The sequence below is a fragment of the Delftia sp. UME58 genome (genome assembly GCF_014170385.1).
Lineage (GTDB): Bacteria > Pseudomonadota > Gammaproteobacteria > Burkholderiales > Burkholderiaceae_C > Comamonas > Comamonas acidovorans.
The window spans coordinates 173015-284264 of sequence record NZ_LZZV01000013.1 but is presented as its reverse complement, the minus strand read 5'-3'; the positions used below and the strand labels follow the sequence as shown (position 1 = coordinate 284264).

The following is a 111250-nucleotide window of genomic DNA, read 5'->3' as shown; positions in this document are numbered from 1 at the left end:
GCCCTTTCCGCGCATCACGCCCGAATACGTGCTGCGCCAGCAGCCAGAACTGATCATCCACACGCCGCAGACGCCATCGGCCAGCTTTGCCACCCGCCCCGGCTGGAGCCGCATCCCGGCCGTGCGCTCGGGCCGCATCTGCGCGTTGGACCTGGTCGAGACGGACGTGGTCTCCCGACCCGGCCCGCGCCTGGGCGAGGCCGCGCGGGCGCTGGGCCGCTGCCTGGGGATGCCGGGCGCAGCGCCGCGTTGACTTCCCAGGCCTCCCTGGCCAAATTTGGCCAATTTGGCCAATGGCCCTGCCTACTCCAGCACCACGGCCGTGCCGCTGGCGGACACCATCAACATGCCGTTGCCCTGGCCCAGCACTTCGTAATCCAGGTCCACCCCCACCACGGCATTGGCGCCCAGTTCCTGGGCGCGTTCCTCCAGCTCCTTGAGCGCAATCTCGCGCGCCCGCTGCAGCTCGCGCTCATAGGTGGCCGAGCGCCCGCCCACGATGTCGCGCAGCCCTGCGAACAGATCCTTGAACACATTGGCGCCCAAAATTGCCTCGCCCGCGACCACGCCGCAGTAGCGGGTGATGCGGCGGCCTTCGATCTGGGGGGTGGTGGTGATGATCATTGGAGCTCCTGGGTGTTGGTGATGGGAGTGCCGAGCTTTCGCCACTCGGCCCGACTAGCCGTGAACCGTCAAGAGGTTGTTTGGAGATTTGATCCTGCACACGGAGCGACTTGGTCGATGCTGCGGTCCAGCATGTGCCAGCTGCAATCTACTATCGCTGCCCGCGTCTGCTCAAGCCCCATCACTACCCGCCCTCTGGCCTTTCCGGATTTGATCGCTACCGGCAGCCGGCTCAACCAATGCCCGTTTGGCCCCAGGGACGTGCCGCGCAGGCTGGACAACTGACGCGATGTGGGCAAGGGTTTCATGGAAAGTACACGAATGCACTCATCGAGCTGGACTGCAGAGGAAAAGCGCAGTACATGCGCCCCGAACGCCACACAGAGAACGGCAAAGCCCTTGTGGGGAATGCGGGCAGGTGCCGAAGGCAGGTAACGGCTGGCGCGGCACCAGAGCCCGACCTCTTGCTCGGCATGCACCCAGTAGGCCATGGGTTCGGCACGCCAGTCCTCGACGAATTCGATCCAATGGCGGGGCGCTGGCACAGGCCATCTCCTTCAGAATTGTTCAAGAGGCGGATTGTGTCGCAAAGTACGGTGCCATTTGCCTTGATGCCCACCATCACGCCGGGCCGTAAATGGCCCGAGTGTTTTCATTCATAGCTCCGCGGCACACAGTCGCCAGTATTCATGGCAGGAACAACCCATGGTCACCGACGAGTCAAAAATCCTGGCCCAAGCCTTGTACGACATCCGGCTTCTCCTGAGCGGGTATCTGGGAAGCAACGTGGACGCAGATCCGAGCGTACGGATCGCTGCACACCTGGCCTATGCCCTGCACAACGATGCATTGGCCGTGTTGGAGGGCAATGGCTTCAAAGCCGAGGAAGCGCTGAAGCGTGTGGCGGCCCTGGACGGCCTTTTGGGAGGTGAGGTAGGCACGGAATTCGTGCGCAGCGTGAAATCCCGGTAGACCGGCTGCCTGCACAATGCATTCGGGCCACAGCCCTTCGCGGGCCACGGCTCTTCGTTGTGGCACATGGATTCTGACCAAAGCAGCCATAGCCGCACCGCTTTCCCACGCTCTTGCCGCGGCAGTGTCCAAACCACGCTTCGGGCCGCCGACATCCTGGCGCCCCACGGCAGGGCCGGGAGCCACAAGCCGTGCCATCACCCCCTCGTACCACGGCTCGCACGATCCGGCCAGCAAGCGCGGCCCACCCGATCGGCCCCATAATCTGGCTTCAAAATTTCACGACACCAATGACACAGCCCCTCAAAGAACTCCTTGCGGCCAAGGCCGCGCTGGACATGGAAATTGCCAAGGCCCGCACCTCGGCGGCCGACGCAGCCCTGTCCAAGGTCCAGAAGCTGGTGACCGATTTCGGGTTCACCATGCAGCAAGTGTTCCCCTACATCCCTGCAAAAACCAGCGCGCCGGCGAAGTATCGCGACGCGGCCACAGGCGCGACGTGGACAGGTCGGGGCAAGCCTCCGAACTGGATCAAGGACCAGGATCGCGAAGACTTCCTCATCGAATGCAAGCCCGAAGCGGCCCAAGGCCCGTTTCTCGCCGAAATGGCGGCAGCGGCAGCTCGCAACTGAAGGCCGGACCCGGACCATCACCTTCTTGCGTTGGCACCGCCCACAACGGCAGACAGGTGCTGTCAAGAACAAGCCCGCTGATCACTCAGCGGGCTTTTTTCAGGCTTGGCGCCAGCGAGGCGGCCACCCCGTCCATCTCTCCAAGATGCCCGTCCCGGCCATGCACGAGGGCCTGCCGGGCCTTCGCATTGCCGCAGATCAAGGCCGCGGGCAAGACACCGTGGCCACAAGAAGCGGAAAGTGACTAGACTTCCCGCCCATGCCGGTGCCGCAAAACAGCGCGCGTCTCGATCTGGCATGGTTGTTTCTGGCGACGCACGGCTGACCACGGCCGGGCAGCATCAGCAAGGTGCCTTTCCCTCACCACGGTTCCCATGGTTGCATCCATTCTTGTCGGCATGCTGTGCGCACACCTGCTGTGCTTTTCGGTCATGTTCCTGCTCATCAGCCAGCGCCTGCACGGCAACAGGATGGGGATGGATTTCTTCGCCGTGGGCAATCTGCTGCTGGGCTCGGCCTATGTGCTGCAGCTGATCGAGGGCAGCCCCGACTGGAGCGTGATGAGCGTGACCAACCACACGCTCACGTTGGCGGCGCCCATTGCCTACTGGCTGGGCGCCATGCGCTTTTTTGGGCAACAGGTTCCGCTGTGGCGCCCGCTGCTGGCGTTTTCCGTGGCCTATTGCCTGACCCAGTGCCTGGTGCAGTGGAGCGCCGGCCCCGCGGGACGCTACGCCTTGCTGGCGGCGATGGCGGCCGTGCTGTTCCTCGTCATGGCCTTGACCGCTCTGTATGGCGTGCGAACGTTCGCCAAGGACCTGTATGGGGAGATGATCTTCTTCGCGATTCTGATCGGTGGCATCTGCGTGCTGAACGCGATGAAGTTCCTGAAGATCGTCGACGGCGGCATGGAGGCCCTGCAGCTGGACAGCCGCTTCCATACCTTTTTCTACGTCTACATGTGCACCCTGGCCACGGTGCTGCCGCCCTCCATTGTCTGGCTTGTGCTGCGGCGCCTGACCGATGCCCTGCGCCATACGGCAGCGCGCGACCCCATGACGCATCTGCTCAATCGCCGGGGGCTTTCTGAAGCATTGCAGCTGTACTTCAACAACCGCAGTGCCAGGCCGGCCTGCCTGTTGCTGATGGACGTCGATCACTTCAAGCTGATCAACGATACGCACGGCCACCAGGCAGGGGACGAGGTGATCTGCCGCGTGGCAGACCTGCTGCGCACCACGGCGCGGCGTGGTGACTTGACAGGCCGCATTGGCGGCGAGGAGTTCGTGGCCGTTTGCCTGGAAACGGACGGCGATGGCGTCATGCAGCTGGCAGAGCGCCTGCGTGCAGGCATTGAAAGCCAGGCGATCAGGATTGCAGGCGCCGGTCCCGTGCTGCGCTGCACGGTCACCATCGGGATTTCTCCGCCTTTCCACGGCACGCATGGCCTGGAGGACGCGCTTCGCCAGGCCGATGCAGCGCTTTACCGAGGCAAGGCCGCCGGGCGCAATCGGGTTGAATGGGCCGTTGAACCGGGCAGCCCTGCACCGTCGGACTCCGGCGCCGCAGACTGTCTGCAGACATTGCCGGCGGCACAGCCCATGCATTGAAGGCACAAGGCACAGCGCACAAGGAACAGGCAGGCGCCCTCTTGGCGCCTGCCTTTTTTGCCTGATCAGCCGCTCAGGCGTGGCTGACCGGGCAGCTGCCTGCCTTGCCCATGATGCTGTCCGCAGGCGCCTGCACGCGGTCGTTCAGGCCGTAGTCGCGCAGCACCTGGGTGACGCGCACGCGGTAGTCCTTGAAGATCTTGTCGCGGCCCGCGCGCTGGGCGCTGAGGTGGGCTTCCACATTGCGCCACTGGACGACGGCCTCCTCGTCCCGCCAGGTGGTGACGGACATGACTTTTTCGGGGTTCAGCGTGCTCTGGAAGCACTCCACCGAGATGAACCCCTCCATGGGCTTGAGCATGGGGGTGAGCTTGTTGACCAGGTCCACATAGGTCTGGTTCTGGCCGGGCAAGGCCTGCAGTTCGAACAACACGACAACCATCTTCGACTCTCCTTTTTTCGGGAACAGAGGTTCCGGCGCCGCGCAGCGGCGGCTCCGGCGTGGGGGAAATGGGTGAATGGGCGGCGCCGCAGGTTCAGCGGCTGCGCTCCAGGTTGGTCAGCCAGGCGGCCAGCACATCGCGCGCGGCCAGGGCCAGCAGGCCGCCGTATTTCTGGGCATCGGCGCGCAGGGTGCGCGGGTCCACCTGGGCGACGCCAAGTTCGCAGGCATGGCCGACCAGCCAGCGCTCCAGCCGGGCTGCGTCGGCCTCCAGATGGAATTGCAGGCCCAGCACCTGCGTGCCCACAGCAAAGGCCTGGTTGGCGCCGATGGCGGTGCCAGCCAGGTGCACGGCGCCTTCGGGGATATCGAACTGGTCGCCATGCCAATGGAGCACGGGCACGCCATCCAGCCTGGCCAGGGGCGAGGCCAGGCCCGAGTCGGTGAGCGCCAGGGGCGAAAAGCCGATTTCCTTGACGCCCAGCGGATAGACCCTGGCGCCCAGCGCGCGCGCAATGAGCTGGGCGCCCAGGCAGATGCCCAGCAGCGGCTTGCCGCTGTCCAGCCAGCGGCGCACGGCCGCCAGTTCCTGGGCGACGAAGGGATAAAGCGCCTCGTCATGGGCACCTATGGGGCCGCCCAGCACGACCAGCAGGTCGGCACGGCCCAGGTCCAGGGTGTCAAGCTCGCCGATGCTGGGATCGACGTACTGCACTTCATAGCCGCGGCTGGCGAACTCGGCATGCAGGGTGCCCAGGTCTTCGAAGTGGATGTGGCGCAACGCGATGGCTTTTTTCATGGGAGGAACTCGGGTGGATGCAGGAAGGTGGCTTGGAACGTGCGGAGCCCGTCAGGCGCCGGGCTTGAGATCGACGTGGATATGGCCTGCCGAGGGGAAAGTGCAGCAGGCCAAGGCATAGCCGGCTTCCTTTTCCCTGTCGCTGAGGCAGAAGTCCGCCTCCAGCCGTGAACTGCCTCCCGTGATGCGGATGCGGCAGCTGCCGCAGATGCCGGCCCGGCACTGGCTGCGGATGGCAATGCCCACGCCCTCCAGGATTTCCAGCAGGCTTTTGCCGGACGCGGCTTCGACAATCTGCCCGCTGTGCGCGATCTGCAACTGGCATGCCTGCGCGGCGTCGCCTGCCGGGGCCGTGGATGCGACGGGCGGCGTGAAGGCCTCGATGTGCTGTATGGCACCGGGAAAGCAGGCCCGCGCATGCTCGCGAAAGGTCTGCGCAAAGGCGTGGCCGCCGCAGATGACAACCGCCTGGGGCTGGCCCAGCGCCAGCAGGGACTGCGGCGAGGGGCGGCCCGGTACGAAAGGGCCGTGGGCGGCGATGTCTTCGCGCGTGATGTGTATGCGCAGGTCGAACCAGGGCGCATGGGCGGCCAGGTGCTGCAGTTCCTGCAGGAACGGAATGTCGGCCACGCGCGCAAAGCACAGCAGCAGCGTGGTGCGGGGCACGCGCCGGCCCCGCTGGCGCAGCCGGTCCAGTTCGCGCAGCAGCGCCAGCGGCAGGGTCAGGCCGATGCCACCGGCCAGCATGACCAGGGAGTCCAGGCCCAGCACCAGGTCGGCCGTGATGTCGCCGGCCACATGGCCGAGCGGCAGCGTGGAACCTGCGCGCAGCACTGCATGCATGTGGTCTGAAACGCTGCCCCGGCCCGAGCTTTTGACGGCAATGTCGAACTGGCCGGCGCCGTCGTGCTCGCTGCAGGGCTCGTAGCGGGTGATGGAGTACAGCCGCTGCTGCACGGCGCCGCTGGCGTCGGCATGCTCGATGGATACATGCCGCCCCGGCCGCAGTCCGCCGAGGAACTGCGGCGAAGCGCCCTGCACGCGCAGGGTGTAGACCATGACGCCGCCCGCCTCTGCCCGCGCCGCGGCGCAGTACGCCACCGTGCCGCCTGCCTGGAGGGCGGCGCTCATGCCTGCATCTCCTCGAGGACCGAGGACACCAGCGCCACGCTGCCGCCAAGGTTGCGGCCCGCCAGGCCGATGCGGTCGATCAGGCTTTGCACCGAGTCGGTGTAGACGCCGATCTCGTTGCTGTCGCCCACGTCGTGCAGGATGTCGCGCGCATGCGGCATGCCGACCATGGTGAAGACGGTGGACCAGGCGCCCAGTTCGTTGTTGGCGAACATCTGCACGGTCTTGAGGATGATGGAGCGCAGGTAGCTGCGCTCGCGGTTGCTCAGGCCCTGGACGATGTCGGTGGCCACCGAGCTGAAGACGCTGGAGTGGCTCCATTCGTCCACTGCGTGGGTGCGGGTGACTTCATGGCAGATGGGCTGGATGCTGCGGTCCTCGGCCATGGTCTTGAGGTAGTCGGTGATCAGGGTCTCGCTGGCGCAGGCAATGGCGAAGCGCGCCAGGCGGCGCTCCCATTCGGCGCCGCACTGCGCCAGCACACCATCGCGCCAGCCGACGAGGTTGAAGTCGGAGAAGTCCAGGGGCTGCAGGCCGCGCATCTCGTAGATGTAGTTGCAGGCCATGACGGACATGCGGGTGTGCAAGGCCTCGTCCAGCAGGGCCTGGGACATGACGTCCTGCAGCAGCGCGCGGTTGGCGCCGGGCGGCGGGGTCTTGATGATGTCCTCGCAGGCCGGCGTGACCACGTTGCACTCGATGTAGATGGTCTTGAGGTTGTAGATGCCCCAGGCATAGGACAGGCATTGGTCCCTGAGGTGCTGCGGCGCCTCTGTCCATGCCTGGTGCTCGCGAAAAGGCAGCAGCGAGGCGGTGAAGTCCTGCCGGGCGGGGTCGAACGCCAGGCCGCAGTAATCAGGCAGGTCCTGGTTCACGGCCGCTCTTGACTTCCAGAGCAGGGACAGCTTCTTGAGTGCATCGCGCACGGGGTCATCCGTCCGAGAGATATCGAGATTCATTTTTCAACTCCGCGTGATTGAACTTGATTGATATGAGTCAAATCGCCCATTCCCTCCCTCCGCCTTCTCCATCTGCCGCAATCGCCAATTTCCAACTACCAATTGGCAATCGCTCCGCAAACGGCAGACACGTTGTCATGGATTTTCTTGATCCGTCATTATTTCGCCTTGAATGAATCATCCCGACTGAAGATTCCGGATGATTCCCTGCGATATTGAACCTCATGACTTCAACGTCTGGCGGCGAATTCTATGGAGGCATCATGGATTCAAACAGACCTATTTCCATGAATGAACCAGACCGCTTTTTTTCATGAATTACATTGGCATGCCACCTTGATTGGTCTGCCCGACTCCCAAAACATGGTCGGAATCAAGCCCGTCTCGCTCTATAGACTGCCGATAGCCGTTGCGCTGCCGTTTTCAAATCCCGAAAAACACGGGCAGCGCCAATTTTCCTGCTTTCAGCCCTCAAGACAGCCAATGCGACATGGACGATTTATCGCTCCCCAAAATCAATTCACTGGATCTTCAACAGGCAGACAGCGAGGCCTGGGATGCCATCGCGGCCGAGCGGATTCGCCAGTCGCGCTCGATTGAATTGATTGCCTCGGAAAATTTCGTGAGCCGCGCGGTGATGGAGGCGCAGGGCTCGGTGCTGACCAACAAATACGCCGAGGGCTATCCGGGCGTGCGCTACTACGGCGGCTGCGCCAATGCCGATGCCGTGGAAAACCTGGCCATTGCGCGTGCCAAGGCGCTGTTCGGCTGCGCGCACGCCAACGTGCAGCCGCACTCGGGCAGCCAGGCCAACCAGGGCGTGTACCTGGCGTTCCTGGAGCCCGGCGACAAGATCATGGGGCTGGACCTGCGCTCGGGCGGGCACCTGACGCACGGCTCCCGCGTGAGCGTGTCGGGCAAGTGGTTCCAGTCCATCAGCTACGAGGTGGACGCCCACTCCCAGCGCATCGACATGGACCAGGTGCGGCGCATTGCGCTGAAGGAGCGGCCCAGGCTCATCATTGCGGGGGGCTCGGCCTATTCGCGGCAGATGGACTGGGCCGAGTTCCGGCGCATTGCCGACCAGGTGGGCGCCATCTTCATGGCCGACATCGCGCACGTGGCGGGGCTGGTGGCCGCAGGCGTGTTCCCCTCGCCCGTGGAGCATGCCCATGTGACCACGACCACCACCCACAAGACGCTGCGCGGGCCGCGCGGCGGCATGATTCTCTCGGCCGACGCCGAGATCGCCAGGCGCATAGACGCCGCCGTGTTTCCGGGCCTGCAGTCCGGGCCGCTGATGCATGTGGTGGCGGCCAAGGCGGTGGCGCTGGGCGAGGCGCTCAAGCCCGCCTTTCGCACCTATGCGCGGGCCGTGGTGGACAACGCCCGCGTGCTGTGCGACCGGCTGTCGCAGGGCGGGCTGTCCGTGGTGTCCGCAGGCACGGACTGCCATCTGGGCGTGATCGACCTGCGCCCCTGGGAGCTGACGGGCAAGGCCGCGGAAACGGCGCTGGAGCAGATCGGCATCACGGTCAACAAGAACGCCGTGCCCGGCGATGGCGCGCGGCCGCTGGTGACCTCGGGCATCCGCGTGGGCAGCGCAGCCTGCACCACGCGCGGCATGGGGGCCGACGAGTTCCGCGAGATCGGCGACATGATTCTTGCCACGCTGGGCGGCATACGCAGCGGCACCATGAACGCGCGCACGCTCAAGTCCATCCACGAAGGCGTGTCCGACCTGACCGGGCGCTTTCCCCTGCCCTACTGAGGCATGCGGCGTCCAGCTTCTCCCAACCTGTCAGGTTTTTCGCAGCGCGTTGGCCAGGCGCAGCACGGCGGCCTCGATCTCGTAGGCCGTGAGCGAGGCATAGCCCAGCAGCCAGCCCGACTGCCGCTGCTCGCCCGCGTACAGGCGGCTGAGCCCCTGCAGCAGCACGCCGGCAGCGGCAGCGCGGCGGATGGTGTCCTCCTCGGACCAGCCGGGCTCCAGCAGGCAGGGCACCTGCATGCCGCCCTGGGGCCGTGGCGCGGTGACGATGCCGGCCAGGTGCCTGCCTATGGATTCGAGGATGACCTCGCGCCGCCCAGCGTACAGCTTGCGCATGGCCCGCACGTGGGAGTTGTAGTGGCCGTCTTCCATGAAGCGCGCCAGCGTCAGCTGCTGGATCTGGGGCGTGTGCCCGTCCATGATGCTGCGCGCCTGGACAAAGGCGCGCACCAGTTCCTGCGGCAAGGCCATGTAGCCCATGCGCAGGCCCGGGTACAGGGTCTTGCCGAAGGTGCCGATGTAGATGGTGCGCGCATGCTTGTCCAGGCCTTGCACGCAGGCGGTGGGCATGCCGTCGTAGTGGAATTCGCTGTCGTAGTCGTCCTCGATGATCCAGCGCCCGCTTTCGGCTGCCCAGCGGATCAGGTCCAGCCGCCGCTCCAGCTGCATGGTGACGCCCGTGGGGTACTGGTGCGATGGCGTGACATAGACACAGGTGGCGCCGCTGCGGTCGGCGTGCAGCAGGTCGGTGCGAATGCCTTGCGCGTCCACGTCGATGGGCAGGACCTTGGCCTCCGCCGACTCGAAGGCCTTGCGGGCACCAAAGTAGCCCGGGTTCTCCAGAAGTATGGGTCGGCCCGCATCCACCAGCAGCTGTGCGCACAGGAACAGCGCCTGCCGCGTGCTGCTGAGCACAACGATCTGCCCGGCGTCCACCTTGGCGCCGCGCTCCAGGTTGAGGTAGGTGGCAATGGCCTTGCGCAGCGGCTCGGCGCCCTGCGGGTCGCCGTGCAGCAGGACGCTGGCACGGTAGTCCTTGAGCGCCTGGCGCTGCAGCCGCTCCCAGACATCGGTGGGAAAGGTACGCGTCTCGGGCAGGCCGGTGGCAAAGGCCCGGATGGTCTGCTGGTCGGTGATGCCGCCGCCATCGACGATGGCCTGGCCGCGCCGGCTCAGGCCCGCGCCGGCCCTGGTGGCGCCGGCTGCGCCGACCGCAAAGGTGCTGCGCTCTTGCTCGGGCGACCGGCCGCGCCGCGCCGCCCGGCCTCGCAGCTCGGTGCCGATGGTCTCGGAGACATAGCTGCCCGAACCCTGGCGCCGCACGATGAAGCCGTCGCGGTGCAGCTGGGTGTAGGCGTTCTCCACCGTGTCGCGGGCAATGCCCAGCGAGTCGGCCAGCGAGCGCGTGGCCGGCAGCTTCAGGCCAGGCAGCAGCGCGCCGTCCAGGATGAGCGCACGCATGGCGCGCTGCACCCGCTGGTGCAGATCCAGCTGGCGCAGGTCGGCATCTCCCATGCGGATCTTCAGGGTCTCAAGCTCGAAGGTCTTGCTCATGCGGTCTGCTGCCTTTCATCTCAATGCACCTCTTTGGCAGGCCATTGTACTGACGCAACTGCTGTGGACCCATTGCAAAGTGGTCTGAAACAAGAAGATGAAGTGTACGGATCATTCAGTCCACTTCAGCGCTCAAATACCTCTTTCCCCAGACAGCCAGGAATCCAACCCCCAAGGAAAACGAGAAGACCATGCCTTCATCAGACACACACTCACCCCTTCGCTTCAGCGACCTCGTCCACCCCGTGGTGGCCGGACTGATCTCGGTCATCGTCAACTACGGCGGCACCTTCATCCTGGTGTTCCAGGCAGCCAAGGTGGCCGGCCTGAGCCCGGAACTCACGGCTTCGTGGGTGTGGTCGATTTCGATTGGCGTGGGCGTCACGGGCCTGGTGCTCAGCTGGCTCTCGCGCGAGCCCATCATCACGGCCTGGTCCACGCCGGCCGCCGCCTTCCTGGTGACGGCGCTGGCCACCACGCCGTATGCCGAGGCCGTGGGCGCCTATGTGGTGTCGGCCGCGGCCTTCGTGCTGCTGGGACTGTCGGGCTGGTTCGAGCGCGTGATCCGGCTGATTCCACCGGGCGTGGCCTCGGGCCTGCTGGCGGGCATCCTGCTGCAGTTCGGCATCAAGGCCTTTGGCGGCATGAGCGTGGACCCGCTGCTGGCCGGCCTGCTGATCGTGGCCTATGTGCTGCTCAAGCGGCTGACGGCACGCTATGCGGTGGTCGGCATCCTGGCGCTGGGCCTGGCGTTCCTGCTGGCGCAGGACCGTGTGGACCTGTCCGGGCTGCAGCTGCGCTTTGCCGCGCCCGTGTTCACGCGGCCGGAATTCACGCTCAACGCCCTGCTGAGCGTGGCTCTGCCGCTGTTCCTGATCACGCTGACCGGCCAGTACATGCCCGGCATGCTGGTGCTGCGCAACGACGGCTTCAAGACCAGCGCCAACCCCATCGTCACGCTGACGGGCCTGGGCTCGCTGCTGATGGCGCCGTTCGGCTCGCACGCCTTCAACATCGCCGCCATCACGGCCGCCATCTGCACGGGCAAGGAGGCGCATGAAGAGCCGTCCAGGCGCTGGATCGCGGGCATCGCTGCGGGCGTGTTCTACATCCTGGTGGGCGTGTTCGGCGTCACGCTGGCGGCCGTGTTCATGGCGTTTCCCGCCACCTTCATCACCACGCTGGCGGGCCTGGCGCTGCTGGGCACCATCGGCGGCAGCCTGGCCAATGCGCTGGCCGACGCCAAAACCCGCGAGGCCTCGCTGATCACCTTCCTGGCCGCCGCAGCCAACATTTCCATGCTGGGCATAGGCGGCGCCTTCTGGGGCCTGGTCATCGGCCTGGTGGCCCATGCCGTGCTCAACGGCCAGTGGCCGCGCCGGGCCGCCCGCAGCGAGGCGGGCACCGGCAATGTGCCCGCCGCCGATGCCGCCATCAAAAGGAGCTGAAACCATGCTTGCGACACAAGACACCACCGGCGGCACCGCCCAAGCCGCCGACACCCTGACCCGCCACGACCAGCACGGCCGCTACCCCCAGGCCGAGACGGTGGACGATTTCCGGCACAACCTGGCCACCGTGCAGGCGCGCATGGCCGCGGCGTGCCGCCGCGCGGGGCGCGAGCCGGCCAGCGTGCGCCTGCTGCCCGTGAGCAAGACCAAGCCCGAGTCCAGCCTGCGCCTGGCCCATGCGGCGGGCTGCAGCATGCTGGGCGAGAACAAGGTCCAGGAAGCCTTCGGCAAATGGGAGGCCATGCAGGACCTGGCCGATCTGCAGTGGTCCGTCATCGGCCACCTGCAGACCAACAAGGCCAGGCTGGTGGCGCGCTTTGCCAGCGAGTTCCAGGCGCTGGACAACCTGCGCGTGGCCGAGGCGCTGGACCGCCGCCTGCAGGCCGAAGGCCGGGCGCTGGACGTGTTCGTGCAGGTCAACACCTCGGGCGAGGCCAGCAAGTACGGCCTGCCGCCCGACGAGGTGCAGGGATTTGTCCAGGCCCTGCCCGCCTTCAGTGCGCTGCGCGTGCGCGGCCTGATGACGCTGGCCCTGTTCTCCAGCGAGGCCGAGCGCGTGCGCCAATGCTTCGTGCTGCTGCGCCGCCTGCGCGACCAGCTGCGCCAGGGCGCGCCGGCGGGCATCTCGCTGGATGAACTGTCCATGGGCATGTCCGGCGATTTCGAGATCGCCATCGAGGAAGGCGCCACCGTGGTACGCGTGGGCCAGGCCATCTTCGGCGCCCGCGCCCAGCCGGACAGCTTCTACTGGCCCGCCGGCGGCCCCGATCCCGCGGCCCAGGCACTGCCCTGAACGCGCCCCCTCGCCACCCTTTTCGATTCCACCCTGACCCCGCTTGAGGACCTTGACATGCAAAAAGCCATGCAACCCCTTGATTCCCGCCTGATGAAGGCCTATGCCCGCCAGCCCGTCTCCTTCGTTCGTGGTCGTGGAGCCCGGCTGTGGGACGAGCACGGCACCGAATACCTGGACGCCATTGCCGGCGTGGCCGTGACCGGCCTGGGCCACGCCCATCCGGAGATCGCTGCCGTGATCGCCGAGCAGGCCGGCCTGCTGCTGCACACCTCCAACGTGTTCCGCATCGACTGGCAGGAACGCCTGGGCCAGCGCCTGTGCGCCCTGGCCGGCATGGAGACGGCCTTCTTCTGCAACTCCGGCGCCGAGGCCAACGAGGCCGCGCTCAAGCTGGCGCGCCTGCATGGCCACCGCAGGCAGGTGGCGCGGCCGCAGATCCTGGTGATGGACAACGGCTTTCACGGCCGCACGCTGGCCACGCTGTCGGCCACGGGCAACCCGGCCAAGCAGCGCGGCTTCGAGCCGCTGATGCCGGGCTTCGTGCGCGTGCCCTATGACGACATCGGGGCCGTGCACCACGCCGCCGCCCAGCATGGCGACATCGTGGCCGTGCTGATCGAGCCCGTGCAGGGCGAAGGCGGCATCCGCCTGGCCAGCCCCGACTACCTGCGCCAGCTGCGCAGCCTGTGCGACCAGCACGGCTGGCTGCTGATGCTGGACGAGATCCAGACCGGCCTGGGACGCACCGGAGCCTGGTTCGGCCACCAGCATGCGGACATCGCCCCCGATGTGATGACCCTGGCCAAGGCCCTGGGCAACGGCATTCCGATCGGCGCCTGCCTGGCGCGCGGGCCTGCGGCCGACCTGATCTCGCCCGGCCAGCATGGATCGACCTTTGGCGGCAACCCGCTGGCCTGCCGCGTGGGCTGCACCGTGCTGGACATCATGGAACGCGAGGACATCCCCGGCCGAGCCAGGCGCCTGGGCCGACGCCTGCTCAACGGCCTGCAACAGGCCCTGCACGGCCACCCCGACGTGCTGGCCGTGCGCGGCCAGGGCCTGATGGTGGGCATCGAGCTGAACCGCAACTGCCAGGAGCTGGTGGGCCGCGCGCTGGCCCGGCAGCGCCTGCTGATCACGGTGACGCGCGAATCCACCATCCGCCTGCTGCCGCCGCTGATATGCGACGAGAGCCAGATCGACGACATCGTCGCCCGCGTGGCCTGCCTGCTGAAACCGGCCAGCGCGGCGCAACCAGGCGCGCCCGCCGCAGGCCAGCTGGCGGCTGCATGACCATCGCTCCCCCACAGCCCTTGCCCCGACACAGGAACCATTCACCCATGTACGACGCATCCCTGACCCTGGCCGACTTCGACCCGCAGCTGGCCAAGGCCATCCAGAGCGAGAAACGCCGCCAGGAAGACCATGTGGAGCTCATCGCCTCCGAAAACTACGCCAGCCCCCTGGTGATGGCGGTGCAGAACTCGGTCTTCACCAACAAGTACGCCGAGGGCTACCCCGGCAAGCGCTACTACAGCGGCTGCGAGAACGTGGACGTGGCCGAGCGCCTGGCCGTGGAACGCGCCATGGCGCTGTTCGACTGCGACTACGCCAACGTGCAGCCCCATGCCGGCGCCCAGGCCAATGCCGCCGTGTTCCTGGCGCTGGCCCAGCCCGGAGACACCGTCATGGGCATGAACCTGGCCCAGGGCGGCCACCTGACGCATGGCAACCCGTCCAATTTCTCGGGCCGCCACTACCGCATCGTTCCCTACGGGCTGGACCCCGCCACGGGCCTGATCGACTACGACGAGATGGAGCGCATCGCCCTGGAGCACCGGCCCCGCATGCTCATCGGCGGCTTCTCCGCCTACTCGCGCCACAAGGACTGGGCCCGCATGCGCGCCATTGCCGACAAGGTGGGCGCAGTGTTCTGGGTGGACATGGCCCATGTGGCGGGCCTGGTCGCGGCGGGCGAGTACCCCAGCCCCTTGCCCCATGCGCATGTGGTCACCAGCACCACGCACAAGACGCTGCGCGGCCCGCGCGGCGGCCTGATCCTGTCCAAGGGACAGGACGAAACCTTCAACCGCCGCCTGAGCTCGGCCGTGTTCCCCGGCGTGCAGGGCGGGCCGCTCATGCATGTGATCGCCGCCAAGGCCGTCGCCTTCAAGGAGGCGCTGCAGCCCGGGTTCAAGGCCTACCAGCGCCAGGTGCTGGCCAACGCCCGCGCCATGGCCGCCGTGATACAGCAGCGCGGCTACCGCATCGTCTCGGGAGGCACGGACAACCACCTGATGCTGATCGACCTGTCCGACCGCAGCTACACCGGCAAGGATGCCGACGCCGCGCTCAGCGAGGCGCACATCACCACCAACAAGAACACCGTGCCCAACGACCCTCGCTCGCCCTTCGTGACCTCGGGCCTGCGCATAGGCACGCCCGCCGTCACCACGCGCGGCTTCGGCCAGGCGCAGTGCGAACAGCTGGCCGGCTGGCTCTGCGATGTGCTGGATGCGCTGGACGCGCAGGAAGGCGCCCGCTTTGCCAAGGTGGCGGCGCGGGTCAGGGAGCAGGTGACGGAGCTGTGCCGGCGGTATCCGGTGTACGGATGAACCACGGACATGAATCACTCTCGGCACAGACAACAGCGCAGGGACTCCAAGCTACGTCCAGGCAAGAGGTAGAACCGCGGCAAGGACAGCAACTACCGGGAAAGGCGGTTTTTGATGTTGTCCACGCCTGCTTTACCCAGCGCAAGTGATCGTCTTGCCGCCTCCTTCAACTGCGCGGGTTCTGGCAAAACCTGGCTGGCCAACGTACCCACTCGCAGGGCAGATTGCCGGACCTGGCTCATTGTCGAGTCGGCAGCATCGCGCAATTCCTCCATGCTGGGCAAATTCCTGCCGGCCTCCCTCAGCGTACCGCCGACGCCGTCGGCCATTTGTGCAGCCCGGAGGCGCGCCTGGGCCCACGCTTTGGACATACCCCCCTCCGGAACTTGCGAAAGCGTGGCAATGCAGGCATCCAGCATCGTGTGCTCAGACTCTGAAAGTGGTTTGCCTGTCTCTAGCAGAGACCTCAGAAAGTCACCCAGATCGGCAGCTATCGCCAAATGATTGCAGTCCGGGTTGGCGTGGAGAAAGGCGGCAAGCTCTTGGGCAACGTCCTGTGGCTGACCCTGTCCAAGTTGGCTTTCCAGCAGCGGGACGGCCTGACCGACGAAATTCGGATCAAACCCCCACTCTCCCACCAAATGCTCCACCAGCATGCTGCGCTGTTCCTGGTCGATTTTTCCGTCGACAGCGGCAATTCGCAGGGCAAGCGGTGCAATCAGGTCGAACAACGACAAGGCAAGCACATCGAGAGGCGTATTCAGGAATTTGGGGATCTCAATGACCCGAGATCCACGGCTGTTGGCAAACATGCGATAGAGCCCATAGCAAGCTCCTCCCGAGGCCAATGCAGCAAAAGCGACCCATCCCAGCGGTGTGGCAGCGGTTCCAATGCCGATTGCGCCCAATAGGCCTGATGGCGCAAAGAATGTTGAAGCCACCAGACTCGACTTGGCGACTGCCGCGCCAGTTCCAGCAGCCCCCAGAACATCCCACAACTCACGACCCCGGTTGACCATCCGCAAAGAACGATAGGCGTTCTCTCCAATCGCCAACTTTGCCTTGAATCGCAGCGGCTCGGCAACGACCTGCTCCACGCCGCCCAGAGTGAACTTTTCGCTGGAAATTTCGTGGATCTGATTCATGCCAGCGCCGCTTTGAATTGCGCAACAAACAGGCGAATCCTGTGTTGCAGATCTGGAGAGTCCATCTCTTTCTTGGCTCCGTAGGCAATGCCCAATGCAATCGCCAGCGGGCTCAACACCGCTCCAAGCAATGTTCCTATCAGCGGTACTGCGCTCAACAATGCACCGACCACCAAGGCAACCGCTGTGGCGAATGCCAAGGTGGGGAACTGGTCCAGCGTCAGAAAAATGAGATCGAGAATCTTCCGCCCGATGCGCACCAGCCGGCGTCCGACCTGCGATGACAAGCGCAGCAGATTGGCCAGGATGGCCTTCGCATCAGCGGAAACGTTCAAACCCTCGATTTTTTGAAGCAAGGCGCGTTCAGTGCGATTGGTGTTCTGAAAGAACTTCGCCTCATTGGGTATTGCACTCTTGTCGTGATCAGCAGGTTCGCTGTTCGACTGGATCGCTGGCGGCACAATTTCCATGGCGGCTTGTATCAGTGAAGAAAGGACACGGACCGAAAACCTGCATTATGTCGTCACACATGGCCGCGACCCGCACGGCTTCACCCGTCGAAGCCCTTTCTTTTCACCCGTCATGGCACCGGCATGCCCCGCACTGCCTTGAACCCTGTCAAGGACTGGCGCAGGCGCCGTCCATCCCCGCCATCTCCGCCAGCTTCTGCATGCGCGAGCGCTGGTCCAGGCAGGCCTGGTGCTGGGCTTCGGCCGCCTTTTGCTGCGCCAGCTTCGCGGCCTTGGCACGCTCGGCCTGCAACTGGGCGATGCGCTCGCGGATCTGGGGCATGGCGGCCACGGCGGCCTTTTCGCCCTCAAGAATGGCGCTGGCGCGCTGGGTGAAGTCGGCCGGGCCGATGTCCAGCACCTTAGGGCGGATGGTGATGTCGGCGCGGGCCAGCTCGGCCTGGCCCAGCTTCTGGCCCATGATGGCAATGGACTGGCCCAGCGCGCCCAGCATGTTCTCGGGCGCCTTGCCGCGCGCCTTGTTGGAGATGTCCACGGCAATCACCAGGTCGGCGCCCAGCTGGCGCGCGGCGTCCACGGGCACGGGGCTGGTGATGCCGCCATCGACGAAGTGGAATTTGCCGATGGCCACGGGCTGGAACACACCCGGAATGCTGCTGGAGGCACGCACCGCCTGCCCCGTATTGCCGCGCGCAAACACGGTGCGCTCGCCATCTTCCAGCCGCGTGGACACGGCCACGAAGGGCTTGGCCAGCTGCTCCAGCGGCTTGCGGCCCACCTGTTCGTTCACATAGTCTTCCAGCTTCTGCCCCACCAGCAGGCCGCCCGAGGACAGCTGCAGGTCGCGGATCCTGGTTTCATCCAGCGCCACGGCCTTTTCCTGCAGCTCGAAGGCGTTCATGCCGCTCGCATACAGCGCCCCCACCACGCTTCCCGCGCTGGTGCCGGACACCACCGCGGGCGCAAGGCCATTGGCTTCCAGCATCTTGATGACGCCGATATGGGCAAAGCCCTTCACGGCCCCGCCGCCCAGGGCCAGACCGATCCTGATGGGCGCCACGGGCGTGCCCGGCGCGGTGGGCGTGGACTCGGGCGTGGCCGCCGAGGGGCTGGGCGGGTTGCTGCCGCAAGCGGCCAGCCCCCCCGCCAGGCTCAGGTACACCAGTGGACGCAAAAGGGCTTTCAGGCGCATGCCAGGGATCCTGCTGTCGGATGACGAGATTCGGGGCGGGCAGTATAGCGGCAGGGGCCTGACCGCCGCAGGCCCTCAGGCTCTGGGCTTCAGCAAGCCGCCCATGCCCTGCACAGCCTCCCGCAAAAACCCCCAGACCGCCTCGATGCGCTGAACCTGCCGGGCATCCGAGGGCATGCTCATCCAGAAGGTGCGGGTGAAGCAGGCCTCGGCGGGCAGCACGCGGCTGAGCACGGGGTCGCGGTCGGCGATGAAGGCGGGCAGCACGGCCAGGCCGGCGCCGGCGCGCACGGCCTCGTACTGCGCGGTGATGCTGGTGCTGCGAAAGGCAAAGCGCTCGGGCTGGAACAGGGTGGACAGCAGCTGCAGCTCGCGCGTGAACAGCAGGTCGTCCACATAGTGGATGAAGCTGTGATGGCGCAGGTCCTCGGTGTGCGCCACCAACGGGCGGCGCGCAAGGTATTCGCGCTGGCCGTAGAGGAAGAGCCGGTAGTCCGTAAGCTTGGTGACCACGGCCGAGCCGCGCGTGGGGCGCTCCAGCGAGATGACGATGTCAGCCTCGCGCCGCGACAGGTGCAGCAGGCGCGGCAGGGCCAGCAGGTCGATGCTCAGCAGAGGATGGCGCTGGGTCAGCGCGGCCAGCTGCGGGGCCAGCAGCTGGGTGCCGAAGCCTTCGGTGGCGCCCACGCGCACCAGGCCCGACGGTCCCTGGCTGGTGGATTCCGCAGCCAGCGGCATGCGGTCCAGGCCGGCGGCGGCGCGCTGCATGGCATCTGCCACGCCCAGCAGCTGGCGGCCGGCCTCCGTGGGCCGCCATTGGCCGGCCTCGCGCTCGAAGAGCACGGCCCCCAGCTGTTTTTCCAGGGCCTGGATGCGGCGCGACACCGTGGTGTGCTCCACGCCCAGTTGCCGCGCGGCGGCGGCCATGCTGCCGCTGCGCGCCAGCTCGCCAAAGAATCTCAGGTGGTCCCAGTCCATGGGTCGAGGCCGCCTCAGTCGGCTGCGGCGCGGCGCGCGGCCAGCGTGCTGGGCGCACGCGCCAGCTCGTCGTTTTGCCGCACCAGGACGGCCATCATGTCCATGAACAGGCCCCGCTGCTCCTGCGGCAGCGGCTCCAGCATGCGCTGCTGGGCCCGCAGCACCGAGGGCTCGGCAGCGGCCAGCAGCGCAGCACCTTCTGCAGTGACCGACAGCAGGCGCACGCGCCGGTCGGCCGGGCTGGTGTTGCGCACCATGAGGCCGCGCGCCTCCAGCCGGTCGATGACGCTGCCGATGGTCGAGGTATCGAAGCCGATCATCCGCGCCAGCGTGCGCTGGTCCACGCCGGGCTGGCGCAGCACGGCAGACAGCGCCGCGTACTGCACGGGGGTCACGCCGAATTCCTGGGTCTCTTCCATGAAGACGGCCACCGCGATCTGCTGCAGGCGGCGGATGTGGTAGCCGGGGTAGTTTTCTAGTTCTGCGGGTTGGTAGTCCATGGCCATTGCGCTCTTTTCCGTGTCCCTGCGGGCAAGCGCAGATGTTCGCATGAACCGCCCCCTCCGTTGGCGTTGGCTGGCAGACAGGTGATTCACCCAGACACGCTGTCCGCCGTCGTTTTGCCTGCATCCAGGGAAACCCCAGGCTGGCCTGATGCAAATCAACACTACACTTATCGTCAGCATACTGTTTAATTACTCGCGACGCAGCTGACCCGCTGGCGGGCGACACGCACCACGAAGCACAGGACATCCATGAGCACCAGCATTTCTTCCCGGGCGCTGCCCGTTCTTGTGGCAGGCGGCGGCATTGGCGGCGTGGCGGCCGCGCTGGCCCTGGCGCGCCAGGGATTCGCCGTAAAGGTGCTGGAGCAGGCGCCGCAGCTCGGCGAGATCGGCGCCGGCATACAGCTGGGGCCCAACGCATTCGCGGCCTTCGACGCGCTGGGCATTGGCGAGCTGGCCCGTGGCCGCGCCGTCTATACCGACGAGATGGTGATGCACGACGCGCTCGATGAAAGACTGGTCGGCCGCATTCCCACGGGCGATGCGTTTCGCGCCCGCTTCGGCAACCCGTATGCGGTAATCCACCGCGCCGACATCCACACCTCGCTGCTCGAAGGCGCGCGCGCCCACGGCCATATCGAGACGCTGACGGGCACGCGCATCGAGGCCGTGCGGCAGGAGGGCGACACCGTCACCGTGCGCGACCAGCACGGCCACGTCCACGCGGGCCAGGCGCTGATAGGCGCAGATGGCGTGAAGTCCGTGGTGCGCCAGCAGTACGTGGGCGATGCGGCGCGCGTCTCCGGCCACGTGGTGTACCGCGCCGTGGTGGAGAAGAACGACTTCCCCGAGGACCTGCGCTGGAACGCGGCCAGCATCTGGGTCGGCCCCAACTACCACCTGGTGCACTACCCGTTGCGCGGCGGCGAGCAGTACAACGTGGTCGTCACCTTCCACAGCCGCGAGCAGGAGGAATGGGGCGTGCGCGAAGGCAGCAGCGAAGAGGTGCAAAGCTACTACAGCGACTGCTGCCCGCGCGCCCGCCAGCTCATAGCCCTGCCCAAAAGCTGGAAGCGCTGGGCCACGGCCGACCGCGAGCCCATTGGCCAGTGGAGCTTCGGCCGCGCCACGCTGCTGGGCGATGCCGCACACCCCACGCTGCAGTACATCGCCCAGGGCGCCTGCATGGCGCTGGAAGACGCGGTGACACTGGGCCAGGCGCTCAAGCGCTGCGGCAACGACTGGCCGCAGGCGCTGCGGCTGTACGAGCGCTCGCGCATCGCCCGCACGGCACGCGTGGTGTTGTCCGCGCGCGAGATGGGCCGCATCTTCCACGCCAGCGGCGTGGAGCGCCTGGTGCGCAACGACCTCTGGAAGGGCCGCACGCCCCAGCGTTTCTACGACGCCATGGAATGGCTGTACGGCTGGAAGGCCGAAACCTGCCTCGCCGAAGACTGAACACAAGGAGACCGCCATGCAAGAACTTGGCCGCCTGGAAGACCTGCCCCAGGACTACCGCGACGAACTCACGCGCAACAACCTGGTGCCGCTGTGGCCCAGCCTGCGCAACGTGATGCCGCCGCACACGCCGCGCCCGCGCACCCAGCCCATCGCCTGGCCGTACCAGACCATCCGCCCGCTGCTGATGCAGGCGGGCGAGCTGACGCCCATCGAAAAAGCCGAGCGCCGCGTGCTGGTGCTGGCCAATCCCGGCCATGGGCTGGAGAAGATGCAGGCCAGCTCCTCCATCTACCTGGGCATGCAGCTGCTGCTGCCCGGCGAGTGGGCGCCCTCGCACCGCCACACGCCCAATGCCGTGCGCATGGTGGTGGAAGGCCAGGGCGCATGGAGCCTGGTCGATGGCGAGAAATGCCCCATGGAGCGCGGCGACCTCATCCTCACGCCCACGGGGCTGTGGCATGAGCATGGCCACGACGGGGACGAGGCCGTGGTCTGGCTCGATGTGCTGGACCTGCCCCTGGCCTACTACCTGGAAGTCACCTATCACGTGGACGGCCCGCGCCAGCCCGCCCTGCCCGGCCGTGGCGACCGGGCGTATGCGCGCGGTGGCCTGGCGCCCACGCAGGTGTTCGCGCGCAGCGCCAAGGCCTACCCCATGCTGCGCTACCCCTGGAAGGATGCCCGCGCCGCGCTGCTGGAGCTGGCCGCCGACCGGCCGGACCTGGACTGCGTGCAGCTCACCTATACCAACCCCGAGACCGGTGCCGACTGCGAAAACATCCTGGGCTTCTACGCGCTGATGCTGCGCCCGGGGCAGACGCTGCAGTTGCCTGCCCGCTCGCCGGCCTGCGTGTTCCATGTCATCGAGGGCGGCGCCAGCGTGGCCGCCGTGGACCGCCATTTCGACCTGGCACCGGCGGACACCTGCTGCGTGCCCGGCTGGGCGCCCGCCACGCTGGCCAATGCCAGCGCCAGCGAGCCGGCCTTCCTCTTCCTGGCCGACGAGGCTCCTTTGCACCGAAAGCTGGGCCTCTACGAAGTCCGGCCTTGAATCCTCCGATTTCTCTTTCCTCCCCCATCGCCAATACCATGACCGCCCCCCAATATCTCTGGACCCCGCCCCCCGTCCAATCCCTGCCCGTGCGCGGCAGCACGCAGCGCCTGCCCGTGAACCGCCTGTTCTTCGTGGGCCGCAACTACCACGCCCATGCCGTCGAGATGGGCCGCCCGGTGGACAAGAGCGTGGAGCGCCCCTTCTACTTCACCAAGGCCCCCTCCACCCTGACCGAATCGGGCGCCACCGTGGCCTACCCGCCCGAGACGAACAACTACCACTTCGAGATGGAACTGGTGGTGGCCATCGGCAAGGCGGGCTTTCGCATTGCGGCGGACCAGGCCCATGAACACATCTACGGCTACGCCTGCGGCCTGGACATGACGCGCCGCGACCTGCAGCTGGTGGCGCGCGACAAGGGCCGGCCCTGGGATCTGGGCAAGGATGTGGAGCAGTCCTCGGTGGCCGGCGAGATCGTACCCATGCCGGGCCAGGTGATCGAATCCGGCGCCATTGCGCTGGCCGTCAATGGCGAGACCAGGCAGCAATCCGACTTGGACAAGCTGATCTGGAACATCCGCGAAATCATTGCCGACCTCTCGCTGTTCTATCACCTGCAGCCCGGCGACCTCATCTACACAGGCACGCCCGAAGGCGTGGGCGCCGTGCTGCCGGGCGACCGCATCACGGGCCACGTGCGGGGCGTGGGCGAGATCGCGCTCACCGTGGGCCAGCCCGAATAAGGCCAGGGAGACAACCGCCATGAAGCTCTACGGCTTTTTCCGCAGCGGCACCTCGCACCGCCTGCGCATCGCGCTCAACCTCAAGGGCCTGAGCCCTGACTACTTTCCCGTGGACCTGCGCGTGGACGAGCAGGCCCGGCCGCCCTTCAGGCAGATCAACCCGCAGGGCCTGGTGCCGGCGCTGACGCTGGACGACGGCCGCACGCTGATCCAGTCGCCGGCCATCATCGAATGGCTGGAGGAGCGCCACCCCGAGCCGCCGCTGCTGCCCGCCGACCCCGAGGACCGCGCCCAGGTGCGCGCGCTGGCCGCCATCGTGGGCTGCGACGTGCATCCCATCAACAACCGCCGCATCCTGCAGACCCTGCGCCGCCAGTTCGGTGCGGACGAAGCCGCCATCAACGCCTGGTGTGCCACCTGGATTGCCGACGGCTTCGACGCCATCGAGGCCCTGCTCGCGCAGGACACGCGGCGCGGCGACTTCTGCTTTGGCCACGCGCCCACGCTGGCCGATGTCTACCTGGTTCCCCAGATCGAAAGCGCGCGCCGCTTCGGCGTGGACCTGGCCCGCTGGCCGCTGATCAGCGCAGTGGACCGCGCCTGCGCCGCCCTGCCCGCCTTTGCACGGGCCGCGCCCTCGGCCCAGCCTGACGCCGGCTGAACCGCGCCCGGAACCCGCCGCGCCTTTGCCGGCAGCCCCACCCCGCCCCGAGTCCTCGCCAGAAGGACCGGGCATTGCAAGCAGTGAAAAAAGCAGATCCAACAGGAGACAGACTGTGAAAGCATCCCCATCCGACCGCCTCGGCGCCGCCCTCTACCGCCGCAAGGCCCTTGCAGGCGCAGCCCTGCTGCTGGCTTCCATCGCCCCGCTGCATTGCGCCTGGGCACAGGCAGGCTCCAGCAGCACCGCCAGCTTTCCAACGCGCCCCGTCACCGTGATCACGGCCTTTGCCGTGGGCAGCGGCCCTGATGCCGTGCTGCGCATCGTGGGCGAAAAGCTTGCCGCGCGCTGGAAGCAGGGCGTGACCGTGGACAACCGCCCTGGCGGCGGCGGCTTTGTCGCCATCGAAGCCGCACGCCGCGCCAAGCCCGACGGCTACACGCTGCTGCAGCTCGACAGCGAACACATCTCCGCCCTGCCCTATCTCTACAGGCAGCGCAACTTCCATCCGCTGCAGCACTTCGATCCCGTGGCGCCGCTGTTCCTCACGCCCTTCTTCGTGGCCGTGCCCACGAACTCGCACTGGAAAAGCATGGGCGACCTGATCAAGGCGGCCAAGTCGGAGCCCGGCAAGGTCAGCTACGGCTCCTGGGGCGTGGGCAGCCCCGGCCACCTGGGCAGCGAATGGCTGGACTTCCTGACCGGCAGCAAGATGACCCATGTGCCCTATCGCGAGGTCAGCCAGCTCTACACCTCGGTGGCCAATGGCGATCCGGCCTGGAGCTTTGCCAGCATTCCCTCCAGCCAGGGCATCTACAAGTCCGGCAAGATCCGCTACCTGGCCGTGGCCGCTCCACAGCGCATCGCCCAGATGCCCGACGTGCCCACCGTGGCCGAATCGGGCGGCCCGGCAGAGCTCATCGTGAACTCCTTCGTCTCCCTGCTGACCCCCAAGGGCGTGGACGCCGCCTTGCGCGACCGGATCCATGCCGACGTGGTCGCCGTGCTGCAGGACCCGCAGGTGCGCGAGAAATTCGCCACCTTCGCCTTCCAGCCCATCACCTGGGAGGTGCCGGAGATGGAGAAATTCGCCAGGACCAAGGCCGATCAATACAAGCTGCTGATTCAGAAGGCGAATATCAGTCTGGATTGAAAGGCCGGTATCGACCCAGCAACGGGGCGCAGCGCGCCCCTGCTTTTCGGCCCCCGCCCCATATGTCCGTGCCCGTGCCCGTGCCCGGGTCGTGGCGGTTGCGGGGGCTGTCTTGTCAAGTGCCTTCCATATCACTTGCGTCATGAAATTAGTTATTGCCTGAAATATCCGCAAAGCAGTATCACTCGTGCTCCGGGAATAGTCTTTTAGGTCGGGGCGTGATAGGTCCTCTTTTTTACGTTGGAAATTGGACTGGCTTCCCAATCCGGGTCTTCCATTGCGTGACCTGGCTCTCCTGCTGGCATGGCAGGAAAGCAACCGGTGATCTGACATCCGCAGCCTGCATTCCTGAAACCAGCAAGAATGCGGCCGAAGCCGGTGACGAATTCAATCCATTCATGGCGATTCCATCGAAACTCGAAAGCCATCATGGATACATATCCAACTGAACAGAGTGTGTCGATTGCTGCTGACCATCAGTGGTTTCGTACTTCACACGATATTTTATGACAGTTGACTGCTTTTCCGCCACCTGGCTGGCAGTCACATACACGACTCCACCGGGAACCTTGGATGCACAGTTTTGCCTGGACGCATTAACCAGCTCCTCTCTCACTCCAAATTGAAGTGCCGGATTGTTCCCGTCGAGTATATCGATGCCAGAAACTTTTTGCAATGTGGAATTGCAGTTCTTGACCCAGTACACAACTCCGATATCGGCACTCTCACCTGATTTGATCGAGATAACTCTATTTTGGCCGTATGCACCGGCCAATACGAACATGGATGCCGAAAGGATTATTGCAAGTTTCATTTTCATGATATTCATTTCAATCATTCAGGAAATGTGACGGATTTAATCACTTCTTCATTCCTGAATTCTCCTCAGAGAAAGTTGAGACATACGAAATATGCTGGCATAGATCGCCCCAAGAGTCTTTCCATCAATAACAGGGAATTGCTTAAACCTGCAATCGAAAGTGCGCAGGGTACATTTTGCTTCATTACATCGGCTTACTCCCAGGTTCGCATCCCCAAATTTTGGGTTAGGCTGGGTGAGATCATTCGCACGTTTATTCTTTTGATCACATAAAAATCGATCCATCATGAATTTTGGTGATAAAAAAGAATTCGGGGGCTTGGTCAACGACCTCTATGCCGCAGCCTTGGGTGATGTGGCTTGGTCAGAGGCTATCGAGGGGCTGCGCACGCACTCAGGAACCCGGCTCGCCACCTGGTTGTGGCATGACCTAGAGTCAGGTGAAACGGGCATTCGTGGATTGGCTGCCGATGATTCGTCATGGATGAATCACATGCTGGGCAGCTACACGCAAGAATTTGTTCGTTACGACCCCGCTCAGGGTCTGTCTAGAAACTGGAGCGGAGGCTACTGGCTTGACGACCTGCAGGAGTTCCCTCCTGAAGTGCGTGAACGCGGCGTGTTCTATCAGGAGTACCTACGACCCAACGGTGTAGGCAGTTGGTCCGGGGTCGTGATCTCACGCACACTTCAGCAAGTGGAGTTCCTGGCCTATCACGGTCAACCACAGGTGGCAGGCGTGGCAAGGCAGCTCTGGCGACGGAGAGAGGTGGACAGCCTGCGTTCGCACATGGTGCGGGCACTCCAGTTGCAGCAACGTCTGGCACAGCCACAGGAACGTTCTGCCCTGGCCGAGTCAGCATTGAATGGGTTGGCAGCATCCGTCTTCGTGCTCGATGAGACAGGCAGGCTGCTCTTGGGGAATGCAGCAGCGCACCAACTGATCGCCAGCGAGCCTGCGGTGCGTTTTCGGTCTGGACGGTTCGCACCTGAAGGCTATGAAGAACCTGCACTCTGGCAGGCTGCTTGCTCACAAGGTGCCGTGTCATTGCGCCGCCGCTCAGGTGCTCCTTTGCAGCTTGCACTGACACCCGTCCCACCGTCAGCCGAGATTGCCAGACAATGGCAAAAGCCTTTGCTGTTGATGACAGGGCCAGCCGCACCAGAGGATCCAGGGCGGGCCAGCCGCCTGCGGGTGTTGTATGGACTGACGCATGGGGAAGCCACGCTATGTGTCATGCTTGCCTATGACGGATTGACACCACAAGAATGTGCCGACGAGAGGCGTGTGTCCATCCATACGATCCGCTCCCAAATCAAGATCATTGAAGCCAAGATGGGGATCAACACCTTGGCTCAATTGGTCCGCCTTGTTCTGATACCCACTATGTCAGGCTAGTTGTCGCCTCAGCAACTCAGCCTTGCGACTGCGGATTCGCGAACCCCGCCACCTGCTCGTAGTTGCGCGCAATGGCGCGCAGCTCATCCTGGCTGATCAGCTCGTCGATATGGCCGAAGGGCTGGCCGCCGCTGAGCTCGTCGGCCTTCATGATGATGAAGTCGGGCGGCGTGGAGCGGTTGGTCAGCACGATCTGGCTGGTGGCGGGCAGGCGGCTGGCCTCGTAGGCGGCCAGCAGCGCCAGCGGGTCGCCTTGCGGGTCGGCGGCCAGCAGGTCGGCCAGCACGCGCGCATCGCGCATGGCCTGGGCCGAGCCGTTGGAGCCGCGCGGATACATGGGGTGGGCCGCATCGCCCAGCAGGGTCACGCGGCCAAAGCTCCACTGGTCCACGGGGTCCTTGTCCACCATGGGGTACTCGAAGATGGTTTCGGCCGAGCGGATCAGCGCCGGCACATCCAGCCAGTCGAAGGTCCAGCCGCCAAAGATGGCCAGCACATCCTCCATGCGGCCGGCGCGGTTCCAGTCGTTCATGCGCATCTGCGGGTCGCGGATCTCTGCCACCCAGTTGATCAGCTGCGTGCCCTGCCCGTCGATATCGTCCTCGATGGGATAGATCACCATCTTGCCGGTATCGACCGAGCCGATGCGCAGGTAGCTCTTGCCCGTGAGGATGGGCTTGAAGCGCGACACGCCGCGCCATGTATTGATGCCGCCGAAGGCCAGCTCCTCCTGCGGATAGAACTGGCGCCGCACGGCGGAGTTGACGCCATCGCAGGCCACGACGATGTCGGCCGTGGCGGACGGCGGCGCATGGCCCAGGGCATCCGGCGCGAAATGCACGGTGGCGCCATGGGCCGACTGGTCCACGCGCACGCAGCGGTGGCCCGTGTGCACGGCGCCCTGGCCCAGGCGCTGCACGGTCGCCTCGAAAAGAACGCGGTGCAGGCGGCCCCGGTGTATGCCCAGTTCCGGCAGCTCGTAGCCCGCATGGCGGCCGCGTAGCTCGCGGTAGACGAACTGGCCGTAGCGGTTGAAGAACACGCTTTCCAGGTTCTCGATCGCCAGGGCCTCCAGCTGCGGCTGCAGGCCCAGGTCGCTGAGCTCGCGCATGGCATGCGGCAGCAGGGTAATGCCCGCGCCGATCTCGCGGACCTCGGGCACGGCCTCGAAGACTTCGCAGGCAATGCCTCTTTGATGCAGGGCCAATGCCAGACACAGGCCTCCGATGCCGCCCCCCACGATCGCTACTTTCATCCGCTGCCTCTCCATGCTTTCTCCCCTGGGCGCCGGTTGCGCCCGCCCCGCCTACTCGGCGGTAATCCCCCGCGCCCTGACCAGATCGGCCCAGCGCCGGGCGTCCTTTTGCACCAGGGCCTTGAACTCGGCCGGCGTGCTGCCGGCCGGATCCATCCCCTGGGGCGCGAAGGCATGCCGGACTTCCTCCGACGCCAAAATCGCGCGGATCTCGCGATTGAGGGCATCGACCTGGTCCGCCGGCATGCCGGCCGGCGCAAACACGCCGTACCACATATCCACGTTCACGTCGCCCGCCTTGGCCTCCTTGAGCGTGGGCACATCGGGCAGCAGCGGGTGGCGCTGTTGGCTGCCAATGCCCAGCGCGCGCAGCTTGCCGGCCCTCACATGCACCAGGGCCACGTGAATGGGCAGGAACATGCATTCCACCTGGCCGCCCAGCAGGTCCGTCAGCGCCGGCCCTGTTCCGCGATACGGGATGTGCGTGATCGAGACGCCAGCCGTGCTCTTGAAAAGCTCCATCGCCATATGGTGCGGAGTGCCCACTCCCGGCGATGCGTAATTGATGCGGCCCGGCGAAGCCTTGGCAGCCTTGACCAGATCGGTCGCCGTCCGATAGGCGGAGGCCGTGGGCGTCACCAGAATCAGCTGTCCCCAGCTGGTCAGCGTCACAGGCTCGAGGTCTGTCAGCGGATTGAATGGCAACTTGGGATACAGCGATGCGTTCATCACCAGGGTATTCACTGTCACCAAAAGCGTCTGGCCATTGGCGGGCGAGCGCACAACGGCCTCGGTCCCGATATTTCCAGAGGCGCCCGGCTTGTTCTCCACCACCACGGGCCGGCCCTGACGCCTGGCCAGCAAAGGACCGATCGTTCGCGCAATCGTGTCGATTCCAGTACCCGGAGTGAATGGCACAATCAATTTCAGAGGCACACTCTCGGTACTGGCGATAGCGCCTGCTACGGGTAAACCCAATACCCCCAATCCGCTTGTCTTCAAAAATTGCCGTCTGCCAACAAAATTCCTCATGTAGACCTCTTTTGTAGTTAGCATGCAAACGCATGCTGATCATGCACCAGAATGGGCACAATTGGTGGAAAACGAATGAATACTGGACACCTTTGCAAGAATACTAGACGCATATGGACACGATGACGCCTGCACCACTGCCGCTATATCAGCGCCCTGGCTTTTTGCTGCGGCGCGCCCACCAGATTTCGGTCGGCATTTTTGAAGAGCAATGCCGCCCACTGGGTCTGACGCCGCCGCAGTACGGCGCGCTGGTGTTGATCGACGCCTCCCCCGGCTCCGACCAAAGCTCCCTGGCGCGAGCCATGGGCTTCGACAAGGTGACCACGCTGCGCCTGGTGCGCGGGCTGGAAGAGCGCGAATACGTGCACCGCGCCCTGAGCACGCGCGACCGCCGCCAGCACGAGCTGACGCTGACCGACAAAGGCCGCGCCCTCCTGGCCGCCAGCGTGCCGCTGGTGGATCAGGCCTACCAACGCCTGGTGTCCCCGCTGCAAGACGATGAGCTGCAGGAACTGCTGCGCCTGCTGACCAAGCTGGAATCCGGCCTGGGCGCCAACGCCCGCGTGAAGCTGGAGCCGCTGCACAAGCCCTGCGCCCCCGCCGTTCAGACGCCTGCATCCGCTGGCGATCGGCCACTGCCCGCCACCGGCACGAACTGAGCTTTCGAGTTTCCGGACCCGCATGGCCTGCGCCACTCGCAGGCCATGCTTTCTTGCGCGGCCAGGATTGCGCAATGCTGTGCAAAAACGCACATACATACTGCAAACATCTCCATTGCTTGCGAAAAACCGCACAGCTACCATGCGATGAACGCCCGGCGCACGGCATGCCGGGCTGACACCACCGCAACAGGAGACAAGCCATGAATGCATCCACGTCCGCCAAGGTTTTGGCGCCCACGGTCAAGCTGCTGATCAACGGCAAGCTGGTCGAATCCCAAAGCACCCAATGGCGCGATGTGGTCAACCCGGCCACGCAGGAGGTGCTGGCCCGCGTGCCCTTTGCCACGCCCGACGAGGTCAATGCCGCCGTCGCCAACGCCAAGGAAGCCTTCAAGACCTGGCGCAAGACGCCCATCGGCCAGCGCGCCCGCATCTTCCTGAAGCTGCAGCAGCTGATCCGCGAGAACATGAAGGAGCTGGCCGCGCTGCTGACGGCCGAACAGGGCAAGACCCTGCCTGACGCCGAAGGCGACGTCTTCCGCGGCCTGGAAGTGGTGGAGCATGCGGCCAACATCGGCTCGCTGCAGCTGGGCGAGCTGGCCAACAACGTGGCCAACGGCGTGGACACCTATTCCGTGCTGCAGCCCCTGGGCGTGTGCGCGGGCATCACCCCCTTCAACTTCCCGGCCATGATTCCGCTGTGGATGTTCCCCATGGCCATCGCCACGGGCAACACCTTCGTGCTCAAGCCCTCCGAGCAGGACCCCATGGTCACCATGCGCCTGTGCGAACTGGCACTGGAAGCCGGCATTCCGCCCGGCGTGCTGAACGTGGTGCACGGCGGCGAGGACGTGGTCAACGCCATCTGCGACCACCCCGACATCAAGGCCATCAGCTTCGTGGGCTCCACCAAGGTCGGCACCCATGTCTACAACCGCGCAAGCCTGGCCGGCAAGCGCGTGCAATGCATGATGGGCGCCAAGAACCACGCCATCGTCATGCCCGACGCCAACAAGGAGCAAACGCTCAACGCCCTGCTGGGCGCAGCCTTCGGCGCGGCAGGCCAGCGCTGCATGGCGCTGTCGGTGGCCGTGCTGGTGGGCGATGCACAGAAGTGGATTCCCGAGCTGGTGGAAAAGTCCAAGACCCTCAAGGTCAGCGGCGGCACCGAGCCCGGCACCGACGTGGGCCCGCTGGTGTCCTGTGCGGCGCTGTCGCGTGTGGAAAGCCTGATCGAACGCGGCCTGGCCGACGGCGCCAAGCTGGAACTGGACGGCCGCAAGCCCCAGGTGGCCGGCTACGACAAGGGCAACTTCGTCGGCCCCACCGTGTTCAGCGGCGTCAAGCCCGGCATGAGCGTGTATGACCAGGAAATCTTCGGCCCCGTGCTGTGCCTGGCGGCTGCCGACAGCCTGGACGAGGCCATCGAGTTCATCAACGCCAACCCCAACGGCAACGGCACGGCCATCTTCACGCAGTCGGGCGCCGCGGCGCGCAAGTTCCAGGAAGACATCGACGTGGGCCAGGTCGGCATCAACGTGCCGATTCCCGTGCCGGTTCCCCTGTTCTCCTTCACGGGCAGCCGCGCCTCCAAGCTGGGCGACCTGGGCCCCTACGGCAAGCAGGTCGTGCTGTTCTACACGCAGACCAAGACCGTCACGGCGCGCTGGTTCGACGACAGCACCACCAGCCAGGGCGTGAACACCACCATCAGCCTGCGCTGATGCACGGGTCGGCGGACACGGATTGATCCGGGGCAGGCCCCGGCTCTGGGATGATGGCGGCATGCGTTTTCCAATGACCGCCTCCCTCTCCCGGTGCCTGGGCACTGCCTTGCTGACCACCCTGTGCGCCCTGCCCCTGACCCTTCACGCGCAGGCCGGTGCAGCCTGCGACCCGGCATCCAGCGCCGCCGCCAGCCGCAATGCCTGTGCGGTCCAGGCCTTCCAGGAGGCCGACACCGCGCTCAACATCCGCTACCTGGATGTCATGCAGCAACTGCCCCAGGGCAAGCGCACGGGCCTGCGCCACGACCAGAACGGCTGGATCAAGGGCCGCACGGCGCGCTGCAAGGCCGCCACGCGCGACAGCGAAACCCGGCCCGAAGGACCGCGCCTGTACCACGAGTGCCTCACGGCCGCGACACAGGAGCGCATGCAGGCGCTGGAGCGCTGGTTGCAGCACTGAGCACCGCACGCACCGACAGGCACCGACAGCCCCCCCAGAACAACAAGGGCCCCAGAGCCCAACGCAGGAGACAAGCCAGCCATGGACTTCGAACTCAACGACGACCAGCGCGCCTTTGCCGAATCGGCCCGCGCCTTTGCCCAGGCCGAACTCGCGCCCCATGCCGCGCACTGGGACCGTGAATCCATCTTCCCGCGCGAGGCCATCGCCAAGGCGGGCGAACTGGGCTTTTGCGGCCTGTACGCGCCCGAGAACGCTGGCGGCCTGCAACTGCCGCGCCTGGACGCCACCATGGTCTTCGAGGAACTGGCCGCCGTCGATCCCTCCACCACCGCCTTCATCACCATCCACAACATGGCCACCTGGATGCTGGGCACCTGGGCCACCGACGCCGTGCGCGCCGAATGGGGCGAGGCCCTGACCAGCGGCCGCAAGCTGGCCAGCTACTGCCTGACCGAGCCCGGCGCGGGCTCGGACGCCGGCTCGCTCAAGACCCGGGCCGAGCTGGCGGGGCATGAATACATCATCAACGGCGCCAAGGCCTTCATCAGCGGCGCGGGCAGCACCGACATGCTGGTGCTGATGGCCAGAACGGGCGACGCAGGCTCGGGCGCCAGCGGTATCTCGGCCTTTGCCGTGCCTGCCGACCTGCCCGGCATCAGCTACGGCAAGAAGGAAGAGAAGATGGGCTGGAACAGCCAGCCCACGCGCGTCATCAGCTTCGACAACGTGCGCATTCCCGCCCAGAACCTGCTGGGCCGCGAGGGCGAAGGCTTCAAGATCGCCATGAAGGGCCTGGACGGCGGGCGCATCAACATCGCCACCTGCTCCGTGGGCGCCGCCCAGGGCGCGCTCACCCAGGCCCAGCAGTACATGCACGAGCGCAAGCAGTTCGGCAAACCCATTGCCAGCTTCCAGGCCCTGCAGTTCAAGCTGGCCGACATGGCCACCGAACTCGTGGCCGCGCGCCAGATGGTGCGCCTGGCCGCCTCCAAGCTCGATGCCGGCGCGCGCGACGCCTCCACCTACTGCGCCATGGCCAAGCGCTTTGCCACCGATGCCGGCTTCATGGTCTGCAACGAAGCCCTGCAACTGCACGGCGGCTACGGCTACATCCGCGAATACCCGCTGGAGCGCCTCATGCGCGATGCCCGCGTGCACCAGATCCTCGAAGGCACGAACGAAATCATGCGCGTCATCATCGCGCGGCGCATGCTGGAAGGCGATGCGCCGGACATGATCCGCTGAACCGGGCTGCGCCACCCGCCCTGCACCAGCACGTCACCCCATGCCCGCCCGCCCGCTCTCCGACACCACGCTGCACCTCATAGACGCCGTGCGCGAAGCCCTGGCCGGCTGCGACGAAGTGCAGGAAAAGCGCATGTTCGGCTGCCATGTCTTCATGGTCAACGGCAAGCTGTGCCTGGGCGTGGAGGACGACGAACTGCTGGTGCGCCTGCCGCCCTCGCAGCACGCCGCCGTGGCCGAGACGCCGGGCCTGCGCCCGCTCTCGTCCAAGGGCCAGATGGACGGCTACTTCTTCATCGGCCCCGCCGCCTATGCCACGCGCCAGCAGTGGCAGCACTGGATTGCCCAGGCCCTGGCCTTCAACCCCCACGCCAAGGCCACGCCCCCCAGAAAACGCAAGCCCCAGGCCAGCGAACCCGCGCCCGCCGACGCAACGACCCCGCCAGCGCCGCCCGCCCCGGCCGGGCGCCGCACACGCAAGCACCCCATCTTCGGCGACGAATAAGCCCCCTTTGCAGGAGAGCCCCATGCCCATCCGCATCGTCCAGCTAGGCAGCCCCCGCCACGCCGATGAAGGCCTGCGCATAGGCACCGTGCGCCGCCCGCCGCGCGGCGTGCCCAAGGCCGAATTCGCCAGCCGCGACTACTACGACGTCTGGTACCCCGAACTCTCGCCCCAGCCCGACACCATGCACACCGCGCTCGAATCGCACCGCCTGCAGGACCACGGCCAGCAGGCCGAGGCCGACAAGCTCTGGCAGCAATTCGTGCGCAAATTCCGCAAGGAAATGGCCGAACCCGCCGCCAGCCGCACCCTGGACCTGCTGGCCGCCCTCTCGCAGCACAGCGCCTTTGCCATCGGCTGCTACTGCGAGCAGGAGGCGCGCTGCCATCGCGGCATCCTGCGCTCCCTGCTCAAGGAACGCGGCGCCGACATTGCGAACGGCGACACGAACACTAGCGACACCGGCCACTGAGACACACCACAAGCTTCACAACACAGGAGACAAGCACATGCAGATCGCATTCATCGGACTCGGCAACATGGGCGGCCCCATGGCCATCAACCTGCACAAGGCCGGCCACACGGTCAAGGCCTTCGACCTCTCCAAGGACGCCTGCGCCAAGGTCGCTGCAGAGGGCGTGAGCATTGCCGCCAGCGCCGAGGACGCCGTGCAGGGCGCCGAAGCCGTGGTCTCCATGCTGCCCGCCAGCCAGCACGTGGAAGGCCTCTTCCTCGGCCGTGACGGCGCAGGCGGCCTGCTGCAGCGCATTGCCAAGGGCGCCCTCATCATCGACAGCTCCACCATCGCCGCCGCCACCAGCCAAAAGGTCGCCAAGGCCGCACAGGCCGCAGGCATCGCCTTCATCGACGCCCCCGTCTCCGGCGGCACGGGCGGCGCCATTGCAGGCACCCTCACCTTCATGGTGGGCGGCAGCGACGCCGACCTCGAACGCGCCCGCCCCCTGCTCGAAAAAATGGGCGCCAACATCTTCCACGCCGGCGCCGTGGGCGCGGGCCAGACCGCCAAGATCTGCAACAACATGCTGCTGGGCATCCTCATGATCGGCACCAGCGAAGCCATCGCCCTGGGCGTGGCCAACGGCCTGGACCCCAAGGTCCTCAGCGAAATCATGCGCCGCAGCTCGGGCGGCAACTGGGCCCTGGAAAAATACAATCCCTTCCCCGGCGTCCACGAAAACGCCCCCGCCTCCAAGAATTATGCTGGCGGCTTCGGCACCGACCTCATGCTCAAGGACCTGGGCCTGGCCCAGGAAAACGCCATGGCCGTCAAGGCCTCCACGCCCCTGGGCGGCATGGCCCGCGCCATGTACGCCATGCACTCCATCGCCGGCAACGGCGCCCTGGACTTCTCCAGCGTCATCCGCTCCCTGCAGAAGAACGGCTGACCGCCAAACATCAGGCCAGCGGCCGGATGCCCAAGCACCCGCCCCCAATCCCGTATGCCAGCGCCTGCGTCGGGCCGCCTGCGGGGTTGCAGTCCTGCCGAAGGACAGGACTGCTTCGTCAACTGACTCGCCGCAGTTGTCTGAACGGAGCGCGCGGCGCAGTGAGTTCTGCGGCGAACCCCGCAGGCGGCCCGACGCAGGTTGCCCCGCAGCGCAGCGAAGGGGTCGCGGGCATTCGGGTCGTCTTTCTTTGGCCTACGTTTCTTCGGCCGGCGTACCGATGACGAATCAAAGAAAGGTAGGTCGGCCGCCGGGCCGAGACCCGGCCTCGAAAAACAACCACCCGGCAGGGTCAAAAAGCAAGAAACCCCGGTCAATCCAACCGGGGTTTTCTCTCTCGGCCATTCCCAACAGCCCTGCGTAAGCTGCCACGGCTACCCTGAATCGTCAGAGCGTCATCCATCACAACGAACACAAGCAAACATGACCACTACACCTCCCACCTTCGCCCCCATGCCCACCGCAGAAGGCTACTTCGGCCCCTACGGCGGCCAGTTGGTCCCGCCCCACCTCAAGCAGGCCATGGACGACATCAACACCGCCTACGCCGAAATCACCAAACGCCAAGACTTCCAGCAGGAACTGGCCCAACTCTTCGCCGACTACGTGGGCCGCCCCAGCCCCATCTTCCACGCGCGGCGCCTGTCGGAGCAGCTCGGCGGCGCACAGATCCACCTCAAGCGCGAAGACCTCAACCACACCGGCGCCCACAAGATCAACCACTGCCTGGGCGAGGCCCTGCTGGCCAAGTTCATGGGCAAGAAGAAGGTCATCGCAGAAACCGGCGCCGGCCAGCACGGCGTGGCCCTGGCCACGGCCTGCGCGCTGGTGGGCATTCCCTGCGAGATCCACATGGGCCAGGTGGACATCGAGAAGGAACACCCCAACGTCACCAAGATGCGCATCCTGGGCTGCAAGCTCGTGCCCGTCACGCGCGGCGCGGCCACGCTCAAGGAGGCAGTGGACAGCGCCTTCGAGGAATACCTCACCAACCCCACGGACTACATCTACGCCATCGGCTCCGTGGTCGGCCCCCACCCGTTCCCGATGATGGTGCGCGACTTCCAGAGCATCATCGGCCGCGAGGCGCGCGAGCAATTCCAGGCCAGGCACGGCAAGCTGCCCGACCACGTGGCCGCCTGCGTGGGCGGCGGCTCCAACGCCATGGGCATCTTCACGGCCTTCCTGGGCGATGCCTCGGTCAAGCTCGTAGGCGTGGAGCCCTCGGGCGAAGGCACGGACAAGCCCGGCCGCCACGCAGCCACCCTCAGCATGGGCAAGCCCGGCGAAATCCACGGCATGAAGTGCTACGTGCTGGAAAACGCAGACGGCACGCCGGCTGCCGTGCACAGCATTGCCTCGGGCCTGGACTATCCGGGCGTGGGCCCGCAGCACAGCTACCTCAAGGACCTGGGCCGCGTGCAGTACGAATCCGTCACCGACAAGGAATGCCTGGACGCCTTCATGCAGCTGTCGCGCGTGGAAGGCATCATCCCCGCGCTGGAAAGCGCCCACGCCGTGGCCTGGGCCATGCGCGTGGCGCCCGGCCTGCCCAAGGACCAGCACATCCTCATCAACCTCTCGGGCCGCGGCGACAAGGACGCCGACTACGTGGCCAAGGTATTGGGTCTCTGACCCCAAAGCCTGCGCTGGATCAAACCGCAGCACATCGGAAGGGGCAAAGGGCGCCCTCTCCGACAACCGCTCTCCGGGACGGTGGAGACAATGGCCCCGACCGTTGTCTTGTCCAACCCCATTCCCGGAAGGAGCCCACACCCATGAAGCCTGCCCCGTTCGCACGCACTGCCGCCCTCTCCATCGCCCTGGCCCTGACCTGCGCCACGGCCGCCCTGCCCGCCGCCGCCAAGTCGGTGGCCGAATGGCAGACCATCACCAGCCAGGCCAAGATCCCGCTGGAACAGGCCATCACCCGCGCCACCCAGGCCGTGCCCGGCAAGGCCATCGAAGCCCAGCTGGACGACGGCGACGGCATGGGCCCGCGCTACGAAGTCGAAGTCATCACCCCGGCCGGCGACAGCGTGGAAGTCTGGGTCAACGCCATCACCGGCCAGGCCGCCCAGCACAAGAACGATGGCGCCGCCAAGCGCAAGGACCGCCAGCGCCTGGAAAAGGCCAAGTCCACCATTGAGCAGGCCATCCAGGCCGCTACCAAACACACCCCGGGCACGCCCGTCAGCGCGGAATTGGACTCCCACTGGGGCCAGACCAGCTACCAGGTCGAAGTGCTGCAGGCCAACGGCACGCTCATGGAAGTCAAGATCGACGCCGCGGGCGGCGAAGTCATCCGGGCCAAGAAGGACTGAGTCTCGACCCCAACCCGGCAGCGCGCTTCAGCATGGGGCGCGCTTTTTTTCGCCCATTTTTTGCCTCGCTCCCGCCATGTCCGCAGGCCATCCGCGCCTGCAGCACTCCTCAGGCCAACGCCACCGACACCCCCTCATCCGCAAACCGCTTCGCAGCCCTGAGCAGATAGCTCACGGCATAAAGAATGGGGTCGTCGGCCTCATCGCCATTGAGATGCTCCACCACCTCAATGGCATAGCCCAGGTTCACCGCCGTGTCGTGCAGCAGGCCCACCAGCTCCTTGTCCTGCGGCTCCAGCGACTGCGCCTGATCGGCCTTCACGTAGTAGATGCGCAGCAGATCCCGGCAGACGCAATTGATGGCCGTGACCTTGTGGCGAGCGAGCAGGTCCAGCACATCCAGCGCGGCGCCCATGTGCAGGACGGCGTCTATGGCGAGGTCTTCGAGTTTGGGTGGGGGTGTGGTGGCTAAGGCTTGCTGGTCCATCTGCGCTCCAGTGGAGAGTTGCTCAGCGCCCAAGATCACTGGGCAAATGCGACGCCCGTCTGCCGGAAGCGTCATCGCTGCTTTACAAAACTCCAACTATAGGTGGAAGACTGTCCGCACGCAAACCCAGAAGCTTTGCTCATTTTAGTGAGCAGATATGACAGAACTTGATAAAGCCTTTGGAAGCTTGTTGCGTGAACTACGCAACGAGCGCGCACTGTCCCAGGAGACCCTTGCCGCCGAGGCCGGGCTGGCGCGCAACTACATCAGCCAGTTGGAGCTTGGTAGCAAATGTCCGAGCCTTCGGTCTGTATTCAAGCTGTGCAAGGTATTGGGGGTTGCGCCGGGGGATGTGGTGGGTGAGGTGGATAGGCGAGTAGAAAGGCGTGAAGAGCTTAATGAAGGATTGCTGCCAGACACGAGCGGTCGCTGACTGCACCCGCCAACCCAGCGATGTATTGACGTCCATTCTTGGAAACATATCTGCCGTTGACCGGCAAGTGCGCATTTAACGTTGAATCATTGAAAACCTATATCTCCGATATTATTGGAATCGCAAAGAGAATTATAAAAGACAATAACGGAATAAAGGAATCTTTCTTTGGTAATCTTTCGGTTTTGGCAGGGAAAACAGCCGATGAAATTGACACAAATCTTTCGGCTAGCCTTAATAGCTATGGAAAGATTAGGGGTGACGTGGCGCATCAAAGCACGAAGCACTCTTCGACTATTAACGCGCCGAGTGCTGAATTTACATCCGCTAAAGATTTGGTGTGCGGGCTTGCCCTATATTTTGATTTGATGAGTTGAATTTTTCAAGGAATTCACCTCTTATGAACTGCCTGACCATAAGAAATCGACACAACTATCGAGAAACCGACACAATCGAGAACTGCTCAACCAAATCGGACAGAGTGTCGTTAAGACGCAAGCCAGATATAGATTTACAAACTTCGTCCAAGCTACGCATCCAGGTCACCCCGGTTCGAGGATTTATTAATCCAATGTGTGCGAAGTTAAGAGCTCTGTCAGCGTATGCTAAAGCCGCATAAGTAAGAAGTTGTCTTAGGTCCATCAGGCGGAATTTTCGTTCGCCTGCCTTTATTTCATAAAGGCAGTCATTAAAAATCAAATCACCTTCACATTGTGAAATTAACCCACATCCAGAAAATACTGGCCGTAAGATAGTGTTGCTTTGAAATGGAAGATATTGAAGAAGTCTTACTGCTAGCGAAGCTGCTTCTTGTCGACATTCAATGTCAACATGAGACGAAGTGACCTGAGATACGTTGGAAAATCTTGACACATAGTCGATCGCGGGCTGAAGATTTTCATTTATGGAATTAACTATTTGATCATTAGCAACAGGCCTTGAATTTGAGTATCTATCGCAAAAAGATCTAAATGCCACCTCATTAATTATTGCTCGCATTTCTTTTTTTGCAGTTGATGCCAATGGAAGATCGAATCGATCAACTTGCTTATTCTCGATTGCCCAAAACCCATCTGCAAGTGGCGCTATGGTATGCCAAACCGATGAATAATGAGAGGAAAACTGATGCTCAGAAATCATACCGGAACCTTCCAGTTTATCCCTTTTTTCTGCTTATTTTCCCCAGTCCATTTCAAAACAAGCTTATCGAAAGGACTCTGATCGTTCTTGACCGAATCACGCCAATGTTTGCCCTCATCACCGAGAGTAAAAGATGCTATCAGCAAAGCGCGGCGCTCCCAACCTGTTAATGTCGATAATTTGGTCCGACAGTCTGAGAGCCAGTAGTCAGCCTGTCGAAAAGCCATTAACAATATAATATCTCGTCGAATCATCATACTGGAAGAATTTTTATATATCGCAGCCAACAGGACTTCTGTCTCTTCCGAAGTGTCTGAGACTAAAACCCTCAGTGCGAACGCGAGATTTGACGGAACTTGAGTAATGTATGAATCTTTAGCTATCAGTTGCCGAATCGTAGAATACAGCGCATTTTGAACAACCGGCTCAAGCGATGGCATTAATGTCTTACATAGCTGCATTACAGATGGGAAAATGGGATAAAGCAGATCAAGACTTGCGATCATTGAGCGAACTGCATCGTTTTGGGCATGCGCAGGCAGATGCTTGGTAGCAGCAACAAGTCGTCGGGTTAGTCCTTCATCAATTCTGCTTTTCTTTAGCTCCCGACCAAGCATGCCCACAATATCGAATTTACTTAGCTCCGCTAGCAAAGAATCATAGTCTTCAGTAGCGGTTGGGGAGTAGGGATCATAATGCACACGAAGACGTCGAAATGTTCTCGCCAACTCATCATGATGACTTTCCCCATCTTGCGATTCGGAAAAATCCGACGTTGCCAAGAACTCGGCTGAGGATAATATTCGGGTTTTGCTTTTTTGAAGAGACAGGCCTTCGTTGGTGAGAAGTATTTCATTTAGTCTAATTAGCACAGAGTGCGCCTTCTCCCGACTATCTGCAAAAAGTATATAATCATCCACAAAGCGGATAAATTTAATCCCATCCGATACAAGCAACCTATCCACACCATTCAAAAGTAATTCACTTAGCAGTCGCGAGGCGGGACCACCAACTGGTAGACCGTATGATGGGCCAGCCGCAATAGCGCCAACAAGCTCCATGATTCTATTTGCGATGTCATGCTTAGGTGTCGCTCTGCGCAGAGCATTTTCCAATCGATGATGATAAATCCTTGGATAGAAATCAGATATATCGCATCTGAGTACAAAAGAATTTGTTGAGGAGTATTGCTTTGCTGCAGCTTGAAACTGATGCCAGCCGACCTCCTTATCAAATAGTGAGCCAGTCTCAAAATCTGGTTTGTATCGATATGAAAAAACCATGCTTGGCGAAACCCGCCTCGCCTCAATCTCCTCGCCTATAGCTATTACCAATGAGAGAAGATAGGTATTCCAAATGGAATCAATTTGCGTACCTTGGCGAAACCCGCTGTAGCCCACTGCAGCCAGTTCTTTTGACGTTAAGACTGGCATTCAAGCCAGTGATGCTTCGAAATTTGTGTCTATTTCACGCAGCACCACTTTAGCATCCGCACTAGCATCGAATAATATTCGATTCTCTATAGGATACGGAAATATATCGGTATCACCAAATTTTGCTGTATTTTTAATTGCAAGAGAGAAATCATTATCAGATACGTGCGGCATTTATCTCTTTCTTCCATTTATAGAATGTATCTTCTATCTAAAGTCATCGACTCTAGAGTATAGGTTAGATCTTTTCCCCGCTGTCATGTTTTCAGTAGTTTGGACCTTCATCTAACTTCATCGTGATGATTACTTTGGAGAGTAGCACTCACCGCCGGCTCTGGGCCGACTCCCGAGAGCCAGCGATGATGAGGAACAGTCCAATGGTCATGTATCGCCTGCACCCAGTTGTGGCAATGAGCCATCGACGGCATGGTGGTTGGTAACCGCCATTGCAGCAACCTCAAGTGAACCTTGCACCGAAACAGTGGTGCTGGTATGTGCAGATGCCAGAGGCGGTGGTGTCAGTGTCTCTTGAAAACGCCTCCCACGAGCCAGCCTGACCAGCCACTCACAGCTATCATCCCCAAAGCAACTCGCCGTCCCCACCAGCGGCGATCTGGCCCCCTCCTCCACCCGAAGCCGCCCACCATCCCCTCATGATCAAAGAGTCTGAAGAGATTGCTTTGCTCCGGGAGGAAAACGCCAGGCTGCGGGCGCAGCTGGCGATTGCCACGGTGGGCCATGCCAGCGCTGTGCAGGCAGCGGGCGCCAGCGATCAGGACCCCTTCGATGCACAGGTGGCAGACCAGAAAACGCTGTTCTCGGATTTCATCGAGCATCTGCCGATAGGCCTGTGCCTAGTGGGCAGGGGTGGGCAGGTGTTGATGTCCAATCCGGCCTACCGCCATTTCCTGCTTGACGGGTCCGTGCCGTCGCTGCTGGCGCCCAGGGAAGACCTTCCACAGTCGCTGGGCTATGGCAACGGTATGACTTGCTGGCGGCGACTGCGTGAACACGATCAAGTAGATTGAAGCCAACAGACGCCCAATAAAACTGCACGCCAACAAAGGCTATGACTACCTACGTTGCCGCATCCATTTGAGACAGCGGGACATCGCAAGCCGTATTGCCAGACGAGGTATTGAGAGCAGCAAGCGGCCGTACAAGCGGCGCTGAACGCACGGCTGGTTTGCAGGCTTTGCCAAGCTGCGCATAGGCTTGGCGGGGCATATGGCTTCCATTCTTCTTGAAAGGTTCGGTTTCTGACAAGCCCACCAAAGCAAAAGGCACGGCACGCGAATCAAGGCATTGGGATTCTCGAAATTAGCTCTTGAACTCTCATTCTTGATTGCATATCATCTGCCCGACGTTGACGTCGACCTGCAGACTCCCTTCCACCTGCCGTCGAAGTCCCGGGCCAAGGCGCTCACTGAGGCGCAGCCGGTATGAGTGAGCGCCGCCCGCCCGATTGCCACGACCACATCCATCAGACAGCACCGACGCACGCAACTTCACGAGTCTGATTGCCATTCGCAAGAATTGCTGGCGGTATGGCTCAAACAACTGCCTGCCGTGCGCAAGCATGCTGATCACATGGACAACTCAACCAGAAAGGACTTATATGGCGGCTCAAGCACAGCCGAAGACAGGCTTCGAAAAATGGCAGGATGGCATTAACAAGGCAGAGGGCAATGCCAAATGGAATACTTGGGATTGTGAAATTCAGATGGCGGTCAATGAGTACAACCGCCATCTCTCTGGTAAGGCAGGATATTTGCCACTCGATTGGCAGCTTATCAAGGCCATGGCGTGGGTCGAGACGGGCGCGGAAGCAAAAAAGTGGGGGTCAAATTTAATGCAGATAGGCAATCCTGGCGATCCAGGGCTGGGTTCTCTTTTGTCTGGAAAAGAAGGTGGAGACCTGATCATTCCATCTGCCTGGAAAAATAAATTGACAGCAAGCACAGCAATAGCAATTCCTGCGTACAACATCAGAGCCGGAATTGGTTATTTGTTGATGCGCATGGCGAATTATGCGGTCAAGGCCGTTCCAGACCCGGACAGCACGATCCGTGAGGTGAAAGTGCAAGCGGGAGACAGCATTGCCAAGATTGCGAAAGCAACAGGCAGCACTGTCGAAACAATGCAAAAACTCAATCCTGCCGCGCATGTATTAAGACCTGGTCAAGTATTAAAATACCAAAAGGCTTCACTGAAGAAGGTCATTACAGGCTGGAAGATCATCACGACATCAAGCATTGCAACGTACTACAATGTCGGCGACTCAATGTATGCCAAGAAGCTTGACTATGCTCTGGCGTTGATCCGAAAAGGAAAGGTAGAGATATGCGTGAACTAACGGTCTTGGCGTTGTTCGCATCCATTGGCAGCCTATCGGCCATGGCGGTGGCTGCTGACGATGCTTTTGCTGGCGTATTTCAGGGGACTGGAAGAGCATGTTCTGGTGCGCTCCATGTGCGCGCCAAGACAATCGAATGGAATTCAGCTTATAGCATCTGCAAGTCGACGCACTACGAAGTCCTGGAAAAGAGCTTCAATGGTAGCCATGAACGAATTGTTTTTCGTTTGAAAAATCGCAGTCGTCAATGCCGTTATTCTGTCGTCGAGGTTGAACATACCAGCGGCTACAACTGGAATGTGAATGGCTACCAGTCTTTGGAAGGGTTCCAAAAAAGGAATTTTCCGGACTGGAGCAATTCTTCGTTGCCGGAAAGGCAAGTATTGTCGTGCCCGATGGTTGGGCCGGATTAGGCGCAACCATTGCTTTTGTTTTGTTGTGATTTATTTTCCAACTGGCACCAGAACACGCCACCCCTTTTTATCGTGCAATGACGATTTGCAGACGACTTGAACGCTTTTTATGGGAAGACCATTGTCTGTGGGTGCCCAACCTGACTCAAGCGAAGTAGCGCATTGCTCGACCAGTATCTTTGGGTTGACACGAGCAGTGTTGAAGTCTGTTTTCTGGCGTTTGTTTTCCAATTTCAAGAACTCATCTGCAGATTTTCTTATTTCCTGCAAATCTTGAATTGCTGGAGAAGTTGCTTCACTCACATGCGTGAAGCCGGAAATCATGAACCCGATACATACAAAGAAAATTTTCATCATTGCTTTTATACGGTTAATTTACCGCGGTCCCAAGCTTGGGGCCGCCTTCAAGCGCCGCGCGATGCGATTGGCCGATGGCTGATAACGTTGCCAGTGCTGCCCTGGGCCTATAGACGAGCACATCATCAATAGCTCCTGAAAACGCCTCCGACAAGCCAAGTATGCCCGGCCGCTCACCGCTATGAGCCCCAAAGCTGAATCGACGCCCTCAACGATGGCGATCTGCCCCCTCCTCCACCCGAAGCCGCGCCCCATCCCCCCAATGGTCAAAGACTCTGAAGAGATTGGCGGCGGGCGCAGTTGGCGAGTGCCACGGCCAGTCAGGCCGGCGCCGTGCAGGCTGCGGGCGCCAGTGATCAGAACCCCTTCGATGCGCAGGTGGCAGGCCAGAAAACGCTGTTCTCGGATTTCATCGAGCATCCGCCGATAGGCCTGTGCCTGGTGGGCACGGCCGATTCGAGTCAGCCTCTGGGTAGCCCTGAGGGCGCCTTTGAAAATTCCGAATTTTCAGGGATCGGAATTGCGAAGACGATGGGGCCACTCAGTTCAAGTGGAGACAAAAATGCGATTCGAATTCCGCCCAATTGCCACCCCCATTGCCACCCCAATTGCCACGCTGGCCCGGCATGCACGGCACGGCTTGTTCATCGCAGCGGCCCTGTCCGGCGCGCTGGCGCAGGCGGCACCGTTGCCGTCTGACATGGCCACGACTTCCGAGCAGCGGTTTCAACTGGCCCTGGAGGCGCAGACTGCGGGTGACTACGCTTCCATGCTCGCGTTGCTGCGCCAGGCGGCCCGGGATGGCGAGCCACAAGCCCAGGAAACACTGGCATGGATTCTTCTGGCAGGCCCAACCCTGTATGGCACCGCGGTGAAAGCGGATCGCTGTGAAGCAGTGCACTGGCTGCGGCAAGCCGTGGCAAAAGGGAATCAAACGGCCAAAAGCCAGTTGGATTTCCTGAACCGCCTGCGCAATGCACCGAGTGGCAAGATGGCGTGCACATCCGAGTGGGAAGGGTGACAGGCGCGAAATCCTTTTCGGATCGCAGCGCCATCCTCAAGAATGCGCTGCGGGCGCAACGCTACTGGGACCACGCCTGGAGCACTGACCACCGCACCACGGACTTGTGCCCGTCCTCGCCCTGCCCTCAACCCGCATTCACCCCGCATTCACCAGCGCTTTCGCAAACGCCCCTTCACCCGCCACAGTCAACACCAGTTTTTGTGTCGCCCGCGTCGCAGCCACATAGAACAGTTTGGCCTCGTCCGCCGCATCCTCGCCTTCACGCGGCATCTGCCCGACTCCTGCAACGGCCACGACCGGGAACTCCAATCCCTTGCTGGCGTGCATTGTCATCACTTTGATGGTGTCGGCCAGTGGATTGAAGTCACCTGACCGATGTCGCACGCGATGCGGCAGTTTTCTGCGGCCAAGTGCCATGGCGCACTGGTTCATGGAGTCGTGATCGCGGCACAGGATGGCCATGTCACCCCAGGCGTGGCCTTCCTGATGCGCCGCAGCCAGCAGCTCGGCGATCTTGGCGGGCTCGTCCCGCAAGCTCGGCAGGCGCACGATCAGCGGCTCCTGCCCTTCGCGGCCGCAGCTGATGGGTTGCACCAGCGGAACACCGTCCTCATCCTGGGCATTGGGTTGCAGGAACTCGGCGGCGACGCGGTTGGCGATTTGCAGGATCTGCCTGGTGTTGCGGTAGTTGATCTTGAGAATGGTCGTGCGCCCAGAGGCCTGGATTCCCACGCTCTTGAAGCTGAAGCCACGCGCCTTGCTCTTGCCATAGATGTTCTGGGCGCTGTCGTACAGGATCAACAGGCTGTTGGTCTCGGGGTCCACCATCTGGGTGACGAGCTTGAGCCATTCAGGCTGAAAGTCGTGCCCCTCGTCGACCATCACGGCCTGGTATTGCCCGGACGGAATCTGTTGCCTGTCCACGCCGCGAATCACAAACTCCACCATCTGATCAAACATGCCTGGGCCCTGAGCGGGTAGCGTCTGACCATAGGCCACCAACTGCTGGCGACACCACTTGTGGAAGTTGCGGGCGTGCACCCGATCGGCCAGGCCCTTGGCCGCGAACCAGGCATTGAGCTTCACCGCCAAGGGCTCGTTGTAGCAGAGCACGAGGATGGGCTTGGTCGAAGCGGTCTTGGCCAGGTGTTCCGCACGATAGCCAAGAATCATGGTCTTGCCTGAGCCGGCAACTCCGTGGATCACGCGATGCCCATCGCCCAGGCTGCGCGCGAGTTGCTCCTGCTGCAAGTCCATGACGCGCATGATGTCCGGCAGCTCGTCCGCGTCTTCCGGCAGAAGGCTGCCTTGCACCGGAACACGCACCTGCGGGAACATGATCCACCGCGTGCGCTCGAGCTGCGGCACCGACATGGCTTTGCCGAAAGCGTGGGGGAACATGTTCCACAGGCGCTGCTGAAAAGCCTCCGCATCAACGGATTCCAGCATCTCGTCCTTGCAGATGACCAGATGCGCATCAATCGTCTGGTCCAGTGCAGACTCTTCAAACTGCTTGCGCGTGATGTTGGTGAACACCACGCCGCTGCCCCATGGAAATGCCAGCTTCCCCTGATGAGGGCCTTCGCCGTGAATGAGTTGCTGATCCCGCTCCAGTGCGTTGACCACTTGAATGGCGCAGTGTCGCGCCTGAGCTGCCGGATTGATGACGACCTTGGGCCTTCCATCCACGATGAGCGTCCAGGCCTGTTTGGTCGCCTCTTGAACCGTCTCGAGCCGCCAATCCTTGGTCTCAAGAATCAGAACGCCCCTGCGTGGATGAATGACGACAAAATCAGGATGCGTCTGCTTGGGACCGATGGGCACGTCATACCAGAGCATGTAATCGTCTTCGAGCTTTTGCTCCAAACGCTCGGCCAAGCGTCGCTCGCCAGGCGTCATGCGCCCAACGCACGCCCCCATCGCAGGAATCAGTACCGCCACTTTCTTCTCCTCCACAGAGCGGCTGAGGATACCGCACGCGCCATCTCTTCAGGAATTCGATGACTGGCCAATTCCAAGCCATCGGAAATCCGAGAGGGACTCTGAACGGGTCACTGCTCACTGTTGAATTTCCTCGATTCACGGGGAAACCAGTATGGAATCCGAGAGCGCTTTTGAAATGGCCAAGCAGAGGGGGATTTGATTGTGAAAGTGCTTGGCTCGGACGTATACCAGCCATCTACGCACTCGACGACTACCGCCTTGGGCAATGCCGGAACACTTCCGAAGGTCGAAAGGACCAGTCATTGCGGCAAGCCCGCACTTGCGCCGCAACGGCGGTGCTGCTCCGTGCAGATGCCAGAGGAGGCGACATCAGCGTTGCGGCCCGTCGCAGCGCCTTCGCGCTGGACGAACCGCCCTGGATCGCCGTGGCCCCGTTGTCTTGCCTATGCCATGCAGTCGCAGTCGCAGTCGTTCAGGGAGTGCCGTATTCGCTCAGCTTCTTGCTGAACCCAAAGGTCCACAGCCGCTGCGTGCGATCGTTGACGTCATTGGTGGTAAAGCGCAGGCTCGCCGCGCCCTTGGCGCATTGGCCGTCGTTCACGATCTTGCCGTCGGCGTCCACCATGCATTTGGTGACGTCCGAGCCTTCGATTTCCTTGCCGCTGGCGTCCAGCACGGCCAGCGAAACACCGAAGTCGGTGTCGTTGGTCAGCGCCAACGTGTAGTCATCGACCAGTGCCAGGCCTTCGGCCTTCTCGGCCACCCAGCCGGTGGCGTTCAGGTTGAAGAGCCGGGTCTTCTTGAGCGTCACGACCTTGGAATAGTCCGAGCCATTGACCGGCTTGCCAGTCAGGCTGCTCTTTTCCAGGTCGGAGCCCAGCGCAGTGATGTCGGTGGCGTTGGCCGGAAATTCGATCAGAACCAGGTCATTGAAGACTTTCTTGTCCTTGCCCGTGCCTTGCTCGATGGCGACGAACTTCCCCTTGCCCAGTGAGACCACATCACCCAGCTTGGCATTGCCGGTCTTGCCTTGGTTGTACCAGCGGCTGTCCACGGGCAAGGCAAACAGGCGGGTTTTCTCGGTGGTCGGGTCAAACTCCACCCAGCGCACAAAGCGAGCGTAGTCGCGCACGTTCTCCGACTTGCCTGTGGCGTCGGCAACGGCAGCGGTGGTGTAGTCGGCCTTGCCGTCGTCCAGAGGGCTTTGCAGGAAACCGTGCAGCTTGCCGCTGGCCACATCAATGCTCAGCCCCTCCATGCCACGGTTGGCGCGGCGCTTGGCGAGAATGGCCGGCAGATCGGCCGCGCCAATGCCGGGCCCGTATTTCTTCTGGATGATGCCGGTCGCCGGGTCGATCTTCACGATGAAGGGTCCGTATTCGTCGGACACCCACAGCACATTGCGTGCGGCATCCACCACCACGGATTCTGTGTCCAGGCCGAATTCGCTGTAGCCCTTGGCCTTGCCGGGATAGGTGAAGGAGTCGTCCAGGACTTGCTCGCCCGTGTTGCCTGTGATGCCCCGTGGCTGCACGCGGCCGTTGGCGTTCTGTGTGGCGCTGAATCTGAGCGGCAGGGTGGAGACGAGCCTGGCTCCGTCCTTTCCCAGGGCGATCACGCCGATGGACGGAGTGAAGTTGGGCGAAGGAAACACCGTGGAACTGGCAAAGCCCGCGGGATTGGAGCCGTCGGTGATCTGCGTGACCGGGCCGGTGGTCGCGTTCGGGCCGCGATCGGTGATGGCGTAGAACTCCAGCGTGCCGTCGGCACGCCTGCCCTTCAAGGCCAGGCCCGAACCGTAGGCTGGCAGAAAGCCCTTGGGGAAATCGGCCTTGGTGGCGGGGTGTTGGCCTTCGTAGGGGAAATAGAACCTGTCGTCGAACTGGACGTCCTGACGCGTGACGATGGCGCGGATGCTGCCGACGCCGGTGGTCTGCGTCACCGTCTCGGACCCGGCGGCCTGGAGCGGGCGGGTGTCGGCGCAGGCGCTCAGCAAGGCAGCTGCGGCGGCGATCACTGCCATCAGGCAGGAAGAAGAAGTGGGGGGGCGCATGGCGAGTAGGTCTTGAGAAGAAGAGGCAAGCCTGATACGAAGATAGGCAGATAGGCAGATAGGCAGATCGGCAGATAGGCAGATCGGCAGGCCCTGCGTGGCAAGGGCCTGCCCCATCTTGAAGGCTTCGTTTCTGAAAAAGGCGCTGTGTCGCTCAGAACGAGTGGCTGATGCCCAGATCCACACCGGTCGAGCCGGCGTTGGCCACACCCGCAGGGCCGCCGATCAGGCCAACGCTGGCGCCGTTCTTGTTGTTCACACGCGCCAGCCCTGCGTACAGAGAGGTGCGCTTGGAGAAGTCGTAGACATATCCGATCGAATACTTGTCGGCCTTGCCGCCGCTGCGCGTGAGGGCAGAGGCGTTGCCGCTGAACTTGGCGCTGGCGTACTTGACGCGCAAGCTGCCTGGCCCCATGGGGATGGTCGCGCCCAGGTAGAAACCGTCCACCTTCCCGGAGGTTGCGCCGTTGACGGGCTCCCACTTCAGGCTGTTGTATCCGCCATTGAGCAGGAAACTGCCGAAGTTGTACGAGGCGCCCAGCACCAGGTCTTCGAGATCGCTGGTTGCGGCGATGGCGCTGGGCGAAGCCACGGCTGCGGTGCCGTCGATCCTGCCGTAGCCGATACCCACGTTCAGCGGGCCAGAGCGATAGCCCAGGTTGCCGCCTATGTACCTGCGGGCCTTGCTTGCGCCAGAGCCGGAGGCGTTCTCGTCGCCAAAGGAAATCGAGAACTGGCCATAGACACCGCCCAGGTCGCTCGGCAGGAAGTAGCCCACGGCGTTGCTGATGCGCGTGCGGTCAACCACGCCGCTTTGGCTGGCGGCGTTGTAGGCAGTCTGGCGGATCGTCTGGAACAGATTGGCCTGCACACCGGTGGTGGTGTCGGGGCCCGCGAAAGCGGTGAAGATGTTGTAGCTGGGGGTGTAGTCGCGACCCAGCCGGATTTCACCCCAGGAATTGTTGCTCAGCCCGATCGTGGAGCGGCGCTCGAAGCCAAGGGAGCCGCTGCTGCCGCCAGTGCCGACATCGGGGTTGAGGCCGCCTTCAAGCCAGAGCTGAGCTCGGTTGCCGCCGCCGAGGTCCTCCGTGCCACGCAAGCCAAGCAAGCTGGTCTTGCCTTGGCTGGAGTTCAGTGCATTGAGCCTGTTGCTGCCGGACTTGGCAATGGTGACGCCGACGTCCACCACACCAAAAATGGTGACGGAAGATTGTGCCAAGGCCAAGCTGGAAGAAGAGGCGAAGAATGTGCCCATCGCGAGTCCCAGAATGCGCGAGCACGTTTTTGGATTTTTCATTGGCGAGATACGAACTGAACTTATTAATGAGAATGACGGTAGCCTCCTGCCACCGCTGCGGGAACTCTAAGCAACACATAAGTATTCTTCGTGACAGCTGTGCTGTGTGACATGAAAGTCACAGCAGCGGCGGTGCCTGCGGCACATTTCCTGCAGGGAAGCCCTCTCGCCGCCACCCTTCAGCCATGGCCTGCACGACGGGGCAGATCATTCATTGCCGATTTGTTTTATTCATATTCGAGAAATTGGCGGAAATATGCATCCTTTTGCCATTTTCCCAATAAGGTTCTCGACTTTCAGATTTTCAATGGAACATTTCGAGCGTTCGTCGACCGATTCATCGGTCATTGGGGACCCAAATTCAGCCCATTGCACGGCCAGTTCAACCCCATAGTCCCTGGGAGGCCGAAAACCCACAAGAATTGCCGCACCGAGGACTGCAGCCTCAACATCGGTCGCACCAGCAGTCACAGCTATGATCCCCAGGCAGCATCGCCGTCCCCGCCAGCGGCGAGCTGCCCCCTCTCCTCCACCCAACGCCCCGCCCCATCCCCCCATGATCCAAGAGTCCGAAGAGATTGCCCTGCTTCGCGAGGAAAACGCCCGGCTGCGGGCGCAGCTGGCGATTGCCACGGCGGGCCATGCCAGCGCCGTACAGGGCGCGGGCGCCAGCGATCAGGACCCGTTCGATGCACAGGTGGCAGACCAGAAGACGCTGTTTTCGGATTTCATCGAGCATCTGCCGATAGGCCTGTGCCTGGTGGGCAAGGGCGGCAAGGTGCTGATGTCCAACCCGGCCTACCGACATTTCCTGCCGGACACCCCCATCCCGTCGCTGCTGTCGGCCGAGGAAGACCGGGGGCGCTGGCGCAGTTGGGACAAGGATGGCAAGCCCGTTCCCCGCGACCAGTTTGTGGCCGCCCGCGCGTTCCGCGGGGAGCTGGTGGTGCCGGGTGTTGACTGCGTCTATGACACGCCCCAGGGGCTCGAAGTATGGACGCGCGTGTTCGGGGTGCCGCTGCGCAATGCGGACAAGGAAGTCGTGGCCACGGCCATCGCCATTTTGGACATCGATGCGGAACGACGCGCGCTGGACATGTTGCGCCAGAGCGAGGAACGGCTGGATGCGCTGGTGCGTTCCTCCTCGGAGGTGCGCTACTCCATCAGTGCGGACTGGAGCGAGCTGCACCAGCTGGCAGGCGGCGGGTTCATCCCTGACACGCAGGCGTCCAACACGAACTGGCTGGAAGATTACATCCCCCCGGAGGACCGCGACCTGGTGCGCGCGGAAATCGCGCGGGCCATCCGCACGAAGACCGACTATGTGATCGAGCACCGGGTGAACCGGGTCGATGGCAGCGTGGGCTGGGCGTTCTCGCGCGCCGTGCCGCTGTTCGATGCCGCAGGCGCCATCACCGGCTGGCTGGGAGCGGCCTCCGACATCACCGAGCGCAAGCAGGCCCAGGCCGCGCTGGAGCGCTTGAATGCCACGCTGGAGGAACAGGTGGCAGAGCGCACGGCCGACCGCAACGCGCTGTGGCAGCTGTCTTCCGACATCATGATGCGCTGCACGTTCGAGGGCATCATCACTGCAGTCAACCCAGCCTGGACCGAGGTATTAGGCTGGCGTGAAGACGAGCTGCTGGGCACGACGCTTTTTCATCTCATCCATCCGGAGGATCTGGCGCGCACCATCCAGGACACGCAGGAGCTGGCCACAGGCATGGCGCATGCCCGGTTTGATAACCGGTATCGCCATCGGGACGGAAGCTATCGCTGGATCTCCTGGTCCACGCGTTCGGCGGCAGGCCGCATCAATGCCGTGGGCCGCGACATCACCTCCGAAATGGCCAAGGCCGAAGCGCTGGCCAAGGTGCAGGAGCAACTGCGCCAGTCGCAGAAGATGGAGGCCGTGGGCCAGTTGACGGGCGGTCTTGCGCACGACTTCAACAACCTGCTGGCGGCCGTCATGGGCAATCTGGAGCTGCTGCAACGGATGCTGGCGCGCGGCCAGGTGGACAACCTCACGCGCTTCATCCATGGAGCGCAGGGGGCGGTGCGGCGCGCCGCCACGCTCACGCAGCGGCTGCTTGCGTTCTCGCGCCGGCAGATCCTGGACTCCAAGCCCACCGACATGGCCGCGCTCCTGGCCGATTGGGAGGACCTGTTGCGCAGGACCGTGGGCGCCAGCGTGGACATCGACATCGTGCCGGCAGCCCATCTGTGGCACGCGCAAATCGATGGAACGCAGCTGGAGAACGCCATCCTGAACCTGTGCATCAACGCCCGCGATGCCATGCCCGAAGGCGGCCGGCTGACCATCAGGACAGCCAATATCGAGCTTGAAGAGGCGGCAGCCCGGGAGTGGGATCTTCCGCCGGGCGGCTATGTGTCGCTTTGCGTCACCGACACGGGCACCGGAATGTCGGAGCAGACCATTGCGCGTGCCTTCGAGCCGTTCTACACCACCAAGCCGGTGGGCCATGGAACAGGGTTGGGGCTGTCGATGATCTACGGCTTCGCGCGGCAATCGGGAGGAGCGGTAAGGATCTTCTCCCAGCCGGGCCAGGGCACCACGGTCTGCCTCTATCTGCCCCGGTGCGACGCCGCGCCCGTTGCAGAACGCGCGGTCGATGCGGCAAGGCAGGCGGTCGTTCCTGCCCAAAGGACCTTGCTGGTCGTGGATGACGAAGCCCCGATCCGCCATCTCATCGACGAGGCGCTTGTCGATCTGGGCTACACGGTGCTTGCCGTGGCCGATGCAGCCGCCGCGCTGCAGGTACTGCGTGCCGGAACCCGGGTGGACATGCTGATCACGGACATGAGGCTGCGCGGCGGAATGAACGGCAAGCAGCTTGCCGACGAGGCACGCCTGGCCCGGTCCGACCTGCCGGTGCTCTTCATCACCGGGTTCACCGAGGCATCTCCGCTCAGCCAGGAAAACCTGCACCCCGGTACGCAGCTTCTGACCAAGCCGTTCACATTGGATGCGCTGGCGCTCAAGGTGGCGGAGATTCTGGGCAGTACCGACGCTGTGCCATCGGACTGAGTTGCGCGGCTGGCGCCGTGGTGACCCGCAGATTCCTGGCGCCTGTCTCGCAGCTCAAACCCTGCCATATCGCATCTCCCTCGGCCCTGGTAGTGGCTATGTGGGCAGACTCGATCGCCGACGACAGAGGGGCACTGCCAAAGCGGCAAGAGCACTCGGATGCACGGCACCAGGAACTTACGGATTCATCAAGCCTGCGAATCAGCGCAAGCCTTGCTCATGAGGCCATCCGAATGCGTGTGTTTATACCGCTGATCGTCAATTCACGCAAATTCCTAGGAAGTATCTTATTTTTCAGAAAAAATAGAAAACGACAGCAGTCTCCACTTGATCTGAAAATTCGAAAGAACTTAGACTGATAGCGCCACTCACTGCTATGTGGCAGCAAAGGCCTATTAACATTTCAGCACAGAGGGAACTATGCCAAGTAAAATTCTGACCGGATCTATACTTTTTCTCGTATCAATCTCTGCAATGGCTCAAGATTTTTTGATAAGTAATGAGGAAATTGAAAAGAACGGCATGCCAATGGTCGCCAGAAGTATTTCTGGCAGCATGGCTGGAATGAATGGTACTGTGACCATAAATCTAGTAAAGCTATCAAATGGATCATATCTCTACGAAACCACCAATCAAAATGATGAGGCGATTGAGTTCAACAAGAGGCTGTGCGAGATATACGGAGACAAAAATCCAGAATCTCCTGGAAAAATGGTAATTGGTAGCGATGAAAGGAATATACCCCTTCATTGTGAACCGGCTTCCCTTCAAAAGGAAATGTCATTTAAGCAACATTCCAACTACTATTACATGCCTGGTGGCCAATGGGACTACAGACCTGTTCTATCTCTAAGCTACGACCCTTACCCACGTGCTGGTTCATATACAAGAGTATCTGCAAGTGCAGGAGTTGACTTTTCTGTCGCGAGAGGTGGCGATCTTTCACTCGCCGTTGGAGTTCGAGGAATTCCAAATTGCTATAACAATGGTTTCACCATGGCTGGTAGCATTCCAGTAGCAAATTTGCAAGTCGCAGTTCTGTGCTACATGTACCCTCATTTGGCCGGCACAGGGGGAAAGGTCGTTTCTGCTCGAGCAGTTTCGGAAAGCAAATACTCGGCCAATGAGAATGGGATAATGGAAATCTATTGAGGCAACAATAAACCAAGTGTATGACACCAGGAAGCCATGGTGCCTTCTTCAGGCTAAAACAGGAGAAAGTACCATGGCAACCCGTCTTTGATGATGGTGCCCGCACAACGCCGCACATCCGCGCATAACTCCAGCCAGTATCCGGCCATCAACGGCTTTGGCCAATTACTTCAAAGGCCGCTGATATGAAAAAAAACCATGTCAAGATACAGTTTTTTCGCAGTTTGTTGGCTGGCGCAGTCTTGCTGATCACCGCATGCGGGGACGCAAAAAACGCAACCGCTTGCGAAAACCATGACCTTAATCTGGTTCGGACGAATGTACTGAAAAAACTGAAAGAGAAGTTTCCTCAGTACGCATTCGACATCACCAAGGTGACGTTTTCTCCGGGAGAAAAAGTGCCTTTTTGGCACGTGGAGGCCATCACTCAATCGAATGGTAAGGAGCTGGTGGTTTTCGCCATGCACTATTGCGAAGGGTCTGTAGAGGTGACAGCCCTCAACCCCTACCACCCTTGACGGCGGTGGAGGCCATCGCCCTCACCCTCTCAATGAAAGCCTGCAGCACCGCCGCAGGCTGATCCGCCCGCCAGGCCATGACAGCGGGCGTCATGGCCTGCTGCGGACCGCGCAGGGGCACGAACACCACGCCGTTCATGCCCACGCGCTGCATGCAGCTGGGCACCAGGGCCACGCCCTGCTCTGCCGAGACCAGGGCCATGACGGTGAGCCACTGGCGCGCCGCGTGGCGGGTGTGGGGGTGGATGCCGGCCTGCTGCAGGCAGGCGATGACGTTGTCGTAGTTGGCCGGGGCCACTTCGCGCGCGAACATGACGAAGGTGTCGCGGGCCAGTTCGCGCAGGTCGATGGCGGGCTGCTGCGCCAGCGCATGCGTGGCGGGCAGGCAGCAGACAAAGGGTTCCTCGCCGATCGACAGGGTCTGCAGGCCGTCGGGCGGGGTGGCTATGTTGAGAAAGCCGCAGTCGATCTGGCCGCTGGCAATGGCCTGCAGTTGCTCGCGCGTCGACATTTCATGCAGGCAGACTTCGACCAGGGGGCGCTCGGCGCGGAAGGCGCGGCAAAAATCCGGCACCTGGCGGTAGACCATGGAGCCGGTGATGCCCACGTCCAGCCGGCCCTGCATGCCTTCGGCCACGCCGCGCACCACGTCGGCCGCATGCTGCAGTTGGGCGAGCACCTTGCGTGCCTCGACCAGAAAGGCCTCGCCTGCAGGGGTGAGGCGCACGTTCTTGGCGTCGCGGTCCATGAGGCTGGCGCCCAGGTCCTGCTCCAGGGTCTTGAGCGCCATGCTCAGCGGCGGCTGGGTGATGCACAGCCGCTGGGCCGCGCGCCCGAAGTGGCGTTCCTCGGCCAGGGCGACGAAATAGCGCAGCAGATGAGTCTTCATGAGGGGCGGCGGATGGGGAGCAAGCGAGATGGCATCTTGCACCATGGCTACCTCTGAAATACAGATTGATAAATCATGGGACTTCAGATGGTTCGCAGCCACAAAACCCGCGCACCTCAACTTTGAGACACCGAGGAAGGGCCGCCCCGCACCGAGGGTATCGTCCCCCTCCGCGCAGCGAGAAGAGGGAAGGCGCGAAGCGACTCAGGGGGTCAATACGATTTAGGCAAGCCCAATACCTTTTCGGCGATGAAGCACATGATCAATTGGGGGCTGACGGGCGCCAGGCGCGGGATCCAGGATTCGCGCATGTAGCGCTCCACGTGGTATTCCTTGGCGTAGCCCATGCCGCCGTGCGTGAAGATGGCGGTTTCGCAGGCCTTGGCGCAGGCTTCGGCCGCCAGGTATTTGGCGGCGTTGGCCTCGGCGCCGCAGGGCAGGCCCCTGTCGTAGAGGAAGGCGGCTTTCTGCACCATGAGGTGGGCGGCTTCCAGGCCCATCCAGGCCTGGGCCAGCGGGTGCTGTATGCCCTGGTTCTGGCCGATGGGGCGGTCGAAGACCACGCGCTCCTTGGCGTACTGGGTGGCGCGCGCCAGGGCGGCGCGGCCCAGGCCAACGGCCTCGGCGGCGATGAGGATGCGCTCGGGGTTGAGGCCGTGCAGGATGTACGAGAAGCCCTTGCCCTCCTCGCCGATGCGGTCCTCGGCGGGGATGCGCAGGCCGTCGATGAACAGCTGGTTGGTGTCCACGCATTTGCGGCCCAGCTTGTCGATCTCGCGCACCTCGATGCGTTCGCGGTCCAGGTCGGTATAGAACAGGCTCAGGCCTTCCGTGCCCTTGCACTCTTCCACGGGCTTGGTGCGCACCAGCAGCAGGATCTTGTTGGCAACCTGGGCGGTGGAGATGAAGACTTTCTGGCCATGGACCACGTAGACGTCGCCATCGCGCACGGCGCGGGTCTGCAGCTTGAGGGTGTTGAGGCCGGCATTGGGCTCGGTGACGCCGAAGCAGGCCTTGTCCGTGCCCGCGATCAGCGGGGGCAGCCAGCGGCGCTTTTGCTCATCACTGCCGAAGACCACGGCCGGGTGCAGTCCGAAGATGTTCATGTGCACGGCCGAGGCGCCCGACAGGCCCGCGCCCGTGGCCGAGATGGTGTGCATCATCAGCGCCGCCTCGCTGATGCCCAGGCCCGCGCCGCCAAACTCTTCGGGCATGGCAATGCCCAGCCAGCCCGCGTCGGCCAGGGCCTTGTGGAAGTCGTGCGGGAAGCCGCCTTCGTGGTCCTTGCGCAGCCAGTAGTCGGCGTCAAAGGGGGCGCAGGCGCGCTCGACGGCGTCGCGTATCTGTTCCTGTTCTTCGTTCCACAGAAAGTCCATGGTGAGTTCTCCGTTGCTTGTTGCTGTTCGCTTGTAGTGTCCGTGGGGTGACGGCGCTCAGGCTGCCGGTCGGCGCACGCGCTCGGGGTTCTCGCCGTACGGCGGGCTGTAGAAGACCAGCAGGCGCACGGGCTCGGCGCTGGTCACGCGGAAGATATGCATGCAGTCCTCGGGGAAGAAGCAGGTGTCGCCGGGCTGCATGGCAAAGCGTTCCTTGCCGTCCGGGGTGTCGATTTCCACTTCGGCCGTGCCGGCCAGCAGGTAGCAGGCCTGCTCCATGCCGGGGTGGGCATGGGGCAGCGCGCCGCCGCCCTGCTCCAGCGTGCCCAGCACCAGTTCCATATGGCGCGCGCCCACGTTGGCGGCGCTGACCAGGCGCCGGTTGACGGTGCCGTGGTGGTTGGCGGGGCTGTAGCCGGGCACGTCCTGTTCGCGGATCAGATAGCGGGGCATGGGCGGTTTCCTTCTGTTTGTGCTTGTGTTTGCACTTGTGTTTGTGGTGGTGTGTCTTGCAGCGGGGCTGCCTGGCTGCAGGCACGGCTGGCCTGCAGGGCGGCCAGTTCGGCCTCGGTCAGGCCCGCGTCGCGCAGCACCTGCAGGGTGTGTTCGCCCAGGCGCGGCGCGGGGGCGGCGCGTTCTGCGGGCGGCGTGGCGCTCCAGCGCGTGGGGCTGGCCGTGGTGCGCAGCCGGCCTTCGCTGGGGTGGTCTATCTCGTGCACGAAGCCGGTGGCCTGGTGCTGGGGGTCGGCGATCAGGTCCTCGGGCGAGGCCATGGGCATGTTGGGCACATCGGCCGCGTCCAGCAGCGTGCGCCATTCGGCGGTGCTGCGCTCGGCCATCAGCCGCGAGACTTCGGCATAGACGGCATCGATGTGCAGGGCGCGCTGGCTGTGGGTGGCGAAGATGGGCTCGGCCATGCGCCCTGGCTGGCCTATGGCGGTGAAGAAGCTGTGCCAGTGCTTGTCGTTGTAGATGAGCACGCATAGATGGCCGTCGCGCGTACGGTAGGGCCTGCGGTGGGCCGTGAGCAGGCGCGCATAGCCGGGGCCGCCCAGCTGCGGCTCGAACGACAGGCCCGCCATGTGGTCGCCCAGGATGAACTGGGTCATGGCCTCGAACATGGGCACGACCACGGCCTGGCCCTTGCCGGTCTTCTCGCGCGCATAGAGGGCGGCCGTGACGGCATAGACCGCGTGCAGGCCGGTGACGCGGTCGCCCAGGGTCATGGGTGCGTAGGCAGGCTCGCCGCCGCCGTATTGCTGCGCCAGCCAGGGCACGCCGGTGGCACCCTGGATGAGATCGTCATAGGCGGGCCGGGCCGCATGGGGGCCGCGCTGGTCGAAGCCGCAGCAGCTCACGTGGATGATGCGCGGGTTGCGCGCAGCCACGTCCTCGTAGGCCAGGCCCAGGCGCGCCATGGCCTGGGGCCGCACGTTGCTGACCAGCACGTCGCAGCCTTCGGCCAGGCGCAGCAGGGCCTCGCGCGCGGCGCCCTGCTTGAGGTCCAGCACCACGGAGCGCTTGCCCTGGTTGGCCTGCAGGAAGATGTGGCCCATGGCGGGGTTGCGCATGGGGCCGACGTGGCGCATGTTGTCGCCCTCGGGCGATTCGACCTTGATCACCTCGGCCCCCAGGCCCGCAAGGATCTGGGTGGCAAAGGGGCCCATGACCACCGAGGTCATGTCCAGCACCTTCACGCCGGCAAGAGGGCCTTGCTGTCCCTGCTGCTCCTGCTGCCCCTGCTGCGCTTCTTGCATGCCGGTCTCCCTCACTGCGCCTCGATGCCCGCCTGCTTGACCAGTTGCCCCCAGCGGGCCATCTGGTCCTTCACATAGGTGGCGAACTCGGCGGGCGTGGCCGTGGGCCAGACCTCGAAGCCGACCTGGGCCAATTGCTCCTGCACGGCCTTGTCCTTGAGGATGGCCTGCAGCTCGGTGTTCAGCCGCTCGGTGATCTCGGCCGGCATCCCGGCCGGGCCGAAGATGCCGTTCCATGAGGTGATGTCGAAGCCCGGCAGCGTCTTGCCGATGGCCGGCACATTGGGCAGCAGGGTGGAACCCTTGGCCGCCGTCACGGCCAGGGTGCGCACGCGGTCGGTCTTGATCGTGCCCCAGGCCGAGCCCAGGTCGGCCACATAGACCTGGATCTGGTTGCCCATGAGGTCGGTCAGCGCCTGCGGGCTGGACTTGTAGGGCACCGAAGTGATCTGGGTGTGCGTGACGTACTTGAAGGTTTCCGAGGCCACCAGCGAGGTGCTGTTGGGCGTGCCGTAGGACAGGCGGTCGGGATTCGCCTTGGCGTAGTCGATCAGTTCCTGCACGGTCTTGGCCGGAACGGAGGGGTGGACCAGCAGCGCGAACGGCAGCTCGCCCACGCGCGCCACGGGTGTGAAGTCCTTGACGGGGTCGTACTTCAGGCCCTTGACCAGCCAGGGGTTGGCCGAGTGCGAGGTGTTGGTGGTCATGAACAGGGTGTAGCCGTCCGGCCTGGCCTTGGCCACATGGTTGGCGGCAATCTGGGCATTGGCGCCGGCCTTGTTGTCCACGATCACGGGCTGCCTGAGCCGCTCGCCCAGCCGGGTGGCCACCAGGCGCGCCACGGCGTCCGTGCCGCTGCCGGCCGCGAACGGCACGACCAGGGTGATGGGATTGGAGGGGTAACCACCCTGTGCCGACACGGAGGGCGCGGCCACGGCCGCAATGGTGCTGATAGCGCCAAGGGCCAGGGCCCTGCGCAACGGGGAATGCTTCATTTGCTTGTCTCCTGTTTTCTATCCTGTTTCCTATGGAAAGCGGCGCTGTGTGTCCAGCGCTCGCCGCCATGGTGCGGGCGTCAATGATTCAAGTCCAATTCTTTAAAACCAAGCAAGGATTCGATTTATGAATCATTGAATCCTGCGCCAGGCTCCATGTCCCGCCTCTTGCGCAAGGACTGCATCGGTGCGAGGCTGGCAGCCTTGCACGACACCACGCCAAGGAGTTCCGCATGTCGCACACCGTCCACACCATCCGGCTGCACCGCGTCCTCAAGGCGCCGCCGCAGCGCGTGTACCAGGCCTTCACCACGGCCGCTGCCCTGGCCAAATGGCTGCCGCCCCACGGCTACATCTGCGAGGTGCCCGAGTTCGACGCCCGGGTCGGCGGGCGCTACCGCATGGCCTTCGTCAATCTGTCCACGGGCGGGCGAAGCGGCTTCGGCGGGGAGTTCCTGGACCTGGAGCCCGGTCGGCTGGTACGCCATACCGACCGCTTCGACGACCCGCAACTGCCTGGCGAGATGATCACCACCATCACGCTGCGCGAGGTGTTCTGCGGCACTGAAATGGATGTGACCCAGGAAGGCGTGCCCGCCGTCATTCCCGCCGAGGCCTGTCACCTGGGCTGGCAGGAGTCACTGCAGTTGCTGACCCTGCTGGTGGAGGCCAGCGTGCCGGGCTGAGACCCTGCACAAGCCCCTGCTGTCACACAGCTGCGGTTGATGGATTGCGGTGCTTCGGAGGACAATGGCAGTATTGCCCGCCAACGCCCGGAGGTCCGCCATGGCCACCCCCTTTGCACTGACCGCTCAAGCCATCGATGTCCTGCCGTTTGGTGCGCGGCTGGCGGGCGCCCGGACCTGCGCCCTGTTCAAGTCCCAGGACATGGAGGTCATCCGCGTGGTGCTGCGCGCCAGCCAGTCGCTGCCGCCCCACAAGGTGCCGGGCAGCGTCAGCCTGCACTGCCTGGAAGGCGAGCTGGAGGTGATGCTCGGCGAAAGCCGCCAGTCCCTGCAGGCCGGCCAGCTGATGCACCTGCCGGCCAACATGGCGCATGCGGTACGCGCCATCGAGGACACCTCCGCTCTGGTCACCATCGTTCTGTGCAGCTGAACGGCTGACGCGGATCATGCAGCCTCGCGCGCGGCCTGCCCGCGTGCGAATGGTTGTTCCTGCGCTCCATTTGCGATTCATTCTCATTACCAAATCTATAATCACGCCTTTCTCGTTAGCTCACGCCATGGACGCAGCCGCCGCCGGCCCTTCGCAATGCATGACGAGCCCCGTGATTGCATTCGTTGAATGGACGCTCCATGGACGCGCAGATTTCCCAGTCCGCCAAGGCGACAACCAGCGTGGAAAGCCTGTACCACAGCCACCAGAGCTGGCTGCAGGGCTGGTTGCGGCGCCGGTTGGGCGACTCCTTCGACGCGGCCGACATGGCGCAGGACGTGTTCATGCGCCTGCTCACCCGCCAACCCGGCCCTGATGCAACCGGCCTGCGCCAGCCCCGCGCCTACCTGAGCACCATTGCCCATGGCCTGCTGGTGGACCACTGGCGCCGCCGCGAGCTGGAGCGCGCCTGGCTGGAGACCCTGGCCCTCATGCCCGAGGCGCAGGCCCCCTCGCCGGAAAGCCGGCTGATCTTCCTGGAAACCCTGGTCGCCATAGACCGCATGCTGGATGCCTTGAAGCCCCGCGTGCGCAGCGCCTTTCTGTGGGCGCAGCTGGAAGGACTCACCTGCCCGCAGATCGCCGAACGACTGGGCGTGTCCCTGGCCACGGCCGAGCGCTACATCGCAACGGCCCTGCGCCACTGCTACGCACTGCGCTTCGGGGCATGAGCAGCGATCTTTCGCCCGGCCTGATCGACGAAGCCATCCAGTGGTCCGTACGGCTGGACTTCAACACGCCCAGCCCCGACACACTGCAGGCCTTCGAGCAATGGCTGCATGCGCAGCCCGCCCACGCCCTGGCCTGGGATCGGGTGCAATCGCTAAGGACTGACTTTGGCCGCATACCGCAACGCCTGGCACTGGACACGCTGGATGCAGCGCAGCGCCTGCGCCAGTCCCGCAGCGTCTCGCGCCGCCGCGCCCTCAAGCTGCTGTCCTTGTCTGGAATCGCCACGGCAACGGGCTGGATGGTCTACAGCCACACGCCTTGGCAGCGCCTGCTGGCCAGCGCCAGCACCTCGGTGGGCGGGCAGCGCACCGTCAAGCTGGACGATGGCAGCACCATCGTGCTCAACACGGACACGGCCATCCGCACGAAGCTGGACCCGCAGCAGCGCCTGGTGGTGCTCAGCCGTGGGGAAATCCTGGTGACCACGGGCGCCGACGAGACTGCACCCGGCCACCGGCCCTTCAGGGTGCGCACGCCGTTTGGCGATCTACAGGCCCTGGGCACGCGCTTTGTGGTCAGACTGCACAAGCATCGGGCCCTTGTCAGCGTGCAGGAGGGCGCCGTACGGCTGACGCCTGCAAAGGCCGCAGACAGCGCCGCACGGCAAACCGCGATGCCCGGCTCGCCGTGGTGGCTGTCGGCCGATGCCAGTACCCCGGCACCTCCCCCGGACTTTGGTGCGGACGACTGGGCAGATGGCGTGATGGCAGGCCGGGCCATCCGCCTGGGTGACCTTCTGGCGGAACTGGGGCGCTACCGCCATGGGCACATCAGTTGCGATGAGCGCGTGGCAGGCCTGCGCCTGTCGGGCACCTTCCATGTGCGCCAGACCGAGCAGGTGCTGCAGCTCATCGCGCAGACGCAGCCCGTGAGCATCAGCCGGCGTACGCGCTGGTGGGTTCATGTGGGGCCGGCATCCGGCCAGTGATTTCCACTTTTTCTCAGAAAAAGTGAGGGGATCCGGATTTTCGTACGGCCTGGGAATGAGTCCTTCAATCCTTTCCCGTATTCCATCCAGGAGAACCCAGCATGTCCCGTCATCACCCGCCCAGGCCCGGTAGCCAACCACAGTGGCGTCCCCGGCCGCTTGTCACCCTTGTGCAAGCCGCCGTCATCGGCATGGCGATGTCGACCCTCGTGCCTTCAGGCGCAGCATGGGCGCAGACGGCCACTGGCCAGGCCGGAGCGCTCACGCGCGATTTCAGCATTGCAGCAGGTCCGCTCGATGCGGCACTGGATCGCTTCTCCCGCGCAGCGGGCGTCAGCCTCTCCTATGACCCGGCACTGGTGGCGGGCCTACGCACGGGCGGGCTGACCGGCAGCCACGGCGTGTCTGCCGGGTTGCAGCAACTGCTGGCGGGCAGCGGCGTGGCAGCCGTGCAGCAGCCTGGCGGAGGCTTTTCACTGAAGGCTGCCGCGCCCTTGCCTGCTGCGGCAGGTCCCACCCCACCCTCTTCCGCCAGCACGCTGCAGACCGTCAATGTGACGGCCGATGCGGAGCGCAGCAGCGCCACGGAAGGCACGGGCTCATACACCACGCCCAGCATGGCCAGCGCCACGGGGCTGAACCTGTCGCAGCGCCAGACGCCGCAGTCCGTGAGCGTGGTGACGCGCCAGCAAATGGATGACTTCCACCTGAGCACCCTGCAGGACATTGCCAAGGTCACGCCCGGGCTGTACGCCAAGAACCAGGCCGTGACCGATTCGGAGTCCACCTTCTACGCGCGCGGATTTGCGCTGGAGCATGTGAATGTGGACGGCCTGCCGCTGGACGTGACGGGCTTCAATTCGCGCAATGTCTCGGCCGACCTGCTGATGTATGACCGCGTGGAGGTGGTGCGCGGCGCCACGGGCCTGATGGATGGCGTGGGCGCGCCTTCGGGCTCAGTCAACCTGGTGCGCAAGCGTCCCACGGCCCAGCCGCTGCTCAATGCCACGCTGGGCCTGGGCAGTTGGAACAACCGCCAGGCCTCGCTGGACACAAGCCGTGCGCTCAATGCCAGCGGCAGCGTGCGCGCTCGCGTGGTGGGCGGCTGGCGCGACAGCGACAGCTTTGTCGATGTCACCAACACCCGCAATGCCAGCCTGTACGGCATCGTGGAAGCGGACCTCACGCCAGACACCACGCTGGGCGTGGGCGCCTACCGCCAGCGCACGCGCACCAAGGGCGTGTTCACGGGCCTGCCCACCCTGCCCGATGGCGGCCATATGGACCTGCCGCGCTCCACCTTCCTCAACAACGCGGGGTCTTTCCAGAACCGCGACAACGATGGCGTGTTCGTTGATCTGGAGCAGCGCCTGCGCAACGGCTGGACGGTCAAGCTGGGCATCAACCATGTCGAGGCCGATTCCGACATCCGCAACACCACCAACAGCCGCGTCGCGGGATCGACCACACAGCTGGAGCAGTCCGAGACGGGCTGGCGCTACGGCACACGCCAGACCGTGGCCGACCTGCGCGCCCGGGGCCCGGTCGAGTGGTTCGGGCGCGCGCACGAGATCGCCGTGGGCGCCAGCTACCGCAATGACAGCTCGCATGCGGCCGAGACCTGGGGGTCGTCGGCCTCGCGCATCGTCGACATTGCCACCTGGAATCCCTACTCCGCGCCCTGGACCGGCTCGGTGCCTGCCAATGGCGACCTGTGGGGCCGCAAGACGCGCGAAAAAGCCATCTACGCCAGCGGCAACTTCAGCCTGGCCGATCCGCTGCACCTGATTCTGGGCGGGCGTCTGGGCTGGTACGAGCAGGACACGACGGGCTGGTACACCGGCACGCCCAACTGGAAGCGCAGCCTGGACGAGAGCGCCAGGTTCGTTCCCTATGCGGGCCTGGTCTATGACGTGGATGACAGGCATTCGGTCTATGCCAGCCTGACACAGAGCTACCAGCCCCAAAGCTCGATGGACGTGCGGGGCAACACCCTGGACCCGATGACAGGCACCAACTACGAGCTGGGCGCCAAGGGCGAGTACTTTGACGGGCGACTCCATGCCAGCGCCTCGGTGTTCCGCATCACGCAGCGCAACCGTGCCGTGCGTGACGATGCCAATTGCCCCACCAGCGGCGCCATCAGTTGCTTTCGCGCGGCGGGCGAGATCCAAAGCGATGGCCTGGAGTTGCAGCTGTCCGGACTGCTGCAGCCCGGCTGGCAGGTTTCGGCCGGCTACACCTATGTGCGGGCGCGCTACACCAAGGACCGGATTGCCACCAACATCGGCCAGCGCGTGAGCACCGACGAGCCCCAGCATCTGCTCAAGCTCTACACCAGCTATCGCCTGCCCGGCGGGTACGGGCGCTGGAGCCTGTACGGATCGCTGCATGCGCAAAGCAAGATGTTCCGCCGCGAAACCGGCTTCGAGACCACGCAGCGCAGCTACGCCCTGCTGGGCCTGGGCGTGGGCTACCAGGTCAATGCCAATGCCCATGTGCAGCTGAGCGTGGACAACCTGCTGGACCGTCGCTACTACCAGGATCTTGGCTATTCATGGTCGGGGGCCCTGGCGCGCTACGGAGCACCGCGCTCGGTGGCCGTGACGCTCAGCTACAGGCTCTGAGGCCGCGCCTCAACGCACGGGCAGGAACTGCATGAACGGCCCAGCCACCAGCCCCTGCCCATAGCCGATGAAGGAGCGCCTGTAGCGCTCGGTGGTGTAGTTGGCGATCAGGTCCAGCCGGCCGATGATCTTGCCCATCTCGCGCTCGAAGCTCAGGTTGCGCGCGTCGTCGCCCAGGTGGTTGGACAGCAGCAGCGGCCCGCCCGCTGCGTTGCGCCGCGAGTTGAGTATCCAGTTGGCCACTTCCACGTTGCGTGCGGCGTTGTAGATCAGCTGCGGGTCCAGCCCGTGGACCAGGGTGAAGCTGGTGCGCCCGCCATGGGCGGTGATGATGGTGTCGGCCAGCGCATGGACGAAGGCGGCCACGCGGTCGCCCTTGAAGTCGGGCTGCAGCGCCAGCGAGAGCGCGGCCACGTCCTGGGCGCCGCGCAGGTCGGCCCAGGGCTGGCGCTCGGTGATGGCGATGCGCACGTAGGCGGATGCGGCCTCGCGGCTTTCAGCGGTTTTCTTCCACTCGGCGGGGTTGCGCAGGTAGAGCTTGTCCATGATGCGCATCAGGCTGTCCAGGTTCTCCTTCATGGCCAGCGTGGCCATGCGGTTGCTGTCGGACTGCACGATTTCGCTGGGCTCGAACGACGCACCCTCCACCTTGCCGCGCGGCGCGGGCGTGTCGGCACAGCCCGCTGTCAGCAGCAGCGCCAGCACCGGCGCCAGGCGGCGCGCCGTGCCACCTCCCGGTCGGGGCTGGCTGTCGTTCACCCCGGCTCTGCGGCCGGCCCTCCCCGGCAAGACAAGCTCAATAGTCATCCCGGAACGATAGCAGCGGACTACCGGGGCGCCGAAGCCCGATGCTCTGTCTTACATGCCCTGGCACCGGCAGCGTCAACCTCCCGTCAGGCAGCGTTGCTGCACCATCCCGTCATCCAGTCATCCACCACCGCCCCGGTGCTGCGCCAGCAGGTGGCCGAGGATCTTCCAGGTCTGGGGCTGCTCCACCATGGGCACGGGAATGCGCAGCATGCTGCCCGCGGCCTGCCTGGGCGAAAACAGCAGGCCCGGTGCCAGCAGCAGGCCCTGCGGCGCGGCATGGCGGGCCAGCACCTCCGAGTCCACGCCGCAGTCCACCCAGGCGAACATGCCGGCCTGCGGTTCGTGCGGGGCCCGACAGTCCAGGGCTTCGAGCATGCGCAGGCAGCGGTTGCGCGCGCGGTCCACGCGCTCGCGCAGGCGGTCCACATGCTTGCGGTACTGGCCATCGGCCAGCACGCGGTGCACCACCTGCTCGCCCGGCAGCGCCGTGGTCAGCCCGCCCAGCAGCTTGAGGTCGGTCAGCCGCCGTATCAGATCGGTGTGTGCCGCGACATAGCCCACGCGCAGGCTGCCGGCCAGGGTCTTGGAGTAGCCGCCCACCAGGAGCACGCGCTGCAGCCGGTCCATGGCGGCCAGGCGCACGGGCACGCCGGGCAGGAAGTCGGAGTAGGTGTCGTCCTCGGCCAGGTAGAAGTCGTGGCGCTCGGCAATGCGCAGCACCTCGTGGGCCACGCCAGCCGACAGGGTCTGGCCCGTGGGGTTGTGCACGGCCGTGTTCAGGATGAAAAGCCTGGGCTGGTGCTGGCGGGCCAGCCGCTCCAGCGCCTCCACATCAGGGCCGCCGGGCAGGCGGGGCACGCCGACCACGTTCACGCCCAGGGCGTTGAGCCGGCCGAAGATGAGAAACCAGCCGGGGTCTTCCACCAGCACGGTATCGCCAGGGCGCACCAGGCTGCGCACGATGAGGTCCAGCCCCTGCGTGACGCCGGCCACGGTCATCAGGTGGGCCTCGGGGTGGGCAGGCACGTCCTGGGCCTGCAGCACCGAGGCGATCTGCTGGCGCAGCGGCAGATAGCCCTGGGGCACGCCATAGGTCAGCAGGCCCGGTCCCGTACTGCGGCCGACGGCGCGCAGGGCCGAGGCCAGCATTTCCTGGTCCAGCCAGTCGGGCGGCAGCATGCCGGCGCCGCCCGAGTGTTCCATGCCTTCGCGGAACATGCTGCGCAACAGAAAGGCGGTATCGAAGGCAGCGCCCTGCTCCAGCGTGGGCAGGCCCTGGCTGGCGCGCGGCACGGCCTGGGCCGCGCGCCGGGCGCTGACGAAGACACCCGAGCCGCGCCGGGAATGCACCAGGCCCTGGGCAGCCAGCCGGTCGTAGGCCTGGACCACGGTATCGCGGCTGACGCCAGCCTGCTGTGCCAGCGCGCGCACCGAGGGCAGCCGCGAGCCCGCGCGCAGGCCATGGTGGCGGATGAGACCTCCGTAATGGTCCACGAGCTGATCGACCAGCGAGAGATCGGAGGACCGCAGCGGACGCCAGGGTGCAGCGGCCTGGAAAGCCGTATCGGAGGATGCGCGCGGTGTCTGCGGTGTATTCGGCATGGCGGCCGGATCGAGTGTCAGGGTCATACGGGCAGGCCAGTTGGCAAATTGTTATGGCAAAGTGTACTGTTACTGTACCGAAAGCTGCCATTAGCATGGCCTGACGGCGCCGCGGCCTGCGGCATGCGCAGACAGGGCGCCGGATTCCCAGCCATGCCTTCTGACACCATGCCCTTCGATACCGCCCACACCTCGTTCCTGCTGCCGCTGGCCATGTTCGCCTTCGTCAGCTCCGTCACGCCCGGCCCCAACAATGTGATGCTGACGGCCTCGGGCGCCAGCTTCGGCTACCGCCGCACGGTGCCCCACATGCTGGGCATCACCATGGGCGTGGTGGTCATGGTGCTGCTGGTGGGCGCGGGCCTGGGCGCGGTGTTCGAACGCCTGCCGGTGATCTACACCGCGCTCAAGTACCTGGGTGCGGCCTACCTGGTCTGGCTGGCGTGGAAGATTGCGGGCAGCGGCGGCATCGACGGCGGCAACGCGGGCGCCCGGCCCTTCGGGTTCTGGCAGGCGGCGGCCTTCCAGTGGGTCAACCCCAAGGCCTGGATCATGGCCATCGGCGTGATTGCCACGTACACGCCGCGCGAGGATTTCTTCATCAACCTGGTGCTGGCGGCCCTGGTGCTGGGCATCGTGAACTATCCCAGCGTCAGCGTCTGGACGCTGTTCGGCAGCGCCGTGGGGCGCGCACTGCGCTCGCCGCAGGCACTGCGCCGCTTCAACTGGTGCATGGCGGCCCTGCTGCTGGTGTCGCTGTACCCGGTGCTGGCCGACTCACCGGCCTGAACCACAAGGTCGGCTCACCCGGCTGATGCCGCATCCAGCGCCAGTATCTGGCGCGCCAGCGCGGCGATGCCGGCCTCGCTGAGGTCGTCGGCCTGCACCCTGCGGCGCGTGCGCCACTGCGTGAAATGCCGCTCCTGCGAGCGCTCGTAGTGCGGGTCGTAGTGCTGGGCCATGAGTTCGGAGAACAGCGGCGAGAGGCTGCGCTCATGCGCCCAGGCCTGCCAGCGCGAGATGGTCTCCTTGCCCTGCAGCTCCTTGAGCCAGCCGAGCTTGTCGGCCAGCATTTGCGGATCGTCGCCCAGGTAGGCGTAGTCGCGCAGCAGGTAGGCCAGGCGCGCCTCGGGCGTGGCATCGAGCGCAATCACGGGCGACTGGCGCATGTGCTCGACCAGCACCAGTGGCAGGGACACGCGGCCGATCTTGGCGCTCTCGCCTTCCACGTACACGGTGCGCGACGGATCGAAGCTCTCCAGCTGCTGGGCCAGCAGCGTCTCGAAGTACTTCTGGCTGGGCTGCTCCACGCCGGGCAGGTTGCCCAGCAAGGAGCCCTTGTGGCTGGCATAGCCCTCCAGGTCCAGCACCTGCTCGCCGGCCTCGGCCAGGGCATGCAGCACCCGGGTCTTGGCGCTGCCGGTGGCGCCGCACAGCACCTGCAGGCGCAACTGGGGCACAAGGCGATCGATCAGCTCGATCACATGGCCGCGATAGGACTTGTAGCCGTTGGCCAGTTGCTGGGCATCCCAGCCGACCAGGCGCAGCCAGGTGACCATGGAGCCGCTGCGCAGGCCGCCGCGCCAGCAGTAGACCAGCGGCTTCCAGTTGGCGGGCTTGTCGGCGAAGGTTTCCTGCAGATGGCGCGCCAGATTGGCCGAGACCATGGCCGCGCCCAGGCGCTTGGCCTCGAAGGGGCTGACCTGCTTGTAGATGGTGCCGATCCGGGCGCGCTCCTCGTTGTCGAGCACGGGGCAGTTGATGGCGCCGGGAATGTGGTCCTGCGCAAATTCGGCAGGAGAACGGGCGTCGATCAGGGTGTCGAACTGGTGGCGGTCGGCGATGCGGATGGGCTGGCGGTGGGACACGGGCAAACGGTGATCTGGCGATCATGCGGGAGGCAGAAACAACCGGCGCCATGGCCTCAGGGGCTCATGGACCGGCACCGGAACCAGGAAAGTGGATCGAGCCTCGACACGCACCGGCCCGCCCCGCTTCGCGCCTTGCTTGCGCGAGCCGGGCATGCGGCCGACCTTGGAAGCGGGGATTCTCGCACGCCCGACGTGCCCGCGCTCGGCTGTCAGGGCAAGGCTGTCAACGCAAGGCAGCGGCGATCAGGCCCTGCACGGCAGCCACGCGCTGCACCTGCTGGGGGCTGTCGTAGTTGCCCATGAAGACGGCATACACCAGCGAATGCTGGGGCACGACCACCAGCCGCTGGCCGCCCAGGCCGATGGCCATGTAGTACGCCAGGCCCGCGCGGGTCTGCCCCACATACCAGTGGTGGCCGTAGCGCAGGCCGGGCCAGGCGTCCACGCGCGGCAGCATGGATTGCACAATCCAATTCCGGGGCACCAGCGCCCGGCCCTGCCTTCCTCCTTGCCCTTCACCCGGCCACTCGCCCTGCTGCAGCACCAGTTGGCCGATGCGGGCCAGGTCGCGCGCCCGCAGGCGCAGGCCAGAGGCGGCGGCCGCCTCGCCGTTGGTGCCAGGCGTCCACTCGGCCTTGTCGATGCCCAGCGGGGCAAACAGCTTGTGGCGCGCATAGTCCAGCAGGGGCATGCCGCTGCCCTGCGCGATCAGATGGCCCAGCAGGGCCGTCGCCCCGCCGCTGTAGCACCAGCGCTCGCCAGGCGGGGCGACGATGGGCTGCTCCAGCACGTAGCGGTAGCGGTCGCTGCTGCGCTCCATGGCGATTTCACTGTTGCGCGGGTCGGAGTACGGAATCTCCTCGTCCCATTGCAGGCCCATGGTCATGCCCAGGGCATGGGAGACCAGGATGCCGCGCCGGCCCTCATCGGCCGCCAGATCGCTGTAGGCGGGAAAGGCCTGGACCAGGGGCGTGTCCAGCGCGGGCACCTTGCCTTCGGCCAGGGCCATGCCGTACAGCAGGCCGACGATGCTCTTGCTGACCGAGCGCACATCGTGCAGGGAGTCGGCGTTGAAGGCCACCTTGCCCAGCGGCTCGCCCCAGCGTTCGTCCTCTCCCTCGAAATAGCGCTCCAGCGCCAGCCGGCCGTGGCGCATCACGACGACGGCGTGCAGGTTCGCCAGCTCTCCGCTCTGCACGCCCCGGTCCAGGCGTTCGCCCAGGTCCTCGGCCAGGCCGGTGCCGGTGCCGGTGCCGGTGCCGGAGGAAAAGGCACCGCCCTGCCCCACGCTGGCACAGGCCGTGCAGCCCAGCGCCGCCAGGGCTGCGCCCGTCTGCAGCCATCTGCGCCTGTCGGTGCGAAAGCCGTTGTTTGTCATGTCCCTCTCCCTTACTTACTTATTTACTTACGTACTTACTGCCTGGGCGAAGACCCGCTGCCGCGCGGATGGATCAGCATGCGGTCGCCGCGTATTTCCACGTCGAACTGGCGCAGGAAGTTCTGGCCCAGCAGCGCATCCCTGTCCGTGCTGCCGGTATAGCCCGTGCCCACGCGCAGGCCACTGACCACCAGAGAGGCCACGCGCACCTGCTCGGCCACCACCATGCGGCCGTCGCGCTCGCCATTGGCGGTGCGAAAGCGCACGGGCTCGCCGCCGTCCAGGCCCGCACGCTCGGCCAGCGGCTCGGTCACGCCGACCATGCTGGCGCCCGTGTCCACCAGGAACATGACGGGCTGCCCGTTGACGGCACCTTCCACGCGGAAATGCCCGTCGCGGTCGCGCGCAATGGCCACGGTGCCATCGGCCTGGACCTTGACGCCGGCCGGCTTCAGGTACATCTGCATGGCCCAGTACAGCACGCCCATGACCAGCAGCCAGAACAGCAGAAAACCCAGCATGCCGCGGCGGGCGACGGACTGGACGCTGGGCTCGGCGGCCGTGCCGGCAGAGGAGGAAGCGGACGGATCGGGCGAACGCGGCGTGGATTTCAGGCGCATGGCAATGCAGACGGGATCGACGGTGGCAGCAAGGTGGCGGTCGCCCATTCTGCCTGCAGCCCCGCCCCGCCACGGCCAAGCCAATAGCCGCTACAGTGGGCGCCTTCATCACAGCCCGCTCCTGCCATGACCACGACCGCGCAGCCGCCCTTTGTCCTCCACTACATCTTCGACCCGCTGTGCGGCTGGTGCTATGCCGCCGCGCCACTGGTCAAGGCCGCGCGCAGCGTGCCCGGCGTCACGCTGCAATGGCATGGCGGCGGCATGCTCACGGGCGCCCATACCCGCACCATCACGGCCGACTGGCGCGGCCACGTGATGCCGCACGACCAGCGCATTGCCGAGATGACGGGCCAGCCCTTCGGCACGGCCTACTTCGACGGCCTGCTCAACGACCTGGGCGCCGTGCTGGACTCCGAACCGCCGACCACGGCCCTGCTCGCCGCCGAAGAGGTCTCCGGCCGTGGCCTGGACATGCTGGCGCGCCAGCAGCAGGCCCACTATGTGGAAGGCCGCCGCATCAGCGACCCCGCCGTGCTGCAGGAACTGGCCCGGGACCTGGGCCTGGACGGCCAGGCCTTTGCCCAGGCCTTCCAGCGCCTGTCCGGCGCTGCCACCCAGGCGCATATCACCCAGGCACGCGAATGGCTGGAACTGGCCCAAGGCCAGGGTTTCCCGACCTTTGCGCTGGAGTTCGACCACCCCGAGGCCGAGCAGCCGGGCCAGCGCGCCGTCCAGCGCATCGACATCGGGCCCTGGCTGGGAGATGCCGATGGCTGGGCCGTGCAACTGGGCGAGTGGGTCGAACAGGTGTCGGCACTTCAGGGTGGATCAGCTGCCCCCGCCGACGCGCCCGGATGTGATGCAGACGGATGCGCCCTGCCAGGGCAAGGCTGAGGACCCAGAGCACTTGCTGGAGGTGCACGGTTGCGCCAGTGAAAATCAGCATATTTGATAAAATACAATTTGATAAAAATATTAAATTTACCTACAATTTGTGAACCAGCACACCCGTACGAAAGGCGGGGGTCGCAAAGCCTCCGGTCTACCCCCGCCCTTTGACGGGAGGGCATGACAGCGGAGTTGCCAGGTTCCGTCGTTCCTGCCGGCCCCTGCATGCGACTTCGCCAGGGCCGTGCATGGCCACAATTGACGGAGATCAGCATGGCACCCTGCCGCACGATTCGCTTGAACCTTTTCCTCGCACCACCGCGCTGGTGGGCTACCACGGCGCTGTGCGCAGCAGCCCTTTCAGCCTGCGGAGGGGGAAGCGACACGGCCTCCCAGTCGGTGGCCGGCCCGCTGGCCTCCGGCACGACGACCCTCGAGAACCTCGTGGTGCTGGACGACACCGTGGGCTCGGCCATAGCGCAGCCGCAGTTCCACATTGCCCCCGTATTTGTGGAGCCACCGCAGGGGCCAGGCGTCGCAGTTGCAGGCGCCGGGGCGCAGCTGCCGCCTGTGGCCAGCATCCTGCCGCCTCAGACCAGATCGCTGTCCACCCGCAGGCTCACCCCCGACGAGTTGCTGGCAGCCCAGCGCGGACAGCCATCCATGGAGATCACATCCCAGCAGGGCACGCCCACGCCCCTGGCCTCCGGCTCCATCGTGACCTACACCCCGGCGCAGGTTCGGGCAGCCTATGGCTTTCCCGCACTGGCACCGTCCGGCAGCCCACTCACACCGGCACAGGCAGCGCAGATGGGCGCAGGTCAGACCATCTACGTCGTGAATGCCTACCACAACCCGAACGTCGCGACCGAACTGGCCACCTTCAACCAGCGCTTCGGCCTGCCCGGCTGTACTGGCCGGGTACTGGCGCCCGCGACCCCGCTGCCCATGCCCGCGGCACCCTCGACAGGCTGCGAGCTGCTGGTGGCGTACAGCGACACATCGGGCCAGTTGGCGGCCAGCGCACCGGCCTACAACGCAGGCTGGGCCACCGAGATCGCGCTGGATGTGCAGTGGTCGCATGCCATAGCACCGCTTGCACGCATCGTTCTGATCGAGGCGCCTGACGCATCGACCAACAGCCTGCTGCGTGCCGTGCAACTGGCCAATGCCATGGGCCCGGGAGCGCTCTCCATGAGCTTCGGCACGGCCGAGGGCAGCTGGACCACCTCGGTGGACTCCGTGTTCGGCGCCAGCCAGATGACGTACCTGGCTGCCACCGGCGACTGGGGAGCGGGTGTGATGTGGCCTTCGGTCTCCTCCAGGGTGCTCGCGGTTGGAGGCACTTCGCTGAGCTACTCCGGGGCAGGCAGCCGCTCCGAGGTGGCCTGGTCGGGCACCGGAGGCGGCATCAGCGCCTACGTGCCCGCATCGGCCTACCAGCAAAGCGGCGTGCCGGGCGTGGGCGGGTTGAGCCGCCGCACCGTGGCCGATGTGGCAATGAACGCGGATCCGTCCACCGGGCACTATCTGGCCGTCATCCCCTCGGGCGGCACGGCCGTGCAGTGGGTCAGCGCCGGCGGCACCAGCCTGTCTTCCCCGATGTGGGCTGGACTGGTCGCCGTAGCCAACGCCATGCGCGCCCAATCTGCGCTGGCACCCCTGGGCAGCACCCAGCCCATGCTGTACGGCAAGGTAGCGGCAACGCCCACGAGCTATTCCAGGGCATTCGCCGACATCACCAGCGGCTCGCACGGCAGTTGCGCCACCTGTTCTGCGCGTGCAGGCTTTGACGAACTCACCGGCCTTGGCACGCCCAATGCCACGGATCTGCTCAGCGCACTGGGCGCCGCCACACCCGCTGCGGTGGCACCGATCGTGGCCGCGGCCACCATCTCGGGCGATGCCGGCAAGGCCCTGAGCTTCACCGTGTCGGCGACAGGCAGCAACCCGCTGAGCTACAACCTGGCAGGCGCTCCAACGGGAATGACGGTCGCAGCCACGACCGGCATCGTCACCTGGCCAGCCCCCGTGGCGGGAAGCTACGCCATCACGGCCCGGGCCACGGACACGAAAACAGGCCTGACCGGGCAGGCGGCCTATACGGTCAGGATCGCACCGCCCCAGCCTCCCGTGGTCACCGGAGCCAGCATCAGCGGTACGGCCAACGTGGCGCTATCGTTCAGCGCCGCCGCAACCGCGCCCCACCCCGTCAGCTACAGCCTGGTCTCCGCGCCTTCCGGCATGGTCATCAGCACCACCGGCCTGGTGAGCTGGCCCAAGCCCGTGGCGGGCAACTACAACGTTACGGTGGTGGCCCGGGACACGGCGACCGGACTGAGCGGCAGCGCCGTCTTCACGGTGAAGGTGGCCGCCGCCGGTACAGCGGGCACCGGCCTGGCCATCACCGCCGCTGCCGTGCAGGGCAAGGCAGGCATCCCCCTGTCCGCAACGATCAGCGTGTCGGCGCCTGGCGCCACCTCCGTGTCCGTCTCCCTGTCCGGCGTGCCGCTGGGCATGGTGTTCGCGGCCCAGGGCTCCGCGATCAGCATGCGGTGGGCCCAGCCTGTGGCCGGCAGCTATGCGCTGCTGGTGGTGGCACGTGATTCCCTGGGCCGCAGCGCCCAGGCGACGGTGCCCGTCACCATCACGGCGCCTTGAGTTCGGCGCGGCCACGCGGGGCGGGTGGCCTCGCCGTGGCTGCGCAGCTCAGTCCATCTTGGAAATCATCACCTGGCCAAAGCCGGAGCACGACACCTGGGTGGCGCCGTCCATCAGGCGGGCGAAGTCATAGGTGACCTGCTTGCTCTGGATGGCCTTTTCCAGCGCGCTGATGACCAGGTCGGCTGCCTCGCGCCAGCCCATGTGGCGCAGCATCATCTCGGCCGAGAGGATTTCGGAGCCCGGGTTCACATAGTCCTTGCCCGCGTACTTCGGGGCCGTGCCGTGCGTGGCCTCGAAGCAGGCCACGGAGTCGGACATGTTGGCGCCGGGCGCAATGCCGATGCCGCCGACCTGGGCCGCCAGCGCGTCCGAAATGTAGTCGCCGTTGAGGTTGAGCGTGGCCACCACCGAGTACTCGGCCGGGCGCAGCAGGATCTGCTGCAGGAAGGCGTCGGCAATCGAGTCCTTGATGACGATGTCGCGGCCCGTGCGCGGGTTCTTGAACTTGAGCCAGGGTCCGCCGTCGATGGGCTGGGCGCCGAACTCGCGCGCGGCCAGCGCGTAGCCCCAGTCGCGGAAGCCCCCTTCGGTGAACTTCATGATGTTGCCCTTGTGGACCAGGGTCACGCTGGGCTTGTCATTGTCGATGGCGTACTGGATGGCCTTGCGCACCAGGCGCTCCGTGCCCTCGATGGACACGGGCTTGACGCCGATGCCCGAGGTCTCGGGGAAGCGGATCTTCTTGACGCCCATTTCCTTGACCAGGAAGTCGATGAGCTTTTTCGCGTTCTCGCTGCGGGCCTCGTACTCGATGCCCGCGTAGATGTCCTCGGAGTTCTCGCGGAAGATGACCATGTTGGTCTTCTCGGGCTCCTTCAGCGGCGAGGGCACGCCCTTGAAATACTGCACGGGGCGCAGGCAGACGTAGAGGTCCAGCTCCTGGCGCAGCGCCACGTTCAGCGAGCGGATGCCGCCGCCCACGGGCGTGGTCAGCGGGCCCTTGATGGAGACCACGTACTCGCGCAGGGCCTGCATGGTTTCTTCGGGTAGCCACACATCGGGGCCGTAGATGCGCGTGGATTTCTCGCCTGCGAAGACCTCCATCCACTGGATCTTGCGCTTGCCGCCATAGGCCTTGGCCACGGCGGCATCCACCACCTTGATCATCACCGGCGTGATGTCCACGCCGGTGCCGTCACCTTCGATGAAAGGAATGATGGGCTGGTCTGGCACGTTCAACGACATGTCGGCGTTGACAGTGATCTTCTGGCCCTCGGCCGGCACCTGGATGTGCTGGAAGCGGTTCATGGGGACGGGTCTCCGTTGGCTGGTGCACGAGGCAAGAGTGAATGCCCGGATCGGGCACGAATTTGGTGCAGAAAATTCTAACGACAATCGGGCCGCCCTCCTGTCAACGGCGATACAGTAAGCGCGTTGAGCATGTGCGGTGCATCAAGAATTTCGCACCGTTGTCTGATTCAACTTGGCTTCTACCGCTTTTCTAGGAAATGGCATATATGAAAAAACTCCTCGCTGTCCTGATCGCCGGTTCGTTTGCCGCAGGCGCCTTCGCACAGGCCGCCGCAGCACCCGAAGCGCCGATGTCGGCTCCCACGGCCGCTTCCGCAGCTGCTCCCGCTCACACAGCCAAGAAGGCCAAGGTCGCCAAGAGCGGCAAGCACTCCGGCAAGAAGCACGCCAAGCGCTCCACGAAGAAGGCACACAAGGCCGTGGCCTGATCCATGCCACGGGATGCCAGCCGGCATCCCCTCAAAAAAAGCCCGCAAGTCAGCAATGCCCTGCGGGCTTTTTGCCGCCAGCCCGGCCATGATGGCCGGGCCAGGCCGATTTTTGCGTCCGGCCACGCGCCCCCTGCGACAGAATGTGCAAGATGACGAAGCCTTCGACACCCCTCCACACATCCCTTTCCCGCCGCGCGCTGCAGCGGTTGATCATGGCCGCCTGCCTGGCTGGCGCCGCCGTATCGGCAGGCGCACAGCCCCAGGGCAGCCCCCAGATGAATCTGCGCCGCGTGGAGTTGACGGCCGGGTTCCACCGCATCGATGCCCAGGTGGCCGCCTCGGACCGCGAGCGCGCCATCGGCCTGATGTTCCGCCAGGACATGCCCGCGCAGGAGGGCATGATCTTCGTCTTCGAGGTGCCCGCCGTGCAGTGCTTCTGGATGCGCAACACCCTGCTGCCGCTGACCGCCGCCTTCGTGGCCGATGACGGCACCATCGTGAACCTGGCCGACATGAAGCCCATGACCGAGGACTCGCACTGCTCGGCCAAGCCCGTGCGCTATGTGCTGGAGATGAACCAGGGCTGGTTTGCCAAGCGCGGCCTGAAGGCCGGCGTCAAGCTGGGCGGCAGCCTGTTCACGTCCACGCCTGCCGCCAAGCCATAATCACGGCCCATGCAAGCGCTTCGCTCCTCGTTCTGGCTCACCCGGCTGATATTGGCCTGGTTTGCCGTGACGCTGGGCGTTGCCGTGGCTTCGCCCCTGGTGAATCCACAGGGCTTCGAGCTGGTCTGCACTGCCAGCGGCGACGTCAAGCTGGTGGCGCTGGGCGACAGCGCAGCCCCGGGCATGGGCCACCACCAGCTCGACTGCCCGATGTGCCTGCCCGTCGGCGCACCACCGCCGGCCCTGCCACAGATGGCGATACCCCACCAGCAACCGCTGGCCCACGCGCTGCTGCCGCTGGTGGCGGCGCACATTGCCTCCGTCACGCGCGCGCCGCTGCCGGCGCGCGGCCCTCCCGCGCTGACTGCCGTGTTCTCTTGAATCGCCGCCGGGCCTGCTGATGCGCGCCCGGCCCGCCTGTGCCGCGCCTGCGGCCCAGGACTGCGCCGCATGCGCGGCGCAAGACCCGGAGTCAGTTCGTGAATTCTTCCCCTTTCCCCGCGATGACGGCGCCGGTGCGCGCGTACACGCACGCCTTTCGTCTCCACCCCCTGGCCACGGCGCTGTACTGTGCGCTGGGCGCCGCATGGGCGCCTGCCGCACACGCGCAGGTCCTGGCCGAGGCGGCACTGCCCGCCGTCGAAGTCTCCGACCAGGCCACGGCCGACGCCAACGGACTGCTGCCGCTGAACAAGACCGTAGGCACGGCCAGCCGTCTGGGCCTGACGGCGCGCGAGACACCGGCCTCGGTGCACATCGTGGACCGCGCGGCCATCGAGGCGCGCGGCGCCCAGGACACGCAGGAGATCCTGCGCTCCATTCCGGGCGTCACGGCCTACAGCCCGCCCGGCAACATCGGCATCAGCTACCGGGGCTTCGGCACGGGCTCGGTCAGCCAGCTGTTCAACGGTATCAACCTGCAGTACTCCATTGCGGCCCGGCCCGTGGACAGCTGGATCTACGACCGGGTGGAGGCCATCGGCGGGGCCTCCGGCTTTCTCTACGGCGCAGGCGGCGTGGGCGGCACGCTGAACTACATCACCAAGCTGGCCCAGCGCGACAGCTTCACCGAAGGCCAGCTGCGCCTGGGCAGCTACGGGCTGAAGGAAGCCTCCGTAGGGCTGAACCGCCGCCTGGGCGATGCCACCGCCAGCCAGGGCACCGCCCATTACCTGCGCCTGGACCTCAACCACCGCGATGCCGGCAGTTGGGTGGGCGGCACGCAGTCGCGCTCCACGCAGCTGGCGGCCTCGCTGCTGTCCGACCTGGGTGGCGGCCTCACGCACACCCTGGCCTACGAAGCCCAGCATGAGCGGGTGGACCGCCCGTACTGGGGCACGCCGCTGCTCAACCCGCTGCGCGGCCAGGCGCGCATTGACGAGGCCACCCTCGGCAAGAACTACAACAGCGCCGACGGCCTGTACGCCCAGCGCGTGCAGTGGCTGCGCTCCATCACCGAATGGCGGGCCAGCGACCGGCTCAAGCTGAGCAACACCTTCTACGCCTATGACGCGCTGCGCGACTACCGCAACGTGGAGACCTACCGCTTCACGCCCGACAACAGCGCGGTGGTGCGCTCGGCCGCGCTGCTGCAGCGCCATGACCAGCGCATGGTGGGCGACCGCATCGAAGGCAGCTACCTGGGCGAGCTGGCGGGCCGGCGCAGCGAATGGGCCTTTGGCCTGGACGTGAGCGTGAACCGGCAGACGCGCTTTCCGAACAGCCTGTCTGGCACGGTGAGCACGGTCAATCCCTACGATTTCACGACAGAGAACTTCTACGACATCCCAGGCATGGCGCCCGGATTCAGGCCTGACCGCGACAACAAGGTCACCACCACCGCCCTGTACCTGGAAAACCGCACGGCCCTCACCCCGGCCCTGCACCTGTTGACCGCCCTGCGCCATGAACGCATCGATGTGGACCTGACCAACCGGCGCGATGTGACGCCCGCGCTGCCCGCCAGCTACAGCCGCAGCTACAGCCCGACGACCGGGCGCGTGGGCCTGGTCTGGGATGCCACGCCCGAGGCCAATCTCTACGCCCAATTCTCCACGGCGGCCGATCCGCCGTCGGGCATGCTGATGGGCGCCTCGTTTGCCGACGCCATCAACAACACCGGGCTGACCACGGGCCGCCAGGTGGAGGCGGGCAGCAAGCTGTCGTTCTGGCAGGGCAAGGGAACGGCGGCTCTGGCGGTCTATCACATCACGCGCCGCAACATCTCCACCCAGGACCCGCAGGACAGCACGCGCACGGTGCTGGTGGGCCAGCAGTCCTCGCGCGGGGTGGAGCTGTCCATGGGCCTGGCGCCCACGCCGCGCTGGTCCATCCAGGGCAACTGGAGCCATGTGGACGCGCGCTATGACAACTACCAGCAAGGCGGCGTGTCCCTGGCGGGCAAGCGGCCCACGAACACGCCCGCCAGCGTGCTCAACCTCTGGACCAGCTACCGCATCACGCCCGCGCTGGAGGTCAACGCAGGGCTGCGCCGCGTGGGCGGTATCTATGCTGACGCGGCAAATACCCTGTCCTGGCCTGCCTACACGCTGCTGGACCTGGGCCTGAGCTACCGGATCGACCCGCGCATGACGGTGATCGCACGGCTGCGCAATGCCACGGACCGCGTCTACGCCGCCAGCCTGACCAGCACCATGGCCTACCTGGGGGCGCCGCGCACGGCCGATATCACGCTGCGCGTGGCGTTCTGAGCGAGGGCCGCGCCATGCGCCTTCACCTCAAACGCTGGCTGTTCCTGCTGCACCGCTGGCTGGGCATTGCCGTATGCCTGTTCTTTGCGCTGTGGTTTGTCTCGGGCATGGTGATGATGTACGTGGGCTACCCCAAGCTCACCGAGGCCGAACGGCTGCGCCACCTGCCGCCGCTCGATGGCAGTGCCGCCCTGCTCGCGCCCTCCGAGGCGCTGCGCGCGGCCGGCATCGACGGCCCGCTCAAGGACCTGCGCCTGCATGCCGGCAGCGCCGGCCGTGCCAGCTACCTGGCCACGCCCGAGGGGCGGCGCCAGCCCGTGGCCATCGATGCGGCCAGCGGCCAGGTGCTGCCCGCCACCAGCGAGGCGCAGGCCCTGGCCAGTGCCCGCGCCTTCGCGGGGGAGGGCACGGGCCTGCACTACCTGGGCACGGTGGATGAGGATGCCTTCAGCCACTCGCGCGCGCTGGACATCCACCGCCCCCTGCACCGCGTGCAGCTGGACGATGCCCAGGGCACGCTGCTCTACATCTCCGGCCGCACGGCCGAGGTGGTGCGCGATGCCACGCGCACCGAGCGCGGCTGGAACTACCTGGGCGCGTGGCTGCACTGGCTGTACATGTTCCGGGGCAATGCCTTTGACGGCGCCTGGGCCGACATCGTCAACGTGCTGTCGCTGGTCGGCATTGCCGTGGCCATCACCGGCACCGTGGTCGGGGTGATGCGCTGGCGGTTCAGGCAGCCCTACCGCAGCGGCCGGCGCACGCCCTACCCGGGCCGCGCCATGCGCTGGCACCATGTGGCGGGCCTGCTGTTCGCGCTGACCACGCTGGCCTGGATCTTCAGCGGCCTGATGTCCATGAACCCCTGGCGCCTGTTCGACACGGGCACGCCGCCGCTGCACATGGCCCGTTGGCAGCAGGGCCCGCTGCGCCTGACCGGGGACGACGCCACGCCGCATTCGCTGATCACCGCAGCGGGCGGCCCCGTGCGCGAACTGCGCTGGCTGCGCACCGCAGGCCGCACCGAGGTGCTGGCCCAGCCCGCAGCCGGCACGCCCCTGGTGCTGGACAGCGCCAGCGCCGCGCCCGTGGCCCACTCGCGCGACGCCCTGCTGGCGCGCGCAGCCGTGCTGATCGACGCACCCGTGCTGCGCAGCGAATGGCTGACCGCGCACGACCTGTACTGGTACGAGCGCGCCGAGCACACCATGATGGGCGGCCATGACAAGCCCCTGCCCGTGCTGCGCGTGGTCTTTGGCGATGCCGCGGCCAGCTGGGTGCACATCGACCCGCACACGGGCCAGGTGCTGGGCCGGCTGGACGGCGCCCAGCGCCTCAAGCGCTGGCTGTTCGCCATGCTGCACAGCTGGGACTGGCTGCCGCTGCTGCAGCGCCGGCCGCTGTGGGATGGGCTGCTGCTGGCCTTCAGCCTGGGCGGCCTGCTGATGAGCGCCACGGGCGTGCTCATCGGCCTGCGCCGGCTGCGCAAAAAGCGCAGTCATGGCGCCCGGATGCCGGCATCGGCCAAGGCGGGTGTATATGGTTAGCCGCCATACTGTATGCTTGCCACATGCAACTCGAACAGAAATACCAGGCCCTGCTGGCCGAGGCCGAGCGCCGCCGGCTGCCCGATGTGGACGGCATGCGGCTGTGCTTCCAGACCCTGTCCCTGGCTGCGCGCATCGACCGTGACTGCGCCGCGCTGCTGGCGCCCCATGGCCTGTCCGAAGGGCGCTTCGTGCTGCTGTTCCTGCTGGAATCCGCCAGCGAAGGCCTTGCGCCCAACCATCTGGCCGAGCAGGCCGGCATCACCCGCGCCACCGTGACCGGCCTGCTGGACGGCCTGGAACGCGAGGCCCTGGCCCAGCGCCTGCCCGACCCCGCCGACCGCCGCGCGCTGCGCGTGCAGCTCACCGCCAAGGGGCGCCAATTGGCGCGCAAATTGTTTGCCCAGCACAGCCGATGGATCGCCGGCCTGTTTTCCAACCTGACGCCCGCCGAACGCGGCCAGTTGGGAAAGCTGCTGGCCAAGGCCTGCGCAGGCGTGGAGGCCAGCGCATGACGGCGCCCGCCCCCCGGCGCAAGGGCGCCAACCGCACGGCCGACATCACTCCCGAACTGCTGCAGGCCCTGTCCCTGGGCGAGATCGAAACCGCCACGCTGACCGAAAGCCTGGCCGTGGACCAGGCCCGGCTGCTGCAAGCCGTCTTTCCCGACGAGTGGCCGCAGCTGCAGGACACGGCACAGGCGCTGGGCCAGCTCGGCATCCTCAAGCGCATGGAGTGCATTGGCGGCCTGCTGTGGCAGACGCTGGGCCAGGCTGGCTGGCAGCGCTGCCTCACGCACCGCTCTGACACGGTGCGCGGCTGGGCCTGCTTCATGGCGGGTGCGCAGCCCGGCCTGGACCTGCGCCAGCGCCTGGAGCTGGTGCGGCCGCTGGCCGATGACTCGCATTTCGGCGTGCGCGAATGGTCGTGGATGGGCGTGCGCCCGCATCTGGCCAGCGACCTGCCGCAGGCCGTGGCCGAGTTGTCTCGGTGGACAAGGCGGCCCTCCGACCGCCTGCGCCGTTTCGCCAGCGAGGCCCTGCGGCCGCGCGGCGTCTGGTGCAGCCATATCTCGGCGCTCAAGCAGCAGCCGGAGATCGCCCTGCCCCTTTTGCAGCGGCTGCGCGCCGATGCCTCGCCCTATGTGCAGGACTCGGTGGCCAACTGGCTCAACGACGCGGCCAAGAGCCGGCCAGACTGGGTGCGCGCCCTGTGTGCGCAATGGCTCCAGGAATCGCCCGTGCCCGCCACGCGCCGCATCTGCGAGCGTGCGCAGCGCAGCCTCAAGGAGAGCTAGCCTCCTGCCGGCCCGCCAGCCGCTCGCAGTCGGGCTTGACGCAGCGCCCGTAGAGGATGTGGGAGTGCTCCACGATGGCAAAGCCATGCGAGCGCGCCAGCAGCTTCTGGCGCTGCTCGATCACCGCATCATGGAACTCCTGCACCAGGCCGCAGCGCGTGCAGATCAGGTGGTCATGGTGCTCGCCGTCATCGAGTTCATAGACCGCCTTGCCCGCCGCAAAGCGCTGATGCCGCAGCAACCCGGCCTGCTCCAGCTGCGCCAGCACGCGGTAGACCGTGGCCAGGCTGGTGCCCCGGCCCTGGTCATGCAGCTGGCGGTAGACCTCCTCCGCTGCCAGATGACGCTGGTCCCCGTGGCGAAAGATGTCCAGTACCCACAGTCGCGCCAGCGTGGCCTTCAGCCCCAGGTTCTTGAGGTCAGCGGAATCGGACATGCAGCCCTTTCTTGTCTCAGTGATTCACGCCACTGCGCGCTACCAACCGTCCACGGTCCACGAGACTGGCGCACCCCAGCCCAGGGACACCGAGGAAGGGCAGCCCCGCACCGAGGGTGTCGTACCCCTCCCGCGCAGCGAGAGAGGGGGAAGCGGCGTAGCCGCTCAGGGGGTGCTTTGTTCTAGAACTCATTGTGGATGGCCTTGTAGCCGCGCACCAATTCGTTGTTGGTGCGGACCACGTCCTCGGAGAAATCGCTGGCGTCCGCGGGCACCTGGGCCAGCGTGGACAGATCGGTCTCCGGGCCTATGCGCGCGGTGGACGGCACATAAAAGCCCGGTGGCAGGTGGCATCCATCGACCACGGCGTTGTAGCGCACCACGCAGCCGTCATCGACCACGCAGTTGAAAAGCACGCTGTTGAAGCCGATGAACACGCCATTGCCCACGGTGCAGGGCCCGTGGACGATGGCGCGATGGGCGATCGAGCTGTGCTGCCCCACGCTGACGCGCGCGCCGGACTTGGAGTGGATCACCACCCCGTCCTGGATGTTGGAGTGCGCACCGATCACGATGGGGTCGATGTGGCCGTCCGCATCCATCTCGTCGGCACGGATCACGGCGTAGGGGCCGATGAAGACGTTCTCTTCCACGATCACCAGTCCGCACAGGATGGCCGTGGGGTCCACGAAGGCGCTGGCATGGATGCGCGGCAGGTCCCCGCGCGGGTTCCTGCGGATCATCCCTTGCGCTTGTTCTTGGCGCCGCCCTGGCGGGCCTTGAAGCGCGGATTGCTCTTGCAGATGACATAGGTGCGCCCGCGCCTGCGCACCACCTGGCAGTCTCGGTGGCGCAGCTTGGCTTCCTTGAGGGACGAGAGAACTTGCATGGAAAACTCCTTGGGTTGGACAAAAACGGATGCGGGACTGCTGGTCGCTGTTCGCTGTTAGCGGCTCAAGCCCAGGCCACGGCGTCGTGCGGATGCAGGCTTTCCAGGTGGCGCACATGCACGCGCGGCTGGGCGTAGACGCCTTCCAGGGCCGCCTGTATGCGGCGCGCCGCATCCTCGACAAACATCAGGTTGCGGCCGTTGAGCGCGGCAAAGGCCTGCTCGTCGGCGCGCTTGACGGCGGTCTGCACGGGCGTGCCCAGCGCCTGCTCCACGCGGGCGATCAGGGGCAGGATGCCGAGGTCCGGCCCATCACAGCCCAGGTCCACGCTGACCCGGGCCTCGCTGCGCTGGCTGTGCGCCGTGGCCAGCGTGCCATGCCGGCGCAGCCAGGAGGCCACCTGGTCCGGCGCCACCAGTGATTCGCCCGCAAAGGCCTGCAAAAAGCCCTGCTCCAGCAACTGCCGCGACAGGGCCGCCGAGCAGGGGCAGGTCGAGGAATAGCCCACGCTCACCTGCAGCCGCAGCTGGAACACGCCCTCGGCCAGCGTGGCGTCCAGGCGCACGGGATAGGACTTCCAGCCCGACAGGTCGTGGGTGACCAGGGCGGGCCGCTGGGTCAGCAGGTCCAGCGACAGGCGCAGCCGGGCGCTGCGGCTTTGGCAGTCGAGGTGGCTGTCGATCATGGCCTGCAGCGCATGGCGCAGCGCCAGGGCAGACAGCGCGGACTCCTCGGCCAGGCTGTCCAGCTGCCGGTACAGCCGGGACATGTGTATGCCCTTGACATGGGCCGCAGGAAGATCGACCTGCACATCGGCGCGCGCATGCAGCTCGCGCCAGTAGCCGGGCTCGGCGACGGTCACGGGCAGGTCTATGCCCTGCATGCCCACCCATTGCAGCGGGCTGAGGCTGGGCGCGGGATCGGTCAGGGAAACATCGGGAAGAGGTGCAGGCATTCGGGGCTCCAGTGGCCACGCCGACCCAGGCCGGCGCGGTATTCGCTCAATTCCAGTCGGGAAACGGGTTGTCCCATTGCGCCCAGGCCTGCGGGCCCAGGGCCATTTCCGAATCGGTCAGCAGGCAGTCGTCCAGGCGGGCGCCCAGCGCGTCCTCGTCCATGCCCATGCCGATCAGCACCAGCTCCTGGCGCGCATCGCCCACGCCGTCGACCCATTTGTCCAGGATACGCTCCACGCTCTCGGGGTCGCGCGGCCAGCGCTCGGCCTCCACGGCTGCCCACCAGTGGCCAGCCGGTCCATGGCGCGCCACGGCGCCGGCCTGCGACCAGGAACCGGCCAGCGCCGGATGGCTGGCCAGCCAGAAAAATCCCTTGGAGCGCACCACGCCCGGCCATTCGCTTTGCACCAGGCCAAAGAAGCGCCGGGGATGAAAGGGGCGGCGGGCTCGGTAGACAAAGCTGGCAACGCCATAGGCCTCCGTCTCGGGCTGGTGCGTGCCACGCAATTCCTGCAGCCAGCCCGGCGCCCTGGATGCCTCCTCGAAATCGAACAGCCCGGTATCCAGCACGCGATCCAGCGGCAGCCGGCCGAAGGAGGCCATCTCCAGCCTGGCACGCGGGTTGAGTCCGCGCAGGATGGCCACCAGCCGCGCGCAGTCCTCTTCGGTGACCAGGTCGATCTTGTTGAGCACGATCACATCGCAGAACTCCACCTGCTCGATCAGCAGATCGACCACGGTGCGGCGGTCCTCCTCGCCCAGCGATTCGCCGCGCGAGCGCAGGCTGTCGCGCGAGCCGTAGTCGTGCAGGAAGTTGAAGGCATCGACCACGGTCACCATGGTGTCCAGTCGCGCCACATCGCCCAGGCTGCGCCCGTCCTCGCCCGCGAAGGTGAAGGTCTCGGCCACCGGCAGCGGCTCGGAGATGCCCGTGGACTCGATGACCAGCTGGTCGAAGCGGCCCTCGCCCGCCAGCCGCGCCACCTCCAGCAGCAGGTCCTCGCGCAGGGTGCAGCAGATGCAGCCATTGCTCATCTCCACCAGCTTTTCGTCGGTGCGCGACAGGCCGGCCCCGCCATCGCGCACCAGGGCCGCGTCGATGTTGACCTCGGACATGTCATTGACGATGACGGCCACGCGCCGCCCTTCGCGGTTGTGCAGGATGTGGTTGAGCAAGGTGGTCTTGCCCGCGCCCAGAAAACCCGACAGCACGGTCACAGGCAATCGGGCATGCGGCGGCTGAACCGGCGCTACGGTATGCATCATGGAATCTCTCGAACAGGGACAGGGATCGCGCGGCGGGCACTGCGGCCGCGGGCGGCAGGCGGGGTCTCAGGCGTGGAGCGCGGTGCAGGCAGAGCACTTGCCATGCAGCTCGATGTTCGAATGGGCCAGCGCAAACGCATGGCCATGCGCCCAGTTGCCCAGGCAGCGGTTGAGCGCGTCGTCCACGAACTCATCGACCTGGCCGCAGCTGTCGCAGATCGCAAAGGCCGAGAAGTCATGGCTGCCCTCGTCCGGATGCGAGCAGCAGACATAGGCATTCAGCGACTCCAGGCGATGGACCACGCCCTGCTCGGCCAGCTTGTCCAGCGCGCGGTAGACCTGGGTGGGGGCGCTCAGCCCGTGGTCACGCAGTTGGTCGAGCAGTGCATAGGCCGTGCGCGGCGCACCGGCCTGGCGCAGGGCGTCGAGCACCCGTTGCTGGTTGGCGGTCAAAGGAGTGGGCATGGTGATTTCCTGGTCTGGCAAACGGCCAGCATGTTGGGTCATGTCAATTTTGTTAAGTTATAACATAACAAACCATCGCCTGCCAGGCAGGTTTTTACAATTAAAAAGAATATTAAGTTGCGTTTAAATAATCAACAGGATATAGTCAGCACCGTTGTCCAGACCCAATTACCTGAGTCGGCAACGACATCTCCCGCGCAACGGCTTGCCAGCCGCTTCCTGCAGGATGTCTTTCGCGACCTTTGTCGCCCAGTTGGTCTGTAGAGCTGCAGCCAACCGAGTTCCTAGATGCTCACGCAGGCCTGCTCAAGGCTGCGAACCTGACTGAACCACATTTCAAACACCGGCATTCCCATGGGCAAGTACGTCGTCTCGCCCTCGACACACCCGACCGACTGCGGCCGCTTCCGCGCTTCCTTCTCGGTCCATCGCTCCCAGGGCAACGGCAGCTACTGTCGCGTATTCCGTTTCGACAAGGCATTCGCCTCCAGCGAAGCGGCACGGCTGTTTGCCGTCACCCAAGGCTGGCTTCAGACCTGCATGCAGCACCCGCCTGCGTGCTGATGGCCTGCCTGCTGCGAACCCCCATCCATTCCCTGCTGCGGATTGCACAGTCCGCCGCCTGCATTCCAACGGTGCGCCCGTTTGCGCACATCTAATCAAAGAGGTTTTCCTATGACCACCAAAATCTACGTGGGCAATCTGCCCTACTCCGTGACCGACTCCAGCCTGGAAAGCAACTTTGCCGAGTTCGGCAACGTGGCCTCCGCCAAGGTCATGATGGACCGCGAAACCGGCCGCTCCAAGGGCTTCGGCTTTGTCGAAATGGCTTCTGCCGAAGTCGCCCAGGCCGCCATCACCGGCCTGCACGGCATGTCCGTGGACGGACGCTCGATCGTCGTGAACCTGGCCCGTCCCCGCGAAGAAGGCCGCAGCTCCGGTGGCTACAGCCCGCAGGGTTACGCCGGCAAGCGTTCGGATGTCGGCTATGGCAACGGCGGCCACGGCGGCGGTCGCTACTGATCACGGCGCAGCTTCCGAAAACCGGCTCTCTGGGCCGGTTTTTTTTCGCCTGCGGTTTTCTTTCCTGCCGTTGCAGGCATGAAAAAACCGGCCGCCCTTGCGGGCCGGCCGGTCATGGCTGAAGCCTGCCGGGGCCAGGCCCCGGGCACAGCGGCTTACAGCAGCGCGTCGATGGCTGCGTTGAACGTGGCGCTGGGGCGCATCACGGCATCCATCTTGGCCACGTCGGGCATGTAGTAGCCACCGATGTCCACGGCCTTGCCCTGCACGGCGCGCAGCTCTTCGATGATCTTGGACTCGTTGTCGGCCAGTTGCTTGGCCAGCGAAGCGAACTTGGAGGCCAGTTCGGCATCTTCCGTCTGCGCCGCCAGGGCCTGTGCCCAGTACAGGGCGATGTAGAACTGGCTGCCACGGTTGTCCAGCTCGCCGGTGCGGCGCGAAGGCGACTTGTCTTCGTCCAGCAGCTTGCCCGTGGCTTCATCCAGGGTCTTGGCCAGCAGCTTGGCGCGGGCGTTGCCGTTCTTGATGCCCAGGTCTTCCAACGACACGGCCAGGGCCAGGAACTCGCCCAGCGAATCCCAGCGCAGGTGGTTTTCCTCCACCAGCTGCTGCACATGCTTGGGAGCGGAGCCGCCAGCGCCCGTTTCGTACATGCCGCCACCGGCCATCAGCGGCACGATGGACAGCATCTTGGCCGAGGTGCCCAGCTCCATGATGGGGAACAGGTCGGTCAGGTAGTCGCGCAGGATGTTGCCGGTCACCGAGATGGTGTCCAGGCCGCGGGCCACGCGCTCCAGCGTGTAGCGCATGGCGCGGACCTGAGACAGGATGTGGATTTCCAGGCCCGTGGTGTCGTAGTCCTTGAGGTAGGTGTTGACCTTCTTGATCAGCTCGGCCTCGTGCGGACGATAGGGGTCCAGCCAGAACACGGCGGGCATGCCGGAGTTGCGGGCACGCGTGACGGCCAGCTTGACCCAGTCGCGGATGGGCGCGTCCTTGACCTGGCACATGCGCCAGATGTCGCCCTGCTCCACGCTCTGGCTCATCAGCACTTCGCCCGTGGCCAGATCGACGATGTTGGCCACGCCGTCTTCCTCGATCTCGAAGGTCTTGTCGTGCGAGCCGTACTCTTCGGCCTTTTGCGCCATCAGGCCCACGTTGGGCACGGTGCCCATGGTCTTGGGATCGAAGTTGCCGTGCCACTTGCAGAAGTTGATCATCTCCTGGTAGATGCGGGCAAAGGTGGACTCAGGCATCACGGCCTTGCAGTCGTAGGGCTTGCCGTCGGCGCCCCACATCTTGCCGCCCTGGCGGATCATGGCGGGCATGGACGCGTCAACGATCACGTCGTTGGGCGAGTGGAAGTTGGTGATGCCCTTGGCGGAGTCCACCATGGCCAGCGCGGGACGGTGTTCCTGGCAGGCGTGCAGGTCACGGACGATCTCTTCGCGCAGCGAGGCGGGCAGCGTCTCGATCTTCTCGTACAGCGTGGACATGCCGTTGTTGACGTTCACGCCCAGCTCGTCGAACAGCTTGCCGTGCTTCTCGAAGGCTTCCTTGTAGTAGATCTTCACGCAGTGGCCGAACACGATGGGGTGCGAGACCTTCATCATCGTGGCCTTGACGTGCAGCGAGAACAGGATGCCGGCGTCGCGGCAGTCGTCCAGTTCCTTTTCATAGAAGTCGCACAGCGCCTTCTTGCTCATGAACATGGAGTCGATGATCTCGCCGGCCTTCAGGGCCACCTTGGACTTGAGCACCACGGTCTTGCCGCTCTTGGTGGTCAACTCCATCTTGACGTCGCGCGCGGCGTCCAGGGTCATGGACTTTTCGCCGTGGTAGAAGTCGCCGTGCTCCATGTGCGAGACATGGGTCTGCGACCACTGCTTCCACTCGCCCATGGAGTGCGGGTGCTTCTTGGCGTAGTTCTTGACGGCGGCGGGAGCGCGGCGGTCGGAGTTGCCCTCGCGCAGCACGGGGTTCACGGCCGAGCCCAGGCACTTGCCGTAGCGTGCCTTGATGTCCTTTTCCTGGTCGTTGGTCGGATTCTCGGGGTAGTCGGGCAGTGCATAGCCCTTGGCCTGCAGTTCCTTGATGGCAGCGATCAGCTGGGCCACCGAGGCGCTGATGTTGGGCAGCTTGATGATGTTGACATCGGGCTCCAGCGTCTTCTTGCCGAGCTCGGACAAGGTGTGGGCCACGCGCTGGTTTTCGGCCAGGAATTCGGAGAACTCACCCAGGATGCGGTGGGCCACGGAGATGTCGGCGGTCTCGACGTTCACGCCGACGGGCGCGGCGAAGGCGCGCACCACAGGCAGGAAGGCACTGGTGGCAAGGCGCGGGGCCTCATCGGTCAGGGTGTAGATGATGGTGGGTTGCTGCGTGCTCATCTCTTGTCTCAGGTAGTGAAAAGGTAGGGGTCGCGCCGCAGGCCGTCGAACCGGGCATCCGCTAGGGGAAACGGGGCCGGTGCAGCCTGAGGCAGTAGGACCGTCACGCAATGCCCCGTCGCGCCAGCATGCTGCCCCGGCGTTTTCTGCAATGCGATCCCACAATACAAAATTCTAAGCGGAACCCGCCACATTTTCTAAGTCTTGTAGAAGACTTAGGGTTTTACAGCGGCATTCAGGACGCGTTTTCACAGGGAAACGGCTTGCAGCCCCTGCGTTTTCTACCATGCAAAAAATGCTGTAGCGTGACGGACACGCAAGCGGAGCAGACCCCCCGGGTCAGACCCAGAGCCGATACATCCAGAACGACTCGTCGTGCTCGAAGCGTCGCGCAAACTCCCCCGGCGAAAACCCCGTGATCTGGCGCACGGCGCGGCACATATGGGCCTGGTCGGAGAAGCCCTCATCCAGCGCCAGCGCGGCCCAGTCCAGCGCCTGTCCCTGTTCATGGTGGCGCCGCGCCGCATGGAACAGGCTTTCCGTGCGCACCATGCCCTGCCACTGCCGCAGGGAGCGGCCGCTGAACTGCTTGATGCGCCGTTCCACCTGGCGCGCGCCCAGCGTTCTTTGCCATTGCAGCGCCTGCATCCCCAGCCAGGCCACCCAGTGGCGCCCATGCTCGCGCAACGAGGGCCGCACCTGCAGGGCGCTCCCCCGGACCTCGCGCCAGCGTGGCGCCAGGTGGCGCTGCAACGCGTCCAGGGTGCCGGCATCGTCCTGCGCATGCAGCAGGGCCTGGCACAGCGCGGACCAGGACGGCCCCAGCACCCCGGATGCCGCGACAAAGCCATCCTGCGCCTGCAGCACGCCGGGGCCGAACAGCTGCAGCGCGGCATCCAGGTGCAGGCAGACCATGCCGCCACGGCCCGGCCCGCTGGCCCAGCTGGCCGTGGGCGCGGTCTGGCTGCCCGAAAGCATGACGGATGCCGCAAAGGGCTCGCAGCCCTGCAAGCCCACCAGGCCTGCGGCCATGTCCTGGTACCAGGACAGGCAGACCATGGGGGTGGCGGGAAAATGCGACAGCCGCTGCGCATCGTCCAGGACCAAGCCCCGCGTATCGCGGCAGACGACGGCCACCACCGCACCATGCAGCCCCGCTGGCGCGGGATACAGCATGGAGTGCGGCTGCCGCCCCTGGCCTGCCCAGCGCGCGCCCCTGGCATGCAGGGGCGGACAGGCAGCAAAGGCACTGGGCGTACGGGCTTCGATTGCGGCTTCGGCTTCGGGCATCACGACGGCATCCATGGAGGCGCAGTGTAGGCCTTGCCGCCCGCCGATCCCGTGACGCTTTCGTTCAAGACCACGGGCGGCGTGACCAGCGAGCATGGGAACATGAACCGCCCGAATCCCACGCAAGATACCTGCACACCGGCGCCGTCGAATGCGGCCTCCTGCCCCTTCGCCACGCAAGCGCCGCAATCCGCACAACCGGCGCAACCCGCGCAATCCGAGCAGATGGCCTCCACGGCCTGGCCACCCGGCCCGGCACCGGGGCTCATGGGCTGGGGCCTGCTGCGCCGCATGTCGCGCGACCTGCTGGGTACGCTGGCGCAATGGCGCGGCGAGCACGGCGATGCCATCCATCTGCGCATCTGGCCAGAACACCAGGTCGTCGTCACGGATCCCGAACTGGTGCGCGAGCTGCTGGTCGGCCAGCACGATGCGCTGGTGCGCTGGGAGCACGGCATCTCGGTCTTTGCCCAACTGCACGGCCACAGCGTGCTGGTCAGCGAAGGCCGGCCCTGGCGCAGCAAGCGGCAGGCCCTGTTGCCGGCCTTCTCCCCCAAGGCCGTGCAGGCCCAGATACCGGCCCTGGCCGCAGCCGCGCAGGCCGCGCTCCAGGCCTGGCCGCAGCAGTCCGAGGACTTTCCGATGGAACAGGCGCTGACCGCCCTGGCCATGGATGTGATCATGCGGCTGATGTTCTCCGGCGCCATCGGCGAGGATGCGCGCTCCGCGGAGCAGGCCATCCGCGAAGTCAGCCATGCCGCCAACAGCGAGTTCTACTGGCCCCTGCGCTGGCCCGATGCCATGCCCTGGAAGCGCCGCAAGCGCCGGGCGCTTGCCTGGCTGCGCAGCTTCATCGACCGGCAGGTCCGGCTCCGGCTGGCGCAGGCCGATGCAGACTGGCCCGAGGATCTGCTCAGCCGCCTGCTGCGCCTGCACCGGGGCGACGCCCAGGCCTGGACACTGCAGGCCGTGCGCGATGAGTGCATGACGGCCTTTCTGGCAGGTCACGAAACCGTGGCCAGCAGCCTGACCTGGTGGTCCTGGTGCATGGCCACCCATCCCGAGGCGCAGCAGCAGGTAGCTGACGAGATCCAGGAACAGCTGCAGGGCCGCACGCCCACGGCGCAGGACCTGCCCGCGCTGCGCCAGTTGGGCTGGAGCCTGCAGGAAGCCATGCGCCTGTACCCGGCCGCGCCTGTGCTCATCAGCCGGCGTTGCACGCGGCCTGTGCAGTTGGGCCCGTGGCGCCTGCCCGCGCGAACCCTGTTCATGATTGCGCCCGGCCTCATGCAACGCGATGCGCGCTGGTTCCCGCAACCCGATGCCTTTCAGCCGCAGCGTTTCGCCGATGCCGACAAGGACGGAGCCCCTGCCGCGCCGCGCGGCAGCTGGATGCCCTTTGGCACCGGCCCGCGCGTATGCCTGGGCCAGCACCTGGCCAGCACCGAGATGGCGGTGGTGGCGGCCATGGTGCTGCAGCGCCTGCAACTGAGCGTGCCCGAAGGTGCCGGCGCCCCTCGCCCTGTGTTGCAGGTCACGCTGCGGCCATCCACTCCCTTGAGACTGCGGCTGCAATCGCGCAGGGACGCCAATCCCGGGTAAACGTGGCGATATATTGCGCCAAATCATCCACAAAGCACGCCAATTACGCCAAATTGTCACCAATCCGCATTTATTCTGTCTTTTTGACTAGAACCAATGGACTGGAGACGATTTGAGTACCCTGGCAATCGTGATTTCCCTGGCAGGACTGATGTTCCTGGCCTACCGAGGCATCTCCGTGCTGCTGCTGGCCCCCCTGATGGCCGCCGTGGCCGTGCTGCTGTCCGGCGACCTCAGCCACATGCTGCCGCTGTACACCAGCACCTTCATGGGCGCCCTGGGCAACTACATGCTGCAGTTCTTCCCGGTGTTCCTGCTGGGCGCGCTGTTCGGCCAGTTGATGGCCGACTCGGGCGCAGCCACCGCGATATCGCACTGGATCATGCGCGTGCTGGGAGAGAAGCACGCCATCCTCACGGTGGTGCTGGCCTGCGCCGTGCTCACCTATGGCGGCGTGTCGCTGTTCGTGGTGGCCTTTGCCATCTATCCGATTGCCAAGTCGCTGTTCCGCGCGGCCCATGTGCCCAAGCGGCTGATACCGCCCACCATCGCGCTGGGCTCGTTCACCTTCACCATGACGGCGCTGCCGGGCACGCCGTCCATCCAGAACGCCATTCCCATCCCCTACTACGGCACCAATGTGTTCGCGGCACCGGGCCTGGGCATCATCGGCGGCATGACCATGCTGGCCCTGGGCCTGTGGTGGCTGCAGTCGCGCGCTTCCAAGGCCCGCTTGGCCGGTGAAGGCTATGGCGACCATGACGATGCGGTCGAGCAAGGCCTGCATGACGAAAGCGACCCCTCGCTGCACAGCCGCCAGCAGCTCCCGCTGCTGCTGGCCCTGCTGCCGCTGGTGCTGGTGATCGCGGTCAATGCGCTGCTCACCTACGGCGTGTTTCCGCAACTCGACATGGGCTTTCTGAAGGAGCGCTTTCCTGCAGTGGAGCCCGCCAAGCAGACGGGGCTGTGGGCGCTCATCGTGGCCCTGGCCGTGGCCTGCGCGTCCCTGGTGCTGCTGGGCCTGGGCCGCTGGCGCAATCTCAAGGAGTCGGTGAACAAGGGCGTGCTGGGCTCGATGCTGCCCATCTTCAACACCGCCTCGGAAGTGGGCTACGGCGCCGTCATCGCGGGGCTGGCGGGCTTTGCCATCATCCGCGAGGCCGTGCTCAACGTGGCCCCGCACAACCCGCTGATCTCCGAGGCCGTGGCCATGAACGTGCTGGCGGGCATCACGGGGTCGTCGTCAGGCGGCCTGTCGATTGCCCTGTCCACGCTGGGCAAGGACTACCTGGCCATGGCCGCCCAGCTGGGCATCAGCCCCGAGCTGCTGCACCGCGTAGCGGTGATGGCGGCCGGCTGCTTCGACACCCTGCCGCACAGCGGCGCCATCATCACGCTGCTGTCCATCTGCGGCCTCACGCACCGCCAGTCATACGGCAACATCGCCATCATGACCATTGGCGCACCACTGCTGGTCCTGGTGCTGGTGATCACCCTCGGCACCATGTTCGGGTCCTTCTGAGGGAACAGGGCGCAGGGCGCGCGCGGGAAATACCACGGCGTCGCGCACGCCACAACCGGCATATGACGTATATGCGCGGGGCGGGTGCAAGGCAACAATGCATGCACGGCGATAAGGCATCGCCCCGATTCATTCCCGCATTACCGACAAGACGACATCCGCTGCCAAAGCTGCCAGCGCCGATGTCGGGCAACAAGGCCCGAACCGCTTCCTGACCCGGAGCGGTTCGGGCCTTTTTTTGTTGGCCGGGAATCGAGGGGGCTGCGATGCCGCACGCCGCCCCCTCAACCCCTTCAGGAGCAGCAGCATGAGACACGGAGATATTTCCAGCAGCAACGATTGCGTCGGCGTGGCGGTGGTCAACTACAAGATGCCCCGCCTGCACACCAAGGCCGAGGTGCTGGACAACGCGCGCCGCATCGCCGAGATGCTGGTGGGCATGAAGCGCGGCCTGCCGGGCATGGACCTGGTGATCTTCCCCGAGTACTCCACGCACGGCATCATGTACGACGCCAAGGAGATGTACGACACGGCCAGCGCCATCCCGGGCGAAGAGACCGAAATCTTCGCCGACGCCTGCCGCAGGGCCAACGTCTGGGGCGTGTTCTCGCTGACGGGCGAGCGCCATGAGGAGCACCCCAACAAGGCGCCGTACAACACCCTGATCCTCATGAACAACCAGGGCGAGATCGTGCAGAAGTACCGCAAGATCATGCCCTGGGTGCCCATCGAGGGCTGGTATCCGGGCGACTGCACCTATGTGAGCGAAGGCCCCAAGGGCCTGAAGATCAGCCTCATCATCTGCGACGACGGCAACTACCCCGAGATCTGGCGCGACTGCGCCATGCGCGGCGCCGAACTCGTCGTGCGCTGCCAGGGCTACATGTACCCGGCCAAGGAGCAGCAGATCATGGTCTCCAAGGCCATGGCCTTCATGAACAACTGCTATGTGGCCGTGGCCAATGCGGCGGGCTTCGACGGCGTGTATTCGTACTTCGGGCACTCGGCCATCATCGGCTTCGACGGCCGCACCCTGGGCGAGACCGGCGAGGAGGAAATGGGCATCCAGTACGCCGAACTGTCCAAGCACCTGATCCGCGATGCGCGCAAGAACGGCCAATCCCAGAACCACCTGTTCAAGCTGGTGCACCGGGGCTACACCGGCACCATCAACTCCGGCGACGGGGACAAGGGCGTGGCCGCCTGCCCCTACAACTTCTACAGCCAGTGGGTCAACGATCCCGAGGGTACGCGCGAGATGGTCGAGTCCTTCACACGCACCACCGTCGGCACGCCCGAATGCCCCATCGAAGGCATTCCGCACGAGGCGCCCAAACACCGCTGACAGCGTCCTGCCTCCGAGCCTGCAGGCCTGGGGGCAGGCTCGCCCACGAACACGGAAAGGTGAAGAGTGAAGATGAGCACGACAACAACCACAGGCCCGCTGCACGCTCCCGCCAGCCAGGCCACCGACCCGCTGGCGGCCTACCGCATCGAGGAAGAGCCCTTCTACCGCCCCTCGGGCCGGGAAGTGCAGCTGTACCGCCAGGCCTACCAGCACCGCATGCCGCTCATCCTCAAGGGCCCCACGGGCTGCGGCAAGACGCGCTTTGTGGAGTACATGGCCTGGGCGCTCAATCGCCCCCTGGTCACGCTGGCCTGCAACGAGGACATGACGGCCTCCGACCTGGTGGGCCGCTACCTGCTGGATGCCGACGGCACGGCCTGGCACGACGGACCGCTGACCCTGGCCGTGCGCCATGGCGGCATCTGCTACCTGGACGAAGTGGTGGAGGCCCGCCAGGACACCACCGTCGTCATCCACCCGCTGACCGACGCGCGCCGCGCCCTGCCGCTGGACAAAAGGGGCGAGGTGGTCCACGCGCACCCTGACTTCCAGCTGGTGGTTTCCTACAACCCCGGCTACCAGAGCAGCGCCAAGGACATGAAGCCATCGACGCGCCAGCGCTTCGCTGCGCTGGACTTCGACTACCCTGCACCCGGGATCGAAGCGGACATCGTGGCCCACGAGACCGGCATTGCCCCGGCCACCGCTCGCAGCCTGGTCAGCCTGGCGCGCAGCACGCGCGAACTGCGCCACCGGGGCCTGGACGAAGGCGCATCCACCCGCATGCTGATCTACGCAGGCCTGCTGATGCGCGACGGCGTCTCGGTGCATGACAGCTGCGACATGACCATCACCAGCGCCCTGACCGACGACCCCGACACCGCCGCCGCGCTGCGCCAGCTGGTCGAAGCCGAATTCGGCGCCTGAGGGCCGCGCGCCATGGCCATCGTCTCCGCTGCCTTGTCCGAAGAGTCTCGCCTGTTGCACACGCTGGGCCTGCTGGCCAGCGGCCTCGCGCGCCAGCCTGTCGCCGTACAGGCGCTGGCCAGGACGCCGGCCAGTGCCCAGGCGCCGGGCCAGGCCCACGCCCCGCCGCCGCGCGCCGTGCTGATCAGCCGGCCTGCCCGGCTGCTGGTTCCCGCCAACTTGCCCATTCAGGCAAACCTGCACGCAGCAACGATGGCCCATGCCGCAGCCCATCTGCGCTTTTCGCCCGCCCGCCAGGACAGCAGCGCCCTCAAGCCCATGGGCCAGACCGTGGTGGCCGCGCTGGAAGATGCGCGCGTGGAGCGGCTGCTGTGCCTGCAGCACCCCGGCGTGCGCCGCTGGTTCGAGGCCTGCATCGCGCCCGAGCCCGACCCATCCGACCTGGGCTTTGCCGCCTTCATGGCGCGGCTGGACCGCATGCTGCTGTGGCCAGACCGTATGGACGGCAACCACTGGATCCACAAGGCCCGTGACCTGTTCGAGGACACCGCCACGCGCCATGGCCTGGAGGACTACGCCGCATTCCGGGCCATTGCCTCCATCCTGGCCAACGACCTGGGCCAGATGCGCGTGCGCATGGACCCCCAGCACCATGCCGTGCCCAGCATCTACCGTGATGACAACAGCTATCTCTGGCAGCATCCGGAGTCGGCCCAGGACGAGGAAGACACACTCGCGCTGCAGCAGTCCGCTGCGCGCGCGGCTCCGCCTCCATCGGCCGGCGCAGGACAGCAGTCCGATGCACAGGAAGGCCAGTCGCTGGACCTGGACCCAGGCCTGGAACTGTCGCGCCACAGCTATCCCGAATGGGACCGCAGGTCGGAGCGCCTGAAGAAGGACTGGTGCACCGTCATCGATACCCTGCCCGCATGGCAGGCCGAGGCTTTGGCCGGGAAAGGCTCCCAGGCCGGCAGACAGACACTGCCGCCCCTGCCGCTGCCGCCCGCACGCCAGCTGGACCGGCGCCAGCGCCTGCGCCGCCAGTGGGAAGGCGATGACCTGGACTTCAATGCCGCCATCGAGGTCCAGGTGGACCGCCGCCTGAACCTGCGCCCTGAGCCCCGCCTTTTCATGCGCGCCGGCAAAGGCCCGCGCCCCACCAGCGTGCTGGTGCTGATGGACGCTTCCGAATCGGTCAACACGCCCGGCCCCCACGGCGCCAGCCTGCTGGAGCTGGAGAAACAGGCGGCCCTCATGCTGGCCGAATCGCGTGCAGGCCACAGGACCGGCGTGGACCGCCTGGCCATCCACGCCTTCTCGTCCAACACGCGCGCCGAAGTCCGCTACCTGCGCCTGCTGGACTTCGGCCAACCCTTTGCCGATGAGGCATCCGCCCGGTTGCAATCGCTGCAGGGCCGCCATTCCACCCGCCTGGGCGCAGCCCTGCGCCACGCCAGCAGCCTGCTGGCGGCCGAGCCTGCTGGCCAGCGCCATCTGCTGGTGATCACCGATGGAGCACCCGCCGACATCGACGTGCATGACGATCGCTACCTGATCGAAGACGCGCGCCATGCCGTGCAGCAGGCCCGCGCCGCAGGCATACGCATCAGTTGCCTGGCCGTGGACAGCCAGGCCGACGGCTATGTGCGCCACATCTTTGGCGGGCGCAACTACGGTATTGCCGACGACGCGCGGCATCTGCCAAGGCGGCTGTCCCAGATGGGCGCAAGGCTCGCAGCCGGCCGCTGACCACGGCCGCCGGCCACGCCAATCTCGATTAACCTGAAGCCTGCAAAGAACGCACGCCAGCACCTGGCACAGAAGGAACCCATGAACGACCCCGTCAGAGTCGGCATTCTTTACTCGGCCACCGGCACCACATCGACCATCGGCCAGTCCCAGCTGCAGGGCGCGCAGCTGGCCATCGACGAAATCAACGAGGCGGGCGGCCTGCTGGGGCGTGAACTGGTCGCCGTGCGCTACGACCCGGCCTCGACGCCGGCCCGCTATGCGGCCCTGGCCGAGCAGCTCATCGTGCGCGACGGCATCAACGTCATCTTCGGCTGCTACATGTCCAGCAGCCGCAAGGCCGTCATCCCCATCGTCGAGAAATGGAACAAGCTGCTGTTCTATCCCACGCTCTACGAAGGCTTCGAGTTCTCGGGCAATGTCATCTACACGGGCGCCGCGCCCAACCAGAACAGCGTGCAACTGGCCGACTACATGACCAGCAGCTTCGGCGCGCGGGTCTACCTCATCGGCTCGGACTACATCTACCCCTACGAGTCCAACCGCATCATGGGCGAGCTGGTCATGCAGCATCCGGGCAGCGACAAGCTGGGCGAACACTACCTGCCGCTGGACGCCACCGAACGCGACTACGCGGCCATCATGCAGGACGTCCGCGCCAGGCAGCCGGACTTCATCTTCTCCACCGTGGTCGGCGACTCCACGGCCAGCCTCTACCGCGCCTATGCCGATGCGGGCTTCAACCCGCAGACCATGCCGATTGCCAGCCTCACCACCTCCGAGGCCGAGATCGCCCAGATGGGCGCCGACGTGGCGGCCGGCCACTTCACGGCCGCGCCCTACTTCCAGTCCATCGATTCACCGGCCAATGCGCGCTGCCTGGCCCGGCTGCGCCAGCGCCTGGGCGACGACTGTCGGCCCAACCTGTGCTGGGAGGCCGCCTACTTTCAGATGCACCTGTTCGCCAACGCCTTCCGCCAGGCCGGCAGTGACCGCATAGGCGAGCTGCTGCCCCATCTGCTGGGCAGCGAATTCGACGCGCCCCAGGGCCGCATCAGGCTGGACCCCGACAACCACCACACCTGGCTGCACCCGCGCGTGGGCCGCGCCAATGCACAGGGCGGCTTCACCATCGTGCGCCAGGCCACGCGGGCCGTCTCGCCCGACCCCTACCTGGTCACCCATTCCCTGGGCGACTGGACCGCCAGCCTCGGTGCCCTGGAGACCTGAGCGTGGCTGCCGTACCAAGCAAGGACGCAGGCAGGCCCCTGCTCGAAAGAAAGCCGCTGCTGCGCGCCACCTCGCCCCAACTGAAGGAACTGCGCCAGTTGCGCATCGCCGTCATCCACCCTGACGACGCGGACGGCCGCCTGCTGGCCCAGCAACTGCAGCGCATAGGCTGCCAGGTCCAGGCCATCTGGCCGCCCCAGCCCAGCCTGCCCGAGGGCACGGACGTGGTCTTCCTGGCCGTGCGCCCCGATCACCTGCAGTTGAACTACGCCTGGACCCAGGGCGAGGGAGAGAGCCCGCCCACCGCCATCGCCGTGGTCAACTACGAAAACCCCACCATCGTCTCCGCGGTGCTGGAACTGCAGGTACAGGCCATCCTGCCCTCGCCCATCCGCTCCTTCGGCCTGCTGTCCACATTGGTGCTGGCACGCAGAAACCACAAGGAATCACGCCAGCAGCAGCAACGCATCGCCAAGCTCCAGGCCAAGCTGCTGGGCCAGCGCCGCGTGGCCGAAGCCAAGGCCATCCTCATGCAAACCCACCAGATCAACGAAGACCAGGCCTATGAAATGATCCGCGCCCAGGCCATGAGCCGGCGCAGCTCGGTGGAGGAGATTGCCCAGGCCATCGTCCATGCGAGCGAAATACTGTCGCTGGGCAAGGGCGTGGGTCGGTGAAGGGCCCCGGGGCGTCACATGCTCCATCGCCGAAGCCGCACCACTGTTGAGCGGCCTTGCGCCATGCGCCATCTGCAATCGGCGCTATCGCGTCCAAGGTTCTCATACGAGAAAAAAATTGTGGGCAGATAGATTTCGTGCATGCCCCCGTCAGGCCACGGTTTTGCCCACCCTGACATAAATATTGGCTGCCGCCCCCTGAACCGCGCCCGATCTGGCGCCAATGCCCCGCTCAGCGGTCACAACCGCATTGCGGCCGTACCGTCCAGGCTTGCCAGCTCTTTGTCCGGGTTCCGGGCGGCCAGCACTGGGAGGCACTTGCCCTTCTTCCAGGAACAAGCGCATGGCGCCTGTATCTATTCGACGATGACACCACCAAACCATCGAATTTGATAATGAATTATCAAATTCGATAATTAAATATCATTCTGTTAATTTTTGTGAAAAAAACCAAATAAAGATCCACCTGTGCAAAGATTACAAATCCTGCTGATCTTATTCCATTATGATTAAATACTCCAATAGGGAGACATGCAATGATTGAAGGTGGCTGGTGGAACGTACATAGCGAAAATGGAAGTTATATCGGGCAAATCCAGGGGGATGAATTCATAATTGGAACAAAGAGGATACTATTTCGAATAAACAATAACAACATCTATAATACAGAAGTACCTTCCAGGCACATAGCACAGATCTTAGATAACCGAGCAATCACGCCAAACGGGAATCTACTCATGTATTTTCTCAATTCAAGAAATTCCATTGAGTAGAAAATCCGTTGATCAAAAACCGCTCAGAGACTGCATTGTTGCCCTATTGATGCTCCAGCGTCAGGGCCTTTTGGACGTCGTTCACGTGATGGGCTGTGCTGACAGCCGGCTTTTCACCCACATCTGCAGCGCGCGCCTTGGCCAGTTCGGCCTCCAAGGTCCGGGATGGTCAACAGGCACCCTATCAAGGTAAATACCAAATTTCAGTGATAGACAAAATACACAAGTTTCTACAATTTGTGGCGCATTTGGTCATCCAATAGAAATTCGGAAAACAGCGCTACAGAGAGTGCGCCGATCTCCAAAATAAGGGAACAACATGTCTTCTGGAGTTTTGCGCACATGGATGCTTGGCAGCGCCATGGCTCTTGCGGCCTTTTCTGGCTCCGCGAGCGCAGAGTCGCTAAACGTGTCTACATCGCAGACCAATGCCTCGTGTTACGGGGGAGGCAATGGCACCGCCACGGTTGAAAACATCCGGAACGGTGTTGCACCCTTCTCCTACCTATGGACACCCACCGGGGGCACAAACGCTACCGCAACAGGGCTCATGGCAGGCACCTATACAGTTACGGTTACTGACACGAAAGGCCTGCAGGGCACAGCTTCTACGATCATTGGACAGCCCGGAATACTGTCAGGCACACCGTCTCAGATCAATCCCGTTGGAGATAGCAGTAACGGTAGCGCAACCATCGTGCCTACCGGAGGCACCCCTGGCTACACATACAACTGGACCCCCCTCGGGAGCACAACGGCAACCGTGGCGGGACTAGCTCCCGGTCAATATCGGGTGACCATCACAGACGCCAACGCCTGTCAAACGATGCAGACCTTCACGCTGACTGCTTCCGCCCCCTCGGTGCAGTCAGTCAGCGTCCCTGCAAATGGAACCTATACCGCTGGGCAGAACCTGCAGTTCAATGTGAACTACAACGCTGCTGTCGCGGTAACAACAGCTGGCGACCTGCCCTCTATCCCCCTGGTGATTGGTGCAACCAACCGGCAAGCGACCTTCGTCGGCGGCAGCGACACGTCTATACTGACCTTTGCATATACCGTGCAGCCGGGAGACGTTGACACAAATGGCGTGACACTGGGATCCGCCATCGCTCTCAACGGGAGCACGATGACCAGCGGTGGCACCAGCGCCGTACTGACTTTGGCGAATGTAGGTGCCACGGCCGGCGTGCTGGTGAATGGCGTGCAAGCCCAAACCATCACGTTCGCGAACCCCGGCATCCAGAATTTCGGCACCACGCCGACCTTGAGCGCAACGGCCAGCTCCACCCTGCCGGTGAGTTTCAGCTCTTCCACCGCAGATGTCTGCACCACCTCCCCTGGCGGCAGATTGGCATTTGTGGCCACCGGCTCCTGCACTATCCATGCGAACCAGGGCGGCGATGGAAGCTACGAGCCAGCACCTCAGGTGTCGCAGACCTTCATGGTGAGTGCGACAGCACCTGGAACCCCCACCATCGGCCACGTCACTGCAGGTGACGGCCAGGCCATGGTTACCTTCACTGCTCCTGCATCCAACGGTGGCAACCCCATCACCGGGTATATCGTGACTGCAACCCCCGTGGGCGCATCTGGCGTAGTCACACAGCAAGGAACGACATCACCCATCGTCGTGGCCGGCCTGACCAATGGCTTCATCTACAACTTCGCCATCGCGGCAACCAACGGAACGACCGGCGCACCCTCCCCAGCCGTACAAGCCACCCCACGCAGGCTGGAACTGGTGAGTGCCCCCGGCAGTGTGCCCGGCATGGCCGGCACGCCGACTGCCACGATGTCCGGCGGCGGCCCCACCTGCACGCTGCAGCCTGGCGGCGGCTTCGGCCCCGCAGCATCCACGCCGCCTGGCTTGCAGGCGCTGAACGGCCAATTTGCGTTCAGCGCTGAAAACTGCACTGCTCCCGTGACGATGACGCTCACCTACCCCAGCGCCCTTCCCCAAGGCGTGCAGTTCCGCAAGCCCGATGGTGCCGGCGGCTGGTTTGACCCTGTCACTGCGCTGCATGTGCGCGTGGACGGCACGCGCACCACAGTGACCTACACCATCACGGACAACGGACCTGGCGACACCAATCCTGCAGCGGGCGTGATTTCAGATCCACTCGTGCCCGTGCTGGCAGCAGCCGGACCAGGTGGCGGCACGGCAGCCATTCCCACGCTCAGCGAGTGGGGAGTCATCCTGATGTCTGCCCTGCTGGCGATGTTCGGCCTGCGCCGCACGCGCCGCCAGCGCTGATACAGCCTTGACCTGAAAAACCTGAAAAAGCAAGGCCCGCAACTGCGGGCCTTTTCTTTGCCTGCGCGTTTACAGGCGGCGCGCGGCGATCAGCAGGCGCTCGGCCAGCGTGGGCTTTGCAGCCAATCGCCCTGCCGTTCCCAATACACCGTCGCGGCCCGTTGCCGCGCGCGCTATCAGGGCTGTGCCCAGCGCACCGCTCACAAGGCGGCCCATGCCGCTTTCCGCGCGCCGGGCATGGCGCAGGGCCAAGAGGCCTGCGCCGAGTACCAGCCAGTGCTCTCCCGTGAATCCCTTTCGAGAGTCATCCCACTTGCGCAGGTCCTGGATCTTTTCTGAAACCGTCATTCATAGCTCCTGTTTCTTCAGAGCTTTTATGTTGTGCCAGCAGCGGGCTGCAGGCTGTCGGTCCCTGGGCAAGATTTCGGTGGCGAGAGTCCTACGGGCGCGCCCCAAGAGCCGGTGCTGGGGAAATGCAGAGCGCGCGTGTGCTGGCCTGATCGTCGGCCATATCAACAAGCGCCTGGGCATCTTCGAGGTGAAGGCCACCACGGCCGCGGCACTTGGCATTGCCACGGTCAAGGACCGCCGCGCCGTGCACATGCCGGAGACGGGCGCCACCCGGACCGCCGGGGCAAGCCCCGAACTGGATCGGCGGCAAGGACAGGGGACAGTTCTTCATCGAAGCAGCCAAAAGTTAGGCAACGAACTGCCGATACACCAAGCAAGGAGGTGCGCGCCAAGTCTAGGCGGCGCCTCAAGCCCCTGGGTACGCGTGCCAGGGGCTTTTTCTTTCAACAAGCCGCTTCTGAGCCGGCAACGCGCCGACCCATGCCTGCGCTGGAGCACTGTGAATCAGCGAGTCCTGAATGTGTAATAAAAAACCCATGCGGCGACCATGTAGACCAATGGATAGGCCGCAACATACCCGGCTGCATGTAGCAAAGCCGTCACAACATCCGAAGTGAAAAGAACCCCTTTGGTTATCACCACGAAAAGGCCAATGGTGTAGCCCAGCAACAGAAGGTATGCCCCTGCACCGGCGAACATCAGCATACCCCGCTGGAGCGCCGGAACATGCAGCTCGCCGCGGTGCAATCCGACGGGAATGCGGATCAGCCTGTTGATCGCCATGATGAAAACGAATGGCAAAAATATGAGTGGCAGAAGAAACATTGATCCATGCTCTCAGACTGTATGCACCACTGTAGCCGCCTCCTTCACGCCCCCAGCAACCGACCGAGGCATGAGCACAGCGCATGGCGCTGTCCGGATGGGAATGGGCGCCCTGCCGTCGCCTGCAGCGGCGCATCGACGCCGCGCGCGGCCGAAGCATGCGGGAAGACCTGGCCCAGCCACACCATGCCATTGACCACGGTGGCCGGGCCTGCCTCGTCTTCCGTGCGCCGCTTCCTGGCGTAGCCCAGCAGATCCTGCACCGTGAGCTCGATTGCCTGGAAGCCTGCAGACGCGATGTCGGCCTTTTTGCCACGCCCCCACGCAGTCGTTTTCGGCCGCGCTGACATAGTCCTGCAGCATCTCCCCCGCTGAAACTCTCTTGTGCTGCATCTACCCGATGCGCGCTCCTGCTCAATTTCATACCCGCGTCTGCGCAGCCATTCGTCCGCCAGGACCTTCCGATCAAGGCCGGACTCTCGCTGTGGATGAACGTACCGCTCTCCATTGGCAGGACCTGTGCGGTGTAGGCCAGCGAGCCGCCTGGGCGCTTGTGTGCGGTGATGATTCCCCCTGAGTGCTCAGAACTGAACAAACAGGAAAACGGGGGGTGGATGGCGAAGAATCAACGACCGCCACCGGTGCAAAAAACCCAATCAGATCAATGACAAACGTAGAAAATCAAGCACCTGCCAGCATGTGGCGCATGTCCGTGGCGCCCATGATGGACTGGATTGATTTATGAAAAAATCATTATCTGACAACAATTTAGAGGAATAGCCGCGACCCTCTGTAGCAACTATGCAGCATCGCTCGCTTGGCTGCGCTTCTAATTGTGCGTAGATCCGGCGGTCTGCATGTACCGACCGATGAGCGGCTGGCCTACCAAGCTCAGAAGCGTTTGAGCGGAAGGGGCATGGCCCAATCGGGGAGTACTACCTGGTCATGAGGCTGCGACCAACGGATTAAAGTCCGATCCACCGAAATAGGCATGAGAGAAAACACCTTGCACATCAACAGCTTGCAGCGATAGCCACGCTCTTAGTGTTTTCGAAATCATGCCTTCTCCCCACTGGTCCAGCCTACTTTGGGCAGGTTTTGGTCATGGCACAGTGACTGCCTGGGCAATCCACTATCAGCTCCTTACCTAGAACAGCGCCTCCTCAATGGCTGGGTTCAGCCGATGCAAAGAGGCCTCGATCTCCGCGTTGATTTCTTTCACCGGCTCGCGCTTGTTCAGATCGTCGCTTACCTGCACGGGGCGCCGCGCCCTCGCCAAGTCGGAAATACGCTTATCCACCAGGGCGCGGCATCGTCATTTTCGACAGCGGCACGTCCAGTACCTATCCGCGCTCGACACGACCGTTGGCCTCCGCCATGTGATGTTGATGCGTTTCAGATTCTCATAGTAGTCAATTCTCTTATCGCACCACTTTTCGGAGCAATGACTTCCACCACTACACGGATGCAGCGCGGAATCGCACACAAGACGATAAGAACAGCGGTAACCGCCCACTGCTCTTTGCAAACAAATTCTCTCCAAAGAATCAACCCCACACTAGCAATAGTCAATGACAAATCGTTATCAATTTCAAAATACCAAATTTCAGGTATATGAGATTTCCAAAAAAAAGTGTGTAATGTACTTACCAATTGTGGCTCAGACCCTCATGTCGCACTATTGAGCGTCAAGCACTTTGTTTGTAGAGAAAATTACCGACCAATTTTTCGCCAACATTAACTTGACCATCTATCATAGATCGCATGAGATAAATTTAGATCTCCATAGCTCAAATTCTGAAGGAACTGCAAATGCGCAAATCAAATATTCTTCTTGTTTCGCTGACAGCAATACTCTCTTCAACCGCGCACTCTTGGGAAAAAGACGATTGCCCCAGCACAGAGGCAGCTTGCTTCGCCGTATCAAAGGAAAATAGGCCGCAAATTTCCCCAAACCTTAAGAGTGGAAAAATAGTTTTTGCCTTCGGAAGCAATGGCGATGGATGCTTGGCATCCTCACCCGTCGGTGAGATCGCTGGAGAATTGAAGCCCAACCCAGGCATCAAGGATACAGGAGCCCGAAATGGGCATTGCGCTTATGCGAATCAACTTGAAAAAGCAACGGTTGCTGTAAGCGAGTTCAAAACCAACGTGGATGGTGACGAATATTCCGCAAGAATGTTTTCAGTATATTTTGTCAAAGATCAAGGTCCAACGACCGGTTGGGGCCATCGCCACGACTGGGAAGATGTAGTTATCTGGAGCAAAAATGGCAATATTGAATATATTGGCGCGTCGCAACACGGCCCTATACACAACTACAAGTCCCAAGATGTACCTCATCTCAAAGGCCAACCAAATGTATATGCATTTAAATATGTAATACACAAAGGGACACATAATTTCAGCAAAGCCCAAGGAAAGAACTCATCTGGAGAATTCATACCAACCAACACGAATCCGACACCATCAGGGAAATGGTTTGGTGAAGCAGAAGATATTTATTTGGATTTTTCAGACTTCAGTGAGAAATCTTCAAATTACTGGAGCGTTATAAAAAATGCAGATTTTGGCAAAGCCACATTTAAGGCAGGAAATTCTTCTTATATCAACAAGAATATTCCAGCCGGATGGCCTAAATCATTAATTTTTAAAGCAAAATAAAAACAAGAGACAACGATAACAGCGTGTGCCCGCGCTGCAGCAGCACGAAAGCAGGAAGTGTGGCACCCGCAAGGTGGAGTGGTACATGATGAGAAATCTGATGCACCATTGTAGTCATCTTAAATCCCAGAATAGGTAACGGACTGCGCATGTGCTGTCAGTAATCCAAACAGCACCATGAGTGATACGCATCATTTACCAAAAATAGCCTTAAACACATATGGTCCTCGCACGCTTGTTAAGCACAATAGATAAAATAAATCCGTTTTATCTCATTAAATCGATAGTCCGCACCGATTAAACCAAATTAGCCCATACACCAAGCGTAAGCTGCTATTTTTTAAGAAGTTGATTTCAGTCACTTAGATTTCTTCGCTCTGATCTCTAAGCCACCGGAATTCAGCACACAGAGCAATAGTATCCATGTTAATTCCCCATTACTATGACCGCGGGCCGGCTGCAGTGCAGATGCATGATCAACAATTTGCGCGACACAGGCATGCTGCTCATTCATCGTGACTTCCAGGGTTTCATTGAAGTCCGACAGCCAGTTCAGCAGCGCGCGGCCGCTGCCGATCACCTTGCCCTCGCCCACCTGGTCCAGCGCCTTCTGCAATGCCTTGGCGCGGTCCTTGGGATCGGCATGGAGGTCGCGGTAGCCGGTGGTGCCGCCGTCCAACTGCAGCTGCTCCCAAAGCTTGGCCCATTCGCCAGTGCCAGCGCCCTCCTCTCGGCGCCCACGGCGCAGATCCTCGTAGATGGCGCGGGTGGTGCTCCGGATGTTGTGGAACACCTCGGCCATCTCGGCCAGCACCTCCTCGGCCGCGTAGCGCCGGCCCACCAGGTCGTCCCGCTCGCCATACTCCTGCAGCTTGGCGCGCACCTCGCGCGGGCGAGCCACGATGATATGGTCCAGCACCGCATCCAGCTTCTCGCCGAAGGCGCCGCGCAGGCCGTGGTGGCCCTGCGCCTCGTGGTACAGCACGCGGGCAGCATCCTCGGGCGTGGCCAGCTGGCTTGCCGCCAGATAGACCTCGCCATCGAAGTAGAAACCCTTGGGCACGCCCTCCGCGCCCTCGGCCGCCTGCAGTCGCTCCGTGTCGCGCGCCTCCTGGGGCACGCGCGGATCCTGCAGGTCGAACACCACGTTGATACGCGGGGCGTTGGCCCAGGCCTGGCGTACCGCGTCCACGACCTTCTGCGCGCGCGCCATGGAAGCCGGCTGTGCACCGCGCGCGCCCGCCGGCGCCGCGCCACCCGCGATGCGCGGCAGCTCCTGCGCCAGGTCGGCCGTCATGGTGGGAGCCACGGAACTCTCGGCGCGCTTGAACGACACAGCCGCCGGCTGCTCAGCCCCTTCCTCAGAACGGGACAGCTCGCTGCGCGTGACGGACAGATCATCCTCGGGATACCAATAGATGTTCACCTTGTGAGCCCGGTTGCCGGTCTTTCCTCCGCCCACATGCGCAAACCCGCGATAGCCCATGTCCTCCAAGTTGTAGCGAATGCCATCGAAGCGCTCCTGCAGTTCGTCCGCACTCACGCCTTCCTAGCGAGACTCGGCGCTCCGGCTTGCCCTTGCCCGCATCAGCCGCGCCGTCGTCGCCCTCTTCTTCCTCTTCCGCATCAAGGGGGCCGCGCCCCAGGGCAGCCAGCGCTGCAGCGTTGTCTTCCTCGGGATCGTAGTCGTCTTGGTCGGCTTCCATGGCCTCGCGCTCGGCGTCGGACAGGAGGCGCAGGTGGTCGTCTTTCAAGCTCATGTGTGCGTCCTTTCGTGGTTTGGATCACGGCAGGGTGGCAGGCTTGGCACGAGTGGTGGATATGGCGAAAAATCCGAGGACGCCCATACTTGCCAAACGACGCTGAGCATTTGCACAGCGAAATCAGTGATAGAAAATATGCTTTTTGTTACTAAAATCACTAGGCGCTACTATGGTCAGCAACAGAGACGGGTGCATTCAAGGTGGGGTTCATCTAGCGACTTGAATTCAACCATTGAGAAGCCTCTCCCAATAGAAAACGCATTCTTCCAAACCTTAAATTAGGTAATTAGCAATGGCCTACATGATTAAAATTTCGCAAAAAATAAGGCTCTTACCTTGGTTTTTTCGAGGAATCGCTGTTTTTTTCCTGCAGTTGTTCATGTTGGTAGCTTCGTCCCATGCAGGAGCGCCAGTTATCACTAACCCCACCTCAGGAAGCACGCTACCGACCATCGCCGTAGGACAGTCCATGCGCATCACCATATACTCCATAGGAGGCGTAGCACCCTTGGACAGGTGGGTGGAATGTGACGCAAACGATCCAGACTATGACAGCGAGGCGCCCTGCCTCCCGCCAGGGCTCGTACTGGACGCTTCGCCAGGCTCGGCGACCACGGACTTGCATGGTACCCCCACCACAGCCGGCGCGTATACCTTCAGCATCACTCTGAATGACGACAACAACGATGGCGGTGTTGCCAAGTATTACCTATTGGTGACCAGTCCCGCTGTGCCCACGCTGACGAGCGTCGCCCCCAACAGCGGCAGCACCGCCGGCAGCACCTCGGTCAAGCTCACCGGTAACAATCTGACGGGCGCCACTGCAGTCAGCTTCGGAGGTACAGCTGCCTTGGACTACGCCGTCAACAACGCCACCACAATTACGGCTACCACACCGGCCCACGCGGCAGGCGCTGTGAATGTTACGATCATTACGCCTGGCGGTTCGGCCACTCTTGTCAATGGATATACCTACAATGTGCCGGTGCCTGTTGCAGGGGCAGCGAGCGCCATGGTCGCAGCCAACAGCAGTGCCAACCTCGTCACACTGAACCTCAGTGGCGGCGCCGCCACTAGCGTGGCCATCGCCAGCGCAGCCAGCCACGGCACTGCCACGGCCAGCGGGACCAGCATCACTTACACACCCACGGCAGGTTATTCGGGCTCAGACAGCTTCACCTATACCGCCACCAATACCAGCGGCACATCCAGCCCGGCCACGATAACCATCA

108 protein-coding genes, 2 pseudogenes and 1 riboswitch (2 of these 111 cut by a window edge) are annotated in these 111250 nt (G+C 64.3%); of the genes and pseudogenes, 62 read left to right on the top strand and 48 right to left on the bottom strand.

What is annotated here, in order from left to right:
- A protein-coding gene (locus A9976_RS04775) for an ABC transporter substrate-binding protein (RefSeq protein WP_183018033.1) crosses the window boundary here: on the top strand, positions 1 to 253 show its 3' end. Its footprint begins 698 nt before the window's first position; the window shows 253 of its 951 coding nt (coding positions 699-951); its start codon lies off the left edge, out of view; the stop codon is at positions 251 to 253.
- Between the two features lie 50 nt (positions 254 to 303).
- Here A9976_RS04775 and A9976_RS04770 read toward each other — a convergent pair whose 3' ends face one another.
- Positions 304 to 624: a heavy metal-binding domain-containing protein gene (locus tag A9976_RS04770; protein ID WP_012205554.1), complete on the bottom strand. Its 321-nt coding sequence runs from the start codon at positions 622 to 624 to the stop codon at positions 304 to 306.
- Positions 625 to 692: 68 nt separating this feature from the next.
- On the bottom strand, positions 693 to 1169 hold the full coding sequence (locus tag A9976_RS04765) for a hypothetical protein (RefSeq protein ID WP_183018032.1): 477 nt from the start codon (positions 1167 to 1169) through the stop codon (positions 693 to 695).
- Between the two features lie 160 nt (positions 1170 to 1329).
- Here A9976_RS04765 and A9976_RS04760 point away from each other — a divergent pair, with 160 nt between their 5' ends.
- The 3 genes from A9976_RS04760 (at position 1330) to A9976_RS04750 (ending at position 3838) form a co-directional block, all read left to right on the top strand.
- Positions 1330 to 1596: a hypothetical protein gene (locus A9976_RS04760; protein WP_183018031.1), complete on the top strand. Its 267-nt coding sequence runs from the start codon at positions 1330 to 1332 to the stop codon at positions 1594 to 1596.
- A gap of 290 nt (positions 1597 to 1886) precedes the next feature.
- Entirely contained in the window at positions 1887 to 2228 is a 342-nt protein-coding gene (locus tag A9976_RS04755; protein WP_183018030.1) for an H-NS family nucleoid-associated regulatory protein, read from the top strand.
- A gap of 374 nt (positions 2229 to 2602) precedes the next feature.
- Entirely contained in the window at positions 2603 to 3838 is a 1236-nt protein-coding gene (locus tag A9976_RS04750; RefSeq protein ID WP_183018029.1) for a GGDEF domain-containing protein, read from the top strand.
- Positions 3839 to 3911: 73 nt separating this feature from the next.
- On the opposite strand, the gene A9976_RS04745 is transcribed toward A9976_RS04750, so the two are convergent.
- The 4 genes from A9976_RS04745 to A9976_RS04730 form a co-directional block, all read right to left on the bottom strand.
- On the bottom strand, positions 3912 to 4280 hold the full coding sequence (locus A9976_RS04745; protein WP_183018028.1) for an antibiotic biosynthesis monooxygenase: 369 nt from the start codon (positions 4278 to 4280) through the stop codon (positions 3912 to 3914).
- A gap of 94 nt (positions 4281 to 4374) precedes the next feature.
- On the bottom strand, positions 4375 to 5079 hold the full coding sequence (locus A9976_RS04740; RefSeq protein ID WP_183018027.1) for a glutamine amidotransferase: 705 nt from the start codon (positions 5077 to 5079) through the stop codon (positions 4375 to 4377).
- Positions 5080 to 5130: 51 nt separating this feature from the next.
- Positions 5131 to 6210: a 2Fe-2S iron-sulfur cluster-binding protein gene (locus A9976_RS04735; RefSeq protein WP_183018026.1), complete on the bottom strand. Its 1080-nt coding sequence runs from the start codon at positions 6208 to 6210 to the stop codon at positions 5131 to 5133.
- The gene (locus tag A9976_RS04730; protein WP_183018025.1) at positions 6207 to 7169 is read right to left on the bottom strand and encodes a diiron oxygenase; all 963 of its coding nucleotides are present in this window, start codon (positions 7167 to 7169) and stop codon (positions 6207 to 6209) included. The genes A9976_RS04735 and A9976_RS04730 overlap by 4 nt, the downstream gene beginning before the upstream one ends.
- Before the next feature lie 490 nt (positions 7170 to 7659).
- Here A9976_RS04730 and A9976_RS04725 point away from each other — a divergent pair, with 490 nt between their 5' ends.
- Positions 7660 to 8940 (top strand): serine hydroxymethyltransferase, encoded by a 1281-nt coding sequence (locus A9976_RS04725; RefSeq protein WP_183018024.1) that lies wholly within the window; start codon positions 7660 to 7662, stop codon positions 8938 to 8940.
- A gap of 30 nt (positions 8941 to 8970) precedes the next feature.
- Here the strand turns inward: A9976_RS04725 and A9976_RS04720 are convergent, their stop codons facing one another.
- The gene (locus A9976_RS04720; protein WP_183018023.1) at positions 8971 to 10494 is read right to left on the bottom strand and encodes a PLP-dependent aminotransferase family protein; all 1524 of its coding nucleotides are present in this window, start codon (positions 10492 to 10494) and stop codon (positions 8971 to 8973) included.
- A gap of 191 nt (positions 10495 to 10685) precedes the next feature.
- Between A9976_RS04720 and A9976_RS04715 the strand changes: the two genes are divergently transcribed.
- The 4 genes from A9976_RS04715 (at position 10686) to glyA (ending at position 15416) form a co-directional block, all read left to right on the top strand.
- Positions 10686 to 11942, top strand: a complete 1257-nt coding sequence (locus A9976_RS04715; protein ID WP_183018022.1) for a benzoate/H(+) symporter BenE family transporter — start codon at positions 10686 to 10688, stop codon at positions 11940 to 11942.
- A 4-nt stretch (positions 11943 to 11946) separates the two neighbouring features.
- Complete coding sequence (locus tag A9976_RS04710; RefSeq protein WP_183018021.1) at positions 11947 to 12798, top strand: YggS family pyridoxal phosphate-dependent enzyme; 852 nt, start codon at positions 11947 to 11949, stop codon at positions 12796 to 12798.
- Positions 12799 to 12867: 69 nt separating this feature from the next.
- Entirely contained in the window at positions 12868 to 14094 is a 1227-nt protein-coding gene (locus A9976_RS04705; protein ID WP_183018020.1) for an aspartate aminotransferase family protein, read from the top strand.
- A 47-nt stretch (positions 14095 to 14141) separates the two neighbouring features.
- Positions 14142 to 15416: a serine hydroxymethyltransferase gene (gene glyA, locus A9976_RS04700; RefSeq protein WP_183018019.1), complete on the top strand. Its 1275-nt coding sequence runs from the start codon at positions 14142 to 14144 to the stop codon at positions 15414 to 15416.
- Positions 15417 to 15508: 92 nt separating this feature from the next.
- On the opposite strand, the gene A9976_RS04695 is transcribed toward glyA, so the two are convergent.
- From A9976_RS04695 to A9976_RS04675, 5 genes are all read right to left on the bottom strand, one after another.
- Positions 15509 to 16561 carry a hypothetical protein gene (locus A9976_RS04695; RefSeq protein ID WP_183018018.1) on the bottom strand — a complete coding sequence of 351 codons (1053 nt, stop codon included), beginning with the start codon at positions 16559 to 16561 and terminating at the stop codon, positions 15509 to 15511.
- The gene (locus tag A9976_RS04690; protein ID WP_183018017.1) at positions 16558 to 17031 is read right to left on the bottom strand and encodes a hypothetical protein; all 474 of its coding nucleotides are present in this window, start codon (positions 17029 to 17031) and stop codon (positions 16558 to 16560) included. Before A9976_RS04690 ends, A9976_RS04695 begins: the two co-directional genes overlap by 4 nt.
- Positions 17032 to 17179: 148 nt before the next feature.
- Complete coding sequence (locus A9976_RS04685; RefSeq protein ID WP_183018016.1) at positions 17180 to 18223, bottom strand: patatin-like phospholipase family protein; 1044 nt, start codon at positions 18221 to 18223, stop codon at positions 17180 to 17182.
- Positions 18224 to 18298: 75 nt separating this feature from the next.
- On the bottom strand, positions 18299 to 19201 hold the full coding sequence (locus tag A9976_RS04680; protein ID WP_183018015.1) for a LysR family transcriptional regulator: 903 nt from the start codon (positions 19199 to 19201) through the stop codon (positions 18299 to 18301).
- A 14-nt stretch (positions 19202 to 19215) separates the two neighbouring features.
- Complete coding sequence (locus A9976_RS04675; RefSeq protein WP_013802477.1) at positions 19216 to 19752, bottom strand: MarR family winged helix-turn-helix transcriptional regulator; 537 nt, start codon at positions 19750 to 19752, stop codon at positions 19216 to 19218.
- Positions 19753 to 19956: 204 nt separating this feature from the next.
- Here A9976_RS04675 and A9976_RS04670 point away from each other — a divergent pair, with 204 nt between their 5' ends.
- The 5 genes from A9976_RS04670 (at position 19957) to A9976_RS04650 (ending at position 24779) form a co-directional block, all read left to right on the top strand.
- On the top strand, positions 19957 to 21165 hold the full coding sequence (locus tag A9976_RS04670; RefSeq protein WP_183018014.1) for a 3-hydroxybenzoate 6-monooxygenase: 1209 nt from the start codon (positions 19957 to 19959) through the stop codon (positions 21163 to 21165).
- A gap of 16 nt (positions 21166 to 21181) precedes the next feature.
- Positions 21182 to 22219 carry a cupin domain-containing protein gene (locus A9976_RS04665; RefSeq protein ID WP_183018013.1) on the top strand — a complete coding sequence of 346 codons (1038 nt, stop codon included), beginning with the start codon at positions 21182 to 21184 and terminating at the stop codon, positions 22217 to 22219.
- Positions 22220 to 22257: 38 nt separating this feature from the next.
- Positions 22258 to 22965 carry a fumarylacetoacetate hydrolase family protein gene (locus tag A9976_RS04660; protein ID WP_183018012.1) on the top strand — a complete coding sequence of 236 codons (708 nt, stop codon included), beginning with the start codon at positions 22258 to 22260 and terminating at the stop codon, positions 22963 to 22965.
- A 19-nt stretch (positions 22966 to 22984) separates the two neighbouring features.
- Positions 22985 to 23626, top strand: a complete 642-nt coding sequence (maiA, locus tag A9976_RS04655) for a maleylacetoacetate isomerase (RefSeq protein ID WP_183018011.1) — start codon at positions 22985 to 22987, stop codon at positions 23624 to 23626.
- A 115-nt stretch (positions 23627 to 23741) separates the two neighbouring features.
- On the top strand, positions 23742 to 24779 hold the full coding sequence (locus A9976_RS04650) for a tripartite tricarboxylate transporter substrate binding protein (RefSeq protein WP_183018010.1): 1038 nt from the start codon (positions 23742 to 23744) through the stop codon (positions 24777 to 24779).
- A 206-nt stretch (positions 24780 to 24985) separates the two neighbouring features.
- On the opposite strand, the gene A9976_RS04645 is transcribed toward A9976_RS04650, so the two are convergent.
- Both A9976_RS04645 and A9976_RS04640 read right to left on the bottom strand, forming a co-directional pair.
- Positions 24986 to 25210 (bottom strand): hypothetical protein, encoded by a 225-nt coding sequence (locus A9976_RS04645; protein ID WP_183018009.1) that lies wholly within the window; start codon positions 25208 to 25210, stop codon positions 24986 to 24988.
- Entirely contained in the window at positions 25207 to 25608 is a 402-nt protein-coding gene (locus A9976_RS04640) for a hypothetical protein (protein ID WP_183018008.1), read from the bottom strand. Before A9976_RS04640 ends, A9976_RS04645 begins: the two co-directional genes overlap by 4 nt.
- 277 nt (positions 25609 to 25885) lie before the next feature.
- Between A9976_RS04640 and A9976_RS04635 the strand changes: the two genes are divergently transcribed.
- The gene (locus tag A9976_RS04635) at positions 25886 to 26998 is read left to right on the top strand and encodes a helix-turn-helix transcriptional regulator (protein ID WP_183018007.1); all 1113 of its coding nucleotides are present in this window, start codon (positions 25886 to 25888) and stop codon (positions 26996 to 26998) included.
- A 16-nt stretch (positions 26999 to 27014) separates the two neighbouring features.
- On the opposite strand, the gene A9976_RS04630 is transcribed toward A9976_RS04635, so the two are convergent.
- Both A9976_RS04630 and A9976_RS04625 read right to left on the bottom strand, forming a co-directional pair.
- Positions 27015 to 28253 (bottom strand): flavin-dependent oxidoreductase, encoded by a 1239-nt coding sequence (locus A9976_RS04630; protein WP_183018006.1) that lies wholly within the window; start codon positions 28251 to 28253, stop codon positions 27015 to 27017.
- Positions 28254 to 28304: 51 nt separating this feature from the next.
- Positions 28305 to 29285, bottom strand: coding sequence for a tripartite tricarboxylate transporter substrate binding protein (locus A9976_RS04625; RefSeq protein WP_183018005.1), 981 nt, complete (start codon positions 29283 to 29285; stop codon positions 28305 to 28307).
- Between the two features lie 113 nt (positions 29286 to 29398).
- On the opposite strand from A9976_RS04625, the gene A9976_RS04620 reads away from it, so the two are divergent.
- From A9976_RS04620 to A9976_RS04580, 9 genes are all read left to right on the top strand, one after another.
- Positions 29399 to 29947, top strand: a complete 549-nt coding sequence (locus A9976_RS04620) for a MarR family winged helix-turn-helix transcriptional regulator (RefSeq protein ID WP_183018004.1) — start codon at positions 29399 to 29401, stop codon at positions 29945 to 29947.
- Between the two features lie 203 nt (positions 29948 to 30150).
- The gene (locus A9976_RS04615) at positions 30151 to 31674 is read left to right on the top strand and encodes a CoA-acylating methylmalonate-semialdehyde dehydrogenase (protein WP_012205523.1); all 1524 of its coding nucleotides are present in this window, start codon (positions 30151 to 30153) and stop codon (positions 31672 to 31674) included.
- Between the two features lie 61 nt (positions 31675 to 31735).
- Entirely contained in the window at positions 31736 to 32137 is a 402-nt protein-coding gene (locus A9976_RS04610; RefSeq protein ID WP_183018003.1) for a lysozyme inhibitor LprI family protein, read from the top strand.
- Between the two features lie 81 nt (positions 32138 to 32218).
- A complete protein-coding gene (locus A9976_RS04605; protein WP_016446004.1) occupies positions 32219 to 33385 on the top strand; it encodes an acyl-CoA dehydrogenase family protein in 1167 nt (388 codons plus the stop codon).
- Between the two features lie 40 nt (positions 33386 to 33425).
- Positions 33426 to 33890 (top strand): TfoX/Sxy family protein, encoded by a 465-nt coding sequence (locus A9976_RS04600; protein WP_183018002.1) that lies wholly within the window; start codon positions 33426 to 33428, stop codon positions 33888 to 33890.
- Between the two features lie 22 nt (positions 33891 to 33912).
- Positions 33913 to 34362, top strand: a complete 450-nt coding sequence (locus A9976_RS04595; protein ID WP_180317115.1) for a DUF488 domain-containing protein — start codon at positions 33913 to 33915, stop codon at positions 34360 to 34362.
- A 37-nt stretch (positions 34363 to 34399) separates the two neighbouring features.
- Positions 34400 to 35296, top strand: coding sequence for a 3-hydroxyisobutyrate dehydrogenase (gene mmsB / locus A9976_RS04590; protein ID WP_183018001.1), 897 nt, complete (start codon positions 34400 to 34402; stop codon positions 35294 to 35296).
- A gap of 483 nt (positions 35297 to 35779) precedes the next feature.
- Complete coding sequence (gene trpB, locus A9976_RS04585) at positions 35780 to 36991, top strand: tryptophan synthase subunit beta (protein WP_071955814.1); 1212 nt, start codon at positions 35780 to 35782, stop codon at positions 36989 to 36991.
- A gap of 143 nt (positions 36992 to 37134) precedes the next feature.
- Positions 37135 to 37680, top strand: coding sequence for a PepSY domain-containing protein (locus A9976_RS04580; RefSeq protein WP_183018000.1), 546 nt, complete (start codon positions 37135 to 37137; stop codon positions 37678 to 37680).
- A 109-nt stretch (positions 37681 to 37789) separates the two neighbouring features.
- Here the strand turns inward: A9976_RS04580 and A9976_RS04575 are convergent, their stop codons facing one another.
- Entirely contained in the window at positions 37790 to 38167 is a 378-nt protein-coding gene (locus A9976_RS04575; protein ID WP_183017999.1) for a hypothetical protein, read from the bottom strand.
- Positions 38168 to 38324: 157 nt separating this feature from the next.
- On the opposite strand from A9976_RS04575, the gene A9976_RS04570 reads away from it, so the two are divergent.
- Positions 38325 to 38600 (top strand): helix-turn-helix domain-containing protein, encoded by a 276-nt coding sequence (locus tag A9976_RS04570; RefSeq protein ID WP_183017998.1) that lies wholly within the window; start codon positions 38325 to 38327, stop codon positions 38598 to 38600.
- A gap of 38 nt (positions 38601 to 38638) precedes the next feature.
- Positions 38639 to 38977, top strand: coding sequence for a hypothetical protein (locus A9976_RS04565; protein ID WP_183017997.1), 339 nt, complete (start codon positions 38639 to 38641; stop codon positions 38975 to 38977).
- A 55-nt stretch (positions 38978 to 39032) separates the two neighbouring features.
- Here A9976_RS04565 and A9976_RS04560 read toward each other — a convergent pair whose 3' ends face one another.
- The 3 genes from A9976_RS04560 to A9976_RS04550 are packed head-to-tail and all read right to left on the bottom strand — an operon-like array spanning position 39033 to position 41347.
- Complete coding sequence (locus A9976_RS04560) at positions 39033 to 39740, bottom strand: hypothetical protein (RefSeq protein WP_183017996.1); 708 nt, start codon at positions 39738 to 39740, stop codon at positions 39033 to 39035.
- Positions 39737 to 41173: an RNA-directed DNA polymerase gene (locus A9976_RS04555; RefSeq protein ID WP_183017995.1), complete on the bottom strand. Its 1437-nt coding sequence runs from the start codon at positions 41171 to 41173 to the stop codon at positions 39737 to 39739. The genes A9976_RS04560 and A9976_RS04555 overlap by 4 nt, the downstream gene beginning before the upstream one ends.
- Positions 41174 to 41347 carry a hypothetical protein gene (locus A9976_RS04550; RefSeq protein ID WP_183017994.1) on the bottom strand — a complete coding sequence of 58 codons (174 nt, stop codon included), beginning with the start codon at positions 41345 to 41347 and terminating at the stop codon, positions 41174 to 41176. It lies immediately after the preceding gene.
- Between the two features lie 479 nt (positions 41348 to 41826).
- Between A9976_RS04550 and A9976_RS04545 the strand changes: the two genes are divergently transcribed.
- From A9976_RS04545 to A9976_RS04530, 4 genes and pseudogenes are all read left to right on the top strand, one after another.
- Positions 41827 to 42201, top strand: coding sequence for a hypothetical protein (locus A9976_RS04545; protein ID WP_259649105.1), 375 nt, complete (start codon positions 41827 to 41829; stop codon positions 42199 to 42201).
- A 7-nt stretch (positions 42202 to 42208) separates the two neighbouring features.
- Positions 42209 to 42328, top strand: a pseudogene (locus tag A9976_RS04540) (IS5/IS1182 family transposase); the annotation flags it as partial.
- 424 nt (positions 42329 to 42752) lie between these two features.
- Positions 42753 to 43529 (top strand): LysM domain-containing protein, encoded by a 777-nt coding sequence (locus A9976_RS04535; RefSeq protein WP_259649104.1) that lies wholly within the window; start codon positions 42753 to 42755, stop codon positions 43527 to 43529.
- A complete protein-coding gene (locus A9976_RS04530) occupies positions 43517 to 43942 on the top strand; it encodes a hypothetical protein (protein WP_183017993.1) in 426 nt (141 codons plus the stop codon). Before A9976_RS04535 ends, A9976_RS04530 begins: the two co-directional genes overlap by 13 nt.
- A gap of 30 nt (positions 43943 to 43972) precedes the next feature.
- Here the strand turns inward: A9976_RS04530 and A9976_RS04525 are convergent, their stop codons facing one another.
- Positions 43973 to 44296 (bottom strand): hypothetical protein, encoded by a 324-nt coding sequence (locus A9976_RS04525; protein WP_183017992.1) that lies wholly within the window; start codon positions 44294 to 44296, stop codon positions 43973 to 43975.
- A 565-nt stretch (positions 44297 to 44861) separates the two neighbouring features.
- Here A9976_RS04525 and A9976_RS04520 point away from each other — a divergent pair.
- Positions 44862 to 45320, top strand: coding sequence for a sel1 repeat family protein (locus tag A9976_RS04520; RefSeq protein ID WP_082254761.1), 459 nt, complete (start codon positions 44862 to 44864; stop codon positions 45318 to 45320).
- 138 nt (positions 45321 to 45458) lie between these two features.
- On the opposite strand, the gene A9976_RS04515 is transcribed toward A9976_RS04520, so the two are convergent.
- The 3 genes from A9976_RS04515 to A9976_RS04505 all read right to left on the bottom strand — a co-directional run bounded on the left by A9976_RS04515 (position 45459) and on the right by A9976_RS04505 (position 50575).
- Positions 45459 to 47222 carry a DEAD/DEAH box helicase gene (locus A9976_RS04515; RefSeq protein ID WP_183018169.1) on the bottom strand — a complete coding sequence of 588 codons (1764 nt, stop codon included), beginning with the start codon at positions 47220 to 47222 and terminating at the stop codon, positions 45459 to 45461.
- Positions 47223 to 47739: 517 nt separating this feature from the next.
- Positions 47740 to 49320, bottom strand: a complete 1581-nt coding sequence (locus tag A9976_RS04510; RefSeq protein ID WP_183017991.1) for an esterase-like activity of phytase family protein — start codon at positions 49318 to 49320, stop codon at positions 47740 to 47742.
- Between the two features lie 154 nt (positions 49321 to 49474).
- Positions 49475 to 50575 (bottom strand): porin, encoded by a 1101-nt coding sequence (locus tag A9976_RS04505; RefSeq protein WP_183017990.1) that lies wholly within the window; start codon positions 50573 to 50575, stop codon positions 49475 to 49477.
- 598 nt (positions 50576 to 51173) lie between these two features.
- Here A9976_RS04505 and A9976_RS04500 point away from each other — a divergent pair.
- From A9976_RS04500 to A9976_RS04490, 3 genes are all read left to right on the top strand, one after another.
- The gene (locus A9976_RS04500) at positions 51174 to 53666 is read left to right on the top strand and encodes a PAS domain-containing sensor histidine kinase (RefSeq protein ID WP_183017989.1); all 2493 of its coding nucleotides are present in this window, start codon (positions 51174 to 51176) and stop codon (positions 53664 to 53666) included.
- A 474-nt stretch (positions 53667 to 54140) separates the two neighbouring features.
- Positions 54141 to 54818 carry a hypothetical protein gene (locus A9976_RS04495; RefSeq protein WP_259649103.1) on the top strand — a complete coding sequence of 226 codons (678 nt, stop codon included), beginning with the start codon at positions 54141 to 54143 and terminating at the stop codon, positions 54816 to 54818.
- Positions 54819 to 55003: 185 nt separating this feature from the next.
- The gene (locus tag A9976_RS04490; protein ID WP_183017987.1) at positions 55004 to 55336 is read left to right on the top strand and encodes a hypothetical protein; all 333 of its coding nucleotides are present in this window, start codon (positions 55004 to 55006) and stop codon (positions 55334 to 55336) included.
- Here A9976_RS04490 and A9976_RS04485 read toward each other — a convergent pair.
- From A9976_RS04485 to A9976_RS04465, 5 genes are all read right to left on the bottom strand, one after another.
- On the bottom strand, positions 55317 to 56270 hold the full coding sequence (locus A9976_RS04485) for a LysR substrate-binding domain-containing protein (RefSeq protein ID WP_183017986.1): 954 nt from the start codon (positions 56268 to 56270) through the stop codon (positions 55317 to 55319). The genes A9976_RS04490 and A9976_RS04485 overlap by 20 nt on opposite strands.
- 167 nt (positions 56271 to 56437) lie before the next feature.
- Complete coding sequence (locus A9976_RS04480) at positions 56438 to 57601, bottom strand: acyl-CoA dehydrogenase family protein (RefSeq protein ID WP_183017985.1); 1164 nt, start codon at positions 57599 to 57601, stop codon at positions 56438 to 56440.
- A 57-nt stretch (positions 57602 to 57658) separates the two neighbouring features.
- Positions 57659 to 58054, bottom strand: coding sequence for a cupin domain-containing protein (locus A9976_RS04475; RefSeq protein WP_012205502.1), 396 nt, complete (start codon positions 58052 to 58054; stop codon positions 57659 to 57661).
- Positions 58039 to 59283 carry a CaiB/BaiF CoA transferase family protein gene (locus A9976_RS04470; protein WP_409049533.1) on the bottom strand — a complete coding sequence of 415 codons (1245 nt, stop codon included), beginning with the start codon at positions 59281 to 59283 and terminating at the stop codon, positions 58039 to 58041. The genes A9976_RS04475 and A9976_RS04470 overlap by 16 nt, the downstream gene beginning before the upstream one ends.
- A gap of 86 nt (positions 59284 to 59369) precedes the next feature.
- Positions 59370 to 60353 (bottom strand): tripartite tricarboxylate transporter substrate binding protein, encoded by a 984-nt coding sequence (locus A9976_RS04465; RefSeq protein WP_183017983.1) that lies wholly within the window; start codon positions 60351 to 60353, stop codon positions 59370 to 59372.
- 233 nt (positions 60354 to 60586) lie between these two features.
- Here A9976_RS04465 and A9976_RS04460 point away from each other — a divergent pair, with 233 nt between their 5' ends.
- From A9976_RS04460 to A9976_RS04440, 5 genes are all read left to right on the top strand, one after another.
- Positions 60587 to 61039 carry an SRPBCC family protein gene (locus tag A9976_RS04460; RefSeq protein WP_012205499.1) on the top strand — a complete coding sequence of 151 codons (453 nt, stop codon included), beginning with the start codon at positions 60587 to 60589 and terminating at the stop codon, positions 61037 to 61039.
- Positions 61040 to 61139: 100 nt separating this feature from the next.
- The gene (locus tag A9976_RS04455) at positions 61140 to 61469 is read left to right on the top strand and encodes a cupin domain-containing protein (RefSeq protein WP_013802496.1); all 330 of its coding nucleotides are present in this window, start codon (positions 61140 to 61142) and stop codon (positions 61467 to 61469) included.
- 200 nt (positions 61470 to 61669) lie between these two features.
- Positions 61670 to 62200: a sigma-70 family RNA polymerase sigma factor gene (locus A9976_RS04450; RefSeq protein ID WP_183017982.1), complete on the top strand. Its 531-nt coding sequence runs from the start codon at positions 61670 to 61672 to the stop codon at positions 62198 to 62200.
- Positions 62197 to 63189: a FecR domain-containing protein gene (locus A9976_RS04445; RefSeq protein ID WP_183017981.1), complete on the top strand. Its 993-nt coding sequence runs from the start codon at positions 62197 to 62199 to the stop codon at positions 63187 to 63189. Before A9976_RS04450 ends, A9976_RS04445 begins: the two co-directional genes overlap by 4 nt.
- Positions 63190 to 63380: 191 nt before the next feature.
- A complete protein-coding gene (locus A9976_RS04440) occupies positions 63381 to 65816 on the top strand; it encodes a TonB-dependent receptor (protein ID WP_259649102.1) in 2436 nt (811 codons plus the stop codon).
- 9 nt (positions 65817 to 65825) lie between these two features.
- Here the strand turns inward: A9976_RS04440 and A9976_RS04435 are convergent, their stop codons facing one another.
- Together A9976_RS04435 and A9976_RS04430 are read right to left on the bottom strand one after the other, a co-directional pair.
- The gene (locus A9976_RS04435) at positions 65826 to 66623 is read right to left on the bottom strand and encodes a hypothetical protein (protein ID WP_380104466.1); all 798 of its coding nucleotides are present in this window, start codon (positions 66621 to 66623) and stop codon (positions 65826 to 65828) included.
- A 120-nt stretch (positions 66624 to 66743) separates the two neighbouring features.
- On the bottom strand, positions 66744 to 68255 hold the full coding sequence (locus A9976_RS04430; RefSeq protein WP_183017979.1) for a PLP-dependent aminotransferase family protein: 1512 nt from the start codon (positions 68253 to 68255) through the stop codon (positions 66744 to 66746).
- Positions 68256 to 68381: 126 nt separating this feature from the next.
- On the opposite strand from A9976_RS04430, the gene A9976_RS04425 reads away from it, so the two are divergent.
- A complete protein-coding gene (locus A9976_RS04425) occupies positions 68382 to 69017 on the top strand; it encodes a LysE family translocator (protein WP_183017978.1) in 636 nt (211 codons plus the stop codon).
- Between the two features lie 14 nt (positions 69018 to 69031).
- Here A9976_RS04425 and mnmH read toward each other — a convergent pair whose 3' ends face one another.
- The 3 genes from mnmH to A9976_RS04410 form a co-directional block, all read right to left on the bottom strand.
- On the bottom strand, positions 69032 to 70096 hold the full coding sequence (mnmH, locus tag A9976_RS04420; protein WP_183017977.1) for a tRNA 2-selenouridine(34) synthase MnmH: 1065 nt from the start codon (positions 70094 to 70096) through the stop codon (positions 69032 to 69034).
- 226 nt (positions 70097 to 70322) lie between these two features.
- On the bottom strand, positions 70323 to 71477 hold the full coding sequence (locus A9976_RS04415) for a serine hydrolase (RefSeq protein WP_183017976.1): 1155 nt from the start codon (positions 71475 to 71477) through the stop codon (positions 70323 to 70325).
- 35 nt (positions 71478 to 71512) lie between these two features.
- The gene (locus A9976_RS04410; RefSeq protein WP_232245820.1) at positions 71513 to 72145 is read right to left on the bottom strand and encodes a TIGR02281 family clan AA aspartic protease; all 633 of its coding nucleotides are present in this window, start codon (positions 72143 to 72145) and stop codon (positions 71513 to 71515) included.
- Between the two features lie 78 nt (positions 72146 to 72223).
- Here A9976_RS04410 and A9976_RS04405 point away from each other — a divergent pair, with 78 nt between their 5' ends.
- Positions 72224 to 72994: a DsbA family protein gene (locus A9976_RS04405; protein WP_183017975.1), complete on the top strand. Its 771-nt coding sequence runs from the start codon at positions 72224 to 72226 to the stop codon at positions 72992 to 72994.
- Between the two features lie 97 nt (positions 72995 to 73091).
- Positions 73092 to 73188, top strand: a riboswitch (cyclic di-GMP riboswitch).
- A 97-nt stretch (positions 73189 to 73285) separates the two neighbouring features.
- Positions 73286 to 75649, top strand: a complete 2364-nt coding sequence (locus tag A9976_RS04400) for a S53 family peptidase (RefSeq protein ID WP_259649101.1) — start codon at positions 73286 to 73288, stop codon at positions 75647 to 75649.
- Positions 75650 to 75697: 48 nt separating this feature from the next.
- On the opposite strand, the gene icd is transcribed toward A9976_RS04400, so the two are convergent.
- Positions 75698 to 76960 (bottom strand): NADP-dependent isocitrate dehydrogenase, encoded by a 1263-nt coding sequence (gene icd / locus A9976_RS04395; protein ID WP_183017973.1) that lies wholly within the window; start codon positions 76958 to 76960, stop codon positions 75698 to 75700.
- 209 nt (positions 76961 to 77169) lie between these two features.
- Here icd and A9976_RS04390 point away from each other — a divergent pair, with 209 nt between their 5' ends.
- The 7 genes from A9976_RS04390 to A9976_RS04360 all read left to right on the top strand — a co-directional run bounded on the left by A9976_RS04390 (position 77170) and on the right by A9976_RS04360 (position 83614).
- Positions 77170 to 77391: a hypothetical protein gene (locus A9976_RS04390; protein WP_012205488.1), complete on the top strand. Its 222-nt coding sequence runs from the start codon at positions 77170 to 77172 to the stop codon at positions 77389 to 77391.
- 215 nt (positions 77392 to 77606) lie between these two features.
- On the top strand, positions 77607 to 78059 hold the full coding sequence (locus A9976_RS04385; RefSeq protein WP_259649115.1) for a DUF192 domain-containing protein: 453 nt from the start codon (positions 77607 to 77609) through the stop codon (positions 78057 to 78059).
- Between the two features lie 9 nt (positions 78060 to 78068).
- Positions 78069 to 78440 carry a DUF2946 family protein gene (locus A9976_RS04380; RefSeq protein WP_183017971.1) on the top strand — a complete coding sequence of 124 codons (372 nt, stop codon included), beginning with the start codon at positions 78069 to 78071 and terminating at the stop codon, positions 78438 to 78440.
- 122 nt (positions 78441 to 78562) lie between these two features.
- The gene (locus tag A9976_RS04375; RefSeq protein ID WP_183018166.1) at positions 78563 to 80770 is read left to right on the top strand and encodes a TonB-dependent siderophore receptor; all 2208 of its coding nucleotides are present in this window, start codon (positions 78563 to 78565) and stop codon (positions 80768 to 80770) included.
- Between the two features lie 14 nt (positions 80771 to 80784).
- On the top strand, positions 80785 to 82317 hold the full coding sequence (locus A9976_RS04370; protein ID WP_183017970.1) for a PepSY-associated TM helix domain-containing protein: 1533 nt from the start codon (positions 80785 to 80787) through the stop codon (positions 82315 to 82317).
- Between the two features lie 23 nt (positions 82318 to 82340).
- Positions 82341 to 82832: a MarR family winged helix-turn-helix transcriptional regulator gene (locus tag A9976_RS04365; protein ID WP_183017969.1), complete on the top strand. Its 492-nt coding sequence runs from the start codon at positions 82341 to 82343 to the stop codon at positions 82830 to 82832.
- On the top strand, positions 82829 to 83614 hold the full coding sequence (locus A9976_RS04360; RefSeq protein WP_183017968.1) for a DNA alkylation repair protein: 786 nt from the start codon (positions 82829 to 82831) through the stop codon (positions 83612 to 83614). The genes A9976_RS04365 and A9976_RS04360 overlap by 4 nt, the downstream gene beginning before the upstream one ends.
- On the opposite strand, the gene fur is transcribed toward A9976_RS04360, so the two are convergent.
- The 6 genes from fur to A9976_RS04330 form a co-directional block, all read right to left on the bottom strand.
- Positions 83601 to 84050, bottom strand: a complete 450-nt coding sequence (gene fur / locus A9976_RS04355) for a ferric iron uptake transcriptional regulator (RefSeq protein WP_183017967.1) — start codon at positions 84048 to 84050, stop codon at positions 83601 to 83603. The genes A9976_RS04360 and fur overlap by 14 nt on opposite strands.
- A 182-nt stretch (positions 84051 to 84232) precedes the next feature.
- Positions 84233 to 84793: a carbonate dehydratase gene (locus A9976_RS04350; RefSeq protein WP_183017966.1), complete on the bottom strand. Its 561-nt coding sequence runs from the start codon at positions 84791 to 84793 to the stop codon at positions 84233 to 84235.
- Positions 84790 to 84939 carry a type B 50S ribosomal protein L36 gene (gene ykgO, locus A9976_RS04345; protein ID WP_182283136.1) on the bottom strand — a complete coding sequence of 50 codons (150 nt, stop codon included), beginning with the start codon at positions 84937 to 84939 and terminating at the stop codon, positions 84790 to 84792. Before ykgO ends, A9976_RS04350 begins: the two co-directional genes overlap by 4 nt.
- A gap of 65 nt (positions 84940 to 85004) precedes the next feature.
- The gene (gene folE2, locus A9976_RS04340; RefSeq protein ID WP_183017965.1) at positions 85005 to 85895 is read right to left on the bottom strand and encodes a GTP cyclohydrolase FolE2; all 891 of its coding nucleotides are present in this window, start codon (positions 85893 to 85895) and stop codon (positions 85005 to 85007) included.
- A gap of 46 nt (positions 85896 to 85941) precedes the next feature.
- Positions 85942 to 87162, bottom strand: coding sequence for a zinc metallochaperone GTPase ZigA (zigA, locus tag A9976_RS04335; protein WP_183017964.1), 1221 nt, complete (start codon positions 87160 to 87162; stop codon positions 85942 to 85944).
- A gap of 66 nt (positions 87163 to 87228) precedes the next feature.
- Complete coding sequence (locus tag A9976_RS04330; RefSeq protein WP_409049530.1) at positions 87229 to 87627, bottom strand: transcriptional repressor; 399 nt, start codon at positions 87625 to 87627, stop codon at positions 87229 to 87231.
- 354 nt (positions 87628 to 87981) lie between these two features.
- On the opposite strand from A9976_RS04330, the gene A9976_RS04325 reads away from it, so the two are divergent.
- Together A9976_RS04325 and A9976_RS04320 are read left to right on the top strand one after the other, a co-directional pair.
- A complete protein-coding gene (locus A9976_RS04325; RefSeq protein WP_016445961.1) occupies positions 87982 to 88191 on the top strand; it encodes a hypothetical protein in 210 nt (69 codons plus the stop codon).
- Positions 88192 to 88302: 111 nt separating this feature from the next.
- Positions 88303 to 88650 carry an RNA-binding protein gene (locus tag A9976_RS04320; protein WP_012205474.1) on the top strand — a complete coding sequence of 116 codons (348 nt, stop codon included), beginning with the start codon at positions 88303 to 88305 and terminating at the stop codon, positions 88648 to 88650.
- Positions 88651 to 88805: 155 nt separating this feature from the next.
- Here A9976_RS04320 and A9976_RS04315 read toward each other — a convergent pair whose 3' ends face one another.
- Together A9976_RS04315 and A9976_RS04310 are read right to left on the bottom strand one after the other, a co-directional pair.
- Complete coding sequence (locus tag A9976_RS04315; RefSeq protein ID WP_183017962.1) at positions 88806 to 91040, bottom strand: NADP-dependent isocitrate dehydrogenase; 2235 nt, start codon at positions 91038 to 91040, stop codon at positions 88806 to 88808.
- A gap of 339 nt (positions 91041 to 91379) precedes the next feature.
- Positions 91380 to 92330, bottom strand: a complete 951-nt coding sequence (locus A9976_RS04310) for a helix-turn-helix domain-containing protein (RefSeq protein WP_183018165.1) — start codon at positions 92328 to 92330, stop codon at positions 91380 to 91382.
- Between the two features lie 102 nt (positions 92331 to 92432).
- On the opposite strand from A9976_RS04310, the gene A9976_RS04305 reads away from it, so the two are divergent.
- The 9 genes and pseudogenes from A9976_RS04305 (at position 92433) to A9976_RS04270 (ending at position 104415) form a co-directional block, all read left to right on the top strand.
- Positions 92433 to 93932: a cytochrome P450 gene (locus A9976_RS04305; protein WP_183018164.1), complete on the top strand. Its 1500-nt coding sequence runs from the start codon at positions 92433 to 92435 to the stop codon at positions 93930 to 93932.
- Between the two features lie 112 nt (positions 93933 to 94044).
- Complete coding sequence (locus A9976_RS04300; protein ID WP_183017961.1) at positions 94045 to 95454, top strand: GntP family permease; 1410 nt, start codon at positions 94045 to 94047, stop codon at positions 95452 to 95454.
- A gap of 307 nt (positions 95455 to 95761) precedes the next feature.
- A complete protein-coding gene (locus A9976_RS04295; protein WP_183017960.1) occupies positions 95762 to 96799 on the top strand; it encodes an aliphatic amidase in 1038 nt (345 codons plus the stop codon).
- Between the two features lie 72 nt (positions 96800 to 96871).
- Positions 96872 to 97729: a CbbQ/NirQ/NorQ/GpvN family protein gene (locus tag A9976_RS04290; RefSeq protein WP_183017959.1), complete on the top strand. Its 858-nt coding sequence runs from the start codon at positions 96872 to 96874 to the stop codon at positions 97727 to 97729.
- Between the two features lie 12 nt (positions 97730 to 97741).
- Positions 97742 to 99478 carry a nitric oxide reductase activation protein NorD gene (locus A9976_RS04285; RefSeq protein ID WP_183017958.1) on the top strand — a complete coding sequence of 579 codons (1737 nt, stop codon included), beginning with the start codon at positions 97742 to 97744 and terminating at the stop codon, positions 99476 to 99478.
- 81 nt (positions 99479 to 99559) lie between these two features.
- Complete coding sequence (locus tag A9976_RS04280; protein WP_183017957.1) at positions 99560 to 100708, top strand: transporter substrate-binding domain-containing protein; 1149 nt, start codon at positions 99560 to 99562, stop codon at positions 100706 to 100708.
- A 2-nt stretch (positions 100709 to 100710) separates the two neighbouring features.
- On the top strand, positions 100711 to 101385 hold the full coding sequence (locus A9976_RS04275; protein ID WP_183017956.1) for an ANTAR domain-containing response regulator: 675 nt from the start codon (positions 100711 to 100713) through the stop codon (positions 101383 to 101385).
- Between the two features lie 1092 nt (positions 101386 to 102477).
- A pseudogene (locus A9976_RS31845) lies at positions 102478 to 102891 on the top strand (hypothetical protein); the annotation flags it as partial.
- Between the two features lie 93 nt (positions 102892 to 102984).
- A complete protein-coding gene (locus A9976_RS04270) occupies positions 102985 to 104415 on the top strand; it encodes an IPTL-CTERM sorting domain-containing protein (protein WP_259649099.1) in 1431 nt (476 codons plus the stop codon).
- Positions 104416 to 104484: 69 nt separating this feature from the next.
- Here A9976_RS04270 and A9976_RS04265 read toward each other — a convergent pair whose 3' ends face one another.
- The 4 genes from A9976_RS04265 to A9976_RS04250 all read right to left on the bottom strand — a co-directional run bounded on the left by A9976_RS04265 (position 104485) and on the right by A9976_RS04250 (position 106891).
- On the bottom strand, positions 104485 to 104763 hold the full coding sequence (locus A9976_RS04265; RefSeq protein ID WP_183017954.1) for a hypothetical protein: 279 nt from the start codon (positions 104761 to 104763) through the stop codon (positions 104485 to 104487).
- A gap of 507 nt (positions 104764 to 105270) precedes the next feature.
- Positions 105271 to 105591 carry a hypothetical protein gene (locus tag A9976_RS04260; RefSeq protein WP_183017953.1) on the bottom strand — a complete coding sequence of 107 codons (321 nt, stop codon included), beginning with the start codon at positions 105589 to 105591 and terminating at the stop codon, positions 105271 to 105273.
- A gap of 44 nt (positions 105592 to 105635) precedes the next feature.
- A complete protein-coding gene (locus A9976_RS04255) occupies positions 105636 to 105854 on the bottom strand; it encodes a hypothetical protein (RefSeq protein WP_183017952.1) in 219 nt (72 codons plus the stop codon).
- 884 nt (positions 105855 to 106738) lie between these two features.
- On the bottom strand, positions 106739 to 106891 hold the full coding sequence (locus tag A9976_RS04250) for a hypothetical protein (protein ID WP_183017951.1): 153 nt from the start codon (positions 106889 to 106891) through the stop codon (positions 106739 to 106741).
- A gap of 512 nt (positions 106892 to 107403) precedes the next feature.
- Here A9976_RS04250 and A9976_RS04245 point away from each other — a divergent pair.
- Positions 107404 to 108255, top strand: a complete 852-nt coding sequence (locus tag A9976_RS04245) for an NPP1 family protein (protein WP_183017950.1) — start codon at positions 107404 to 107406, stop codon at positions 108253 to 108255.
- 358 nt (positions 108256 to 108613) lie between these two features.
- On the opposite strand, the gene A9976_RS04240 is transcribed toward A9976_RS04245, so the two are convergent.
- On the bottom strand, positions 108614 to 109798 hold the full coding sequence (locus tag A9976_RS04240; protein WP_232245824.1) for a hypothetical protein: 1185 nt from the start codon (positions 109796 to 109798) through the stop codon (positions 108614 to 108616).
- 512 nt (positions 109799 to 110310) lie between these two features.
- Here A9976_RS04240 and A9976_RS04235 point away from each other — a divergent pair.
- On the top strand, positions 110311 to 111250 hold the beginning of the coding sequence (locus A9976_RS04235; protein WP_232245825.1) for an IPTL-CTERM sorting domain-containing protein. It continues 1328 nt past the right edge of the window; only the first 940 of its 2268 coding nucleotides appear in the window; it begins with the start codon at positions 110311 to 110313; its stop codon lies off the right edge, out of view.

What these genes read in the sequence shown, in the direction of transcription:
- A9976_RS04680 (WP_183018015.1), bottom strand. Translation starts at nt 19,201, where the DNA reads ATGGACTGGGACCACCTGAGATTCTTTGGCGAGCTGGCGCGCAGCGGC.
- A9976_RS04580 (WP_183018000.1), top strand. Translation starts at nt 37,135, where the DNA reads ATGAAGCCTGCCCCGTTCGCACGCACTGCCGCCCTCTCCATCGCCCTG.
- A9976_RS04770 (WP_012205554.1), bottom strand. Translation starts at nt 624, where the DNA reads ATGATCATCACCACCACCCCCCAGATCGAAGGCCGCCGCATCACCCGC.
- A9976_RS04280 (WP_183017957.1), top strand. Translation starts at nt 99,560, where the DNA reads ATGAACGACCCCGTCAGAGTCGGCATTCTTTACTCGGCCACCGGCACC.
- A9976_RS04505 (WP_183017990.1), bottom strand. Translation starts at nt 50,575, where the DNA reads ATGGGCACATTCTTCGCCTCTTCTTCCAGCTTGGCCTTGGCACAATCT.
- A9976_RS04635 (WP_183018007.1), top strand. Translation starts at nt 25,886, where the DNA reads ATGAATTTTGGTGATAAAAAAGAATTCGGGGGCTTGGTCAACGACCTC.
- A9976_RS04615 (WP_012205523.1), top strand. Translation starts at nt 30,151, where the DNA reads ATGAATGCATCCACGTCCGCCAAGGTTTTGGCGCCCACGGTCAAGCTG.
- A9976_RS04325 (WP_016445961.1), top strand. Translation starts at nt 87,982, where the DNA reads ATGGGCAAGTACGTCGTCTCGCCCTCGACACACCCGACCGACTGCGGC.
- A9976_RS04245 (WP_183017950.1), top strand. Translation starts at nt 107,404, where the DNA reads ATGCGCAAATCAAATATTCTTCTTGTTTCGCTGACAGCAATACTCTCT.
- A9976_RS04445 (WP_183017981.1), top strand. Translation starts at nt 62,197, where the DNA reads ATGAGCAGCGATCTTTCGCCCGGCCTGATCGACGAAGCCATCCAGTGG.
- A9976_RS04455 (WP_013802496.1), top strand. Translation starts at nt 61,140, where the DNA reads ATGGCCACCCCCTTTGCACTGACCGCTCAAGCCATCGATGTCCTGCCG.
- A9976_RS04595 (WP_180317115.1), top strand. Translation starts at nt 33,913, where the DNA reads ATGCCCATCCGCATCGTCCAGCTAGGCAGCCCCCGCCACGCCGATGAA.
- A9976_RS04710 (WP_183018021.1), top strand. Translation starts at nt 11,947, where the DNA reads ATGCTTGCGACACAAGACACCACCGGCGGCACCGCCCAAGCCGCCGAC.
- A9976_RS04755 (WP_183018030.1), top strand. Translation starts at nt 1,887, where the DNA reads ATGACACAGCCCCTCAAAGAACTCCTTGCGGCCAAGGCCGCGCTGGAC.
- A9976_RS04730 (WP_183018025.1), bottom strand. Translation starts at nt 7,169, where the DNA reads ATGAATCTCGATATCTCTCGGACGGATGACCCCGTGCGCGATGCACTC.
- A9976_RS04760 (WP_183018031.1), top strand. Translation starts at nt 1,330, where the DNA reads ATGGTCACCGACGAGTCAAAAATCCTGGCCCAAGCCTTGTACGACATC.
- A9976_RS04510 (WP_183017991.1), bottom strand. Translation starts at nt 49,320, where the DNA reads ATGCGCCCCCCCACTTCTTCTTCCTGCCTGATGGCAGTGATCGCCGCC.
- A9976_RS04520 (WP_082254761.1), top strand. Translation starts at nt 44,862, where the DNA reads ATGCGATTCGAATTCCGCCCAATTGCCACCCCCATTGCCACCCCAATT.
- A9976_RS04610 (WP_183018003.1), top strand. Translation starts at nt 31,736, where the DNA reads ATGCGTTTTCCAATGACCGCCTCCCTCTCCCGGTGCCTGGGCACTGCC.
- A9976_RS04305 (WP_183018164.1), top strand. Translation starts at nt 92,433, where the DNA reads ATGAACCGCCCGAATCCCACGCAAGATACCTGCACACCGGCGCCGTCG.
- A9976_RS04500 (WP_183017989.1), top strand. Translation starts at nt 51,174, where the DNA reads ATGATCCAAGAGTCCGAAGAGATTGCCCTGCTTCGCGAGGAAAACGCC.
- A9976_RS04385 (WP_259649115.1), top strand. Translation starts at nt 77,607, where the DNA reads ATGGCCGCCTGCCTGGCTGGCGCCGCCGTATCGGCAGGCGCACAGCCC.
- A9976_RS04470 (WP_409049533.1), bottom strand. Translation starts at nt 59,283, where the DNA reads ATGACCTCGGTGGTCATGGGCCCCTTTGCCACCCAGATCCTTGCGGGC.
- A9976_RS04465 (WP_183017983.1), bottom strand. Translation starts at nt 60,353, where the DNA reads ATGAAGCATTCCCCGTTGCGCAGGGCCCTGGCCCTTGGCGCTATCAGC.
- A9976_RS04415 (WP_183017976.1), bottom strand. Translation starts at nt 71,477, where the DNA reads ATGACAAACAACGGCTTTCGCACCGACAGGCGCAGATGGCTGCAGACG.
- folE2 (WP_183017965.1), bottom strand. Translation starts at nt 85,895, where the DNA reads ATGCCTGCACCTCTTCCCGATGTTTCCCTGACCGATCCCGCGCCCAGC.
- A9976_RS04310 (WP_183018165.1), bottom strand. Translation starts at nt 92,330, where the DNA reads ATGCCCGAAGCCGAAGCCGCAATCGAAGCCCGTACGCCCAGTGCCTTT.
- maiA (WP_183018011.1), top strand. Translation starts at nt 22,985, where the DNA reads ATGAAGCTCTACGGCTTTTTCCGCAGCGGCACCTCGCACCGCCTGCGC.
- A9976_RS04260 (WP_183017953.1), bottom strand. Translation starts at nt 105,591, where the DNA reads ATGTTTCTTCTGCCACTCATATTTTTGCCATTCGTTTTCATCATGGCG.
- A9976_RS04270 (WP_259649099.1), top strand. Translation starts at nt 102,985, where the DNA reads ATGCAGACCTTCACGCTGACTGCTTCCGCCCCCTCGGTGCAGTCAGTC.
- A9976_RS04620 (WP_183018004.1), top strand. Translation starts at nt 29,399, where the DNA reads ATGGACACGATGACGCCTGCACCACTGCCGCTATATCAGCGCCCTGGC.
- A9976_RS04450 (WP_183017982.1), top strand. Translation starts at nt 61,670, where the DNA reads ATGGACGCGCAGATTTCCCAGTCCGCCAAGGCGACAACCAGCGTGGAA.
- A9976_RS04475 (WP_012205502.1), bottom strand. Translation starts at nt 58,054, where the DNA reads ATGCCCCGCTATCTGATCCGCGAACAGGACGTGCCCGGCTACAGCCCC.
- fur (WP_183017967.1), bottom strand. Translation starts at nt 84,050, where the DNA reads ATGTCCGATTCCGCTGACCTCAAGAACCTGGGGCTGAAGGCCACGCTG.
- A9976_RS04745 (WP_183018028.1), bottom strand. Translation starts at nt 4,280, where the DNA reads ATGGTTGTCGTGTTGTTCGAACTGCAGGCCTTGCCCGGCCAGAACCAG.
- A9976_RS04625 (WP_183018005.1), bottom strand. Translation starts at nt 29,285, where the DNA reads ATGAGGAATTTTGTTGGCAGACGGCAATTTTTGAAGACAAGCGGATTG.
- A9976_RS04330 (WP_409049530.1), bottom strand. Translation starts at nt 87,627, where the DNA reads ATGCCCACTCCTTTGACCGCCAACCAGCAACGGGTGCTCGACGCCCTG.
- glyA (WP_183018019.1), top strand. Translation starts at nt 14,142, where the DNA reads ATGTACGACGCATCCCTGACCCTGGCCGACTTCGACCCGCAGCTGGCC.
- A9976_RS04360 (WP_183017968.1), top strand. Translation starts at nt 82,829, where the DNA reads ATGACGGCGCCCGCCCCCCGGCGCAAGGGCGCCAACCGCACGGCCGAC.
- A9976_RS04605 (WP_016446004.1), top strand. Translation starts at nt 32,219, where the DNA reads ATGGACTTCGAACTCAACGACGACCAGCGCGCCTTTGCCGAATCGGCC.
- A9976_RS04640 (WP_183018008.1), bottom strand. Translation starts at nt 25,608, where the DNA reads ATGAATATCATGAAAATGAAACTTGCAATAATCCTTTCGGCATCCATG.
- A9976_RS04495 (WP_259649103.1), top strand. Translation starts at nt 54,141, where the DNA reads ATGGCTCAAGATTTTTTGATAAGTAATGAGGAAATTGAAAAGAACGGC.
- A9976_RS04545 (WP_259649105.1), top strand. Translation starts at nt 41,827, where the DNA reads ATGATCAAAGAGTCTGAAGAGATTGCTTTGCTCCGGGAGGAAAACGCC.
- A9976_RS04425 (WP_183017978.1), top strand. Translation starts at nt 68,382, where the DNA reads ATGCCTTCTGACACCATGCCCTTCGATACCGCCCACACCTCGTTCCTG.
- A9976_RS04265 (WP_183017954.1), bottom strand. Translation starts at nt 104,763, where the DNA reads ATGACGGTTTCAGAAAAGATCCAGGACCTGCGCAAGTGGGATGACTCT.
- A9976_RS04600 (WP_183018002.1), top strand. Translation starts at nt 33,426, where the DNA reads ATGCCCGCCCGCCCGCTCTCCGACACCACGCTGCACCTCATAGACGCC.
- A9976_RS04350 (WP_183017966.1), bottom strand. Translation starts at nt 84,793, where the DNA reads ATGATCCGCAGGAACCCGCGCGGGGACCTGCCGCGCATCCATGCCAGC.
- A9976_RS04365 (WP_183017969.1), top strand. Translation starts at nt 82,341, where the DNA reads ATGCAACTCGAACAGAAATACCAGGCCCTGCTGGCCGAGGCCGAGCGC.
- A9976_RS04705 (WP_183018020.1), top strand. Translation starts at nt 12,868, where the DNA reads ATGCAACCCCTTGATTCCCGCCTGATGAAGGCCTATGCCCGCCAGCCC.
- A9976_RS04555 (WP_183017995.1), bottom strand. Translation starts at nt 41,173, where the DNA reads ATGCCAGTCTTAACGTCAAAAGAACTGGCTGCAGTGGGCTACAGCGGG.
- icd (WP_183017973.1), bottom strand. Translation starts at nt 76,960, where the DNA reads ATGAACCGCTTCCAGCACATCCAGGTGCCGGCCGAGGGCCAGAAGATC.
- A9976_RS04530 (WP_183017993.1), top strand. Translation starts at nt 43,517, where the DNA reads ATGCGTGAACTAACGGTCTTGGCGTTGTTCGCATCCATTGGCAGCCTA.
- A9976_RS04665 (WP_183018013.1), top strand. Translation starts at nt 21,182, where the DNA reads ATGCAAGAACTTGGCCGCCTGGAAGACCTGCCCCAGGACTACCGCGAC.
- ykgO (WP_182283136.1), bottom strand. Translation starts at nt 84,939, where the DNA reads ATGCAAGTTCTCTCGTCCCTCAAGGAAGCCAAGCTGCGCCACCGAGAC.
- A9976_RS04575 (WP_183017999.1), bottom strand. Translation starts at nt 38,167, where the DNA reads ATGGACCAGCAAGCCTTAGCCACCACACCCCCACCCAAACTCGAAGAC.
- A9976_RS04570 (WP_183017998.1), top strand. Translation starts at nt 38,325, where the DNA reads ATGACAGAACTTGATAAAGCCTTTGGAAGCTTGTTGCGTGAACTACGC.
- A9976_RS04685 (WP_183018016.1), bottom strand. Translation starts at nt 18,223, where the DNA reads ATGCGCCTGAAAGCCCTTTTGCGTCCACTGGTGTACCTGAGCCTGGCG.
- A9976_RS04670 (WP_183018014.1), top strand. Translation starts at nt 19,957, where the DNA reads ATGAGCACCAGCATTTCTTCCCGGGCGCTGCCCGTTCTTGTGGCAGGC.
- A9976_RS04390 (WP_012205488.1), top strand. Translation starts at nt 77,170, where the DNA reads ATGAAAAAACTCCTCGCTGTCCTGATCGCCGGTTCGTTTGCCGCAGGC.
- A9976_RS04720 (WP_183018023.1), bottom strand. Translation starts at nt 10,494, where the DNA reads ATGAGCAAGACCTTCGAGCTTGAGACCCTGAAGATCCGCATGGGAGAT.
- A9976_RS04750 (WP_183018029.1), top strand. Translation starts at nt 2,603, where the DNA reads ATGGTTGCATCCATTCTTGTCGGCATGCTGTGCGCACACCTGCTGTGC.
- A9976_RS04715 (WP_183018022.1), top strand. Translation starts at nt 10,686, where the DNA reads ATGCCTTCATCAGACACACACTCACCCCTTCGCTTCAGCGACCTCGTC.
- A9976_RS04405 (WP_183017975.1), top strand. Translation starts at nt 72,224, where the DNA reads ATGACCACGACCGCGCAGCCGCCCTTTGTCCTCCACTACATCTTCGAC.
- trpB (WP_071955814.1), top strand. Translation starts at nt 35,780, where the DNA reads ATGACCACTACACCTCCCACCTTCGCCCCCATGCCCACCGCAGAAGGC.
- A9976_RS04525 (WP_183017992.1), bottom strand. Translation starts at nt 44,296, where the DNA reads ATGAAAATTTTCTTTGTATGTATCGGGTTCATGATTTCCGGCTTCACG.
- A9976_RS04675 (WP_013802477.1), bottom strand. Translation starts at nt 19,752, where the DNA reads ATGCGAACATCTGCGCTTGCCCGCAGGGACACGGAAAAGAGCGCAATG.
- A9976_RS04645 (WP_183018009.1), bottom strand. Translation starts at nt 25,210, where the DNA reads ATGATGGCTTTCGAGTTTCGATGGAATCGCCATGAATGGATTGAATTC.
- A9976_RS04515 (WP_183018169.1), bottom strand. Translation starts at nt 47,222, where the DNA reads ATGACGCCTGGCGAGCGACGCTTGGCCGAGCGTTTGGAGCAAAAGCTC.
- A9976_RS04630 (WP_183018006.1), bottom strand. Translation starts at nt 28,253, where the DNA reads ATGAAAGTAGCGATCGTGGGGGGCGGCATCGGAGGCCTGTGTCTGGCA.
- A9976_RS04485 (WP_183017986.1), bottom strand. Translation starts at nt 56,270, where the DNA reads ATGGTGCAAGATGCCATCTCGCTTGCTCCCCATCCGCCGCCCCTCATG.
- A9976_RS04435 (WP_380104466.1), bottom strand. Translation starts at nt 66,623, where the DNA reads ATGACTATTGAGCTTGTCTTGCCGGGGAGGGCCGGCCGCAGAGCCGGG.
- A9976_RS04380 (WP_183017971.1), top strand. Translation starts at nt 78,069, where the DNA reads ATGCAAGCGCTTCGCTCCTCGTTCTGGCTCACCCGGCTGATATTGGCC.
- A9976_RS04460 (WP_012205499.1), top strand. Translation starts at nt 60,587, where the DNA reads ATGTCGCACACCGTCCACACCATCCGGCTGCACCGCGTCCTCAAGGCG.
- mmsB (WP_183018001.1), top strand. Translation starts at nt 34,400, where the DNA reads ATGCAGATCGCATTCATCGGACTCGGCAACATGGGCGGCCCCATGGCC.
- A9976_RS04550 (WP_183017994.1), bottom strand. Translation starts at nt 41,347, where the DNA reads ATGCCGCACGTATCTGATAATGATTTCTCTCTTGCAATTAAAAATACA.
- A9976_RS04480 (WP_183017985.1), bottom strand. Translation starts at nt 57,601, where the DNA reads ATGGACTTTCTGTGGAACGAAGAACAGGAACAGATACGCGACGCCGTC.
- A9976_RS04560 (WP_183017996.1), bottom strand. Translation starts at nt 39,740, where the DNA reads ATGATTTCTGAGCATCAGTTTTCCTCTCATTATTCATCGGTTTGGCAT.
- A9976_RS04695 (WP_183018018.1), bottom strand. Translation starts at nt 16,561, where the DNA reads ATGAATCAGATCCACGAAATTTCCAGCGAAAAGTTCACTCTGGGCGGC.
- A9976_RS04535 (WP_259649104.1), top strand. Translation starts at nt 42,753, where the DNA reads ATGCTGATCACATGGACAACTCAACCAGAAAGGACTTATATGGCGGCT.
- A9976_RS04285 (WP_183017958.1), top strand. Translation starts at nt 97,742, where the DNA reads ATGGCCATCGTCTCCGCTGCCTTGTCCGAAGAGTCTCGCCTGTTGCAC.
- A9976_RS04370 (WP_183017970.1), top strand. Translation starts at nt 80,785, where the DNA reads ATGCGCCTTCACCTCAAACGCTGGCTGTTCCTGCTGCACCGCTGGCTG.
- A9976_RS04320 (WP_012205474.1), top strand. Translation starts at nt 88,303, where the DNA reads ATGACCACCAAAATCTACGTGGGCAATCTGCCCTACTCCGTGACCGAC.
- A9976_RS04660 (WP_183018012.1), top strand. Translation starts at nt 22,258, where the DNA reads ATGACCGCCCCCCAATATCTCTGGACCCCGCCCCCCGTCCAATCCCTG.
- A9976_RS04490 (WP_183017987.1), top strand. Translation starts at nt 55,004, where the DNA reads ATGAAAAAAAACCATGTCAAGATACAGTTTTTTCGCAGTTTGTTGGCT.
- A9976_RS04315 (WP_183017962.1), bottom strand. Translation starts at nt 91,040, where the DNA reads ATGAGCACGCAGCAACCCACCATCATCTACACCCTGACCGATGAGGCC.
- A9976_RS04440 (WP_259649102.1), top strand. Translation starts at nt 63,381, where the DNA reads ATGGCGATGTCGACCCTCGTGCCTTCAGGCGCAGCATGGGCGCAGACG.
- A9976_RS04740 (WP_183018027.1), bottom strand. Translation starts at nt 5,079, where the DNA reads ATGAAAAAAGCCATCGCGTTGCGCCACATCCACTTCGAAGACCTGGGC.
- A9976_RS04690 (WP_183018017.1), bottom strand. Translation starts at nt 17,031, where the DNA reads ATGGAAATTGTGCCGCCAGCGATCCAGTCGAACAGCGAACCTGCTGAT.
- A9976_RS04430 (WP_183017979.1), bottom strand. Translation starts at nt 68,255, where the DNA reads ATGACCCTGACACTCGATCCGGCCGCCATGCCGAATACACCGCAGACA.
- A9976_RS04290 (WP_183017959.1), top strand. Translation starts at nt 96,872, where the DNA reads ATGAGCACGACAACAACCACAGGCCCGCTGCACGCTCCCGCCAGCCAG.
- A9976_RS04410 (WP_232245820.1), bottom strand. Translation starts at nt 72,145, where the DNA reads ATGGGCGACCGCCACCTTGCTGCCACCGTCGATCCCGTCTGCATTGCC.
- zigA (WP_183017964.1), bottom strand. Translation starts at nt 87,162, where the DNA reads ATGATGCATACCGTAGCGCCGGTTCAGCCGCCGCATGCCCGATTGCCT.
- A9976_RS04295 (WP_183017960.1), top strand. Translation starts at nt 95,762, where the DNA reads ATGAGACACGGAGATATTTCCAGCAGCAACGATTGCGTCGGCGTGGCG.
- A9976_RS04375 (WP_183018166.1), top strand. Translation starts at nt 78,563, where the DNA reads ATGACGGCGCCGGTGCGCGCGTACACGCACGCCTTTCGTCTCCACCCC.
- A9976_RS04735 (WP_183018026.1), bottom strand. Translation starts at nt 6,210, where the DNA reads ATGAGCGCCGCCCTCCAGGCAGGCGGCACGGTGGCGTACTGCGCCGCG.
- A9976_RS04725 (WP_183018024.1), top strand. Translation starts at nt 7,660, where the DNA reads ATGGACGATTTATCGCTCCCCAAAATCAATTCACTGGATCTTCAACAG.